The organism is Burkholderia sp. MR1-5-21 (assembly GCF_053427715.1).
Window position 1 is genome coordinate 1 of the sequence record NZ_JBSAXD010000032.1, and the last position, 99,039, is coordinate 99,039.

Genomic DNA, 99,039 nt, shown 5'->3' on the forward strand with positions numbered 1-99,039 from the left:
TGGACAGCGAGCTGATGCCGGTCGAAGTCGACGTGGACAGCGACGAGATCGAGCTGGTTGCCGACGACAGGCCCGTCGACGTGGACGTCGACAGCGATGCGACGGAGCTATCGGTCGAGCTGAGGCCGGTCGACAGCGAGCTGATGCCGGTCGAGGTCGACGTGGACAGTGAGGTGATCGAACTGGTTGCCGACGACAGGCCGGTCGACGTGGACGTCGACAGGGATGCGACGGAGCTGTTTGTCGAGCTCAAGCCAGTGGACAGCGAGCCGATGCCGGTCGAAGTCGAAGTGGACAGCGACGAGATCGAGCTGGTTGCCGACGAGAGGCCCGTCGACGTGGACGTCGACAGCGAAGCAACCGAACTGTCGGTCGAGCTGAGGCCAGTGGACAGCGAGCTGATGCCGGTCGAGGTCGACGTGGACAGCGAGGTGATCGAGCTGGTCGCCGACGAGAGGCCTGTCGAAGTCGAGGTCGACAGCGAGCTGATGCCGGTCGAGGTCGAAGTGGACAGCGACGTAATCGAACTGTTCGCCGACGACAGACCTGTCGACGTGGACGTCGACAGCGAAGCGACCGAGCTGTCAGTCGAGCTGAGACCAGTCGACAGCGAGCTGATGCCGGTCGAAGTCGAGGTGGACAGCGACGAGATCGAGCTATTGGCCGACGAGAGGCCCGTCGAAGTCGAGGTCGACAGCGAGCTGATGCCGGTCGAGGTCGAAGTGGACAGCGACGTAATCGAACTGTTGGCCGACGACAGGCCGGTCGACGTGGACGTCGACAGGGAAGCAACCGAGCTGTTAGTCGAGCTGAGGCCAGTCGACAACGAGCTGATGCCGGTCGAAGTCGAGGTGGACAGCGAGGTGATCGAGCTGGTTGCCGACGACAGGCCCGTCGACGTGGAGGTCGACAGCGATGCGACGGAGCTGTCAGTCGAGCTGAGGCCCGTCGACAGCGAGCTGATGCCGGTCGAAGTCGAGGTGGACAGCGAGGTAATCGAGCTGTTGGCCGACGACAGGCCGGTCGAAGTCGAGGTCGACAGCGAGCTGATGCCGGTCGAGGTCGAAGTGGACAGCGACGTGATCGAGCTATTGGCCGACGACAGACCCGTCGAAGTCGAGGTCGACAGCGAGCTGATGCCGGTCGAGGTCGAGGTGGACAACGACGTGATCGAGCTGTTGGCCGACGAGAGGCCCGTCGACGTGGAGGTCGACAGCGACGTGACCGTGCTGTCGGTCGAGCTGAGGCCAGTGGACAGCGAGCTGATGCCGGTCGAAGTCGAAGTGGACAGCGAGGTGATCGAGCTGTTAGCCGACGAGAGGCCGGTCGACGTGGACGTCGACAGCGATGCAACGCTGCTGTTTGTCGAGCTCAGGCCAGTGGACAACGAGCTGATGCCGGTCGAAGTCGAGGTGGACAGCGAGGTGATCGAGCTGTTGGCCGACGACAGGCCGGTCGACGTGGACGTCGACAGCGACGTCACCGTGCTATCGGTCGTGCTCAGCCCGGTCGACAGCGAGCTGATGCCAGTCGAAGTCGAGGTGGACAGCGAGGTGATCGAGCTGTTGGCCGACGACAGGCCCGTCGACGTGGAGGTCGACAGCGACGTGACCGTGCTGTCGGTCGAGCTGAGGCCAGTGGACAGCGAGCTGATGCCGGTCGAGGTCGAAGTGGACAGCGACGTGATCGAGCTGTTGGCCGACGAGATGCCCGTCGACGCGGAAGTCGACAACGATGCAACGCTGCTGTTGGTCGAGCTGAGGCCAGTGGACAACGAGCTGATGCCGGTCGAAGTCGAGGTGGACAGCGAGGTGATCGAGCTGTTGGCCGACGACAGGCCGGTCGACGTGGACGTCGACAGCGATGCAACGTTGCTGTCGGTCGAGCTGAGGCCAGTGGACAGCGAACTGATGCCGGTCGAAGTCGACGTGGACAGCGACGTGATCGAGCTCGTTGCCGACGACAAGCCGGTCGATGTGGACGTCGACAGGGACGCAACCGAGCTGTTTGTCGAGCTCAAGCCAGTAGACAGCGAGCTGATGCCGGTCGAGGTCGAGGTCGACAGCGAGGCGACGGAGCTGTTGGTCGAGCTCAGGCCGGTGGACAGCGAGCTGATGCCGGTCGAAGTCGAGGTGGACAGCGAGGTGATCGAGCTGTTGGCCGACGACAGGCCCGTCGACGTGGACGTCGACAGCGACGTCACCGCGCTATCGGTCGAGCTGAGACCCGTCGACAGCGAGCTGATGCCGTTCGAAGTTGAGGTGGACAGCGAGGTGATCGAGCTGTTGGCCGACGAGAGGCCGGTCGACGAGGAGGTCGACAGCGATGCAACCGAGCTGTTGGTCGAGCTGAGGCCCGTCGACAGCGAGCTGATGCCAGTCGAAGTCGAGGTGGACAACGACGTGATCGAGCTGTTGGCCGACGAGAGGCCCGTCGACGCGGAAGTCGACAACGATGCAACGCTGCTGTTGGTCGAGCTGAGGCCAGTGGACAGCGAGCTGATGCCAGTCGAAGTCGAGGTCGACAACGAAGCGACCGAACTGTTGGTCGAGCTGAGGCCCGTCGACGTGGAGGTAGACAATGACGTGACCGTGCTATCGGTCGAGCTCAGGCCAGTCGACAGTGAGCTGATGCCGGTCGAGGTCGAGGTGGACAGCGAGGTGATCGAACTGTTGGCCGACGAGAGGCCCGTTGAAGTTGAGGTCGACAGCGAGCTGATGCCTGTCGAGGTCGACGTGGACAGCGACGTGATCGAGCTGTTGGCCGACGACAGGCCGGTCGACGTGGAGGTCGACAGCGATGCAACCGAGCTGTTGGTCGAGCTGAGGCCCGTCGACAGCGAACTGATGCCGGTCGAAGTCGACGTGGACAGCGAGGTGATCGAGCTGTTGGCCGACGACAGGCCCGTCGACGTGGACGTCGACAGCGACGTCACCGTGCTATCGGTCGTGCTGAGGCCAGTGGACAGCGAGCTGATGCCAGTCGAAGTCGAGGTGGACAGCGACGTGATTGAGCTGTTGGCCGACGAGAGGCCCGTCGACGTGGAGGTCGACAATGACGTGACCGTGCTATCGGTCGAGCTCAGGCCAGTCGACAGTGAGCTGATCCCGGTCGAGGCCGACGTGGACAGCGAGGTGATCGAACTGTTGGCCGACGAGATGCCGGTCGACGTGGACGTCGACAACGAAGTGACCGAGCTGTTGGTCGAGCTGAGGCCAGTCGACAGCGAGCTGATGCCAGTCGAAGTCGAGGTGGACAGCGAGGTGATCGAGCTGTTGGCCGACGAGAGGCCCGTCGACGTGGAGGTCGACAGCGACGTGACCGTGCTGTCGGTCGAGCTGAGGCCAGTGGACAGCGAACTGATGCCGGTCGAAGTCGACGTGGACAGCGAGGTGATCGAGCTGTTAGCCGACGAGAGGCCGGTCGACGTTGAAGTCGACAGCGATGCAACGCTGCTATTGGTCGAGCTGAGACCAGTCGACAGCGATGAGATCGCGCTGCTGGAGGACGACAGCGTCGAGGACAGCGATGTAACGGTGCTGTTCGTGCTCGACAGGCCAGTGGACAACGAGCTGATGCCGGTCGACGTCGATGTGGACAACGAAGTGATGCTCGAACCGGTCGTGCTTGCGACGGCATAGAGCTGGCTGCCGTTGATCGCGTCGGTGCTGGTCGAGGTGATCCGGCCTGCCGCGACGTTCGTGACCTGGCGCTCGGCTCCGGCTGCGCCGACGCTGACGACGCTGGACGGCGTGGCGCCGGCGAAGTTGCCGTACGTCGTGGAGCCGATGGTTGCGCTGCTGGTCGGGTTAGCGGTGGTGGTGACGGAACCGGAACCGAGGGCGACGTCGCCGGCGTTGTTCGCAACCGCGTTCGGGCCAATCGCGACGGAGTTGGTCCCGAGGGCCTGACTGTCCGGCGCGGTCGAATTCGCGTGGAAGTACTTGATGCCCTGGCTGTTGATGTTGTCGATCGCGGCGCCCACGCTGTTGGCCGTCGTCGTCGTGCCGTTCGCGTTGTACGTGGTGTACGAGGGGGCCGAAATCGTGCCGGTGGCCGGGTTGTAGGTTGCGCCGCCGCCAAGTGCTGCGGCGGTGCTGTTGCCGAGGTTGTTGGTTGTGGCAGTGACCGAGCTCAGACCGGTAGACAGCGAGCTGATGCCAGTCGACGCGGACGTCGACAGCGAAGCAACGCTGCTGTTGGTCGAGCTCAGGCCGGTGGACAGCGAAGTGACGCCGCTTTGCGCGGTGCTGATGCCGGTCGAGGTGGACGTCGACAGCGAAGCAACCGAACTGTTGGTCGAGCTCAGGCCGGTGGACAGCGAGTTGACGCCGCTTTGTGCGGTACTGATGCCCGTCGACGTGGAAGTCGACAGCGAAGCAACCGAACTGTTGGTCGAGCTCAGGCCAGTCGACAGCGAGCCGATGCCGGTCGAGGTCGACGTTGACAGCGACGCGATCGAACTGTTGGCCGACGAGATGCCCGTCGAAGTCGAGGTCGACAGCGAAGCGACGGCGCTATTGGTCGAGCTCAGGCCGGTGGACAGTGAAGTGACGCCGCTTTGCGCAGTGCTGATGCCGGTGGAGGTGGACGTCGACAGCGACGCAACCGAACTGTTGGTCGAGCTCAGGCCGGTGGACAGCGAGTTGACGCCGCTTTGTGCGGTACTGATGCCCGTCGACGCGGAAGTCGACAGCGAAGCAACCGAGCTGTTGGTCGAGCTCAGACCGGTCGACAGCGAGCCGATGCCGGTCGAGGTCGACGTTGACAGCGACGCGATCGAACTGTTGGCCGACGAGATGCCCGTCGAAGTCGAGGTCGACAGCGAGGCGACGCTGCTGTTGGTCGAGCTCAGGCCGGTGGACAGCGAGTTAACGCCGCTTTGTGCGGTGCTAATGCCGGTCGAGGTCGACGTCGACAGCGACGCAACCGAACTGTTGGTCGAGCTCAGGCCGGTGGACAGCGAGTTGACGCCGCTTTGTGCGGTACTGATGCCCGTCGACGTGGAAGTCGACAGCGAAGCAACCGAGCTGTTGGTCGAGCTCAGGCCAGTCGACAGCGAGCCGATGCCGGTCGAGGTCGACGTTGACAGCGACGCGATCGAACTGTTGGCCGACGAGATGCCCGTCGAAGTCGAGGTCGACAGCGAGGCGACGCTGCTGTTGGTCGAGCTCAGGCCGGTGGACAGCGAGTTAACGCCGCTTTGTGCGGTGCTAATACCGGTCGAGGTCGACGTCGACAGCGACGCGACTGAGCTGTTCGTCGAACTCAGGCCAGTGGAAAGCGAAGTGACGCCGCTTTGTGCGGTGCTGATGCCGGTGGAGGTCGACGTTGACAGCGACGCGACTGAGCTGTTCGTCGAGCTCAGGCCGGTGGACAGCGAAGTGACGCCACTTTGTGCAGTGCTGATGCCGGTCGAAGTCGAGGTCGACAGCGAGGCGACGCTGCTGTTGGTCGAGCTCAGGCCGGTGGACAGCGAAGTGACGCCGCTTTGTGCAGTGCTGATGCCGGTCGAAGTCGAGGTCGACAGCGAGGCGACGCTGCTGTTGGTCGAGCTCAAGCCGGTGGACAGCGAGTTAACGCCGCTTTGCGCGGTGCTGATGCCGGTCGACGTGGACGTCGACAGCGACGCAACGCTGCTGTTGGTCGAACTCAGGCCGGTCGACAGCGAGTTGACGCCGCTTTGTGCGGTGCTGATGCCGGTGGAGGTCGACGTCGACAGCGAAGCGACGGAACTGTTGGTCGAGCTGAGGCCAGTCGACAACGAGCTGATCCCGGTGGAGGTCGACGTGGACAGCGAAGTGATCGAGCTGTTGGCCGACGAAATGCCTGTCGAAGCCGAAGTCGACAGCGACGTTACCGAGCTGTTCGTCGAGCTGAGTCCGGTCGACAGCGAGCTGATGCCGGTCGAGGTCGACGTGGACAGCGACGCGATTGCGCTATTGGACGACGACAGCGTCGAGGACAGCGACGTCACGGTGCTGTTCGTGCTCGACAGGCCGGTCGACAGCGAGCTGATGCCGGTCGAAGTCGACGTGGACAGCGAAGTGATGCTCGAACCGGTCGTGCTCGCGACCGCATAGAGCTGGCTGCCGTTGATCGCATCGGTGCTGGTCGACGTGATCCGGCCGGCCGCGACGTTGGTGATCTGACGTTCCGCCCCGGTGTTGCCGACGCTCACGACGCTGGACGGCGTGGCGCCGGCGAAGGTGCCGTACGTCGTCGAGCCGATGGTTGCGCTGGAGGTTGGGTTCGCGGCGGCCGTCACCGAGCCGGAACCGAGTGCGACGTCGCCAGCAAAGTTCGCGACAGCGGTCGGGCCGATCGCGACCGAGTTGGTGCCGAGGGCCTGGCTGTCTGCGGCGGTCGAATTCGCGTGGAAGTACTTGATGCCCTGGCTGTTGATGTTGTTGATCGCCGAGCCGACATTGTTGGCCGTCGTCGTCGTGCCGTTCGCGTTGTATGTGGTGTACGACGGCGCGGAGATCGTGCCTGTCGCCGGATTGTAGGTGGCGCCGCCGCCGAGTGCCGCGGCGGTGCTGTTGCCGAGGTTGTTGGTGGTAGAGACAGCCGTGCTCAGGCCGGTGGACAGCGAAGTGACGCCACTTTGCGCAGTGCTGATGCCGGTCGACGTGGACGTCGACAGCGAAGCAACCGAGCTGTTGGTCGAGCTCAAGCCAGTGGACAGCGACGCGACGCCGCTTTGTGCGGTGCTGATGCCGGTCGAAGCCGAAGTCGACAGCGAAGCAACCGAGCTGTTGGTCGAGCTCAAGCCAGTGGACAGCGACGCGACGCCGCTTTGTGCGGTGCTGATGCCGGTCGAAGCCGAAGTCGACAGCGACGCGACCGAGCTGTTGGTCGAGCTCAGGCCCGTCGACAGCGACGCGACACCACTTTGCGCCGTACTGATCCCGGTCGACGTCGACGTGGAAAGCGAAACGATCGAGCTATTGGCCGACGAAATACCCGTCGACGCTGACGTGGACAAACTGGCGATGCTCGACGTCGTCGTGCTGGCGACCGCGTAAAGCTGGCTGCCGTTGATCGCATCCGTGCTGGCCGCACCGACGAGGCCGGCGGCGACGTTCTGGATGCGGCGTTCCGTGCCGGGCGCGCCGACACTGACCACACCGTTCGCCGCGCTCGCGCCTGCGTAGGTGCCGAACGTCTGCGTGCCGATCGTGGTGCTGCTGACCGTCCCGGTGCCGCCGGTTGCCGTCGTCGCGGTAGCGCTCGTCACCGAGCCATTGCCGAGGGCAACCGAGTTCGCTACGTTTGCCGTCGAGCTCACGCCGAGCGCCAGCGCATTGGTGGCCGTTGCGCTGGACCCTTGCGCAATCGCGACGGATCCGGTGCCGGACGCGTTGGAGTTTGCGCCCAATGCGGTCGCGTACGAATTCGTGGCCACACTACTCGAACCCAGGGCGACCGAACCTGCCGTCCCGCTCGCGGTCGAGCCGTTGCCGAGCGCCAATGCATCCGAGCCGGAGGCAATGGCCTTGGCGCTGAAGCTCCCGCTGTTGCCGATCGCTATCGATCCAGTGCCGGTTGACGTCACCGAGTTGCCGATTGCAACCGAGCCATTCGTGCCCGTCGCGGTTGCCGAACTGCCGATCGCCACCGCGCTGCTGGTCGCCACGCTGGTGTTGCCCAGCGCGACGGAACCCGTCCCGGTCGACGTATTGGAGTTGCCGAGCGCAATGGCGCCCTGTCCGTTCGCGGTATTGTTCGCGCCTACCGCAACGGCGCCGGTGCCGGTCGCGACGTTCGGATCGCCGATTGCGACCGCGCCGTTGCCGCTGGCCGACTGCTGATTACCGATCGCGACCGCGCCGATGCCGGTGCTCGCCGTCGACTGATAGCCGATTGCCGTCGCCCCGAGGCCGGCGGTAGCCGAAACCTGGTTGCTGTCGCCGATTGAAACGGTCGACGCCGAGCGCGCATTCGTAAAGTGCCCGATCGCGACGGCGTTCGCCGCCGTTGCCGACGCGCCGTTCCCGAGCGCATAGCTCGACGTGCCGGACGACAGCGCGTTGAAGCCAAACGCAGCCGAGAACGCGCCCGACGCGGTCGCCTGGTGACCGACCGCCGTGCCGAATTGGGTGGCATAGGCCCCCATGCCGATTGCAGTGGCGGCCTGACCGGTGGCAGTCGTATAGCTTCCGAACAGAGTGACGCCAAGGAAATTGCCGCCGTTGGCGTTACATCCCGCCACGTTCGACCATGTGCCGCTTCCGTCGATGGGACTCGTTGCCGCGCCGTACGACGTAACGCCGTCCGGCCCGATCCCTGCCCCCGAGTTGCATACCTGTGAACCGGTGTAGGTCGCGGCGTTCGCCAGCGGAACACCGGCCAGGAGTGTCACCCCGGTGACCATCGCAGCAGCCGCGACGGCCTTCGCCACGGCGGACTTGTTCGGTTTGCCGCGAGCGGTAGAAATTTCCGATGCGGCGACCCATGCGCCGAGCGATTCGTTCCAGATCGAGCGGTATGTGCGGTTCATGCCTGGCTACCTCCAAATAATCACGCAACACACCAGGCATTTCTTCCGATGATTTAACCCCGTGCTCGCGCAAATCTCTAATTTGGAACGGAGTGTATTTGAGCGATGTTTTTGAGATTGATAAGGATTGATAAATCTGGAGGGGTTTAATGTTTAAATTTGGTTAGTTTTTGGCTATTCGTGCGACTGTTAAGTGATGCGACAGATAGGTATGATCAATGATATTGAAAGATTGTCGGTTCGCCAGGTCGAAAGATGTAGCCCTTTGATTACAATGGTTTGGGAGCGATTCTCCGGCTGCTTTGCCTCCTGATAGTTTCTAATGATCTGACAAGAAGGGCGGCAAACGTTTGCCATTCGAATGTTTCTTTCAGTTTTGTAATGTTTAAATTGAAGAGATTGGTGGATTATGGTGCATGCAATTTAACGTATTAAGTTTGATATGCTTTGAATGTTTTTCGATTTTATGTCTCATTTTGAGACAGATTTGATTTACGCGAAGGGCTGCATGAGTCGCGAGATCGACTATGCTGATCGGCGCATCGGCCGCGCTGGCGTGGGCGGAGGCGAGATCACGACGAGCAGCGTTCCGTGTAGCGGGGATGGAAGGGGAATGACCGTTGCTGCACGGATCTCGGGCGCTGAACCATGTAATTTTTACTTAGAGTGTCCGGCCAGGCTCTGCAGCATTGGCAGAATTCGAAAGGAAGTCGTAATTTAATTCCCGGCGCATGCCTTGACACTCGACAAGCGCGGAAACACTGCCGGGTCTCACACACACGTTCGGCGGTTTGCACAAGGCAGATAGCCGCAGACGGTGCGAATTCTCAGCCAAGCAACAGGCGAACGCCGGACGTCCGCGTCCGAAGAAAAGAGCCGCTCGCGCGCCGGGCAACCGGGCGGGCGTTGGCGTGTGGAACGGGTATGAGGAAATCCGCGCAGTGCGTGTCGCGGGGACTCACTGCGCGGACGGTTGTCAGGCACAGCCAACGACAACGCCGACGACGCTCACTTCCCGATGAACTTCAGCGCGAAGCGCGCGATGCTCGGGACGAACGTCGGACGCAGCAGCCGCTCGTCGTAGCCGGCCATGCGCCGATCGTTCTCGACAAGGCACAGCTCGATCAGCTCGCGCGGATGGAGCGCGTCGCCGACGGCCGCGCTGCCGGTCCTCGCGAAATTCGCGTCGTGCGCGACGCCGTCGGCGTCGATGCCGCGTGCGATGCCGATCCGTTCCCAGATCAGGAACGTCCATACGGCGGCCACGCGCGCGAAGAACCACGGCCGGTGCCACCACGGCATATTGCGCCGGTACCACGCGAACCAGTTGACGAAGAACAGGATGTGCCGGCCTTCCTCCTGGATCACCGGCTCGAAGGTGTCGACGAGTTCGGGCGGGAAGTAGCCGGAGCGTTGCGCGGAGCGGAACAGCCCGAACGCGAAGAAGCTGTCGATGCACTCGCTGAAGCCCGTCACCACCCATGCCCATTCGGCGTCTTTCGGGGCCGGATACGCGGGTTCCGGCGCGAGCTTGATCCCGTACGCGTCGACGAGCCTCGACAGCACGACCTTGTGGCGTGCTTCCTCGCCGCCGTCCATGTCGAGCGCCTCTTTCAGCAGCGGGTCGGTCAAGGTCGACGCGAACGTCGCGACGCGGATCGACGCGCGGCCTTCGGTCTGCACGGCGATGTCCCAGATCGGCAGCGACGTGAGCCGATCGAGTTCGTCGGGCTTCAGCGGCGGCCAGTCGATCACCGCCGGCTTGTACGGGTTGTGGGTGTCGAGCAGCATGCGGCAGAACATCTGCTTGTGCGCATCGGAACCGATTTTTACCGGGCCTTGCCTCTCGAAGGTCCAGTTGCGCATTGCGTGATCTGCTGCTGCATGCACATCCTGCAGCGCGTCAGTCATGGCTCTTGGTATCGGGATTACGGACCGAAAAATTGTGCCACGGCTCCGTGATTCACGTATTTTCGTGCGGCCTTGCTGACACCTGCGTGACGCAGGTCAAGCGTGCGCGTCGACCCAGAGGCGGCCCCAGCGCGACGCGTACGCGAGCGCATGTTCCTCTTCGAAGAAGAAATCGATCGCGTCGAACGACACGGCGCGCGACGGGCCGGCGCTGGCCTTCTCGATCGTCAGGTTGGCGGCGAACAGCCCGTTCGGCAGCCGGGCAGCGGCAGGCGCGACTTCGTAGCCCTTGTAGCGGATCGTGCGATTCATGGCATGCGCGGAGAAGGATCGGGCTTTCAGCGTACGAAAACCCGCGCGCCGCGTGAACCAATCTTTCGGCCAATGCAAATCACGCTGCCGGCCGAATCGTTATCGACGGTGAACGCGCGGCGCGCGAATGTGCGCCGCCCGCGCGCGGCGAGCGACACCGGGCGCGGGCGCGGGCGGAGGAAGGCGGAAGGCGGAAGGCGGAAGGCGGAAGGCGGCGTCAGTGGTTGGCGATCTTCAGCACCGGCGCGAGCGCGTCGACCGACGCCGCATGCGACGCCGCGCGATGCGATGCGAACGCGAGCGCGAACTCGGCGGCTTGCGCGCCGACCGTCTCGAGCTGCGCGACGACCTTCGGATCCGAGCAGCTGTCCGGGCCCTCGAAACGCGTTTCGAGCGTGTTGACGGTTGCACCGAACGGCGTCGGCCAGCCGCGCAGCGCGTGGACGATCGAGCGCAGCGACGTCAGCACGGTGCCGGCCGCCTGCCAGCCGTACGCGGTCACGATCAGGCCCACTGCGCGGCCGTCGAGATACGGGCGTTCGTCCGCGCGCAGCTCCTCGAGCGTGTCGAGTGCGTTCTTCACGAGACCGGAGACGCCGCCGTGATAGCCGGGCGTCGCGATGATGATCGCGTCGGCCTGGCGCACGGTGTCGATCAGGTCGCGCTGCGCGTCGGTCAGCGTCTTCTGTTCGGGCGCGTAGTGCGGCAGCGTATGCAGGAACGGACCGTCGAACAGGCGGGTGCGGGCGCCGGCTGCCTGTGCGCCGCGCAGCGCGAACGACAGCGCGCGCTCGGTCGACGAGGCCTCGCGGGTGGTGCCGCCGATGCCGACGACGAACGGCCGGCGATGTTGATCGAATGCAGTCAAGGGGTGCTCCTCGGGGATGGGGTGCCCGGCTAAGCACAGGCTTAAAACCAGATGGTAACGACCCCGGAGCCAGTCTGAAAACGACTTTTCGTTCTATCGATATGCCGTCCGGACGGGTGAATCGTGCGCGGCGATCGCAGATCGATAGCAGAAATGCTTGGTTGGGTGCGCACGGACCCGTCGATATGATGGCCTCCGTCTCCTCCATGATGTCTCTACTGACATGGGTTGGCCCCGCCGGCTGGATGCAGGCGGGGCTTTTTTTCGTCCTGCTCAATCACGCCGGCGGCGCCCCATACATCCTGCGCAGCGCGAGATTGGCCTGCAGCACGTTCACGACCGGTTCGCCCGCGAGCCCCGCCAACGGCGCATGCGCGTCCCGCTGCAGCAGCGTGGCGATTTCCGCGCGAATCTCCCCGACCGGGCGCTTCGTATCGGTCGCCCACGCGCCGGCGACGCGATCGAGCTGGAACAGCGCATTCGCGAGCGTGATGTCTGGGTCGAGCCCCGAGCCCGACGTCGTCACGAAGTCGCCGGGCACGTTCTGCAGCGCGACGTCCGGATGATCCTGACGCCACGTGTCGAAGAACATCGACTGGATGTCCGCGCCGGTGTTCACGGGCTCGATCGCCGTCGTCTTCTTGCCGTCCGCGCCGGTGTGCGTGACGGCCGACGGGAACATCCCCGGATGCTCGGCCGAGAACGACTCGAAGAACGGCACCGCGAGGTCGGGCGCTTTCGGCTGCGGCGTCGACGGGTTCGCCGCGATCCATTGCTTGACCGCTTGCGGATGCTGCTTCGCCCACGCGTCGACATACGCGCCGTGCGTCGCGTCGGCCGTGACCCACCCCTGCGCGAGCGAATTGTGTGCATCGGCCCATTGCGCGACGATGTGCGGCTTGCCGCCCGCATGGTCGGCCTGGAACCAGCTTTCGACGTCGGGCGCGACGAGCTGGCCGGCCTTCGGGCCGCCCGCATAGCGCGCAATCGGGCCGATCGCGCGCGCGACGCGGTCGCGCAGCGCGTAGTTCGACGCGGAGAGCGCGGACGAGCCGGACGCCGACGCGTCATACGACACCGCGGACGGACGGCTCTGGAAGTACTCGTCGCGCGTGAACGGCTGCGCGATCAGCAGCGAGCCGACCGGCTTGCCGTCGGGGCCGTCGACGATGCTGCCGTTCGCCTGGAACGGAAACGCGGTCTGCCCGATCACCCACAGGATTCCCGGGTAGATGCCGCACACGAGCACGACGATGAACCCGAGCAGCCAGAGACTTTTCGACAGGTGGCGCAACATGGCACTCTCCCTCACTTTCGCCGGCGTGTCGCTCACGACACGAGGCCGAGCGTCGTCATCACGACATCGATCAGCTTGATCCCCGCGAACGGTACGATCACGCCGCCGAGCCCCCAGACCAGCAGGTTCCGGCGCAGCAGCGCGTCCGCGCCGAGCGCGCGGTAGCGCACGCCCTTCAGCGCGACCGGGATCAGCAGCGGGATGATCAGCGCGTTGAAGATCACCGCCGACAGGATCGCCGACGTCGGCGAATGCAGATGCATCACGTCCATCGCGCCGAGCCACGGCAACGTGCCGGCGAACAGCGCGGGCACGATCGCGAAATACTTCGCGACGTCGTTCGCGATCGAGAACGTCGTCAGCGCGCCGCGCGTCATCAGCAACTGCTTGCCGATCTCGATCACCTCGATCAGCTTGGTCGGGTCGCTGTCGAGATCGACCATGTTGCCGGCTTCCTTCGCGGCCTGCGTGCCCGAGTTCATCGCGAGGCCGACGTCGGCCTGCGCGAGCGCGGGCGCGTCGTTGGTGCCGTCGCCCATCATCGCGACGAGCTTGCCTTCCGCCTGCTCTTCGCGCAGGTACGTGAGCTTGCGCTCCGGCGTCGCTTCCGCGATGAACGTGTCGACGCCCGCGAGCCCCGCGATGGTGGCCGCGGTCAGCTTGTTGTCGCCCGTCACCATCACGGTGCGCAGGCCCATGCTGCGCAGGTGGCCGATCCGCTCGCGGATGCCGGGCTTCAGGATGTCCTCGAGGATCACGACGCCCGCGATCTCGTTGCCGTTCGCGACGACGAGCGGCGTCGCGCCCTGCTGGCCCGCGTGCTCGAGGATCGGCGCGAGGCCGAACGGCACTTCGCCGCCGTGCTCGCGCACCCACGCGATCACCGCATCGGGCGCGCCCTTGCGGACCGTCCGGCCGTCGGGCAGGTCGACGCCGCTCATCCGCGTCTGCGCGGTGAACGGGATCACCTTCGCTTCCTTCGGCACGTGATGGTCGACCGTGTACGGCGCGAGCGGCGATATGACCGACACGATGCTCTTGCCCTCCGGCGTCTGGTCGCCGAACGACGCGAGCGCGGCGAGCCGCTTCAGCTCGTTCTCGTCGGCGCTGCCGACCGGCATGAAGCCGGTCGCCCGACGGTTGCCGATCGTGATGGTGCCGGTCTTGTCGAGCACGACGGTGTCGATGTCGCCGGCCACTTCGACCGCCTTGCCGCTCTTCGCGATGATGTTCGCGCGCAGCGCGCGATCCATCCCCGCGATGCCGATCGCCGCGAGCAGCGCGCCGATCGTCGTCGGGATCAGGCACACGAGCAGCGCGACGAGCGTCGGCACGTCGGTGCCGAGGCTGTGCAACTGGTCGGACAGGCCGAGGTAGCTCGTCATGTAGCGCTCGGCGTTCAGCGCCATCGGCCACAGCGGCACGACGACGATCAGGAAGATCAGCGTGAACGCGGACAGCACGAGCGTCAGCGCGATCTCGTTCGGCGTGCGCTGCCGCACCGCGCCTTCGACGAGCGCGATCATCCGGTCGAGGAACGATTCGCCCGGGCCGGCGGAAATGCGCACGACGATCTCGTCGGACAGCACCGTCGTGCCGCCCGTCACGCCCGAGCGGTCGCCGCCCGCGTCGCGGATCACCGGCGCGGATTCGCCGGTGATCGCCGATTCGTCGACGGAGGCCGTGCCTTCGACGACGTCGCCGTCACCGGGAATCACCTCGCCCGCGCGGACGAGCACGAGGTCGTCGCGCTTGAGCGCGCTCGACGACACGGTTTCGTACGAGCGGTCGTCGCGCAGCCGGTTCGCCTGCGTGTCGTGGCGCGCGCGGCGCAGCGCGTCGGCCTGCGCCTTGCCGCGCTCTTCGGCGATCGCGGTCGCGAAGTTCGCGAACACGACGGTCAGCGCGAGCCACACGAACAGCGCGATGAAGTAGGAGAGCGGCGCCTGGCTGTGCGCGGCGCCGAGCGCCATCTGCACGATGAACACGAGCGTCAGCACCGCGCCGATCTCGACGACGAACATCACCGGGTTCTTCCACTGGATGTCCGGCCGCAGCGTGATCAGCGACTGCTTGAGCGCCATGCGCACCAGGTCCGGCGCGAACAGCCGGTCGCGCGGCTTGCGCGGCGGCTTCGGCTCGGCATGGACGGCATCAGGCGTCATGTGCGTGGTTTTCATGATGATTGGATCCTGAAGTCAGGTTGCGTCTTGATGCGTGGTGCGTCATCCGCCGAACGGGATCGGCCCCAGGTGATCGGCGAGCGGACCGAGCGCCGCGACCGGCAGGAACAGCAGCGCGCCGACGATCACGATCGTGCCGAGCAGCAGGAAGCCGAACGTCGCGGTGTCGTCGCGCATCGTGCCGAGCGTCGCCGGCGCGGTCTTCTTGCGGCCGAGGAACGCGGCCATCGCGACCGGCGCGACGATCGGCAGGTAGCGCGAGAACAGCATCACGAGGCCCGTCGACGTGTCCCACTGCACGGCGGTGGGCGCCGGGTTCGGGTTCGCGTTCAGCCCGTAGGTGGTGCTCAGCCCGTCGAACGCGGAGCCGTTGTTCGCGGACGCCGACGAGAACTGGTACGTGATCTCGCTGAAACCGTGCGCGCCGGGGTTCGCCTCGGCCTTCGTGCCCCAGTCGGTCGCGGAGAACACGCCGCTCGGCCCGAGGATCAGGATCGGGTGCACGAGCAGCGCGATCATCGCGAGCTTCATCTCGCGCGCGCCGACCTTGCGGCCGAGATATTCGGGCGTGCGGCCGACCATCTGGCCCGCGAGGAACACGCCGACGATCAGGAACAGCAGCAGGTTGATCATCCCGACGCCCTTGCCGCCGAACACGCAGTTGAGCCACATCCCGATCAGCGGCGACAGGCCCGCGAGCGGGTTCAGGCTGTCGTGCTCGGCGTTGACCGCGCCGCACGTGACGTCGGTCGTGATCGCCGCGAAGGTCGCGCCGGCCGACGTGCCGAAACGCAGCTCCTTGCCCTCGAGGTTGCCGAGGTGCTGGTCGACCGGCAGCGCGGCCACCGGCGGGATCGTCACCGAATGCGTGGTGCCCGCGAGCGGATACGTGCGCGCGACCGGGTGCGCGGTGAATGCCGGGTTCGGCTGCAGCGTGTCGAAGTACACGGCCCACGCGATCAGGCCGATCATCATCGACAGCATCACGCTGTAGATCACGACCGCGTGACGCACGCGGCCGAGCATGCGGCCGTACATCAGCACGAGCGAGAACGGGAAGATCATCATCGCGAGCGTCGTCAGGAAGTTCGACAGCGCGCTCGGGTTTTCATACGGGTGGGCGCTGTTCATCCCGTAGAAGCCGCCGCCGTTGGTGCCGAGCATCTTGATCGGGATCACCGCGGCGACCGGGCCGACGATCAGCGTCTGCTGCTTCGCCTGGCCGTTGTCCGTCGTGCCCATCGCGGCGGGTTCGAGCGTCGTTACCTGCACGTCGCTCTGCAGCGTCATCGGCATGCCTTCATGAATGAAGATCGTGCCGACGACGAGCGCGATCGGCACGAACATGTAGACGATCACGCGCCACATGTCGACAAAGAAGTTGCCGATCAGCGACTGGCCACGGAACAGCCGGATGATCGCGGTCAGCGCGCACAGCCCGACTGCCGCCGACATGAACATGTTCGGCAGGATGAAGAAGATCTGGCTGAAGTTCGACAGATGCTGGTCGCCCGAATAGTGCTGCAGGTTCGTGTTGGTCATGAACGAGATGACCGTGTTGAAGATCGTCGACGGCGCGAGCATCCCGCGTCCGAGCGGGTTCAGCGGCATCAGCGGCTGCAGCGACAGCACGACGAAGCCGAACACGAACAGCACCGCGTTGAACGCGAGCAGCGCGACCGTGTACTGCTTCCAGTTCTGCTGGCCGCTGTCGAGCCGTGCCTCGAACCAGCGCAACAGGCGCGGCGCATGGTAGCGGCCGTCCATGATCCAGGACATGTAACGGCTGAGCGGAATCGACACGGCGATTGCCGCGACGAGGATCAGTAGCGGTAGGGTCCACATGGGCCATTCCCCCTGCGTCGGCGGAGAGCGACGCTCGAATTGGCACGCGCGTGCCGGTGCCGGAAGGTCAGAACGTCAGAACCATTCCGGCCGGATCATCGCGGCGAACAGATAGACAAAGGCAAATGCGGAAACGATTGCGGCAAGCCAGGCCATGAGCGTCTCCTCAGATGCGTTCGCACGCGTCGACGAACAGCAGGCACAGCACGAGGCTGCCCAGGCCGAGCGCGAACAGCAGCGGCAGCCAGAAGTACAGGTTCATCAGTTGCTCCCGATGAAAAAAGGCGATTCCGATGTTTCGGCGCGCCACGCGCAGCATCGAGCGACGCGCGTGGATCGCTTGATGACGGTATAGGGCGGCGCAAATAAAAATGTCGTAAATCCGGAGGGAAATCCGCCGAAAACGCGGGCGAATCCGCATGCGCCGCAGCCCGACATTTACGACATTTTTTCTTGCGAGCGCGAAGCGCGCGCTCATAGACTTCGGGCAACCGAAGCGAAGGAGCGAAACCATGTCGTCACCGTCGAACGAAGCCATCGAACGCCTGCATGTCACGTTGCCGGCGCCGCGCGCCGAGCGCGTCGTCGTGCGGCGCTTCGATCCCGCGTTCGACGGCTACGGGGCGCTCACCGGCATGCTGCATCGCGCGTTCGCGCGGCTCGGCGCGATGGGGCTGAACTGCACGTGCGTCGATCAGACGGAGGCGGTCACGCGGCAACGCGCGGAAGCGGGCGAGTGTTTCGTCGCGGTGAGCGGCGCGCGCGTGATCGGCACGATGACGCTGTATACGACCGATGCGGCATCCGCATGCTCGCTGTATCGCCATGTCAGCGTCGCCAGCGTGCGGCAGGTTGCGGTCGATCCCGACTGGCAGGGCCGCGGGATCGGCGCGATGCTGCTGACGTTCGCCGAACAATGGGCCGCGGCGCGCGGGTTTACGCTGCTCGCGCTCGACACGCCGCAGCCGGCCGCGCACCTGCTCGCGTTCTATCGCGCGCAGGGCTTCGAGGTCGTCGACGTCGTGCGGTTCGCGGGCAAGCGCTACGACAGCGCGATTCTGTGCAAGCGGCCGGCCGCGCTGCATGCGCGCCGCGCGACGCCCGCGTCGCGGTTCGCGATCCGCGCGGCAGCCGTGCGGCGCGTCGCCCGCGCGCTGCCGGCACGCGTGATCGTGACGGCCCGGGACGGGATGCGCAGCCGCCCGGCCGTGCGGTCGGCCGCTCGGCGTGCGGCCGGCGCAGCGAGCTGGCGGTCGTCGCCGTGGCGCGTGCGGCTGCATGGGCACGGCGCGGCGAAGTAGGCGCGCTTGAGGATTTTCCGCGGCCCCCGAATCCTGATCTGACGATCCCGATACCGCCGTCTTGCCGGCGGCAGTCGATGCGCGGCGCGGGAGACAACTCGTGCGCGTGCGTACCCGCGTGCGTTCTGCACCGCTTCTTTACGCGATTTTTACGCTTCGGTGCATGCCTTTGCCGCGATTTTCACGCGGGTCTTCATATGATGGTTCAAGTGGAAACGGATGCCGTGCGTGCCGGCGCGCTACCGTGGCCAGCCCGCAATCCCGTGGGCCGGATGCCGAACCGAAGCCGCCGCCGCGCCGCGAGGAAAAATCGCCATGTTCCAAGCCCCTCCAACCGGCCATCGCCCGGACAATCTCGGCCAGGCGCGCACCGCCGCGCGCTCGATGTTCGATCCTGCGCTCGTGCGGCCGGCGATCGTCGACGCGTTCCGGAAGCTCACGCCGCGCACGCAGTTCCGCAATCCGGTGATGTTCTGCGTGTATGTCGGCAGCATCCTGACGACGATCCTGTGGTTTGCCGCGCTCGCCGGCCAGGCTGAGGCGCCGGCGGGCTTCATCGTCGCGATCGCGCTGTGGCTGTGGTTCACGGTGCTGTTCGCGAACTTCGCGGAAGCGCTCGCCGAAGGCCGTTCGAAGGCGCAGGCCGCGTCGCTCAGGAGCGCGAAACACAACGTCGTCGCGAAGAAGCTCGCGGCGCCGAGCGCACAGGCTGCCGTCGAGGTGATGGGGTCCAGCGACCTGCGCAAGGGCGATATCGTGCTCGTCGAGACCGGCGACACGATTCCCGCCGACGGTGACGTGATCGAAGGCGTCGCGTCGGTCGACGAATCGGCGATCACCGGCGAATCCGCGCCGGTGATCCGCGAATCGGGCGGCGACTTCTCGTCGGTGACGGGCGGCACGCGCGTGCTGTCGGACTGGATCGTCGTGCGCGTCAGCGTCAATCCGGGCGAGGCGTTCCTCGACCGGATGATCGCGATGGTCGAAGGCGCGAAGCGCAAGAAGACGCCGAACGAAATCGCGTTGACGATCCTGCTCGTCGCACTGACGATCGTGCTGCTGCTCGCGACCGCGACGCTGCTGCCGTTTTCGACGTTCGCGGTGGAAGCGCTGAAGTCGGGCCACGTGGTGACGATCACCGCGCTCGTCGCGCTGCTCGTGTGCCTGATCCCGACGACGATCGGCGGCCTGTTGTCCGCGATCGGCGTGGCCGGGATGAGCCGGATGATGCAGGCGAACGTGATCGCGACGTCGGGCCGCGCGGTGGAAGCGGCCGGCGACGTGGACGTGCTGCTGCTCGACAAGACCGGCACGATCACGCTCGGCAATCGGCAGGCTTCGGCATTCATGCCCGCGCCGGGTGTGACCGAGGAAATGCTTGCCGATGCCGCGCAACTGTCGTCGCTCGCCGACGAGACGCCGGAAGGCCGCAGCATCGTCGTGCTCGCGAAGCAGCGCTTCAACCTGCGCGAGCGCGACATGCATGCGCTCCACGCCGTGTTCCTGTCGTTCAGCGCGCAGACGCGGATGTCCGGCGTCGACCTGTCCCCCGAGGGGACGTCGTCCGGCGCGCCGCACCGCGAGATCCGCAAGGGTGCGGCCGATGCGGTCCGGCACTACGTGGAAGTGCACGGCGGACGTGTTGCGCACGAGGTCGATACGCTCGTGACCGACGTCGCGCGCCGCGGCAGCACGCCGCTCGTCGTCGCGGAGCGGCATGAAGGCGTCGCGCGCGTGCTCGGCGTGATCGAGCTGAAGGACATCGTGAAGGGCGGCATCAAGGAGCGCTTCGCGGAGCTGCGCAAGATGGGCATCAAGACCGTGATGGTGACGGGCGACAACCGGCTGACCGCGGCGGCGATCGCCGCGGAAGCGGGCGTCGACGATTTCCTCGCGGAAGCGACGCCGGAGGCGAAGCTCGCGACGATCCGCGAGCATCAGGCGGCGGGGCGGCTGGTCGCGATGACGGGCGACGGCACCAACGACGCGCCGGCGCTCGCGCAGGCGGACGTCGCGGTCGCGATGAACAGCGGCACGCAGGCGGCGAAGGAAGCCGGCAACATGGTCGACCTCGACTCGAACCCGACGAAGCTGATCGAGATCGTCGAGATCGGCAAGCAGATGCTGATGACGCGCGGCTCGCTGACGACGTTCTCGATCGCGAACGACGTCGCGAAGTACTTCGCGATCATCCCGGCCGCGTTCGCGACGACCTATCCGCAACTGCGTGTGCTCGACGTGATGCATCTGGCGTCGCCGTCGTCGGCGATCCTGTCGGCGGTGATCTTCAACGCGCTGATCATCGTCGCGCTGATCCCGCTTGCGCTGAAGGGCGTGCGCTACCGCCCGCTCGGCGCGGCGCCGCTGTTGCGCCGCAACCTGCTGATCTACGGGCTCGGCGGAATGCTGCTGCCGTTCCCGTTCATCAAGCTGATCGACATGATGCTGGTCGCGTTCGGATGGGCCTGATCATGAAACCGAAGCCCGCGCACGGTCGTCGCGCTCCTGTCGAGCCGCTGTCCGGCGGCCGTGCGCAACGACCGGCACCGTTGCGCGCATCCCGCCCGCATCGGACCGTTCCCGCATGAGCGAACCGTCCGTGGTCGTCGTCGTCGTGGACGACGACCGGTTCATCCGTCATTTCGTGCACGCCGCGCTCAAGGCGGAGCACATGCACGTGTGCGAAGCCGCGACCGGCGCCGAAGGCGTCGCGGCGGTCGCCGCGCGACGCCCCGACGTGATCGTCGCGGACATCTGCCTGCCGGACCTCGGCGGCGTCGCGCTGATCCACGCGCTGCGCGACCAGTCCGTTGCACCGCTGATCGTGCTGTCGGCGCTGAGCACGGAGGCCGACAAGGTCGCCGCGCTCAACGCGGGCGCCGACGACTACCTGACCAAGCCGTTCGGCTCGGCCGAGCTGATCGCGCGCATTCGCGCGCACTTGCGTCGGCAGGCCGGCATCGCGCACGTTCGCGACGCGCGTGTGCAATTCGGCGACGTGACCGTCGACCTCGGCGACCGGCAGGTGCTGCGCAGCGGCGCGCGCGTGCACCTGAGCCCGATCGAGTACCGGCTGCTCGCGGTGCTCGCGCATCACGCCGGACGGCTGCTGACGCATGACAGGCTGCTGCAGGAAGTGTGGGGAGCCGCGCACGAGAAGGATCCGCATTGCCTGCGCGTCTATGTCGGGCATCTGCGCCGCAAGCTGGAACGCGATCCGCGGCGGCCCGAATACATTCTGACGGAGGCTGGAGTCGGCTATCGGCTGAGCGGCGCCGAGTCGCGCGAGTCGGTCGAGTCGGGGAAATAGCGATGGCGGGCAGCCGGATGCAGCGCAGCGTCGACGCGCTGAAGGATCGTGGCTCGCGGTTGCCGCGCGCCGGCGCGACGGCGTGTGCTGTCCCGCGTGCCCGCTTACTGCGCGCTCGCCGAGCGAGCGTCGTCGACGGTGGAAACGGCCGGCCGGCGGAGTTGCGCGTCGAACTGCTGCACGCGCAGCACGACGCGCTGCGCATAGCGCTTCGTCCCGCCGTTGTAGCGGACGAGCGCGGTTTCGACATCGCCGTCCGCATCGTCGAGATAGCCACGGAAGATCGCCGCGCCGATCCGCACGTTGGTCGCGGGATCGGACAGGTCCTTCACATGGGCGACGAGATCGCGATGCGCGGCGGGCAGGACCTGCATCAGCCCGCGTGCGCCCACGACGCTGACCGCATGGCGATCGAAACCCGATTCGACTGCGATGATCGCGAGCAACAGCGCCGGCGCGAGTCCGTAGCGGTCCGACTCGGTCTGCACCGCGTGCGCGATGGCCCGCGCGTCCGCATACGCGACGTGAAAGCGCTTGCGCAGTGTCGCGACGACTGTGTCGAGCGCGAACGGCGCATCGGCGGGCGCATCGGCGGGCGCATCGGCGGGCACATCGGTTGGCGCGTCAGTCGATGGATCAACTGGCGCCTCGGCGGCGGGAGTGAGGGGCGCGACGGCAACCTGCGCGCCTGCGGGAGGAGGCGCGACAGTTGCCGACAGCGCAAGGGCGGCTGCCATCAGCAGTAATTTCAGGGTGGTGGCCGGGCGTTTGTGCCGGCCTTGCCGGTGACCCGCTTCGTGGATTCCGTGCATGTCGTGGCACCGTGATTCGGATACCTTTGACTATATGCACTCCTGCATTGCAATCGTCGAAATAAATGTGGACGGCGGGTAAACGTTGTGTAAAGGCGGTTGTGTAATAACGGGTGCGTAAGGGGAGTTGCTTAAGGGTGGTTGTGTAGTGGGTGGTTGTGTAGGGGCGGTTGCGTAGGGGAGGATGTGTAGAGGGTGATTGCGTAGAGGGTGATTGCGTAGAGGGTGGTTGCGTAGAGGGTGATTGCGTAGAGGGTGATTGCGTAAGGGCAGTTGCGTAAGGGAGGTTGTGTAGAGGGTGATTGCCTAAGGGTGGTTGTGTAGAGGGTGGTTGCGTAAGGGTAGCCGCGTCAAAGCTTGCTGCGGGGGGGCGGCTACCGGCGTACGCATTCTCAATGCCGCCCGCGATCCTGCGGTCCGCCGCCGCGCGCGAGGCGCCACGCGATGCTGGCGAGCGCGCCGACCGCGATCACCAGCGACGCCCACAGCACGTAGCGGCGCGGTGCGTCGGTATCGACAGCGGCGGGCGGCGATGCAGCCGGCGGTGCAACCGGCAGCGCATCGCCGACGCGTGCGGGCCGGATCTCGGTCGACGTGCCGATCAGCAGCGCATCGCGGCTGACGGCCGCCGACGCGAGCGCCGCATTGCCGACGCCGAGCGTGAACGGCGCCGCGCCGCGCGCGACGAACGTCAGCGACGCGGGACGCCAGCCGACGGTCGCGGCCGGCAGCCCGCCGCCGAGGCCGCCGTTGCGCATGTCCACGACGATGCGCCACAGGCGGTCCGCGTCCGCCGCGAACTCGAGCGGCGGATTGCGCTGTTCGCCGGCCTTGCCTTGCAACCGGAACAACATGGCATCGGCAACGTCGTGCCACGGCGCTTGCGTGTCGGCTCTCGCCTGTATGGTTGCGTGTGCAACCGTATTGGGCTGAGGCAGGCCGAGGCGCAGCCGATCGACCGGATAGGCGCCGTCCGTCTCGAACAGATACTCGCCGGGCGCGCCGCCGGCCCGCATGCGCACGCCGTCGCGCCATTGACGCGGCGCGGCCGCGCCATCGGGGGTGCACCCCGAGGGCACTTCATCCGGTGCGCCCGTGACGGGGGCTTCCTTCGGGGCGCCGCACATGCGCGTTTCGGCTTCGGCGGACGCGATGTCCGGCGCGCCGTCGAGCCAGTTGAGCCGCAGATAGCGCTGCCGCACGCCGTCGAGCGCGATGCGTTCCTGCGCCAGCGTATGGCCGTCGTACGCGACCTTCAGCAGTTGCGTGTCCGTCAGCGGCTGCCAGCTCTGGAGATCGTCGCTGGCCTCGATGCTCACGCGTCCCTGGTAGCTGTCGTTGCGCAGGTGGATCAGCAGCGCGCTGGCCTGCCCACCCGCGTGCGACAGGTCGACGAGATCCGCGGTGCGGCGCGCGCGCGGCGGCGCAGGCACGGTCGCGCGCAGCGAGCCGTCGGCGGCGACCGACACACCGAGCGGTGCATGCGCGGTGTTCACGTCGGCGTTTGCATCGGCAGACAGCAGAGGGAACCACGGCACCGGATGCCGTTGCGGCGGCGGTTCGGCAGCCGCCGGCGCATCGAGCGAGTACGGCACCGGTTCGCCCGCGCCGTTGAACACGCGCAGGTCGCCGAGATCGTTGCGCCGGCTTGCCGCGTAGACAGCCGGCGGCACCGTCACCGTGTAGTACGCGGCGCTGCCGTCGAGGTCGAGCGCGAAGCGCTGCGCGACCGGGGCGTCGGCGCGCGCAATGCCGGTCGCCGCGAACGACGCGAACGACGCCAAGGCGCTCAGGCCGAGCAGGGCAACGAGAGGCTTCATTGGTTCGTTTCCGAATTGCCCGCTGCCTTCGGCGGCAGCGGCGAGAAATAACCGATCAACAGCAGCAGCACGCCGATGCCGATGAACGACACGATGCGTTCGACGCCCTTCACGTGCGACAGGTCGAACAGGAACAGCTTCACGACGGTGAGTGCGAGCAGCGCGGCGCCGACGAACCACAGCGGCCGCAGCCGGCGGCGCGTTGCCCAGATCATCGTCGCGAGCGCGCACACGGTCCAGAACACGGAGACCGACGCCTGCACGAGCGTCGAATGCGCCATGTCGTCGAGCGTGTACGGAACGCCGGTCCAGTGGTGCAGCGTGCGCAGCAGCATCGCGTTCAGCCACAGGAACGCCGTCGCGCCGGCCACCGATTGCAGCTCGACGCGGTAGTTGTCGAGCGGGATGCCGAGGCGGTGCACGCGCGCGAGCCAGAACGCCGCGAGTGCATAGATCACGAGCTGCACGAGGTCGAGCGGATTGAGGAGCGGCACGCGCGCCCAGCTTCCGCCGTCCTGCGTGAAGTTCGCATAGTAGGTCCACGCCCACATCACGACCACGAGCGGCATCGACGCGATCGCACAGAGCCGTGCAGGCCCGTCGCGGCGGGCGAGCCAGAGACCTGCGAATGCGAACGCGCTCCAGCCGATCATGAACACCTGTTGCAGGTTGAACGACGCCAGCACCGCATCGACGTCGTAGGCCGTGTGGAAGCGGTGATGCAGCGTGCGCAGCAGCAGCGCGTTGAACCACAGGAACACGGTCGCGACCGCCGCATAGCCGATCGCGGGCGGGCGCCACGCGATGCCGAGCGTCGTCAGCCGCCGCAGCCACATCGCAATCGCGACGAAGATCAGCAGCTGTGCGACGTCGAGCGGGTTCAGCAATGGCAGCCAGAACAGCGGCGACGCGTCGCCGTCGCTCGACACGCTCGCGATGCTCCACAGCCACAGCAGCGCGGCGAGTGGCGCCGCGCCCCACACCTGGTACGCGCGCGGGAATCGCGCGACGGGCCAGCGCAGGGGCGCGCCGACGCCGGACACGAGCAGAAGCAGCAGCCCGAAGCCGTATGCCCATGCGCTCCAGCTCCACGCGCCTTCCGGCACGTACGCGCGCAGGCGCCAGAAGCCTTCCAGCGCGAGCAGGCCGCACACGTTCCAGAACATCAGCGTATGCAGCGGTGCGAGCACGGACGTGTCGATGGCGGCTGCCATCCGGGGCGCAACGGAGGAAGTGCGTTTGGGGGGAGCGTCGAAGGACGGGCCGGCGGGCGGCGCATCGGTGTCGCGATGCGTGCCGCCGGACGTGCCGTTGGGGGATGCTTTGGCAGGTGTCCACTCGGGAGACTGCCGCCACAACAGTGCGTAACAGGCCGCGACGACGACCGGCCAGGCGATCGCGCCGAGGCCCGACAGCGGCGCTTCGTGCGCGTCGAACGCGCGCAGCGCGAACAGCGAGAGCGCCGGCGCCAGCGCGTACGCGGGCCATTCGGCGAGCGGCCACACGAGCTTGCGGCGCGCGGTGTGCGCGAGCCACGCGGTCGCGGCGACGAACAGCGCGAGCGTGTCCGTCGTGAAGCGATCCGGATGCGCGTCGACATGATGGCCGGCGTACACGAGGATTTCACGGGCGCCGCCGCACAGCCACCACAGCAGCCCCCAGCTGGCTGCCGCGACGCCGATCTCCGGCATCCACGCGTGCCACGCGCGCGCTTCGTCGCGTCCGTGCAGCCACCAGCCCGTGAACAGGCCGGCGAGCGCGATCAGCAGCGTCGCGATGTACGGGCTGTTGAGCACCGGCAGCGCGGCGGTCGTATCGGCTTCGCCGAGCATCCCCGCGAAGAACGCGCCGGTCGCCGCGACCTGCATCAGCAGGCCGAAGCCGAACGGCGCGAGGCGCCGTTCGCGCACGCCGACCCAGACGATCGCCGCGCCTTCGATCGCCCACGCGGCGCTCGTCGTCGGCCCCGAGAACGCGAGCGGCACCGCGAGCGTCGCGAAGATCACCGCCAGCGCGAGCGTCGCCTCGAACAGCAGGCGCAGACGCTCGCGGCGCCGTGCGAGCCACGCGGCCACCATGACGTAGAACGCCGACAGCGCGACGGCGCTCCACGCGAGGCCGAACGGCATGTTCCTCACAAGCGCGGCCTGCAGCGCGGTCGCGACGATCGGCGTGCCGAACACGAGCGTGCCGTCCACGTAATGCTTGAGCGCCAGCTCGCGCTGCGCGGCGTACAGCAGCGCGATGCCGACGTACATCAGGAAGAACAGCACGAGGAACGGCTCGGTGCTCGCGAAGAACTCCGGGCGGTACGCGGTCACGCCCCACGCGGAGCCGATCGAGAACGTGAACACAAAGCCGAGCAGGTTGAGCGGGCGCCACGCCTTGAACCACGCGATCGCGAAGATGCCCGCGTTCAGCAGCGCGTAATAGCTGAACAGTGCGACGTGGCTGCCGGTGCCGGTCGACAGCAGCACCGGCGCGAGAAAGCCGCCGGCGCTGCCCATGAACGCGAGCGGCAGGGCGTTCTGCTTCACCGCGAGGAACGCGCTCAATGTGCAGATCGCGACCATCAGCGGGAACGCCGCGCCGACGGGCAGCAGGTGGTAGAGCTTGGTCGCGGCGAATACGGTCAGGTACAGCACGCCGACGCCGCCACCCTGCAGCACGAGGCCGTACGCGGGGCGCCGCGCGGCGACGCGCCAGCCGACCACGAGCAGCGCGGTCGCGCCGAGCGCGGTGCCCGCGAGCCGGAATTCGATCGGCAGCAGGTTGTTGTCCGCCGCGTACTTGAGCAGGAACGCGACGCCGAAGAACAGCACGATGATCCCGACGCGCACGACCGTGTTGCCGCCGAGCAGCCAGTCGCGGGCGGCGCGGAATGCGCGCTCGACGAGGTCCGGTTCGCGCTTCGCAGGTGGCGATGCGGGCGAGCGTACGGCGGGGGCGGTGGCCGGGGTGGCGGCCGGCGGGGAGGCCGGTGCGGGGGCGGCGGCCGGCGTCGTCGCGGGAGCTGCCGGGCGCGATGCGTCGGCGTTGGCGGCGCGCGTGGCGGGTGCCGGCGTCGAAGTCGGCGCGGGTGCAGGCGTCGCCGCAGCGGCCGGGATCGACGTGGACGACGGTGTGTCCGCTCTTGCGACGGCGGGTTGAGCGGGCGGACGGGCCGGTATCGGGATCGATAACGGCGGGGCGGCTGGCGACGCGGCGCCGGCCGCGGTGCCCGCAGCAGGCGCCGACGCGCCGGACTTCACGCCGGCCAGCTGGCCGCGCAGCGTCGCGATCTCGCGCGTCAGCGTGTCGACCGTCGCTTCGAGGCGCGCGACGCGCTCGGCAAGCGTCACGGGCGGCGCGGGGCTGGCCGCGAGCGGGTCGGGAAGCGCGGGTTTCGGCTTGCGCTCCTTGAGCGCGTGGCCGACACAGAACCCGACCGCGCCACCCAGCAGCGCGCCGACGCCGACGGAAAAATCACCGATCAGCGCGCCGATGCCGCCTACGATGAAGCCGATCACGGCAAAGAGCCACGTCATCAGATTTGCTCCCTCTCTAAATCGCTATGTCGCTATGTTGTTCTGGTGCTGCGATCGCGAACGGTATCGCGCCACAGGCGGCCCGGAGTCGTGCTGATTCAGACACGTCCGGTTCCGGAAAATGCCCGTGATCGGGTGGCTTGGCGGTGTCGGACCGGCTGGCGTGCGCACCCCGCGCGATATGCGTCGCGCGGGAAGCGTCAATCGGTGCATGACGTTGCCGGACGCAGCATGCGTCAGCGGCCAGGCACGCCGTGGCGGGCGCTCTGGGCGGATCGGGTTGCATGGCGCGCTCGGGCGATAAGCGCCGGCGCAATGAGGGTGGCGTGGGTCGACGGCATGGCTCGGAATGGATGTCGCAATAGCGCGATCGGGATTGTTTTCCGGGCAATTTAACACAGCCTTGCGGCATGATTTTCACGCCAGGAAATGGACGTGCCGTTGAGCGCCTCGGTCGTGCCGGGTAAGCGAGATATGGCTTGCGCAGATGGGGAGCGCGCGAGTTCAAAGGATCACGCGCCGCATCGCCGGGTTGAACGCATCGGACCCGGTTCCGAACAGTGTCGGGTGTCCGTTGGTTGCCGGGGACGTTCCACGCGATATCAGGTGGCGTATAACGAATGTGATAAGCGTATGGCTGCTTTTCAGGGGGAGACGATGGACGATGTCCTTTACGCGACGGATGGCGAGATCTGCACGATCACCGTCAATCGGCCTGACCGGCGCAACGCCGTCGACCGTCCGACCGCTTTGCGGCTGAGCGAAGCGTTCGAGCGGTTCGAGGCCGATGCCGCGCTCGCGGTCGCGATCCTGACGGGCGCCGGAGGCAACTTTTGTGCGGGCGCCGACTTGAAGGCGGCGGGCGATCCGGCCTTGCGCAACAGCGTCGACGAAGCGGGGGAAGGACCGGGCCCGATGGGCCCGACCCGCATGGCGTTGTCGAAGCCGCTGATCGCGGCCGTCGCCGGGCATGCGGTGGCGGGCGGGCTGGAGCTCGCGCTGCTGGCCGACATCCGCGTCGCGGAGGCCGACGCGATCTTCGGCGTGTTCTGCCGGCGCTGGGGCGTGCCGCTGATCGACGGTGGAACGGTCAGGTTGCCCCGTCTCGTCGGGATGGGACATGCGATGGACATGATCCTGACCGGACGTGCCGTCGATGTCGTGGAAGCGAAGGCCATGGGGCTCGTCAACTATGTGACGCCGAAGGGCGAAGCGCTCGCGTACGCGATGCGCATCGCCCGGCAGATCGCCGGATTTCCGCGCCAGTGCATGCTGGCAGACCGGCGCTCCGCGTACGATCAATGGGAACTGCCGCTGGCGGAAGCGTTGCGGCAGGAGGGGGCAAGGGGCGCGCCGATCGTGCGGGCGGAGGGCGTGGCCGGCGCCGCGCGATTCAGTGCGGGAGAAGGGCGTCACGGAAAGTTTTCAGGCTGACGCATTCCGGCGCCCGTTGCCGGGCGGAGGAATGCGCCGATGCTGTCCGTGCCGCGATTCCGGTTACTTGTGCATGCCGCCGCCGTGCGATCCGCTCGCTCCGGACGGCTGGAAGTCGCTGCCGAAACCGCTCGACGCGCTCGAGCCGCTCGAGCCGCCTGACCCGTGCCCGCCGCCGTGGCCTGCGGCGTGCGCCACGCTGTGTCCGTGGCCGGCCGTCATGCCGCCGGGATGCGCATGGCCAAGACGAAAATCGAAGTCATGGTCATGGTCATGGTCATGGTCGTGATCGCGGTCGTGGTCGCGATCGTGGTCATGGTCATGGTGATGACGGTGAAAACGGTCGATATCGACAAAGCCGAGATAGCCTCCTTCGTAAAGCGGATAGCCATACCCGCAGTAGTATTCGGCGCCTGCAGGATTGGCGATCATGTACTCGTGATCGCAGGGCGACATCGATGATGTGTCGTAAGGCGCTGCGGCACATCCGCCCAGCAATGCGGCCGCGATTCCCGCAGCCAGTGGGGTAAAAGTCAGGTGCTGCACGGTAAGGCCTCGTCGTATGCGGGGGAAAGATTCCGCTAAAGATTTAGACTGCGGCGGCGCATGCATGTCCGGGAAGCGGCGGGAAATTTGGTAACGGAGCGTGACAATACGAGGTCATCGAGCCTGCCGGTCCCTGCAATTTCTCGTCGAACCACGCACCGCGAATGACCGCCGCTCGATGCCCGCTGGCGACCGCACCGGATGCCCGCGCCCGCTTCCGTCAGTTTTCAGAACGGTCATGCGCTTTTCCACCACGAATCGGCAATTGCGCGTCGCATCCGGGATGGTCCGAACGGACGCGGAATTGTCGTAAAGCGACGCACCGCCTCGGCGATCGCGCACATTTCACCGCCCGTTCCGTCGCACGCTGCTCCGCACAAGATTTCGCTGCAGTGCTTGCCAGTGCGGGCTGCGCGCGTACTGCGCCGCCGCAAACCGCATGCACCGCGCACACCGCCCGGCCGTATGCGGCCGGGGGCCGTCTTTCCCTCGTGTCGTATTTGCGCAAGCGTTTGTCGTAATTCGTCGGCAGGTCGGGGTTTTTTCTGGCAACTATGTAGTCACGCTGAGTGACACGCGTGAGTCCCCGCTACACGAGGAGAAGGTTTCGATGGATGCCCCCAAGGTCGTAGTCGAAGGTCTGTGCAAGGTATTTGGAAACAACCCGCAGCAGGCGCTCGACATGCTCGCCGCCGGTGCAACGAAGGACGACGTGCTCAAGCGCACCGGCCAGGTCGTCGGCGTGCACAACGTGTCGTTCAACGTGCAGGAAGGTGAGATTTTCGTGCTGATGGGCCTGTCCGGCTCCGGCAAGTCCACGCTGATCCGTCTCGTGAACCGGCTCGTCGACCCGAGCGCGGGCAAGGTGATGATCGATGGCCTCGATGTCGCCTCGGCGCGCCGCTCGGCGCTCACCGCGCTGCGCCGCAAGGACATGAGCATGGTGTTCCAGTCGTTCGCGCTGATGCCGCATCGCACCGTGGTGTCGAATGCCGCGTTCGGCCTCGAGGTCGCGGGCGTCGGCAAGAAGGAACGCGAACGGCGCGCGATGGAGGTGCTCGAGCAGGTTGGCCTCGCGCCGTTTTCGCACAAGCTGCCGTCGGAGCTGTCGGGCGGCATGCAGCAGCGCGTCGGCCTCGCACGCGCGCTTGCCGTGAACCCGTCGCTGATGATCATGGACGAGGCGTTCTCCGCGCTCGATCCGCTGAAGCGCAGGGAAATGCAGGATGTGCTGCTGCAGCTGCAGAAGGAGCAGCGCCGCACGATCATGTTCGTGTCGCACGATCTGGAGGAAGCGCTGCGCATCGGCAACCGGATCGCGATCATGGAGGGCGGGCGCCTCGTGCAGGTCGGCACGCCGCAGGACATCATCGCGAACCCGGCCGACGCCTACGTGCGCGCGTTCTTCGACGGCATCGACACGAGCCGCTACCTGACTGCCGGCGACCTGATGCAGACGGGCGCCGTGCCGGTCGTGTCGAAGGTCGATGCCGCGAACGTCGCGGCGACGCTGAACGGCAGCGCCGAATACGCGTTCGTGCTCGACGCCCAACGCAAGATCCGCGGCTTCGTCACGCGCGACGCGATCGGTCAGGCCGCGCCGTCCGTGCGGCCGATCGAGAGCATCCGGCGCGATGCGTCGCTCGAACATGTCGTCGCGCGCGTGGTCGCGAGCCCGAATGCATTGCCGGTCGTCGACGACGACGGCTGCTACTGCGGCTCGGTCGATCGTGCGCTCATCCTGAAGGCCATCACGCGTTCGCGAGGCTCCCATGTCTGAAATGATTCCGCTCGGTAGCTGGGTCGACCAGTCCGTCCATTACCTGCTCGACCACGACGCGAAGACGTTCGACGCGATCGGCCAAGCGATCGAGGGTCTCGCGGCGTTCGTCGAGCACAGCCTGCAGGCAATCCCGATGTGGCTGATGATGGCGATCTTCATTGGCGTCGGGCTGTGGCGCGTGGGCTGGCGCTTCGCGCTGTTCACGACCGCGTCGCTGCTGCTGATCTTCGCGACGGGCTTCTGGGACCAGACCGTGATCACGCTCGGCCTCACGCTGTCGTCGACGATCATCAGCCTCGTGCTCGGCATCCCGCTCGGCGTCTGGGCTGCGAAGAGCAAGTGGGTCGCCGCGACGGTGCGTCCGATCCTCGACCTGATGCAGACGATGCCCGCGTTCGTCTACCTGATTCCGGCCGCGATGCTGTTCGGTCTCGGCCGCGTGCCGGGGATCCTGTCGACGGTGATCTTCGCGATGCCGCCGGCCGTGCGCCTGACGAGCCTCGGCATCCGTCACGTGAACCGCGAGATCGTCGAAGCCGGCCAGGCGTTCGGCTGCACGCCGTGGCAGCTGCTGTACAAGGTGCAGTTCCCGAACGCGCTGCCGTCGATCATGCAGGGCGTGAACCAGACGATCATGATGGCACTGTCGATGGTGATCATCGCGTCGATGGTCGGCGCGGGCGGCCTCGGCAACGACGTGCTCGCCAGCATCCAGCGTCTCGACATCGGCCTCGGCTTCGAGAGCGGCCTGTCCGTCGTGCTGCTCGCGATCATTCTCGACCGCATCACCGAAAGCTTCGGCCGCGCGCCGGGCACCGTGAAGGCGCCGCTGTTCTCGGGCCTGAAGCAGCTGTTTCGCGTCAAGGCCGCCACCGCGCAGGCCTGATTGACCGGCGGCCGGTGTTTCTCCCGGCCGCTTTCTCCGTTCCAGCTTCGGCATCCGTGGCGCAGGCCACGGGGCTGACCTCGTTCAACCTGCCGCAACCTGCCCGTTAGGAGACCGATGTGACGTCCGCCGCCGCTGTCGCGCCCGCCGCCTGCGATTCACCGGTTTCGTCCCTCGCGCACTTCGGCTTTCTGACGCTGCCGAATTTCTCGATGATCGCGTTTTCGAGCGCGGTCGAAGTCCTGCGGATGGCGAACTACGTTGCGCGGGCCGATCACTACCGCTGGTCGATCTACTCGCTCGACGGCGCGCCCGTGCATGCGAGCAACGGCATCGCGGTGCGGCCGACGCAGGCGCTCGACCACACGCAGCTGCCGGACGTGATGATCGTGTGCGGCGGCATCCGCATCCGCGACGTGGTCGACGACGGTGCGCGCGACACGCTCGCCACGCTCGCCGATCGCGGCCTGCCGCTCGGCGGCATCTGCACGGGCGCGTATGCGCTGATGTCGGGCGGGCTGCTCGACGGCTACCGCTGCACCGTGCATTGGGAAAACCTGTCGGCGCTGCATGCGGAATTTCCGCACGTGCATTTCGCCGACGAGCTGTTCGTCGTCGACCGCGACCGTCTGACCTGCACCGGCGGCACCGCGCCGCTCGACCTGATGCTGAACCTCGTCGGCGCGCGCTTCGGGCAGCAGCTTGCCGCGCAGGTGTCCGAGCAGTTCATCCTCGAGCGGATCCGCAGCGCGACCGACCCGCAGCCGATTCCGGTCGATGCGCGCGTCGGCTTCTCGCGCGCGGAGCTGATCGAGGTCGTGCGGCTGATGGAGGCGAACATCGAGGAGCCGCTGTCGCTCGATGAGCTTGCGCGGCTCGTGCGGCTGTCGCAGCGGCATCTGCAGCGGATGTTCAAGGTCTACCTGAACGTGTCGCCGACGCACTATTACCTGACGCTGCGGCTGAAGCGCGCGCGCGACCTGCTGCGCACGACCGATGCGTCGATCGCCCGCGTGACGACGGTCTGCGGGTTTCATTCGCCGTGCCATTTCAGCAAGGCGTACCGTGCGCAGTTCGGTCATGCGCCGAGCTACGAACGCCGGCTGCCGGGACGCTGAGCGATCCGAACCATACGGTCCGTGTGCCGCCGGGATCGCGGCGCACGGCTTCCATCGACGATCCCGAATTTCATGCGAACGACATCACTTTGAGGAGAGGAAAAATGAAGCGACTACTGATCGCAGCGGCATGTGGCGTCGGGATCGCAGCCGCGCCGGTATCGGCTGTGTATGCGGCCGATCCGCCGGTGTGCAAGAACGTGCGGTTCGCGGACGTCGGCTGGTCCGACATCGCCGCGACGACCGGTCTCGCATCGACGATGCTGCAGGGCCTCGGCTACGCGCCGACGAAGACGATCGCGTCGGTGCCGATCACGTTCGCGGGGATCAAGAGCAAGCAGATCGACGTGTTCCTCGGCTACTGGTCGCCGACGATGGACCCGATCATCCAGCCGTTCACGAAGGCCGGCACGATCAAGGTGCTCGACACGCCGAACCTGACCGGCGCGAAATACACGCTCGCGGTGCCCGACTACGTGTACCAGGGCGGCCTGAAGTCGTTCGCCGACATCCAGAAGTTCGCGGACAAGCTGAACGGCAAGGTCTACGGGATCGAGCCCGGCAACGACGGCAATGCGCTGATCAAGAAGATGATCGACGGCAACCAGTTCGGGCTCGGCAAGTTCAAGCTCGTCGAGTCGAGCGAGGCGGGGATGCTGGTCGAGGTGAACCGCGCGATCCGCGACAAGCAGTGGATCGTGTTCCTCGGCTGGGAGCCGCATCCGATGAACGTGCAGATGAAGATCGACTACCTGAGCGGCGGCGACGACGTGTTCGGCCCGAACTACGGCGAGGCGAAGGTGCTGACCGCGACGCCGCCCGACTATGCGCAGCGCTGCCCGAACGTCGCGAAGTTCGTGTCGAACCTGCAGTTCACGACGACGATCGAGAACCACGTGATGGTGCCGATCATGAACAAGGAGGATCCGAACAAGGCGGCGGCCGAGTGGCTGAAGGCGAATCCGCAGGCGCTCGACAAGTGGCTGGCCGGCGTGACGACGATCGACGGCAAGCCGGGGCTGCCGGCGGTGAAGGCGTATCTCGGGGTTCATTGATGCAGTGTGCGGTTCGCGCGCGTGGTGCGCGGACCGGTGAGGGCGGCTTGCCTGTTTGACAGGGAGCCGCTGTCGTGAAGCGGTCTTCTCGCTTGCAGCGGGAAGACCGTTTCGTTTTGGAGCAGCGCAACGCATGTTCGATGCATGACGGGCGCGCCTGCATTGCACGTCGCTCGTCACAGCCCGTTTCGTATCGGCTTCGCGAGCTTCGCGTCACAATGCCAGCTTCAGTTTCCGCCGCCCGATCGTGCCGCTCGTCGAAGGCCTGTTTCCCGAGGGGCCGGCCACCCGCTGCCGGGGCGGCAGGCGGTCGCCGTCATCCGAACCGGACGCAGTAAACCGGCGGCAAATGCGCCGAAACCAACCGCCAGTTCTCGCCGCCGTCATCCGACGTCCATAACGCGCCGGTCGTCGATCCCATCGCGAGGCGTGTGCCCGACTCATCGACTGCGAGCCCGTGTCGATACACGAGGTCGTACGCCGGTGCAGGCGGCAACCCGTTCGAGAACCGCTCGAACGTGCGGCCACCATCGCGCGTGCGCGTCACGACGAACCGGCCGCCCACCGGAATCCGGCATGCGTCTTTCACGGCGGGCACGAACCACGCGGTGTCCGGCTCGCGCGGGTGCACGGCAACCGCGAAGCCGAAGCTCGACGGCTGCGCCTCGATCCGCTGCCAGTGCGCGGCGCCGTCGGTCGAGCGGAAGATCGCGCAGTGATGCTGGGCCCACAGCACGTCCGGGTTCGCCGCACACTGCACGACGCGGTGCGGATCCTGCACATTGGCATCGCCGCGCCGCTCCGGCGGCATGTAATCGGCCTCCATGCCGTCGGCGCTCACGCGCCAGGTCGCGCCGCCGTCGTTGGTTTGCCAGACGCCGCCGCACGACACGCCGATCGACACGTGCCGGCTGTCGCGCGGATCGACCATCACGGAATGGATGCCCGGCGCGTCGTAGCCGCCGCCAAACCATTCGCGGCGCTCCGGGCGATCCCACAGCGCACGGTTGAGCACCCATGTGTCGCCGCCGTCGTCGGAACGGAACAGCCCGCCGGGAATCGTGCCGGCCCACAACACGCCGGGCTCGTCCGGGCCGCCGGTTTCGAGCGACCAGATCTGCTGAAGCGTCCATGGCGGTGTCGGCGGAATCGGCGCGGCGGCGTTCGCGTTGTCCGCCGTCTCAGCAGTAACCGTAGCCGCAGCCGCGTTCGCACCGTCTCCGGTACGCGTGTCGTCGGCAGGCTGCGGCGGGTAGACGGGGACCGAGCACTCTTCCCAATCGGCCATACCGGCTCGCCGGCGATGCAGCTTCACGCCGAAGTGGCCGAGATTGAGCGCGGCATACAGCGATCCGTCGCGCGCATCGGGCAGCACCATGCTGACCGGCTCGCCGACGAAATGGGGTTCGCCGAGCGTCCAGCCGCCGTTGCCGTCGGCCTGCAGAACGAACAGTCCCTTGCGGGTGGCGACAAGCAATCGATCGCTCATGTCGAGTGTCTCCTGTCGGCCCAAGTTAGCGCTTCAGCGCTCACTCTGGCCCCATGCAAAGCGCAAGTACGAATATGACCCTCTTATCCACCAGACAGCGCCTGTACGACATAAACCCGGCTTTCGTCGCCGAGCGCATCGGACAGGTGTTCCCGGTCGCGCACCCGCTGGCCGTCGACAAATACCGCGAGATGCTTCCGCAGCGCGCCCTGATCGTCGAGGATGTAGCCGCGTAGCCGAGGTTGCGCCGCGAAGACGGCGTCAAACGCTTCGCCGAGCGTGCGTGCGTCGATTTCGCGCTCGGGCGTCGCGACATGCCGCTGAATCGAAGCAGCGAAGAAGATGTGCGCCATGGCAGGTAGACTGCGGAGTTGCCGAGCAGGGATGGCCGTGTCCGTTGGTTCTGTAGTTTAGGCGATCCAACTCGTGCTGCCGCGCACAACGGCAACCGTCACCGTGCGTTCCGGCGCTCGACGGTGCAGCGTCAAGCCCCGGTGGCGGTCAGCGACGCTTCAGTCTCGACGATCACTTGCGAGCAGCCCGTACAGCGCTTGCGCGTCTTCGCGACGAAGCGGGCGCAGAACGAGGCGGGCTTTGTTCAGCGTGACGGGCTGAAAATGTGGCATGACGGTGGGCGGGCACGGAAAGTCGGGTCCCCATTATCCACGCAGCACTCGATCATCTCCCGACTGGCGCGCAGTCTTTTTTGACTACGCGTATTTGTCGCCGACCACATTCCGGATCGGATGCGTGTCGTAGACGATGATCATCCGCTCGATGAGCCCGCTGTCGTCGAATTCGAACACGTCGACGCATTCGAATTGCACGGCGGAACCGTCCTTCAGCCCCCAGTCGTAGACGAAGTAACCGGTGGCCCGACGCGCGCCGGTCGTGCTGACGCAAATGTCGATCGGCGTGATCCTGCTCTGCCCCGACGCCGCATCGACCTTCTCGAAGAAAGGCCGGGGTGGCATCCAGCCGAGAAACGGCGAAAAGATCCGCGCATCCGGCGTGAACAATGCACAGATCGCAGCGACATCGCCGCGCTCGAGTGCCTTCAGATAGGTGCCAACCTGCCGCGTGTATAGTGCGTCCGACGACGAGACCATCCTGATTCTCCGCTGATTGTCGATAAGCCGGTCCGCGAGAAGAACCGCGAATCCGGCGCAACCACGATAGCGATGCCCCGATGACCGAACAATCGAAAAATTCGCAACCCGGGCATGCGGCGCATGCATACCCGCTGGCCGAGCTCACGCGTTCCCTGCCTCCATTGACGGCTTTCCAGGCCTTCGTCGCAGCGGCCCAACTCGGTAGCCTCAGCAAGGCCGCCGATCATTTGTGCCGAACCCAGGGCGCGGTGAGCCGTCAGGTGCAGCAACTGGAAGCGCATTACCGGTGCGCGCTGTTCGTGCGTCGCGCGTCGGGACTGACGCTGACGGCCGAAGGCGACGCATTGCTGACGGTGGCCGTCAATGTCCTCACGCAACTGGCCCGCCATGCGGACGTTCATGCCGGATCCGCGTCGGTTCTCACGCTGCGGCTGCCGTCCACGTTCGCGATTCGCTGGCTGCTTCCGCGGCTCCCGGCGATCAATCAGGCACTGCCGCGAACCGAGCTGCGCATCCATACGTCGGCGGACGACACACCGGATTTCACCGACCCCGACGTCGATGCGATCATCGTGCGTGGCACCGGGAACTGGGCCGGGATGGTGTCGACGCCGTTGTTCGACGAGTGTCTTGCGCCGATGTGCGCGAGCGGAATGGCCGCGTCGCTGAAGTCGGTTGCCGACCTCGCGCACGTGAAGCTGCTTCACCCCGGACGCGGCCACGACGAATGGCGATGCTGGCTCGATGCTGTCGGCGCGACGCAGATCGACCCGCGTGCCGGGCTCGTCTTCGATACCCTCGAACTGACGCTCACCGCAGCCGCGCAGGGGCATGGCGTGGCAATCGGCGATCCGCGGATGGCGAGGGACCGGCTCGACGCGGGTGAACTGGTGATGCCGTTTGGCGACGTCGTGCCCAATGGCCTCGGCTACTTCCTCGTCTATCCGTCCCAGCGAGCCACGCAACCGAAGATCCGCGCGCTGGCGGACATCTTGACCCGCCTCGCGCAGGAAGACCGCTCGCCGCGAGTGTGACGAAGGGCCGTGTGCGGCGCGGGCTTCGTATCGGGACGTGCGTCAAATTCCGGCAACGGTCGGTGCTGGACCGGGGACATGCAGGCAGCCATTCATCCGCAGCCGTCGCGCAGGGACAAATCGGCCCGCGACCTCACGCGCTAGACCGGAATCGACCCGCCCCGTATCCGTATCCCGAGCCGCACGATCCCGATCACCGCATTCGACAGCCACGTCAGCGGGCGCGGCATCCCGCGCCGGCGGATGTCGAGCAGCAGCACGATCCGAACCTCGTCGCTGTCGTTCCATACCTCGTGCTCGAATGTGTCGTCCCACAGCAGGAAGCGGCCGTCGTCGAGCCGGTGTTCGCGCCCGTCGACCTTCAGCACGGCGGCGGGCGAGCCGTCCGCGCACTTGGGCATCGACAGCACGAGATAGCCGCGCAGGATTCCTCGGAACGGCCCGCGGTGCGGCGGGATATGCTTGCCGGGCGCGAGGAACGAGAACGACGCGGACAGCACGTCCGGCGATGCGGCGACGAGCGATGCGACGGTCGGGCAGCGCGACAGGTTCTGCGGAAACGGCTGGCCGTAGGCCTGCATGATGAACATCCGCCAGTCGCGCGCATCGTTCGCCGAGATGTCGTACTGCTCGCGCATGATCTCGTGAAAACGCGGGATGCGCGCGAGGTCGCGGGCGATCGCGAGCGCTTCCGCGCGAATCGCCGGCCATGCGCGCACGAAGCGCTCGGCATCCGGGAACGCGGTCGCGTCGAGCACCGCGCCGCCGTCGATATGGCGGTCGTAGAGCGTACGGAGCAGGCCGGCAGCGTAGTCGTAGACGGCGGACATGGTCGATCGGGCAGCAGACGGGGCAGCGGAGTGCGGACAGTCTGCCTGAACGCCCGGCGGGATTGGGTTACTTCAGGTTACACCCGCTGACGAAAAGGTGACGGATTAGTGTGCGCTACGTCGGGTCGACGGCGCAAGCGCGAGCGGAGTGGGCGGGGGAGGAGGATCGCGTCCGCGTGGCCGACGGTGCGAAAGTATGCCGCATCGCGTGTCTTTCCCCGTGCACTAGAGTCAATGTCGTACCGGCTCCGACGACGTTGAATCATGGCGAAGAAATTTCCATTGCATCCCGTTCATCCAGAGAGAATCTGCTGGGGATGCGACAACTACTGTCCGACCCAGTCGATGCGTTGCGGCAACGGCTCCAGCCGCACCCAGCATCCGATCGAATTGCTCGGCGACGACTGGTATCGGTTCGGCGACTGGGGCATCGAGGATTCCGACGCGCAAACCGAGTCCGGCAAGCAAGCATAACGATCCGGCAAGCGGCAGGTGCCATTCGCGCGGACAACAACGGCGGCCGGTTTCGAGCCGAGCGTGCCACGCGTGCACACGCGTTTTTGAACTGGTGCCTGTGTTGCACGCACACATGCCCCAAATCGACCATGAATCTGATTCCTTGATCGGCGTCAGGGCGACGGAACTGCAGGCGTTGGATCATTGGAAAAGATGCATACACAACGCATCTTGCGGTGGGCGAGACGGCCAACACGCTTGCAACGCGCATTCCGTGACCGTCCGCACCGACCCGCGCCCCCACGATCGAACAAGGAGAGAACCGTGTTTTGCTATCAATGCGAACAGACCGACCGGACCGGCGCACGGCCCGGTTGTGCGTCGGCGAAGGGTAACTGCGGCAAGGACGCGACGACGGCCGACCTGCAGGACCTGCTCGTTCATGCGGTAAAGGGCATCGCGCAGTACGCCGCGCTCGCGCGCGGCATGGGCGAGCCCGATCGCGCCGCCGACCGGTTCATCCTGTACGCGATGTTCACGACGTTGACCAACGTCAACTTTCATGCGGCGCGCTTCATTACGCTGCTGCGCGAGGCCGCGCAGATCCGCGACCGCGTGAAGGGCGCGTGCGAGTCGCTGGCGCGCGACAAGGGAATCGAATTGCCGACGCCGGCGGGCCCGGCGACGTGGCAGCCGGCTGCGGATCTCGCCGGCCTGCTCGAACAGGCGGCGACAGTCGGTATCGACGCGGGCCGCGACACCGTGGGCCCCGACATCATCGGCTTGCGCGCGCTGGTGCTCTACGGCCTGAAAGGCGTGTGCGCGTATGCGCATCATGCGCAGGTGCTCGGCTACGAGCGCGACGACGTCTATGCGGAGGTGGAGGCGACGCTCGATTTCCTCGCGCGCGAGCCGGCCGACCTCGATGCGCTGCTGACGAAGGCGCTCGACCTGGGCCGGGTGAACCTGACGGTGATGGAACTGCTCGACGGCGCCAATACCGGCCGCTTCGGCGCGCAGCAGCCCACGGCCGTGCGCGTGACGCCGGTGGCGGGCAAGGCGATCCTGGTGTCCGGCCACGATCTCGGCGACCTGCACGCGTTGCTCGAGCAGACGGCTGGAACGGGCATCCAGGTCTATACGCACGGCGAGATGCTGCCGGCCCACGCGTATCCGATGCTCAAGTCGTTCCCGCATCTCGCCGGCAACTATGGCGGCGCGTGGCAGGACCAGCAGAGCGACTTCGCGCATTTCCCGGGGCCGATCCTGATGACGTCCAACTGCATCATCGAGCCGCTGCCGCAGTATCGGCAACGCATCTTCACGACGGGGCCGGTGGGCTGGCCGGGCGTGCGCCACCTCGAGCACCACGATTTCTCGACGCTGATCCAGGCCGCGCGGGCGTTGCCCGGTTTCCAGGCGACGGCGCCGGAAGAAACCATCACGATCGGCTTCGGCCGGCACGCGGTGCTCGGCGTCGCGGACAAGGTGATCGATGCGGTGAAGGCCGGACAGATCCGCCACTTCTTCCTCATCGGCGGCTGCGACGGCGCCGCGCCGGGCCGCAACTACTACACGGCATTCGCCGAGCAGGCGCCCGCGGATACCGTCGTGATGACGCTCGGCTGCAACAAGTACCGGTTCAACCGGCATGCGTTCGGTGACATCGGCGGCATTCCGCGCCTGCTCGACATCGGCCAATGCAACGACAGCTACTCGGCGATCCGCATCGCGACGGCGCTTGCCGATGCGTTCGGCTGCGGCGTCAACGACCTGCCGCTGTCGCTGGTGATTTCGTGGTTCGAGCAGAAGGCGGCGGCGGTGCTGCTGACGCTGCTGGCGCTCGGCCTGCGCAACATCCGGCTCGGGCCGACGTTGCCGGCGTTCGTCACGCCGGGCGTGCTCAACGTGCTGGTGGAGCAGTTCGGCATCCAGCCGATCGGGGAGGCCGGCGCCGATCTCGCCGCGTCGCTGTCGCGCCAGGCTGCGTGAGGCCAAATGAGGCGCATCGTAAAGGAATCCTTCGGATGACCTATCGGATCGAGATCACGACGCGTGACGGTCAGCCGTTCGGCTTCGCGTGCGAAGCCGGACAGGATCTGCTCACGGCGGCCGCACAGGCGAGCATCACACTGCCGTCGCAATGCCGGCGCGGCAGTTGCGGCGCGTGTCATGCGAACGTCGCCGACGGCGACTACGACGTGCAGGAACACAGCCCCGATGCGTTGCCGGCGGGCCAGCCGGGCGCGATCCTGCTGTGCCGGACCACGCCGCGCAGCGACATGCACATCGTCGCGCCGTACGATTACACGAAGGTGCTGTTGCAGCCGGTGCCCGTGCGCGTCGCGCGGATCGCGGCGCTCGACGAGATCGCCGCGCACACCGTGCGCGTCGAATTGCATGTGGAGCCCGACGACGAAAACGGCACGGCGGTGGAGTTCGAGCCGGGCCAGTTCGCGGAGCTGGAGGTGCCGGGCAGCGGTATCCGCCGGCCGTATTCGCTCGCGAATACGAGCAACTGGGAGGGGCGCCTCGAGTTCCTGATCCGGCTGCGGTCCGACGGATGGTTCTCGACGTATCTGCGGGAGCGCGCGCGGCTCGGCGACCCGCTGACCGTGCGTGCGCCGATGGGCGGCTTCGGCCTGTTCGCGGAAAGCCTGCGGCCGCGCTGGTTCATCGCCGGCGGTACGGGGCTTGCGCCGATCCTGTCGATGCTGCGACGTATGGCCGAGTATCAGGAGATGGTCGACGCTCGGCTGTTCTTCGGTGTGAATCAGGAAAACGAACTGTTCCTGCTCGACGAGTTGAAGCAATTGCAGGTCGACCTGCCGCAGTTGCGGCTGGACCTGTGCGTATGGCAGCCGCGCGACGACTGGTCCGGTTTTCGCGGTACCCCGGTGGACGCGTTGAGCGCGGCGCTGGCGCAAGCCGGTGCGCTGCCGGATCTGTACGTCTGCGGACCGCCGGGCCTCGTGCGCGGCGCACAAGCGGCTGCGGTCGCGGCGGGGCTGCCCGCTGCGCAGTTCGCGAGCGAGCGCTTCACGGCATGAAGCGCTTGTGCGGTAACGGTCGCGTGTGCGGCGGGCGTTCCCCGTTCGTTACCGCTTCATGGACATTGCCGCGCACGGCCACCGTCCGGTGCGGCAAGCCGGTTACGCAAAGGGACGACGCAACGCTTGCGTGAAAAGGCCTGGTGCTCGAGGCCGTGGTGCGACCCCGGCATCGTTTTAGCGCGTGCGCGTTTGACGCACCGGCGGTGCGACAGGAAACCACACGTAGGCTGCCATTTGAAGCAGTAGCATTTGTACATGTTTTCGTGGGACACAGTGCTCGACCAGGTCATCGGTTCCCAGTGAAGCAGATGCGTGTTGAAAATTATTATTACGTTAGTGAGGAATCCAAATGCTTAAAGTCACCTCCGTTTTGATCAGTCTGGCTCCGATGTGGGCAATCCTGCTCATCGCATCCTCGTCGGCCGCTTACTTGGTGTTTTGGCGCAAGGTAATCAAATAAGGTTCGCAGGACAGGCTGCTTGCAAGCCGTGATTGCGGCGCTCGTTATGCGCCGGGTCGCGTTCCCGGCAATGGCGCAATGAACCAACCATGCACCCTCGCAACTGCTCCGCCTGCGAGGGGTTTTTTTGCGCAGCGTGATCTCCGTACCAGCGCCGCTCATCTCCCAGATCGATCGGATCGCGCGCGATATTTGTCCAAAAATGGATGACACAAATCCTGTTGGACGGTCTGGTGCGAGACGATTTCAATGCCCATACTCGAGGTGTCGTTGTGAACGCGATCCGCTGATTGCAAGAGGAGGGGGGAACATGGTTGACTCAACAAAGCCGCGCGCCATCGGCTTCAACCACGTGGCGCTGGAAGTCGGCGATATCGAGGAAGCGCTGGCATTCTATGGCCGCATCTTCGACTTTCAATTGCGCGGCAAGAGCAGGACGATGGCCTTCATCGATCTTGGCGACCAATTCATCGCGTTGCAGGCGGGACGCAGGCAGTCCGCCGATGACAGCCGGCATGTCGGCCTCGTTGTCGATGACAAGGAGGCGGCGCGCGCCGCCCTCGAGGCGGCTGGGGTCAAGCCGATCGACGGTCCGTTTCTGGATTTCCGCGACCCCTGGGGCAATCGCATCGAGATCGTCGGATATGACAACGTTCAGTTCACCAAGGCTCCGAACGTTCTGCGCGGCATGGGCCTGACGCATTTGACCAAGAACGAAAGGGCGAAAAAGGAGTTGGCGGAAAAAGGGATGGCGGCGAGCGACCAGGACGAAATCCGGTAGGCGGGCTTTTGCATCGCCCGCAGGAGCGAATCGGGGGCAGCCGCGCTCGAATTCTCCTGTCCGCCGCACGACACCAGGAGAAATGCAGTCGCAACCGGGACCCATCGTTTGCACCACCGTTCGCTTGTCGGGTTCATCGCGGGTCCCGAGGCTCGAGGTCTCGTTTGGCGGCAGGGTGACTTCAGGTCAAGGCCGGGTCTCGTTCGGCACTTCCGCAGCCTTGCTGAGCTCTCCCATCAGAATCCGGGCGATCTCATTGGCGGGCGCGCGGCCATCAGGCGATTCGGCGCTCGTTGCCCAGGTAACGATGGTCGTTTGCGTCGTCGGATCGTATCCCATGAACGTGTTGAAGCCGGGGATCTCGCCGGTGTGTCCATAGAACGTGCCGAACTTGGCCAGGCCGAGGCAGTAGCTCGCCGAATTCGGATCCGACGGCTGAATCGGCGTGCAGCTGGCGAGCCGCTTCGCCTGCATGTCGGCGTTCAGATAGCCACCGCCGACCATCCGCTGTACGTATGCGGCCAGCTCCGTCACGGTCGAAATGCCGGAGCCGGCCGTCCAGGCCCACGACGTGCTCGCGGTGGTGACATCGGTCGGCTGCAGCGAGCCATTCTTCGCGGCGGCCTGGCGCTCGGGTGACAGCGCCTCGCTCGTGGCCGTCTCGGCATTCGTGCCCCACTGGTAGCCGTGCGGGGACGGAGCGGGAAGCGAAGTATCGTTCTGCGGCGGCAGAAAGGTATCCGTCAGGCCGAACGGCTCGAAAAGGCGGGCTTTCATGGCGTCCGCTGCGCTCATTCCCGTGACTTGCTCGATGATCAGCCCGAGCAGCACCGTGTTCGTATTCGAGTAGCTGAAACCCGCGCCCGGCGCAAAATTCACCGCGTTGCTGAATGCGATGTTCAGCATTTCGCTGGTGGTCCACACCTTGTTCGGTTCTGAATCGAGCGTTTGATTGAAGGTGAGGTCGGTCGTGTAGTTGTAGAGGCCGCTTCGCATCGACAGCAATTGCTCGATCGTGATCGCGTTGCCGTTGGGCACGTTGGCGACGTATTTGCTGACAGGGTCGCTCAGGCTCAGCTTGCCCTCTTCAACGAGCTGCAGAATGACGGTGCCTGTCCATGTCTTCGTCACGCTGCCGACGCGAAAGTGAGCGTTCGTCGGAATCGGCGTGTTGGTGCCTCGCACGGCGGTGCCGAACGATGCCAGCCAGTTGCCGCTCGGCGATTGCACGAACACGACGGCGCCGGACGTCAATGTATCCGCGAGCAGTTGATCGATCTGCGGGCGGGCTGCTGTGGCATACGCCGGCTCGCCGGTTGAGGTTTCGCCGGAGCAGCCGGAAAGCGTGAATCCGATGATCAGGGCGAGCGCATGAACGACAGTCGTGAACACAGACGTCGTTTGCAAGAACGAGCGGGAGATAGCCATCGCCTTTTTCCTTCTTCATCACGCCGCAATGCCTTCTCGGATGCGAATCGACGGGTCAGTCGCGGATGCTCGATAAGCATGGCGATTCGCCGACGCGCCAGGGGCAAACCGTGCTTCAGAAGCAGATCGCGCGGCCACGCCTGTAATGGCAGGGCAGCGACTTTGCTCGTTTTGGGCTCCCGCTGACAACTATAGAACCCGGACCGCACATATGCGTGCATCCGATGCAGAAAAAGGCGATGGCGAACGAAGCGATAGCCGGCAATACGTCAGATGATTCCGGGCGAGACAAGGTCCGCCGGATTTCAGGGCGGCGAAGTCGCATTTCAGCGACCAGTGCCAGATCGATTAAAAAAACCCTCGCAACCGTTCGGCATGCGAGGGTTTTTCGCTTGGCACGATCGCCGTATCAGCGCCGCTCGTCCTCGAGATACGCGCGGATCACGTTGACGAACGACGTATCGCCTTTCAACCCGAGGGCTTCCGCGCGCGACGTATCCCAGCGCCCGGGCCAGCTGCCGACGATCTTCTCGACGCGCTCGTCCGGTTCGTGGCGGATCCGCTTCACCGCCTCATCGCCCGCGACCTCACGTAGCGCGGCGATCATCTCGTCGACGCTCACCGAGATCCCCGGCAGGTTGATCACGCGCTTGTTGCCGAGTGGTGCTCCGTCGAGCTCGCAACCTGCGACAAGCGCGTCGATCGCGCCGCGCGGCGACAGCAGCCACAGGCGCGTCGAGCCGGGCACCGGACACACGCTTTCCTCGCCGTTCAGCGGCTCGCGGATGATGCCGCTCGCGAACGACGATGCCGCCGCGTTCGGCCGGCCCGGCCGCACGCTGATCGTCGGCAGCCGCAGCACGCGGCCGTCGACGAAACCGCGCCGCGCGTAATCGCACAGCAGCAGCTCGGCGATCGCCTTCTCCGCGCCGTACGACGACTGCGGGTTCAACGCGGTGTCGTCCTGCACGACGTCCGGCAGCGCGCCGCCGTACACCGCGACCGAGCTCGTGAACACGACGCGCGGACGATGCCCGCGCGCACGGCACACTTCGAGCAGCGCACGCGACGCGTCGAGGTTGATCCGCATCCCGAGATCGAAATCGGCCTCGGCCTGGCCGCTGACGATCGCCGCGAGATGGAAGATCGCGCCCGTCTGCGCGTCGATCGCGCTTTCGAGCACGGCGCGCTCGGCGATGTCGCCGACGATCGACGTCACGCGCGGGTCGCCGAAATCGCCGCCCTTGACGACGTCGAGCAGCACGAGTTCGGTGATCGGCTGAAGCCGGCCGTCCGCGCCGGTCAGCTCGCCGCGTTCGAGCAGCTTGCGCGCGAGACGCTGGCCGAGAAACCCGGCCCCGCCGGTGATCAGTACTTTCATGTGCGTTGCCCTCGTGGAAATGCGTGAATTACAGGTACGGCTTCAACCAGCCGAGGCCGTCTGACGTGCCGGCCTTCGGGCGGTATTCGCAGCCGATCCAGCCGTCGTAGCCGAGCGCGTCGATCAGGTCGAACAGGTACGGGTAGTTGAGCTCGCCGAGGTTCGGCTCGTGGCGCTCCGGCACGCCGGCGACCTGGATGTGGCCGATGCCCGCGAAATCGCGCTTGAGCTTCATCGCCAGATCGCCTTCGACGATCTGGCAGTGGTAGCAGTCGAACTGCACCTTCAGGTTCGGCGCGCCGACTTCCGCGCAGATCGCGTGCGCATCGTCCTGCCGGCTGATGAAATAGCCGGGCATGTCGCGCTGGTTGATCGGCTCGACGAGGACCGTGATCCCGTGCGCGGCGGCTGCCTGCGCGGCGTGCGCGAGGTTCGCGACATAGGTCGCGCGATGGCGCGCGCGGTCCTGGCCCGGCGCGAGCAGGCCGGCCATCACGTGCAGTTTCTTGTTGCCGATCACGCGCGCGTAGTCGAGCGCGGTGTCGATCCCGCGCTTGAACTCGTCCTCGCGGCCCGGCAACGACGCGATCCCGCGCTCGCCCGCGGCCCAGTCGCCGGGCGGCGCGTTGAACAGCGCCTGCGTGAGGCCGTGCTGGTCGAGGCGTTCGCGGATGTCCTGCGCGTCGAAGTCGTACGGGAACAGGTACTCGACGGCCTTGAAGCCATCGTACGCGGCGGCGGCGAAGCGCTCGAGAAACGCGTACTCGTTGTACATCATCGAAAGGTTGGCGGCGAAGCGTGGCATGGCTGCAAATCCTGTCAGTGAAAGAGTGGGGGCCTGCACACAGCATAGGCTGCGCGCGGCGCCCCGGCGTCGAATGACGGTGCGATCAGCGGTTCGATCAGCGGTTGACCAGCCTGGCCGGCGTGAGCCAGACGGCGATCGCGCCGATCACGAGCATCGCGGACAGCACGTACATGCCGGCCGACGTGCTGTGCGTGAGGTCCTTCAGATAGCCGATCATGTACGGGCTCGCGAAGCCGGCGAGGTTGCCGATCGAGTTGATGATCGCGATCCCGGCTGCGGCCGCGCTGCCCGCGAGGAACGCGGTCGGCAGCGACCAGAAGAGGGGCGCGCAGGTCAGCACGCCGCCCGCGGCGATCGACAGGAACACGATCGACACGGCGGTATTGTGCGAGTACATCGCGGCGACCGCGAAGCCGACCGAGCCCATCAGCGCCGGCACGATCAGGTGCCAGCGGCGTTCGCGGCGCTTGTCCGCGCTGTGGCCGAACAGGTTCATCACGACAATCGCGACGAGGAACGGGATCGCGGACAGCAGGCCGATCTGCAGCGTGTCGGTGATGCCGGTCGACTTGACGAGCGTCGGCATCCAGAACGTCAGCCCGTACTGGCCGGTGACGAACGCGAAATAGATCAGCGACATCCACCACATGCGCGGGTCCGCGAACACGGCCTTCAGCGAGTGGCCATGCTTCTGCTGCTCCTGCGGCTGCGCGGCGATCTCGTCCTCGAGCAGCTGCTTCTCGCGGTCGCTCAGCCACTTCGCGCTGCGGATGTTGTTGTCGAGATAGAGGATCGTCGCGATGCCGATCAGCAGCGCGGGCACGGCCTCGATCATGAACATCCATTGCCAGCCGTGGAAGCCCGAGCCACCGTGGAAGCGCTCCATGATCCAGCCCGACAGCGGGTTGCCGAAGATCCCCGACACCGGAATCGCCGACATGAACACCGCGATGATCTTCGCGCGGCGGTGCGACGGGAACCAGTACGTCAGGTACAGGATCACGCCCGGGTAGAAACCCGCTTCCGCGAGACCGAGCAGGAAGCGCAGCACGTAGAACTGCATGGGCGTATGCACGAACGCGAACAGGCCCGACAGGATGCCCCACGTGATCATGATCCGCGCGATCCAGATGCGCGCGCCGAGACGGTGCATCAGCAGGTTGCTCGGCAGCTCGAACAGGAAGTAGCCGAGGAAGAAGATGCCCGCGCCGAGCCCGAACACGGTTTCGCTGAACGCGAGATCCTGCGACATCTGCAGCTTCGCGAAGCCGACGTTCACGCGGTCGAGATATGCGACCACGTAGCACAGCATCAGGAACGGCACGATGCGCCAGAACACTTTCTTGTAGGTGAGGTCGAGCTCGGCCGAACCGGCGGCCGAGGCGGACGAACGGCCGGCGGCCGCGTCGAGAGCAGTCATCGTTGTCTCCATTCCAGTGATGGTGGGTGCCGGCGGCGCGTACGTCACCGGTCGTTGTGTGCTGAGGAAGGGCCCGCGCACACGGCGGGCAGGGGATTACCAGCGTGCGCCGAACGTGCTGCGCAATTCGTCGAGCGCCGCGTCGGACAGCGGCTCGGGTTTCGGATCGGTCATCAGCCACAGCCGCGCCGTTTCCTCGAGCTCCTCGAGCGCGTACGACGCCTGCGACACCGACGCACCCCACATCACCGGGCCGAGACGGTCGAGCAGCACGCCGCGCACGCGGTCGGCGAGCGCCGCGACCTCGGCCGCGACGTCGGGATCGCCGGGGCGGCGATAGCGGACCAGCGGAATGTGGCCGACCTTCATCACGTAGTAAGGCGTGATCGGCGGAAGCACGTCCGAGTCGCGCCATACGCCCGCGAGCGTCAGCGCGACGAGATGCGTCGAATGCGTGTGGACGATGCCGTTCGCTTCGGCGTTGCGCGCATAGATGCCGCGATGCAGCGTCAGCGTCTTCGACGGCCTGCCGCCCGACACGGCCTGGCCGTCCAGGCCGACCTTCGCGATGTCGTTCGGATCGAGCCGGCCGAGGCATGCGTCGGTCGGCGTGATCAGCCAGCCGTCGTCGACGCGCGCGCTGATGTTGCCCGCGCTGCCGACCGCATGGCCGCGCGCGTACAGGCTCGCACCGACGACGCAGATTTCCTCGCGCAGTTTCGCTTCGACGCTCATCGGCTCGCTCCGTCCAGTGCGCGCAGCGCCTTGTCGAAGAAATCGACCGCGCCGAAATTGCCCGACTTCAGCGCGAGGCCGAGCGGTTCGGCGCCGATCGTGGCGGTTGCGGGCACGCCGGGATCGATCTGTGCGCCGATCTGCAGCGACTTCACGTCGAGCGCCTGCACGACCGCGCCGGACGTTTCGCCGCCCGCGACGACGAACTTGCGCACGCCGAGCTCGCGCAGCCCCTTCGCGATCGCGGCGAGCGTGCTTTCGACGAGATGGCCGGCCGCTTCGACGCCGAGCGTCTGCTGCACGGCCTTCACTTCGTCGGGCGCCGCCGTTGCGTAGATCAGCACCGGCTCCGGCAGATGCGAACGCGCGAACGCGAGCGCCTGCTCGACGACCGGCTCGCCGCGCGACGCCGCGAGCGGGTCAATGCGGAAGCTCGGGCGATTCGCGCGCCACGCAGCGACCTGTGCGTTGGTTGCCTTCGACGCGCTGCCGGCGAGCACGGTCGAGAAGCCGTCGATGCGCGGCAGCGACGCCGCGTTGTCGCGCTCGGGCAGCGCGCCCGCGCGGCGGAAGTTCGCGGGCAGGCCGAGCGCGATGTCCGAGCCGCCGGTGACGAGCGGCAGGTCCGCACACGCTTCGCCGAGCACGAAGAGATCGCGATCGGACAGCGCATCGGCGATCGCGAAGCGCGCGCCTTCCGCGCGCAGCTGCGCGATCGTCGCGCGCACCGCGGCGGCGCCGAGGGCGATCGCGTCGTAGCGGATCAGGCCGACCGACGAGCGCGTCTGGCGCTGCAGCACGCGCACGAGGTTCGCGTCCTTCATCGGCGTGAGCGGGTGGTGTTCCATTCCCGACTCGTTGAGCAGCACGTCGCCGACGAACAGGTGGCCGCGACAGATCGTGCGGCCGTTCTCCGGAAACGCCGGGCACGCGATCGTGAAGCCGCCGCCCGCCGCGTCGAGCAGCGCGTCGGCGACCGGGCCGATGTTGCCCGCGTCGGTCGAGTCGAACGTCGAGCAGTACTTGAAGAAGAACTGGCGGCAGCCCTGCGCGCGCAGCCATTCGTATGCGGCGAGCGATTGCGCGACGGCGTCGGCGGCGGGAATCGTGCGCGACTTCAGCGCGACGACGATCGCGTCGGCGTCGAGCGCCGCATCGCCGGCGGGCACGCCGATCGTCTGCACGGTGCGCATGCCGCTCTTGACGAGCATGTTCGCGAGATCGGTCGCGCCGGTGAAATCGTCGGCGATGCAGCCGAGCAGGGGACGGGAAGCGGAGGCGGTCATGTCGAGGGTCTCGCTCGAATCAACGGGACGGCGGCAGCGTGATGCCGGGGAAGGTCTTGATCACGGCGGAGTCATCCTCGCCGCCGTGGCCGGCGCTCGATGCGCTCATGAACATCTGGTGCGCGGTTGCGGACAGCGGCAGCGGGAATTTGCTGCGGCGCGCGGTGTCGAGCACGAGGCCCAGATCCTTCACGAAGATGTCGACCGCGGACAGCGGCGTGTAATCGCCGTTCAGGATGTGCGGCACGCGGTTCTCGAACATCCACGAGTTGCCGGCGCTGTGCGTGATCACGTCGTACAGCGCATCGGGATCGACGCCCTCGCGCAGGCCCAGCGCCATCGCCTCGGCCGCCGCCGCGATGTGCACGCCGGCCAGAAGCTGGTTGATGATCTTCACCTTCGAGCCGACGCCGTGCGCGTCGCCGAGGCGGTACACCTTGCCGGCGATCGCGGCGAGCACGTCCTCGCAGGCTTCATACGCCGCGGCCGGGCCGGACGTCATCATCGTCATCTCGCCGGACGCCGCGCGCGCGGCGCCGCCGGACACCGGCGCGTCGAGCATCTGCAGGCCGGCCGCCTCGATCCGCCGGCCGAGTTCGACCGCGAATCCGGGCGCGACGGTCGCGCTCGCGATCACGACGCCGCCCGGCTTCATCCGTGCGAGCGCGCCGTGCTCGCCGAACAGCACTGCTTCGGTCTGCTCAGCATTGACGACGAGCGTGACGACGACGTCGCACTGCGCGCCGAGTTCGGCGGGCGTCGCGCATGCGACGCCGCCTTCGGCCGCGAATGCATTCAGCACCTGCTCACGCACGTCGCATGCGTGCACGCGAAACCCCGCGCGCAGCAGCGAGCGGGCGACGCCCAGGCCCATCGCGCCGAGGCCGATGACTCCAACATTTCGTGACATGGTCAACCTTGATCGATTCGTGAGAGTGGCGGCGCGCTTTGCCGCCGGATTCAGCCGCCTGGTTCAGCAGATACCGGCTTCCGCGAGCCGGCGGGCAGCGTTGTACATGTGCGTGCGTGCGGCGTTGCGCGCGGCCATCGGGTCGCGCGCGCGGATCGCGTCGGCGATCGCCGCGTGCTCTTCGCGAACCTGCCGCGAGAAATCCTCGCGCGTCGCCTCGTTGCGGCGCGTGACCTTCACGCCCGCTTCGAGGTACTGGTTCAGGAACTGCAGCGTCTTCAGGAAATACGGGTTGCCGGTGACGGCCGCGATCGTGCGGTGGAACGCGACGTCTTCCGCGACGCCGTCGCGGCCAACGGCGACCGCTTCATCGATCTTGCGCAGCGCGTCGTCGATGTCGGCCATGTCCTCGTCGGTGTGGTGCAGCGCGGCTTCGGCGGCGACTTCGGCCTCGATCGCGCGGCGCACCGCGAGCAGGTGCGGCAGCGACGTCGCCTCGACGGCTTCCGCGTAATCGATGCGCAGCGGGCGGATCGCGCCGTGCTGGTTCACGTACACGCCGCTGCCCTGGCGCGGCTCGACGACGCCCTCGTTCTTCAGGCGCGAAATCGCCTCGCGGATCACGGTGCGGCTCACGCCGAATTCCTGCGCGAGCACGGCCTCGGTCGGCAGCTTGCCGGACGCCGCGAAACTGCCGACTTCGATCTGCTTGAGCAATTGCTGCGCAACGTGATCGCTCATTGCGCGGGCGGGAACTTTCTCGAACATGTCGGTCAACTTTGTAGGGTGATGTGGTCATCATACAAATTTGAACGAGAGACGGCATCAGGGATAACCCTTGATCAACGGCGTGCAACGTCGGTCAAGTTGATTGGAACCGGTTCCAGTTTCGTGCAACTTCACGCTATCGTGCGGCCGGTGACGGACTGTCGCTCGTCATTCATGCTTGCCGACCGAATGCAGCGACGAGACACGATTGACGCAACGCGCTTCCTTTCCCGTTGGCAAACCAGCTGGCCGGTCCGGGCGGGTGAGGATCCATTGAAGTGGTCGCAAGGCATTGGCGACGGTCGCACGCTACGCTCCCGAATGTTTGGCGAAGGGCGCGTGACGAAGCGCTGTACTAGTCGTGCGGTGCAATGCGACCGCTCATGTCAGGACCGTTTGACGGAAGTGCTTCCAGGTATGCCGCTACCGCGCGCATCTCGTCTTCCGACAGGTTGTCGGATACCGCCTTCATGGATTCGCCACGGGGCCTTTCCCCGCTGCGTCGAAACACCCGGAGCTGTTTCGTGATGTAGTCCGCGTGTTGTCCCGCCAGTCGAGGGATTTCACCCGCGCCCTCGCCGTGTGCGCCATGACAGGTGCTGCAAGCAGTCACCCCCTTGTCCCGGAGGCCGAATGCAAAAATCATTCGGCCGGTGTCGACGGGTAGCGGATCGTCGGGTCTGCCAGGCGGAGGAGGCCGGCTGGAGAAGTAAGTGGCAATCTGCTCGATTTGCGCGTCGCTCAGATGCGTGAAGCCCCACATGAACTTTTGCGCATTCGGGTCGGCGCGGCGATGCGTCTTGAAGTCCGTCAGCTGGGCGATCAGATACTCCCGCGGCTGGCCGGCCAGCTTGGGAAACATGGGCGACACCGACATGCCGTTCGCGCCGTGGCAGCTCGAGCACACCTGCAACGCAATCGTTCTTCCGGCAACAGCCGGATCGTCGATCGATCGCGTCCGTTCGAGATCGTGGCAACCGGCCCCTGTCAGCAGCGTCGCAAGAAATACAGGTTGCAACATTGATTTCATTTCAAGCGCCTCCGGGTTGCCCGCGCAGACCTCAACCGGCAGAATGCGAGGTACGCCTCCTGGCGGGTCCTGCATGGCGATTCACATTCGAAAAGAAGTCCTAAGCTTGTGCGGCGGATCGAAGAAGGTGGCGATCACCAATATGCCGATCAGACATGCAGAAAGAACGTGTCGTTATCGCTTGCGTTGCGCCTGTGGCCAGCGTAATCGGACCGGGGACCAAGTTATTGGTTGAAATGCGTGTACTGGAGATCGAGCCGTGGGTCTGCAGCATCCATCCCGATGCAATCAGCGAGACAAAGGCGGCAACGCTTGCGCCGACCGGCACGGGATGACATGGCTTGGCACGTTGGGGATACTCGTGCGAACTTGCGCCGCTTCAAGCTGATGCCCATCTGCACACCAACATAAAACGAATGCGCATGGCGCGTTATTCCGGGGGACACACAGGACGTGCGAGATGACGCAGCGGTGACAGTGATGGCTGCGGTATGGCAGCGGTGTGCCTGCCCCGGCGGGGAGCCGCCGGGGCAAGTCAATCATGTGAACCGCGCGTCATTTCGTTGCACGCGGTGATGACTATGGCGCGACGTCGATACGGCCGTACAGCCCGTCGGCTTCGTTATTGGGTCCCGCGGCAAAGAACAAGGTATTCGCAGGTTGGTTGTTCAAGCCGTTGCCGAACGCGATCCCCCACAACCCCGGTTCGATGATTGCCGTGCCGTCGGCATGCTGCAGGGTGCCGATCAATATGCCGGTGGTCGGATCGAACGCATGGATCGTGCCGTCGCCGAAGTTCCCGACGAGAAGCACATTGCCGAACGGGCTGAAGTTCGCAGGGGAGAGCGCGATGCCCCACGGTGCATTCAGTGGCCCGCCGGTCGCGAAGCGCTGCATGAATTGGCCTGACGGGCTGAATACGTCGATCAAACCCAGGCCCGCGCCCGGCACGTCATCATGTGCGGCTGCATCCTGCTTTGCGTATGTGACGAACAGCTTCGCGCCGATGGCCTGGATGCCGAAAGGCGCGAAGCCTGCCGGCAGCGACGGGTCTTGAAATGCGCCGGGCAGCGTCACTTTCGTGAAGGTGCGGTCGAACACGTCGACCTTGTTGTTGTGAAAGTCCGCGGCGTAAAGGAAATTCGTGCCGCCGAGGCTGGCCATCGCCAGCCCCTTGTAGACTGCGCTGCCGCCGCTATCGAACACGGTGACCGCCGATGTCGGGTTGACTGCAGGCGACCACGCGGCGATCGTGCCGCCCTCTCCCGCGAAGATGAACGCGGCGGGCCCAGACTTGGCGTTCTGGGTCACGACGAAATCGGTCGTGCCGTTGAATACGATGCCGGTCGGGTTCGCGGCGCCGCTCGATCCGGCCGGAATCGTGACCACGAGCGATTGCGGCATGCCATTGCCGTCATAGAGCGTCGCGCGTTGCGTGCCGTTATCCGCGACCCATGCGAAGCCCTTGGGATTGAAGGCGATGCCCCACGGGTTCACCAGATTGGCATCGGTGTGAGCGGCCGGAAGTCTGCCGTCGGAGACGAGCGCGGTGACCTTGAACCCGCTCATGTGCGATGAACCGTCGCCGCATGCCACGAGGACGGCAAACACCAGGACGCCCAGCGCAGCGCCGAGCGCCGTAGGGAACTGTTTCATCAGTTGCTCCGAGAAACCCCGCCATTTCCCCCAAGTGGACTTCCTTCGGGGCGCATGGCGGGGAGGAAAGGAGCGCCGTCGACAGACGGCATTCCATCGTTAGAATGACCGGCATGATCCTTGTCTATCGCTACCGGGTGAAGTCGCTAAACGGCTTGCTGAACCAGCAGAGCCGTGCGGTGAACTACGTGTGGAACTTCTGCAATGACACGCAGAAGCACGCGCTCAAGTGGAGCAAGAAGTGGCCGACGGGTTTCGACCTGAACGTGCTGACGACCGGCAGCAGCAAGGAACTCGGCATCCACGCCGGCACGGTCAACGCAACGTGCGAGCAATATGCGAAGTCGCGCAGCCAGCACCGCCGCCCGTACCTGCGCTATCGCGGCCGGAAATCGCTGGGCTGGGTGCCGCTGAAGGGCCGCGACCTGAAACGCGAGGGCGACGCGTTTCGCTTCGCCGGCAACACATTCCGCGTGTTCAGCAGCCGGCCGCTTCCCGACGGCAAGATCAAGGACGGCACCAATTTTGCGCAGGATGCGCGCGGCAACTGGTTTCTCAACATCGTGATTGAATTGCCCGATGTTCAGGCGCGCCCGATCCGTTCCGGTGTCGGCATCGATCTCGGCCTGAAAGACTTCGCAACACTTTCGACCGGCGAGAAGCTGCCGAATGACCGGTTCGGCCGACGCGCGGCCGAGAAGCTCGCGAAAGCGCAGCGGGCGCGCAAGCACAAGCGGCATATCGCGAAGCTGCACGCCAAGGTGGCCAATGCCCGCGCCGACTTCCAGCACAAGCTCGCGCTCGATCTGGTGCGGCGCTTCGACTACATCGCGGTCGGCAACGTGTCGGCCGCCAGACTCGCCAGAACCAGAATGGCGAAAAGCGTCTACGACGCATCCTGGTCGTCCTTCCGGGACAAGCTCCGTTACAAGGCGATGGCGCACGGAGCCACGTTCGAGGAAGTGGACGAAAGCGGTTCGACCCAGTCCTGTTCGGCGTGCGGGTCCAAAGACAGCACGACGCGGCCGAAAGGTATCGCGGGACTGCGAACAAGAGCGTGGGCCTGCAGTGGCTGTGGTGCCTTGCATGATCGTGATACCAACGCTGCGTTGAACATTCTCCGATGCGGACGTGCATCGCCAGTAGTGGGAATCGCCCGCCTTTAGGCGGGCGAGGACGTCAAGATTCTGCTCCTGCTCCGCGAGCGCGCGAGCAACGCCAGCTAAACGAACGAGCCATCGCGTTTATTCCATGTTTGCACGCCTGGCTTGCCGTAGCGTGTTGCCGGGTCGACCGCCACGACATGTCCATTCGGTCCGGGTGCCCTTCACCCGTTTCGTGAATCGAGACGATGTCGATGAATTCGTCCGATCCAGCTACGGCTGGGCGCCGTCGTTCGGCTTGATGTGGCGGAATGCGGCGAGCAACGAAAGATCGTAAGCGATCTTCAGCACGCCGCATGCGATCAGCGGCACCGCGAGCCAGCCGAGGCCGAACAGCCCGCCGGCAAGCGTCGGTGCGACCGCAGCCGCGAGGCTGCGCGGCACGGACGTGAAGCTCGCCGCGGCCGGACGTTCCGCCGGCGTGACGACGGACATCACATACGCGGTGCGCGTCGGCACGTCCATCTGCGAGAGCGCGCTGCGCATGAGCAGCAGCGTCAGCGTTGCCGGCAACGACGGCGCAAAGGCCGCGCCGATCAGACAGAGGCTCGACGGAATGTGCGTGAACACCATCGTGTTCAGCAAGCCGATCTTGCGCGACAGCGGCGCGGCCACGAGCTGGGAGCCCGCGGCGAGCAGGCCGGTGCAGAAGAAGAACTTGCCCGCCGTGCCGAGCGGCATGCCGAAGCGCTGGATCAGCCATAGCGACAGCAGGGAATTGACCACGAGACCGCCTGCGAACGCATCGACGCTGAACAATAGCGCCAGTCGCGTGACGATGTGCCGTGACGGCCCGAGCGGAGGGGCGGCCTTCGTCGTGCGCGATCCGGTGCGCGGCAATCGGCCGTACAGCACGCAAACCGTGGCGCCGGTCGCGGCATAGACGACGAACATCGCCCGCATCGCGGCAAGAAACGAGAACCCGGCATGAGAGGCAAGCCAAAGCGGCAGCCCGGCCGCCAGCGAGCCCAATGCAGCCGACACGGCGCCGACGAGGCTGTAGCGTGCAAACAGCGCAGTCCGCGCGTCGCCGCTGGCGGCTTCGGCGAGACGTGCCTGTTCGAGCGGCAGAAAGAGGCTGACGTCGCCGGAACTCGGGTTGAGCGTGCCGACGAACGCGACGACGACGAGCGGCCACCATGTCGACAGGCTCGCGAAGCCGATGCCGGTGGCGGCCATCAGGACGGCGGCGAAGATCAGCATCCGGCGGCGTGGCAAGCGGCCGGCCACGATGCCCACCGCGATCGTTGCGATCGCCGACCCCATCAATGTCGCGGTGCTGATCAACCCCACGTGGACTTGCGCGAAGCCGAGTGCGAGCAGGTATGCGGGAAGCAGCACTGCGATGAACCCGTCGCAGAAGCCGCGCATGCCGCGGCTCGCGAGAATGATCCATGCGGCATGTTCCGCGCCGGCCGGAAGGAGTCGGCGTGACAGGCGGATCATGAATGAAGCTGTAACGCGGCCTTCATGCATGTGCATCACGCTGGTATCGCGTACGTCGAACGTGGCTCGTCACGGTTCCTTCGGGTGGCGTACCGACGATGGAGAAACGGACAAGCGGCCAGCCCGACCGGCGCCGAGGTGGTCATCACCAACTTCCGGATGCGTTGCAATGCCTCGAACGTCACGCGTGCACCGATATCGACCCGGATGCCGGTTCACAACGGATCATGCCGGATCAAGCAGGCTCGGGCAATCGGGCCATGCCGAACCGGCGTGCGACCGGGAGGCAGGCGCTCGCGCACGCGGCGCCAATGTGGGCGCCTGACTCGCCGTTTTTCGGATCCGCCACGCCGTTCACGGCGTCACGACAAGCGCCGTGTGCATGCCGGCTTCATAGTGTCCCGGCTTGTTGCAGATCAGCACGTAATGCCCCGGCGTGAGCTTGAACGACGTGCGCCTGCTTTTGCCCGGCGCGATATCCTCGACTTCGCCGATCTTCTTCAGCTTGTGCTCGAGGACCTGGCCCTTGCTGACAGGCAGCGCGTCATCGGCGAGATCCGTTTTCAGCACGACGAGTTCGTGCTCCATGTTGTTTCCAGCGGCATTCGTGACGTCGAGCGTGACGCGCCCGGCCTTCACGTCATGTGTTGCGAGATCGATCGAGTTCGGCAGCAACGTCGCCTTGACGGTTTGCTGCGCCCAACCGGCATGCGATGTGATGCCGAGTGCGATCACGTTGACGACGATGGCGAATCTGTAAGCGACACGCATGGCAGCCCCCTTTGATCAAGACGTCGCGCCGTCGAGCGTCGAGAGATTGCCGTGTGCCGGTTCGTCGAGCACGCAAACGCACCTGCCCGGACAACGGCATGTGCTCTTTCTGCAGCGCGAGGTACGTGCAGTAAACGGGCACTGCCAGCGGCTTATTCCTGGGGTGGGGACGACTTCGATACGACGCACGCGTGATTCGGAACGAGGCGCGGCGAGGCCGCAGTTGCTTTCCGCGACGAGACGTTCGGGCCGCAACGACGCATATGCGTCACGACAAAACGCCCTTCGAGGCCACGCTCGAAGGGCGTCATGGGCGTTGTGCTGCGCTCGGTGCTTCGACGCGGCGGCAGCCTGCTCGATCAGCGCCCGGATGGGCGGTAGCGTGCCCGCCGGAACGGGTCAGCCACCCGGTTCCAAGTCAACGCATGTTCCCGGTATGGCCGAGCGAGTACCGCCCCGGTTGCGGCCATACCGTCAGGCCGTGCGGCTCCATGCCGACGGGAATCGACTTGACCGATCCGCTTGTCGTGTCGATCGCATACACGACGTCGTCGAAGCGACCGGACAGCCACAGCGTGTTGCCGTCCACGCTGACGTTGCCCATGTCGGGGCTGCCGCCGCCCGGGATCGGCCACGTCGTGAGCACCTTGCGTGTCGCGAAATCGATGACCGACACGCTGCCCTTGCCGTGGCGCGGCCCGTGGACGAGGTTGGAGCCGCGATTGGCCACGTAGAGCTTCGTGCCGTCGCGGCTCGGGTACAGGCCGTGCGTGCCGACGCCCGTCTTGATGAAGCCGATCTTCGTGAAGCTGTCGCCGTCGACGAGGTAGACGCCGTCGGCCATCATGTCGGCCACATAGAACACCTTGCCGTCCGGCGACACGCGGATGTCCTGCGGCATGCCTTTCCTGTCGAGTTCGAGATAGCCGACGACGTTGCGGTTCACGAGATCGATCTTGGCCAGCTTGCCGCCGAACTCGCACGTGAACAGCGCGTACTTGCCGTCGATGGAGAAGTCGGCGTGGTTGATGCCCTTGCATTGCGGGACGTCGAGGCTCGACTTCAGCGCCATCGTGTGCGGGTCGCGGAAGTCGAGCCGTGCATGCGCTTCGGCCACCACGATCGCTTCCTTGCCGTCGGGCGTGAAGTACATGTTGTACGGGTCGTCCACCAGCACTTCCTTGCCGGGCTTGCCCGATTTCGGATCGATCGGCGTCAGGCTGCCGTCGGTGCGGCCTTCGGCATTGTTCGCAACCCACAGCGTCTGCAGGTCCCACGACGGCACGACGTGCTGCGGGCTGCGACCGACGGGGAATCTGTCGACGACCTTGTAGGTGGCCGGATCGATCACATAGACGTCGTTCGAACGCAGGTTCGGCACGTACACGCGCGACAGCGCGCCCGCGACCGCGGCGCTCATGTGGCCGGATTGCGCGTCGGCGTACAGGTTGTCCGGGTTCGACACGGGCGGCATGCCGGGCACGGTCGCGACGGCGGGCGCGGCGAGTACGCTGCCGGCACCGAAACCGGCGAGCGCGGCGGCCATGAGGACGGCGAGACGGGAGAAGCGGCGGCGACGGCGGGAACGGGGTTGCATGGGTTGCATGACAGGGTCCGTGTTCGGTTGGTCAAGACGGCGGGACAAATGGTGCGATGTGTCGCCGGATGCGTCAGTGGCCGGCGGTGTCCTTCCTGATGGCGTCGATCGTGCGCGACACGATCGCATCGGTGCCCAGCCGGCCGAGCTCGACGCTCGCGTGGCGCGGATCGCCGCCGTACACGCCGTCGGCGGCGCCGGGTTTCGCCGCGCCGCGCATCTGGTCGGTCCTCACCATCTGCGGCGCGACCGCCAGCAGCAGCGCCGTGTCGGCGAGCCCCGCATGCGTGCCGATATCGGCGTCCGGCACGCCGTGCTGGCGCAGGATCTGCGCATAGCCGTCGGAGCTGGTCCCGTAATACTCGGGCGGCACGAACGCGCGCGCGCCGGAACCGGCCCACGACTTGTTGAGCTGGGCGACCGCCCGCCGGATGTCGTTCTGGTAGCCGCCGTGATCGCCGAGAAAGACGATGTTCGTGAAACCGTGGACCCGGAAGCTGTTGGCCGCCGACTCCAGCGTCTTCTCGAATACGTCGTCGGGCACGGTGATCGTACCCGGGAAGCGCATGTGCGAAGTCGGCGGCGCGTAGCCGCCCTCCGGCACATAAGCGATGACGGGGGCGACGATCGCGTTGCCGAGACCTTGCGCGATGCGTTCGGACAGCGCCTTGACGCGCGTGTTGTGCTTGCCGAGCGCGACATACGGTCCGCTTTGCTCGGTCCCGCCGATCGGGATGAGGATGGTGGTCTTGCCCGCGTGAATGCTGTCGCGCAGCTCGGTCCAGGTCATGTCTTCCAGCTGTACCGTTTTGGGTACCTGCGCCACGGCGGCTCCAGCAAGGGCGAATACGACAGCGGCGGCGACAGCGGTTCGTGGCAAGCGTTTCATCGCGGGTTCCCGAAGAGTAGGGGGAGGTCGTTGCGGTCATTCTTCCCATCAACGACTCCACGCTACTCGCAGTTGACCCGGAAAGGGGGCTCTACCCTGGGGCGTACCGTCGCACCTCGCGACAAGATCCGCCAGTCGGCTAGTCGGCTAGTCGGCTAGTCGGCCAGTCGGCCAGTCGGCCGCTCAGCCGCTCAGCCGCTCAGCCGCTCAGCCGCGCAGTCAGCCCGGCAGCCCGGCAGCCAGCCACCACGCGACAGCCCGGATCCGCGCTGTCGCGCGAGGCATTCGGCAACGTCCAGCGGGCGGGAAATGGGTGACGATGGGCGAGGCCTGCCGGTCAGCCAACTGGGCGACGCGCTTGTGGAAAGATTGGGGGATCGATCGGATTGACGGCCCGGGTGTGCAATCCGGCAAACGTGGTTCCGGCCGGAACGACAGCCGGTCGGCAGGGCGGCGGGGAAGGCGGCGCGCCGCTCCATCCGCCGGCGGAGAGGCGCGGCGGGAATCGACGCGGGAAGCGGGCGGGAACCCCCGAATGCACGCAAGAGCACGCATTGCAGCCGCCCCGGTGCATCACTCGACTTCTTCCTCGACAACATCCGGCGCCGCCGCCGCGTCCCCGCCACGCTCCCGGTAAGCCGCCGGCGGCACGCCGAACTGCTTGCGGAACTCCCGTCCGAGGTGCGACGCGTCCGCGAACCCGCAGCTCGACGCGATATCGGCGACCGTCCGGTCCGAGCTCGTCAGCAGCCACGCGGCGGTGCGCAGCCGCACCTGCTTCGCAAACGCCTGCGGGCTCTTGCCGGTTTCCGCCTTGAACAGCCGCTCGAGCTGCCGCGCGGACAGGTCGAGCTTGCACGCCAGCTCCTCGAGCGGCAGCGCGCGCCCGACGTGCTGTTCCATCAGGAGAATCGCGCGCTTGACCTTCGGGTGCGTCGCGGGCTCGAGGCCCGGCGGATGCGGCTGCGGCGCGTTGCCTTTCTGCATCTCGCCGACGAGCAGGATCCGCAGCGCCTTCTGCACGGTCGCATGATCGAAATGGCGCAGCAGGATCGCCGCGGCGACGTCGATCGACGCGCGGCCGCCCGAGCAGGTGATCCGCCGCCGGTCGATCACGAACAGCCGGTCGGCGATCAGCAGGTCCGGGTCGGCCGCCGGGAAGCGCTCGATGAAATCCCAGTAATGGAACCAGCTCACGCAGGTGCGGTGCGCAGCGAGCACGCCCGCGCGCATCAGCGTGAACACGCCGGTGCAGATGCCGACGATCGTCGCGCCGTCGGCGGCCGCGCGGCGGATGAAGTCGAGCGTTTCCGGCCCCGCCTGCGGCCCCGAGTGCAGCAGCCCGCCAACCACCACCACGTAGTCGAACGGCTCCGCATCGGCGAAGGTCTCCCACGGCGTGATCTGGATTCCGCAGCTCGCGCGCACCGGCGCGAGGGTTTCCCCGATCACGCTCCACGCGCAGCGCACCGGCTTGCTGTAGTCGCCGTCGTCGGCGGACAGCCGCAGCATGTCGACGAACCCGGAGAACGCGGTCAGCGTGAAGTTCGGCAGCAGCACGATGCCGAAGCGGATGCGTTTGGGTGCCGGCTCGGCAACAGGGGAAACGGGTACGTCGGGTGTCATTGCGGTCAATCTCGTCACGCCGTGCGGGCGGTCTCACTCTGATTACGGGGGCGGTACAGGGCCGCCGAACGGATGCTGCGGGGATGGCCCAAGGCCCGCACAGGCTCGATCCGCGGCCGGCGCCCGCATGGCGCCGATGCAGCCAGCGTCGCCGATCGGCCGGGCCCGGACTTGCGTTTTTCCGCCGCGAACCATCGCCAAAGCGCATTTTCGGGGCGCGCCGCGCATCGCTTGGCGGCGCTATCCCACGTCGATGCCGTTTTTGTTCTATCGGTGGATTTTACGCTTTGGTGTACTGGCGTCCAACGTCACTTCACGTGTGTCCAACCAGAGGAAGCCAGATGAACGTCAGCGTCTTCGACCTGTTCAAGATCGGCATCGGCCCGTCCAGCTCGCATACGGTCGGCCCGATGATCGCCGCGTGCCGCTTCGCGTCGCACGTCGAGGATGCGAACCTGCTCGGCTTCGTGCAGCGCGTGCGGGTCGAGCTGTACGGCTCGCTCGGCGCGACCGGCAAGGGCCACGGCACCGACAAGGCGGTGCTGCTCGGCCTCGAAGGGCACCTGCCCGATTCGATCGATCCGGACCTGATCGAGCCGCGCCTCGCCGCGATCCGCTCGGCCAAGTCGCTGTCGCTGCTCGGCAAGCAGGCGGTCCGCTTCGAGGAGAAAGAGCACATCGGCTTCTATCGCAAGCTGATGAGCGGCACGAGCATCGTGCATCCGAACGGGATGCGCTTCCAGGCGTTCGACGAGCACGGCCAGCTGCTCGTCGAGAAAGAGTATTACTCGGTCGGCGGCGGCTTCGTCGTGAACCGCGACGGCGACCGCGTGAACGGCGTGCGCGCGGCGGCCGAGGTGCCGTATCCGTTCCGCACCGGCGACGACCTGATGCGCCAGTGCCGCGAACACGGGCTGTCGATCGCCGAGCTGACGATGCGCAACGAATGCGCGCTGCGCCCGGCCGAAGAGGTACGCGCGGGCCTGCTCGCGATCTGGCACACGATGGCCGCCTGCGTCGAGCGCGGCTGCAAGGTCGAGGGCGACCTGCCGGGCCCGATGCGCGTGAAGCGCCGCGCGGCCGAGCTGAACACCCGCCTGCGCGCGCGTTCGGAGGAATCGCTGCGCGACCCGCTGTCGATGCTCGACTGGGTCAACCTGTACGCGATGGCCGTCAACGAGGAGAACGCGGCGGGCGGCCGCGTCGTCACCGCGCCGACCAACGGCGCGGCCGGCGTGATCCCCGCGGTGCTGCACTACTACGTGAAGTTCGTGCCGGGCTCGAACGAGAACGGCATCGTCGATTTCCTGCTGACGGCAGCTGCGATCGGGATCATCTACAAGGAAACCGCGTCGATCTCCGGCGCGGAAGTCGGCTGCCAGGGCGAGGTCGGCGTCGCGTGCTCGATGGCCGCGGCCGCGCTCGCCGCGGTGATGGGCGGCACGCCCGACCAGGTCGAGAATGCCGCCGAGATCGGCATGGAGCACAACCTCGGCATGACCTGCGATCCGGTCGGCGGCCTCGTGCAGATCCCGTGCATCGAGCGCAACGCGATGGGTGCGATCAAGGCGCTGAACGCATCGCGGATGGCGCTGAAGGGCAACGGCCAGCACTACGTGTCGCTCGACTCGGTCATCAAGACGATGCGCGAGACGGGCGCCGACATGAAGACGAAATACAAGGAAACGTCGCGCGGCGGTCTGGCCGTGAACGTCATCGAATGCTAATGCCAGTGAGCAAGAAGGGGTCTGCAAGATGAGCCGCTATTCCATATTCAGTCTGTTCCGCAACGGGTTGTCGTGTCACGAGAACTGGGAGCGGCAGTGGAGAAGCCCGGAACCGAAGAAGGAATACGACGTGGTGATCGTCGGCGGCGGCGGGCATGGCCTCGCCACCGCGTACTACCTCGCGAAGGAGCACGGCATCACCAACGTCGCGGTGCTCGAGAAGGGCTGGATCGGCGGCGGCAACACCGCGCGCAACACGACGATCGTGCGCTCGAACTACCTGTGGGACGAATCGGCCGCGCTGTACGAGAAGGCGATGAAGCTGTGGGAAGGGTTGTCGCAGGACCTGAACTACAACGTGATGTTCAGCCAGCGCGGCGTGATGAACCTCGCGCACACGCTGCAGGACGTGCGTGACACCGAGCGCCGCGTCAATGCGAACCGGCTGAACGGCGTCGACGCCGAGTTCCTGACGCCCGCGCAGGTCAAGGAAATCGAGCCGACGATCAACCTGAACAGCCGCTATCCGGTGCTCGGCGCGTCGATCCAGCGCCGTGCAGGCGTGGCCCGGCACGATGCCGTTGCGTGGGGCTTCGCACGCGGCGCGGACCGCGCGGGCGTCGACATCATCCAGAACTGCCAGGTGACGGGCATCCGCCGCGAAGGCGGCGCGGTGGTCGGCGTCGACACGGTGAAGGGCTTCATCAAGGCGAAGAAGGTCGCGGTGGTCGCGGCCGGCAACACGACGACGATCGCCGACATGGCCGGCATTCGCCTGCCGATCGAAAGCCACCCGCTGCAGGCGCTCGTGTCCGAGCCGATCAAGCCGGTCGTCAACTCGGTGATCATGTCGAACGCGGTGCACGCATACATCAGCCAGTCCGACAAGGGCGACCTCGTGATCGGCGCGGGCATCGACCAGTACACGGGCTTCGGCCAGCGCGGCAGCTTCCACATCATCGAAGGCACGCTGCAGGCGATCGTCGAGATGTTCCCGGTGTTCTCGCGCGTGCGGATGAACCGCCAGTGGGGCGGCATCGTCGACGTGTCGCCGGACGCGTGCCCGATCATCAGCAAGACCGACGTGAAAGGCCTGTATTTCAACTGCGGGTGGGGCACGGGCGGCTTCAAGGCGACGCCGGGCTCGGGCTGGGTGTTCGCGCACACGATCGCGCAGGACCAGCCGCATCCGCTGAATGCGCCGTTCGCGCTCGACCGCTTCTACACGGGCCACCTGATCGACGAGCACGGCGCCGCCGCCGTCGCGCACTGAACCTGACCACCACGAGGAGAACCTTATGTTGCTGATCGAATGTCCGTGGTGCGGGCCGCGCGCCGAATCCGAGTTCACGTGCGGCGGGGAAGCCGACATCGTGCGCCCGGTCAATAGCGAGAACATGACCGACCGCGAATGGGGCGAGTACGTGTTCATGCGCGAGAACAAGCGCGGCCTGCACAAGGAGCAATGGCTGCACACGCAGGGCTGCCGTCGCTGGTTCAAGGTCACGCGCGACACGGTGACGTACGACATCAAGGGTTACGAAAAATTCGGCGGGGCCGCCAACGGCCAGCCCGTCGCCAACGCCAAGCAAGAGGGCACCAGCAAATGAGCCAGAAAGACCGTCTCGGCACCGGTGGCCGCATCAATCGCGCGATTCCGCTGACGTTCACGTTCAACGGCCGCACGTACCAGGGTTTCCAGGGCGACACGCTCGCGTCCGCGCTGCTCGCGAACGGCGTGCACTTCGTCGCGCGCAGCTTCAAGTACCACCGTCCGCGCGGGATCGTGACGGCGGACGTCGCGGAACCGAACGCCGTCGTGCAGCTCGAGTCCGGCCCGTACACCGTGCCGAATGCGCGCGCGACCGAGATCGAGCTGTACCAGGGCCTCGTCGCGACGAGCGTGAACGCGGAACCGTCGCTCGAGAACGACAAGTACGCGATCAACCAGAAGTTCTCGCGCTTCATGCCGGCCGGGTTCTACTACAAGACCTTCATGTGGCCGCGCAACATGTGGCCGAAGTACGAAGAGAAGATCCGTGAAGCGGCGGGCCTCGGCAAGGCGCCCGACACGCTCGACGCCGATCGCTACGACAAGTGCTACGCGCACTGCGACGTGCTCGTCGTCGGCGGCGGCCCGTCGGGTCTCGCGGCCGCGCACGCGGCGGCGACGGCCGGCGCGCGCGTGATCCTCGTCGACGACCAGCGCGAACTCGGCGGCAGCCTGCTGTCTTGCCGCGCGGAAATCGACGGCAAGCCCGCGCTGCAGTGGGTCGAGAAGATCGAGGCCGAGCTGCGCAAGCTGCCCGACGTGACGATCCTGTCGCGCAGCAACGCGTTCGGCTACCAGGACCACAACCTCGTGACGGTCACGCAGCGCCTGACCGATCACCTGCCGGTATCGATGCGCAAGGGCACGCGCGAACTGCTGTGGAAGGTCCGCGCGAAGCGCGTGATCCTCGCGACCGGCGCGCACGAGCGGCCGATCGTGTTCGGCAACAACGACCTGCCGGGCGTGATGCTCGCGGGGGCCGTGTCCGCGTACATCCATCGTTTCGGCGTGCTGCCGGGCCGCGACGCGGTCGTGTTCACGAACAACGATCGCGGCTACCAGGCGGCGCTCGACCTGAAGGCGTGCGGCGCGAAGGTGACGGTCGTCGATTCGCGCGCATCGTCGAACGGCGCGCTGCCGGCGGCGGCGAAGCGCCAGGGCGTGACGGTGATGAGCGGCGCGGTCGTGACGGCCGCGTCGGGCAAGCTGCGCGTCGCGTCGGTCGACGTCGCGTCGTACACGAACGGCCAGACGGGCGGCAAGCTGAAGACGCTGCCGTGCGATCTCGTCGCGATGTCGGGCGGTTTCAGCCCGGTGCTGCACCTGTTCGCGCAGTCGGGCGGCAAGGCGTGCTGGAGCGACGACAAGGCCTGCTTCCTGCCCGGCAAGGCCGTGCAAGCCGAGGCGAGCGTCGGCGCGGCGGCCGGTGAATTCGGCCTTGCGCGCGCGCTGCGGCTGTCGCTCGATGCGGGCGCTGAGGCCGCGAAGGCGGCGGGCTTCACGGCCGCGCAGCGCCCGGTTGCGCCGCAGGTCGCGGAACCCGTCGAAGGTGCGCTGCAGCCGCTGTGGCTCGTCGGCAGCCGCGAGGCCGCCGCGCGCGGGCCGAAGCAGTTCGTCGATTTCCAGAACGACGTGGCGGCCGCGGACATCCTGCTCGCCGCGCGCGAAGGCTTCGAGTCGGTCGAGCACGTGAAGCGCTACACGGCGATGGGCTTCGGCACCGACCAGGGCAAGCTCGGCAACATCAACGGGATGGCGATCCTCGCGCAGGCGCTCGGCAAGTCGATTCCGGAGACGGGCACGACGACGTTCCGCCCGAACTACACGCCGGTGTCGTTCGGCACGTTCGCGGGCCGCGAGACGGGCGACTTCCTCGACCCGATCCGCAAGACCTGCGTGCACGAATGGCACGTCGAGCACGGCGCGATGTTCGAGGACGTCGGCAACTGGAAGCGGCCGTGGTACTTCCCGAAGAACGGCGAGGACCTGCACGCGGCCGTGAAGCGCGAATGCCTCGCGGTGCGCAACAGCGTCGGCATTCTCGACGCGTCGACGCTCGGCAAGATCGACATCCAGGGTCCGGACGCGGTGAAGCTGCTGAACTGGATGTACACGAACCCGTGGAACAAGCTCGAGATCGGCAAGTGCCGCTACGGGCTGATGCTCGACGAGAACGGCATGGTGTTCGACGACGGCGTGACGGTGCGCCTTGCCGACCAGCACTTCATGATGACGACCACGACGGGCGGCGCGGCGCGCGTGCTCACGTGGCTCGAGCGCTGGCTGCAGACGGAATGGCCGGACATGAAGGTGCGGCTGTCGTCGGTGACCGACCACTGGGCGACGTTCGCGGTCGTCGGCCCGAAGAGCCGCAAGGTCGTGCAGAAGGTCTGCCAGGACATCGACTTCGGCAACGAAGCGTTCCCGTTCATGAGCTACCGGAACGGCACGGTCGCGGGCGCGAAGGCGCGCGTGATGCGGATCAGCTTCTCGGGCGAGCTGGCCTACGAAGTGAACGTGCCGGCGAACGCGGGCCGCGCGGTGTGGGAAGCGCTGATGGCGGCGGGCGCCGAGTTCGACATCACGCCGTACGGCACCGAGACGATGCACGTGCTGCGCGCGGAGAAGGGCTACATCATCGTCGGTCAGGACACCGACGGTTCGATCACGCCGTACGACCTCGGGATGGGCGGGCTCGTCGCGAAGTCGAAGGACTTCCTCGGCAAGCGCTCGCTCACGCGTTCCGATACCGCGAAGGAGGGCCGCAAGCAGTTCGTGGGCCTGTTGACCGACGACGAGCAGTTCGTGCTGCCGGAAGGCGCGCAGATCGTCGCGAAGGACACGCACGTGTCGGCGACCGAGCCGACGCCGATGATCGGCCACGTGACGTCGAGCTACTACAGCCCGATCCTGAAGCGCTCGATCGCGCTCGCGGTGGTGAAGGGCGGCCTGAACAAGATGGGCGAGAGCGTCGTGATTCCGCTGGCCAACGGCAAGCGCATCACCGCGAAGATCTCGAGCCCGGTTTTCTACGATACCGAAGGGGTGCGCCAGCATGTGGAATGAAACCAGAAACCAGACGCAGGTGGCGGGCGCGGGCGGCGTCGCGCTCGAGTCGCCGTTCGTCGGCGCGGCCGACCTGCTGAAGACGCACCAGGCGCGCGCATCGAAGAAGTTCACGTTCCGTGAAAGACCGTTTCTCGATCTCGTCAACGTGCGCGGCGAGTTGAGCGACCCCGCGTTCGTCGACGCGTTCGAGCGCGTGGTCGGCTGCCGGCCGCCCGCCGCGCCGAACACGGTCGCGCGCAGCGCCGAGTACGACGTGCTGTGGCTCGGCCCCGACGAATGGCTCGTGCGCTCGAACGGGCCCGTGCAGGCAGGCGCGCTCGAAGCGAAGCTGGCCGAGGCCGTGCAGGGTTCGTATGCGGCGGCGGTCGATGTCGGCAGCGGCTACACCGTCGTCGAAGTTAGTGGCGAACACGTGCGCGACGTGCTCGCGCGCGGCTGCCCGCTCGACCTGCATCCGCGGCTGTTCAAGCCGGGCCAATGTGCGCAGTCGCATTTCTTCAAGGCGTCCGTCACGCTGGTGCCGACCGGCGACGACACGTTCGAGATCGTCGTGCGCCGCAGCTTCGCCGACTATTTCGTGCGCATCATGCTCGACGCGGCCGCGCCGCTCGCGTCATGAAGCCCGTCGACGAACCGTTCGTGTCGATCGACGCGCCGCGCCTGCGAGGGCGCGGCTGGAGCGTGTTCGTCGACGAACTGAAGGTGCCCGCACGGATCGGCATCCACGCGCACGAGCACGAGGCGCCACAGCCGATCGTGATCGATGCGCAGCTCGGCTATCGCTGCGAGCCGAGCGAGGCCGGCGAGTGGATCGATTACGACGGGTATTGCACGCGTGTCGCAGCGTATCTCGCGCACAAGCCGCATACGCGGCTGCTCGAGACGCTCGTCGCCGATATCGCGGTGATGTCGTTTCGCGAGTGGCCGGCGCTGGAGACGCTGACGCTGTCGGTGCACAAGCCGAAGATCCGGCCGGGCACGAAACGCGTCGGGGTCGGGCTCGACTGGACGCGCGGGGATTACGTGCGGTGGACGGGGGAAACGGCGCGGTTCTGACCGCGGAACGGATGAGAGCGGCACGTTTCATCCGATGTGGGTTGGGGCCACATCGAAGCGCGTCGTCGGCGTGAATGCAACCAAATGTATTCATCGGATCCGACGCGCGGGAGGTCGTTTATCATGGTTCGCTCACGTCGATTGAACGGTCTGTGAGCGAAGTATGAGGAATCCCCGTAAGACATTGATGATTGCCGGGGGGCTTCTGGTCGTTGCGACAAGCGCTTCGTACCTGATGCTCCTCAGAGCGGACCACCGTGCCATTGCAGAAGCGACGGCCGGCATGTCCGAAACCGGCATGTCCGCGACCGGCATGTCCGCGACCGGCATGTCCGATTCAGCACGAGGGCCGGACGCCGATTTGCGATCGAGCCCCGATCATGTTTCGCAAGGAAGCATCGATCAGCCTGCGCTTCCCGCAGCAACCACGAAGCCCGCCGATGTAGCGCAGCAGAAGCCTGCCGCGCCGGTGACCGTGGTGGTGGAGCCTGCGCAAGGTCCGGCTACTCCGAGCGCCAGCGCACCACCGCAGCCGGCGGTACCGCCGAGCGTCAGCGCACAAGCGCAGCCGGCGGCACAGCCAAGCGCCAGTGCGCAGCCGAAGCCGTCAGTACAGCCAAGCATCAGCGTGTCACCGCAACTGCCGGCTCAGCCGAGCGCGCCGCCGTCCGCCGCCGTCGCGTCGGTCGATGCGCAGAGCCCGGCCGCGTCGACGGCGAATCACGCGCAACGCGCGTCGCGCGGCCGTGACACCCTGGAACGTCACGCAACGACGAATCGTGCCGGGACGACGGCCGAGACGGCCGAGACGGCAGCACTGGTCAGGGAGTCGTCCAGGCTCGATCCTTCGTTGCCGCCACCGACGGGCCTGCCGGTTCGCTCGAGCACGGATGGACACAGCTCGTCTGCAGGCGCCAACGCGGTCGGTGCCGCGATGACCGCGCAGCTCGTCAGGGAGTCGAGCAGTCTCGGCCCTTCTTCGTCGCCAAAGGACAATTCGGCCGCTGCGAAGTAACGACGGCGGACACCGGCGGACCCCGGCGATGTACCGCACGTGCGCCTGGGTATCGGCGTGGATGTTCCGGGTGGCCGGGCACTGCGAGGGTCGGAACTCAGCCCTCGCAGGCGCTCACTGCCGGTCGGATCCCGCAGCCGGAAATCGCAGGTTGCTAGTTGACGCCTTGAGCCGCCGCCGCGAGTGCTTTCATCGCGAGCAGGTACGGATACGGCCCGTGGCTGATCCGGGCCACGCCGCTTTCAGCGAGTTCCGAGATCGCGGGCGTTTCCGCGACGCGCATCACATTGATCGGCAGCGGCGATGCGGCCGTCAGTGCGCGGATCAGCTCAGGTGATTGAAGGCCCGGCACGAAGAGACCGTCGGCGCCCGCTTCCGCATAAGCACGTCCTCGTGCCAGCACCTCGTCGACGAGGCGGCTGTCATGCTGTTCCGGCGGGGTCGTGAAAAACACATCGGTGCGCGCGTTGATGAAATAGCCTGCGCCCGCGCGATCGGCGGCCGTTCGTGCCGCGGCGATGCGGGCGGCCGCGTCCCCGACGGCGCGCAACTCGCCCGTTGCGGGAAAGCTGTCCTCGAGGTTGCAACCGACCGCTCCCGCTTCGATGCTCAGCGCGATCGTTTCGGCGACGTCCTCGAGCCGTTCTCCGTAACCGCTTTCCAGATCCACTGTGACCGGAAGGTCCGTCGCGCGCGCGATCCTGGTGACTACCTCCATCACGAGCGCACGCGGGATCTGCTCGCCATCGGAAAAGCCGTTGGCCTTCGCGACCGACCAGCTTCCGGTCGCCAGCGCAACGGCGCCCGCACCGGCCACGGCTTGCGCGCTTCCGACGTCCCAGACGTTGAATAGCACCAACGGATTGCCTGCGCGGTGAAGCGATCGAAACGTTGCCGCCTTGTCACTGCTGCTCATGCTCGGTTCTCCTGATGAACACCGGGTTGAATGCCGCGCCGAAGGACACCGTCACTGTATCGAGCGCGGCGAGGAAATCCCTCGCATCGAAAATCTCTCCAAGACTCCGGACGCCGCCGGATCGCGCGGCCTTGCCGGTCAGCAACCGCTCGGCCGCCTCCACGATGATCGGTGCGCTGACCGCGTAGATATCGCGTCCCGTCGCCGTGACGCGATGCGCGGTGCCGTTCTGCACGACCACGACATCCACCGCGAATTGCTGGGCCGATCGCCCGTGCTCGTCTTCGGGCCGGGGCGGCGGCGTATCGGCGGCGCGAACGTCGCGCAGCGCCACGAGCGCGAGCCAGGATGCGATCGTATCAATGCTCAAATGGTGTGACACGGCCAGCACTTCCGTAAACGGCAGCATCGTCACGTCCATGCTGCCGAGCGGCTGCGGGAAAGACCACACGCCTTCACGCGCCGGTTGCGGAAGCGGTACGAGTTTCCCGTTCTCCTGGACCAGTCGTATCGCGTGATTGCGTTCACCGGTCACGCGCGTGCCGCGCGTCGGATGCCAGCTGTCGAGGCCGATCGCGATATCGACGCGCTCGATCGGCTTGTCCTGGTGGTCCACGGCTGCCGTGACGAGCAGATCGGCCAGTCCGCCATAGAACGCCGCTGCCGGAACGATGCTCACGCCGGCGGCGCGCGCACGCGCATCGCGCTGTTCGATCAGCATCTGGAATGCGGGCTGTTCCGCCGTGACGTCGAGATATGGAATGCCGGCACGCAGCGCCGCGTCGACGACCGGCAACGCTGTATCGAGAAAGGGCCCTGCGCAGTTGATCACGGCAGCCGCGCCGCGAAGGGCTGCGTCGAGTGCATCCGGGTCGTCTATGGCGGCGACGCGCGACGGTATCGCGTCGTCGGCACCGCTTTCCGTCAGGCGGGCCGGATCGCGCCCGATGCGAATGACACCGAGCCCGCGTCGCTTCAACTCCGCGACGACGAAACGTCCCGTGTGGCCTGTGGCGCCGTAAACCGCAATCGTCTTTCGATCGTTCATGGTCGACTCCGATACAGAACGGTCTGTTTTATAGTACAGACCTGTATCGTCGTCAACCCCGAAGTGCTATCATCGGCGCACTGTCGCGATACGAGGCGCCCTCTAGGTTGAGCTGGAATGAAGCAACGAGCACGAACGCCGGAACCCGCGCCGGATACCCGCGAGCGCATTCTGCGGACGGCCAGCGAGCTTTTCTATCGGGAGGGCACGCGTGCGGTCGGCGTGGATCTGATCGTCGCGCAGGCAGGTGTCGCCAAGACGAGCCTGTATCGTCACTTCGCGACGAAGGACGATCTGATCGAAGCGTTCCTGCACCGTGAGGACGAGGACTTCTGGCAGCATTGGGATGCGGTGGCGGCCACGCACAAGGGCGCGCCACGCGAGGAACTGGATGCGCAACTGCAATGGATCGGCGAGCGCATTGCGCGCCCGGGCTATCGCGGCTGCCCGCAGATCAACATCGCCGCCGAATATTCGGACGACAATCATCCGGCCCGCAAGGTTGCTGTCGCGCACAAGCAGGAATTGCGGCGTCGGCTTGCGGAACTGGCGCGGCTCATGCGCATCGACGAGCCGGAAGTTTTTGCGTTGCGACTGGGGACGGTCATCGACGGCGCGCTGAGCAGCGGACGCGCGCTGCACGCGGAAGGGCCCGTGCGGTTCCTGCAGGAATTCGCACGGCTGCTGATGCCGAAACGCGCCAGGAAGTGAGCGGCGCGTCCGCTCGCATCCATTCGCCCGGCAAGGGCCCCTGCTGATCAACAGGCGCGATCAGATCGACCCGAACAGCGCCCGCGGTCGATCCTTCAACGTCCCTGCCAGAATTCGCATCCCGTTCACGAGCTCGTCGCGCGTCGCCGCGCACGCGAGGTTGATCCGCACGCCGTGCTCGAGCTCCGCGCGGTCGACCGCGAACGTCGACGACGGCATCACGATCACGCCGCGCGCCTTCGCATTCGCCGCGAAGTCGTCGGCGCGCCACGGCGGCGGCAGCCGCAGCCAGACGAACATGCAGGCCGGATCGGATTTCAGATGTCCGGCCGGCAGCAGCTCGCGCGCGAGGACCACGCGCGCGCGGATTTCCGCCAGCTGCGCGTTCATGATCCGCTCGGCCGTGCCGTTCTCGATCCACACGGTCGCGATCAGCATCGACATCGGCGCGGGCATCCACGCGGTCGTCCGCACCGCCTCCGCGCACAGCGCGACGCTGTCCTTCGGGCAGCACAGATAACCGAGGCGCAGGCCCGGCGCGAGTATCTTCGACGTCGCGCCGATATGGAACGTCAGCTCCGGACACAGCCCCGCGATCGTCGGCAGCCGGTCGCGCACGAGCGGCCCGTACACATCGTCCTCGATGATCGTCACCTGATGGCGCCGCGCGACGTCGACGAGCGCCATGCGGCGCGCGAGGCTCATCGTCGTCACAGTGGGGTTCTGCAGGTTCGGCACGACGAAGATCGCCTTGACGGGCATCCGCTGGCAGATCCGCTCGATTTCGTCGGGCAGGAGGCCGTCGTCGTCGGCCGGCGCGCTGACGATTTCGAACTGGAACACCGGCGCAAGCGCCTTCAGCCCGTAATACGTGAGCCGGTCCGCGACGATCACGCCATCCGTGCCGATCAGGCTGTTCAACACCGCATACAAGCCATGCTGCGCGCCGCTCGTCACGACGATCTGGTCGCGCGACGGCGCGAAGCCGGGCGCGGCCAGCCATTGCGCGCCGGCCGCGCGCGCCCAGTCCGGCCCTTGCGGCGGCTGGTATTCCTGCAGCGATGCGAAGCGCGGGTCGTTCGGCAGCGTCGCGAGCGTCTGCGCGAGGCTCGCGAGGAATTCGCCGGTGGCCGGCCGGTTGACGGTCAGGTCGATGACGCCGTTGCCCGCCGCCAGCGACGCGCGGGCCGGCTCGATGTTCGGCATCGCGCCGCCGGTGACGAGCGATCCGCGGCGCTTGCTGCCGATCACGAGGCCGCGCAGCTGGAGCTCCTTGTACGCACGGGACACGGTCGACACGTTGATGCCGAGCTCCGTCGCGAGCTGGCGCTGCGGCGGCAGGCGGCTGCCCGGCGGATACGTGCCGTTGCGGATTTCCTCTTCGATCGAGCTCGATACCTCGACGTAGGTCGGGCGCTTTGCCTGCGCCGGCGCGCCGGTGTCGCGCACGTCGGAAAGTTTGTCTGATGCCATCTGTCGCCTGTGACCACACAAAAAGCGTTTGTCTGTCGTTTTAGCCTGCCATGAGATTGTATCTGACCTGCCTGTCACGTCAAATGTCCACAAAAAGTCTGCAAAATCAGGCGGGTAGGCACGGGTATACACCGACGCCACACAATCGCTTTTTGATTGCACACAAAAAATTCTTGTGTGATTCTTGATTCCATCTTTGTGTGAATGCGGTGCGCCGGAGGGGATGCGTCATGGCGAACGTCGCCATCGTGGGTGCGGGTTTCATCGGGCTCGGCGCGGCGAGCTGGCTGCAGCGCGACGGGCACCGCGTGACGCTGTTCGATCCGGCGGGCGTCGGGAACGGCGCATCGTTCGGGAATGCCGCGACGTTCGCGCCGTACGGGTGCGTGCCCGTGAACGGCCCGTCCGTGTTCCGCGACATGCCGCATTTCCTGTTCGCACACGACAGTCCGCTGCGGATCCGCTGGCCGTACCTGCTGCAAGGCGCGCCGTGGCTGGTCCGGTTCCTGATCGCGTCGACGCCCGCGCGCCACGTGCGCAGCGCGAGTGCGCTCGCCGCGCTGCTGTCGCGTGCCGCGGACGGCTATGCGCCGTTGTTCGGCACGTCGCGGCTCGCGGCGTTCGTGCGGCCGCGCGAATGCCTGTACCTGTACGCACGGCAGGCGTCGTTCGACGCCGCGCAGCCGTCGCTCGCGCTGCGGCGCCGGCTCGGCGTCGCATTCGAGATGCTCGACGCGGCCGCGATCCGCCGCCTCGAACCGGCGCTCGCACCGATCTTCGCGCACGGTGTGCTGTTCGACGGGAGCTGGCATTTTTCCGACCCGCACGGATTTCTCGACGCGCTGTTCGCGCATCTGGCGGCCGGCGGCGCGGCGCTCGAACGCGCGCGCGTCGAGCGGATCGAGCCGACGGGCGACGGCGTGAAGGTGGTGGCCGGCGGCGCGGCGCGGGCGTTCGATCACGTCGTGGTGGCGGCGGGCGCGCGGTCGCGGGAATTCGCGGCGGCGTGCGGCGATCGCGTGCCGCTCGACACCGAGCGCGGCTACCACGTGCAGTTCGCGCAGCGCGAGCACGTCGTCACGCGGCCGGTCGGCTGGGCGGAGCGCGGTTTCTACATGACACCGCTCGACGAAGGGCTGCGCGCGGCCGGCACGGTCGAACTGGGCGGCTTCGACGCCGGCGAGAGCCGCGCACTCGTCGAGCTGCTCACGCGCTCGGCGCGCGAGGCGCTGCCGGCGCTTGGCGCGCCGACCCGGAGCTGGCTCGGCTTTCGTCCGACGCTGCCGGACGGCGTGCCCGTGCTGGGCCGTTCGCGGCGCAGCGAACGCGTGATTTACGCATTCGGCCATCAGCACCTCGGCGTGACGCTGGCCGGCATCAGCGGAAGGATCGTCGCGGACCTCGTCGCACAACGCGCGCCGCCGCTCGACCTGACGCCTTACCGGGCCGCGCGCTTCTGACGCGTCCCGCCGGGCGCGGCGCGCCCGCCACCGGATACGGCTTCGATGCGTCGCGAATCGAAGCGGACCGAAACGAGAAACACGAGCCGCGACTTTCACCACTGCTAGGAGGCATCATGAATCGTCGTAACTGGCTGATATGGCTGGCGGTCTGCTCGATCGGCACGGCCGTCACGTCCGCGCAGGGTGCGGACGTCCAGACCGTCAAGATCGGCTTCGCCGGCCCGCTGACGGGGCCGGTCGCACGCGTCGGCAAGGATCTGCAATACGGCGCGCAGCTCGCGCTCGACGAGGAAAACGCGAAGCACCCGACGCTCGGCGGCAAGCCGGTGCAGTACGTGCTGGACGTGCAGGATGACCAGGCCGATCCGCGCATCGCGATCCAGGTCGCGCAGAAGCTCGTCGACGACGGCGTGGTCGGCGTGATCGGGCATTACAACTCGGGCTGCAGCATTCCGGCGTCCGCCGTGTATCGGCAGGCGAACGTCGCGATGATCACGCCCGGGTCGACGAACCCGCAGCTGACGATGCAGGGCTTCAAGAACGTGTTCCGCACGATGGGGCACGACGGGATCGGCGGCGTCGTCGCGGGCCGCTTCGCGGTCGAGCAGCTGAAGGCGAAGCGGATCGGCATCATCGACGACCGCACCGCGTTCGGCCAGGGGCTCGCGGATGCGTTCGAGAAAGGCGTGAAGGAGGCGCACGGCACCGTCGTCGATCGCGAATACACGAACGACAAGGCCGTCGATTTCCGCGGCATCCTGACGACGCTGAAGAGCAACAACGTCGACCTGCTGTTCTTCGGCGGGCTCGACGAGCAGGGTGCGATGCTCGTCAAGCAGATGCGCTCGCTCGGCATCCGCGCGCAGCTGTTCGGTGCGGGCGCGCTGAAAAGCAACGCATTCCTGAAGATCGCCGGCGGTGCGGGTGAAGGCACGCAGGATCTCGAACCGGGGCCGGCGCTCGACAAGCTGCCGTCGGCGCTGGCGTTCGCGCAGCGCTACAAGGCGCGCTTCAACCAGGACGTCGAACTGTATGCGCCGTTTGCGTACGACGCGGCGCTCGCGATGATCGCGGCGATCCGCAAGGCCGATTCGACCGATCGCGGCAAGATCGTGCAGAGCATGCCGGCGGTGTCGGTCACCGGCGTGACCGGGAAGATCTCGTTCGACGAGCGCGGCGACCTGATCAAGCCGCCGTACACGCTGTTCCGGGTCGAGCAGGGGCAGTGGCGCAGCATCCGCACGGTCGGCGGCGCGTCGAACTGACGGGCGGGCGCCTGTCGTTTGCATGAAGCGCGCGGGCGCCCGATCCGCGTGTTGCGCCGCGACGCATGGCGAGTGATGCAGCGACGCCTGACGCGGCAGAGGCGCGTCGGCGGGAGGCCCGATCCGCGTCTTGCGCCGCGGCGCCTCACGAGTGATGCACCGATGCCTGACGCGGCAGAGGCGCGTCAGTGGGCGTCGCGCGTGGACGAGGTTTGAACAGCGGATGCCGCGGCCGCCGGCACGCTGACCGGCATCATCCCGGCATTCGCGTCGTCGCGCGGCTCGAGCACGAACCGGAACGATTCGACGCGCTCCATCACCTTTGCCGCGTACGCGTGCGAGCCGCCGTAGCTCTTCAGCGCGGCGCCCACGTCGCCGCCCGCGGCCTTCACGTAGCCGGACAGGATCGCGGAGCCCGCGTTGACGTTCGCGTTCGGCTCCGTCAGGTCCTTCACGTTCTTCAGCAGCCCGCGGTGCGCACTGGGCACGACCTGCATCAGCCCGGTCGCGCCGTGCGTGCCGCGCGCCTTTTCCTTGAAGCGCGATTCGATCGAGATGATCGCGTAGACGAGTGCCGGCGGCAGCGAGTATTTCGTCGCCGTCACGTTGACGATGTTCGCGAGCTGCGTGGCCTTCTCTTTCGCGATGCCGAACTTCTTCGACAGGTACGCGGTGATGCGGCGGTTCTCTTCGTTCGGCTGATTGAGTGCGTCCGGTGCGGAGGCGGCCGATGCGGCGGACGCGTCGATCGCGACTGCCGCGGATGCTGCGGATACCTGTTGTGCAGGCATCTGTTGCGCCGACGCTTCATTCGCGGTGCAGAGCAATAGCAGGATCAGCCAGGGAAACCGTCGTCGCATGGTCCGGGTTGGGGATGGGAGGACGCATAGTATATCGGCCGTCGCGCACCGGCGGTCGAATGAATCCTGCTGTCGAAAGATATTTGACGGTTGTGCCGACAGCGGCATGTAAGCCTGAAAACAGGCAGCCCGCTCACTTCGTCGTCGTGTTCGACGCCGCGCGTCTGCCGCGGCTCGCGGCCTGTGCGGCGATGCCGATCGCATCGCTGACCAGCACCGCGAGCAGCCCGACGATGATCCCGCCCTGCAGCACGAACGCGGTATTCGCGGTCTGCAGGCCGGCGATGATCACGTCGCCGAGCCCGCGCGCGGCGACCGTCGAGCCGATCGTCGCGGTGCCGAGATTGATCACGACCGCGAGCCGGATCCCGTTGACGATCACCGGCAGCGCGAGCGGCAGCTCGACCGACATCAGCTGCTGCCAGCCGCTCATCCCCATCCCGCGCGCGGCGTCGACGACGTCGCGCGGCACGTCCTCGATCCCCGCGATCGTGCTCTCGAAAATCGGCAGCAGTCCGTACAAAACCAGCGCGATCAGCACCGGCTCGACGCCGAAGCCGACCGCGGGCACTGCGAGCGCGAGCACGGCGACCGCCGGAAACGTCTGGCCGATATTGACGATGCTGCGCGCGACCGGCAGGAAATCCGCGCCCGCGCGCCGCGTGACGCCGATGCCGGCCGCGACCGCGACGAGCGTGCCGATCAGGCTCGACACGGCGACCGTGCCGAGATGCGCGAGCGTGAGGTCGAGCAGGCTCGCGCGATCGTAGATGACGGGCGCGCCGTTGTCCGCGAACGGCGCGAACCAGCTCTGCAGCCAGACCGGACGGAGCAGCAGCACGAGCAGCAGCGCGAGCGCGGCCACGCGCGCGGCCGCGGACAGCAGCTTCCTTGGCGCGACCGAAGGCAGCGTCGACGCGACGGTTGCCGTTTCGCGCGCCGTCATCCGGGCCGCCTCGCATGCGCACGAATCGCGTCGAGCGTGATGCGGCGCGCGATTCGGTCAGTGGTTTGGCTCGTGTTCTGGCCTGTGGTTTGGCCGGCGACGCCGCCGTCCTGCGGACCGGCGCTGCCTGCTGCGGCGCGTGGCGACGTATTCCCGCCGTCGCCATCATCGACCGGCAGCGCATCGACCCCGCGCCACAGCATTTCCGAGATCGCATCGCGCAGCGTGCGCGTGGCGGCGACCGGCGGCCCGTCCGCGGTACCGGGCTCGGCGACTTCGCCGACCGGCGTCAGCGCGAGCAGGCGCAGCGGCCGGTCGACGCCCGCGACGAGCTGCTCGACGACGCCCGCCGCCGGCTGGCCGAGGATCTCGGCGGGCGGCGCGACCTGCAGCAACCGGCCGCCATCCATCACCGCGATCGTGTCGCCGAGCTTCAGCGCTTCCTCGATGTCGTGCGTGACGAGCACGACCGTGATCCCGAGGCGGCGCTGCAGCGCGAGCAGGTCGTCCTGCGCCTTGCCGCGGATGATCGGATCGAGCGCGCCGAACGGCTCGTCCATCAGCAGCATCGCCGGTTCGGCCGCGAGCGCGCGCGCGACGCCCACGCGCTGCTGCTGGCCGCCCGACAGTTCGTGCGGCAGCTTGTCCGCGAATTCGTCCGGCGCGAGGTTGAAGAGGTCGAGCAATTCGCGCACGCGCGCATCGATGCGCGCGGCCGGCCAGCCGAGCAGGCGCGGCACCGTCGCGATATTGCGCGCGACGTCCCAGTGCGGAAACAGCCCGTGGCCCTGGATCACGTAGCCGATCCCGCGGCGCAATTGCTCGGGCGGCACGCTCGCGGTATCGACGCCGTCGATGCGGACTGTGCCCGCGCTCGGCGCGATCAGCCGGTTGATCATCCGCAGCAGCGTCGACTTGCCGCTGCCCGATGCGCCGACGAGCGCGGTGATCGTGCCGCGCTGCATCGTCAGCGACACGTCGTCGACGGCGACGACGTCGCCGAACCGCTTGCCGACGCGTTCGATCTCGATCATGCGGTGCGTCCTTTCGCGAGCGCGGTCGCGGCTTCGAATACGGCCGCGGCCATCAGCGCGAGCGCGATCGTCGGGATCGCGCCGAGCAGCACGAGGTCGGCGGCCGATTGGCCGATCCCCTGGAAGATGAACGTGCCGAACCCGCCGCCGCCGATCAGCGCGGCGACCGCGGTCAGGCCGATGTTCTGCACGAGCACGATGCGCACGCCGCTCAGGATCACCGGCAGCGCGAGCACGAGGTCGACCCGCAGCAGGCGCTGCGCGGACGTCATCCCCATCGCGCGCGCGGCCTCCGTCACCTGAGGCGGCACCTGCTGCAGGCCGACGACGACGCTCGACGCGATCGGCAGCAGCGAATACAGGAACAGCGCGAGCACGGCCGGCGCGACGCCGATCCCGCGCACGCCGAGCGCCGCCGCGAGCGGCACGTGCGCGGCGAGCATCCCGAGCGGCGCCATCATCAGCCCGTACATCGCGATGCTCGGAATCGTCTGGACGACGTTGAGAACCGGCAACACGGCCGCGCGCAACGCGGCGACGCGCGCGCACGCGATGCCGAGCGGCACGCCCGCGACGAGCGCCGCCGCGACCGAGCCGCCCGCGAGCGCGACGTGCCGGCCTGCCTCGCGCCAGAAATCGTCGCTGCGCACCGCGTATTCGCGCATCACGGACAGCCCGTCCCACCAGCCGGTTGCGAGCGGCACGGCGACCGCCGCCACCGCGAGCGCCAGCGCGGCGAGCCGCCGCCACGGGCCGAACGCGAGGCGCGCGAGCGCATCGGCGACCAGCACGGCCCACGCGAACAGCAGCAGCCACACGGCTGCGGCGGGCGATACGCGCGCGAGCGCGTCGTCGGGGGCGACCAGGTGCGTGGCGGCCGCGCCGGCCGCATAGCCGAGCGTCGCGAGCAGCGCACAGCCGGCGGCGAGCCGCGATGCGGGCCGGCGCGCCGTCATCGTCCATAGCGCGGCGGCGAGCCACAGCGCGGCGAGCGCGCTCGCCTGCACGCCCGGCAGCGCGTGCAGCAGCGACAGCCCGGTGCCTGCCGCGATCCGGTTCGGGCGCAGCACGACGAACGGCGCGAACAGCACCGCGCCGATCGTCAGCAGACCGATGAGCACGCCGACCTTGTCGGGCGCCATGCGTCGCGCGGAACCCGCCGCGCGTGCCGTCATTTCACGAAGCCCTTCGCTTTCAGGTATTGCGTGGCGACGCCCGCGGCGGGCTCGCCGTTGATCTGGATGCGCGCGTTGAGCGTCTGCAGCGTCTTCAGGTCGAGGCTCGCGAACACCGGCTTCAGGTAGTCGGCGATCTGCGGATGCGCCTTCAGCGCCGCTTCGCGAATCACGGGCGTCGGCGCATAGACGGGCTGCACGTGCTTGTCGTCGTCGAGCACCGCGAGGCCGCTTGCGGCGATCCCGCCGTCGGTGCCGTAGACCATCGCCGCGTTCACGCCGTCGGTCTGGTTCGCGGCGGCCTTGATCGTCGCCGCCGTGTCGCCGCCGGACAGCACGACGAGCTGGTCGGGCTTCAGCTTGAAGCCGTACGCCTTCTCGAACGACGGCAGCGCCGACGCACTGTTGACGAATTCGGCCGACGCCGCGAGCTTCACCTTGCCGCCGCCCGCGACCCACTTGCCGAAATCGGAGAACGTCTTCAGGTGCTGCGACTGCGCGAGCGGCGCGAGCACCGCGACGCCCCACGTATTGTTCGCGGGCGACGGCGTGAGCCACACGAGGTGGTTCGCCGCGTAGTCGAGCTTCTTCGCGGTGTCGTAGGCCTGCGCGGCGTTCTTCCAGACCGGATCGTCAGCCTTGTTGAAGAAGAACGCGGCGTTGCCCGTGTACTCGGGATAGATGTCGATCTCGCCGCTGACGAGCGCCTTGCGGACGATCGGCGTCGCGCCGAGCGCGATCTTTTCGGTGACGGGAATGCCGTGGGCCTTCAGCACCTGCGCGATGAGGTTGCCGAGCAGGTTGCCCTCGGTGTCGATCTTCGACGACACCACGACGGCGTCGGCGGCGTGCGCGCCGGGCGCCGCGATGGCGGCGGCGAACGCAAGACCCAGGATCCGGGCGGGCAGGGCGAGCTTCATCGGACAACCTCCAGGAACAGGGGAGCGTACGCCGAAACTTACTTGACTGAGTCCGCTTTGGCAAACCGCGCGCGGCGGCGTGCCCCCGGCCGGTGTGGGGGATAACCCGCATGCGGCGCACGGTCTTGCTACACTGCGACGCATTCCCGCCACGGTGAATTGCCCCCCATGAAGCCTGAGCTGCTGGTCCTCATCGCATTGCGCGGCGACGCGCATCGCCAGATCGCCGCGTCGTTCGACGTGCGCTACGCCCCGACCCCCGCTGAACGCGAACGCGCGGTCGCCGACCACGGCGGCACGATTCGCGCGGTGCTCACCAACGGCAGTACAGGCCTTACCGCTGCCGAAATCGACCGGATGCCGAACCTGAGCTTCGTCAGCGCGCTCGGCGCGGGCTACGAGCAGATCGACGTCGCGCATGCGAAGGTGCGCGGTGTGGTCGTCGTGACCGGCGCGGGGACCAACGACGATTGCGTCGCCGATCATGCGTTCGCGCTGCTGCTCGCGGCGGTGCGCGGCGTCGTGCGGCTCGACGGCCAGACCCGTGCGGGCATCTGGCGCGACGCGGTGCCGATGCCGCCGAACGTGTCCGGCAAGAAGCTCGGCATCGTCGGGCTCGGCAAGATCGGCGAGAAATTCGCGCGCCGTGCGGCCGGCTTCGATCTCGAGATCGGCTATCACAACCGCACGCCGAAGGACGCGCCGTATCGCTACTTCGACCGGCTCGACGCGCTCGCGCAGTGGGCCGACTTCCTCGTCGTCGCGACGCCGGGCGGCGCGGGCACGCGGCACCTGATCGATCGCGCGGTGCTCGATGCGCTCGGTCCGCAGGGCTTTCTCGTCAACGTGTCGCGCGGCAGCGTCGTCGATACGGCCGCGCTCGCCGATGCGCTGCGCGCAGGCCGGCTCGCGGGCGCGGGGCTCGACGTGTACGAAGGCGAACCGCAGCCGCCGCAGGCGCTGATCGATCTCGACAATGTCGTGCTGACGCCGCACATGGCCGGCTGGTCGCCCGAAGCGCTCGACCGCTCGGTGCAGCAGTTTCTCGACAACGCCGCGCGGCATTTTGCGGGCCAGGCGGTGCTGACGCCGGTTTGATTGCGACCGTGCGCGGGGCGGGCGGTTGCCGCCCACCTGAACGCGACAGCGCGCGGGGTGTGCGGCGAAGCATTCGCGTGCCCGTCCCCGTCCGATTGCCGTCGTCGCGTGGCGCAGAGTCGATCCGCGGCCCTTGCATGCCCCCCTCCGGCGATACGCCGACTCATGCGGCAGTTCGCCGCGCGGCCACGCTCCCCCACGCTTGACGGGCATCAACGTTCCTCCTGTGCAACCGCCGATGATGGTGATGAAGCCGCGCGCAACGAGAATGCGCGGCAACTTGCCCAGCGGAGGTTTGCATGTACAAGAAGATCATGGTGGCCGTGGATGGCAGCACGTCGTCGAAGCAGGCGCTCGATGAAGCGCTGAAAGTGGCCAAGGCGAGCAGCGCCAGCATCGTCGCGGTTTATGTCGTCGACCAGTCGGTGTTGTTCACGTACGCGGGCCGCGTCGATCCGCATACGCTGCTCGAGGAGATCCGCCGCGACGGCGCGGACGTGCTGCGCGACGTCGAGCAAACCATCGCGCGGGCGGCGGTGAACGGCGACACGGAACTCGTCGGGACGGGCAGCATCGGCGAGGACATCGCTGAACGCCTGCAGCGCTATGTCGACGAGCATGCGATCGACCTCGCCGTGGTCGGCACGCACGGGCGGCGCGGGCTGCGCCGCATGGTGCTCGGCAGCGTCGCGGAGCGCTTCGTGCGCGGATCGCGCTGCCCGGTCCTGCTCGTGCGCAGCGACGATGTGCCTGCTGCTGCGGCAGCAGCAGCCTAGTCACGGGGCCCGTTCGGGGGCGCGTGGCGTCGACATGTATCGGTTGACGTGTGACGCACGCGTTCGCCGCGCCGGGCCGCTGACGGGCGGCCCGGTGCCAGTCATCTTCCATCCATCCGCCGCCGACACGGATCGGCGTTACCTATCCCGGCTCCCCGCGAGCGCACAAACAACAGTCACGCCGTGCGAACTGGCGTGATTCACGATCGTTCCGCGATAATTCAGCGTCTCGCCCGAGCGGCAGGCCATCGCGTCACGCGAATCCGGCCCGCACGACACGCGCGGCGAGTCTTGCAAAAAGCATACAAAGCATCCACGGCGCAACTGGGCCGCGCCGTCACAGACAACGATCCGGGGAACGTCGCCGAGGCCGGCAGCACGTCCTTGAGAAGGAACAACAACATGGATTTGCTGCGTTTTCTGCTGCTCCTGCCGTTTCGCGCGGCGGGTTTCGTGTGGCGTCTGCTCGGCCGCGTGCTGCGGCCGGTCGTCGGCAACGTCGCGTGGACCGCGCCCGCATGGGTGGGCTTCACGGCCGCGACGGTGCGCCGCCGCCCGTGGCATGCCGGCGGCGCCGTGCTGCTCGGGATCGCGCTGGCGTACGGCTGGCACGGGTACAGGCATCGCCCGAAGCCGCCGGAACCCGAGACGGTCAGCTTCACCGTGAAGGCGCCTGCGATCACGACCTACGAGACCGACGAGAGCGGCAAGCCGAAGGTCACCGTCCATCCGCTCGACATCACGTTCTCGCGCTCGGCTGCGCCGCTAGAACGCGTCGGCAAGCCGGTCGAGCGCGGCATCGAGATCACGCCCGCGCTGAAGGGCGGCTGGCAATGGGTCGACGACAAGACGCTGCGCTTCACGCCGGCGGCCGACTGGCCGGTCGGCGCACACGTCGAAGGGCGCTTCGCGGTGCACGAGGCATTCGCGCCGCAGGTCACGATGGCCGACGACCATTTCGCGTTCGACGTGCCCGTGTTCACGGCCCAGTCGGGCAGCAACGAGTTCTACCAGGACCCGGACAACCCCGCGCAGAAGCAGGCGATCCTGCAGGTCCGCTTCAACTACCCGGTCGATCCGGCCGCGTTCGAGAAGCGCATCGGGCTCGTGCTCGTCGCACGCGACGGCAAGAGCACGACGCCGCTGCGCTATACGGTCAGCTACGACGCGAACAAGCTGAGCGCGTGGGTCAATTCGCAGCCGCTCGAGATTCCGCGCGACCCGCTGTCGGTGCGGCTCGATGTCGACAAGGGCGTGAAGAGCGCGCGCGGCGGCGACGGCACGAAGGACGCGCTGCATGCGTCGGTCGGCGTGCCGGGCCTCTATAGCCTGTCGATCGACAACGTGTCGCCGACGCTCGTCGACAACGACCGCTACGAGCCCGAGCAGGTGCTTGTCGCGGAAACGTCCGACGGCGTGCGCAGCGCGGACCTCGCCGCGCGCGCGAAGGCGTGGGTGCTGCCGAAGCGCAAGCCGGGCGTCGACCAGGCGGACGACGATCCGCCGTACGAATGGAACGACGCGGACGTCGGCGACGCGGTGCTGAAACAGTCGAAGCCGCTGCCGCTCGAACCGGTGCCCACGGAAAACGACTACGCGACGCTGCAGAGCTTCAAGTACCACGCGACGCCCGGCGATCGCATCTACGTGCGCTTCGACGACGGCCTGAAGTCGGCCGGCGGCTACCTGCTCGGCAAGCCCGTCGTGCGCACGTTGACGGTGCCCGACTATCCGAAATTGCTGCGCTTCATGGCGGACGGCTCGCTGCTGTCGATGAGCGGCAGCAAGCGGATCTCGGTCGTGTCGCGCAACCTGCCGGGGATGAAGGTCGAGATCGGCCGTGTCGTGCCCGACCAGCTGCAGCACCTCGTCAGCTTCAACGAAGGCACGTATGCGCGCCCGGAGCTGTCGTATTCGTTCAGCGAGGATCACATCGTCGAGCGCTTCGAGCAGAAGCGCGCGTTCCCGGCCGGCGAGCCCGGCAAGGCGCACTACGAGGGCGTCGATCTCGGCCAGTACCTGAAGGGCGGCAAGCGCGGCGTGTTCCTGCTGCATCTGTCGAAGTACGACCCGGCCGCGGAGAAGAAGAAAACGGACGCCGCGAAGGGCGACGATGTGTCGGCGGACAACGGCGACCAGGGCCAGGCCGATGACGCGAATTCGAACGGCGACTCGAACGGGGATTCAAGCGGGGATTCGAGCGGCAACAACGACAGCGACAGCTCGGTCGGCGACACGCGGCTGATCGTCGTGACGGACCTCGGGATGCTCGTCAAGCGCGCGCTCGACGGCAGCCAGGACGTGTTCATCCAGTCGATCCGCTCGGGCCGTCCGGTCGCGGGCGCGACGGTGTCGGTGCTCGCGGTGAACGGCCAGGCGCTGTTCACGCAGACGACCGCCGCGGACGGCGTCGTGCACTTCCCGGCATTCAAGGGGCTCGAGCGCGAGAAGCGGCCGCAGCTCTACATCGTGAAGAAGGACGGCGACCTGTCGTTCCTGCCCGTTTCCGGGCGCGACCGCCAGCTCGATTTCTCGCGCTTCGACGTCGGCGGTGAACGCAACGCGACGGGCCAGGGGCAGTTGTCCGCGTACCTGTTCTCGGATCGCGGCCTGTACCGGCCGGGCGATCCGTTCCACATCGGCCTGATCGTGCGCGCGGCGAACTGGGCGCGCAGCCCGGCCGGCGTGCCGCTGCAGGCCGAGATCGTCGATCCGCGCGGGATCACGGTCGAGCGCAAGCCCGTGACCGTCGACGCGAGCGGGTTCACCGAGCTCGGCTACACGACGGCCGAGACCGCGCCGACCGGCGCATGGACGATCAACCTGTACATCGTCAAGGACGGCCAGCCGGGCGACGAGCCGATCGGCAGCACGACGGTGCAGGTGAAGGAATTCCTGCCGGACCGGATGAAGGTCGACGCGAAGCTGTCGCAGCAGGTCGTCGAAGGCTGGGTGAAGCCGGACGGGCTGAAGGGGATCGTCGACGCGCAGAACCTGTTCGGCACGCCGGCGGAAAAACGCCGCGTCGCGGCGACGCTGACGCTGCGCCCGGTGTGGCCGTCGTTCCGCAGCTGGCAGGGGTACCGCTTCTTCGACGCGCGCCGCGCGAAGGAAGGCTATACGACCACGCTGCAGGACGGCGAGACCGACGACAAAGGTCACGCGGAGTTCGATCTCGACCTCGGCAAGTACGCGGACGCGACCTACCAGCTCTACTTCCAGGCGAAGACCTACGAAGCGGAAGGCGGGCGCAGCGTCGCCGCGAACGCGCAGACGCTCGTGTCGAACAACGACTGGCTGGTCGGCTACAAGGCGGTCGACGATCTCGGCTACGTGAAGCGCGGCAGCCCGCGCACGGTGCGGCTCGTCGCGATCGATCCGCGCGCGAAGGCGCTCGACGTGAAGGACCTTCGCGCGCAGCTCGTCGAGTTGCGCTACGTGTCGGTGCTGACGAAGCAGGACTCGGGCGCGTACAAATACGACTCGCGGCTGAAGGAAGTGCCGGTCGACGAGCAGCCGCTGACGATACCGGGCGCAGGCCTCGACTTCGCGCTGCGCACCGACAAGCCCGGCAGCTACGCGCTGGTCATCCGCCGCGCGGACGGCACGGCGGTGAACCGCATCGAATACACGGTCGCGGGCGACGCGAACGTGACGCGCTCGCTCGACCGCAATGCCGAGCTGCAGGTGAGCCTTGCGAAGCAGGACTACAAGCCAGGCGAGCAGGTCGAGATCGCGATCCGCGCGCCGTATGCGGGCAGCGGCCTGATCACGATCGAGCGCGACAAGGTAGTTGCGCACGCGTGGTTCCATGCGGACACGACGAGCTCGATCCAGCACATCACGGTGCCGGCCGGCTTCGAGGGCAACGGCTACATCAACGTGCAGTACATCCGCGATCCGTCGTCCGACGAGATCTTCATGAGCCCGCTGAGCTACGGCGTCGCGCCGTTCTCGGTGAATCTCGACGCGCGCCGCAACGCGCTCACGGTCGATTCGCCCGCGCTCGTGAAGCCGGGCGACACCGCGACCTTCACCGTGCATTCGGCGAAGCCCGCGAAGGTCGTCGTGTTCGCGGTCGACGAAGGGATCCTGCAGGTCGCGCGCTACAAGCTCGGCGATCCGCTGAAGTTCTTCTTCCGCAAGCGGATGCTCGAAGTCGGCACGTCGCAGATCCTCGACCTGATCCTGCCGGACTTCGAGAAGCTGATGTCGATGGCGGCGCCGGGCGGCGACGCCGACGACGCGATCGGCCGCCAGCTCAACCCGTTCAAGCGCAAGCGCGACAAGCCGGTCGTCTACTGGTCCGGCATTCTCGACGTGAACGGCGACACGCGCGTCAGCTACGCGGTGCCCGACTACTTCAACGGCCGGCTGCGCGTGATGGCCGTGTCGGTGTCGCCGGACCTGGTCGGCACCTACGAAGGCGCGACGACCGTGCGCGGTGATTTCGTGCTGTCGCCGAACGTGCCGACCACGCTCGCGCCGGGCGACGAAGCTGAAGTGAGCGTCGGCGTCGCGAACAACCTGACGGGCGCCGGCAACGCGCCGGTGCCGGTTGCCGTCACGCTGAAGACCGGCCCGCAGCTGCAGGTGGTCGGCCCCGCGACGCAGAACGTCACGCTCGCGCCGCTGCACGAAGGCGTCGCGCTGTTCCGCGTGAAGGCGACCGACGCGCTGGGCTCCGGCACGCTGTCGTTCGGCGCGCGCTATGGCGCGAAGAGTGCGCAGCAGAGCGTCGACGTGTCCGTGCGGCCCGCCGCCGCGTTCCGCACGCAGCTCGACTTCGCGCGGCTCGACGCGGGCAAGAAGGCGAGCGTGCCGAACCTGCGCAACATGTACGACGCCTACGCGGCGCGCGACGCGAGCATCTCCACCGCGCCGCTCGTGCTGTCGGAGGGGCTGTCGTCGTATCTCGTCAACTTCGACCACTACTGCAGCGAGCAGATGGTGAGCGCGGTCGTGCCGCGCCTGTTCGCGTCGAAATGGCTGTCGGTGCGCGCGCTGACGAGCGCGAGGCAACAGCAACCCTCGTCTGCCGGCAACGCAGACAAGGCCGCCGCGGACGCGACCGCGCAGTTCTTCGCGGCATTGCGCACCCGGCAGAACGCGCAGGGCGGCTTCGGGCTTTGGAGCGCGACGCCGGACGCCGATCCGTTCGTGTCCGCGTATGCGATGCACGTGCTGATCGACGCGCGCGAGCGCGGCGTGGCCGTGCCGAAGGACATGCTCGACGCGGGCAACCAGTACCTGCAGCAGCTCGCGGCGAACGACCGGCTCGGCTCGCTCGAGCTGCTGCGGCAGCGCGCGTATGCGGTGTACCTGCTGACGCGCGAGGGCAACGTGACGACCAACAGCCTCGCGGCGGTGCAGAAGCGCCTGCAGGACGCATATCCGAACGACTGGAAGACCGATCTCGCGGCCGCATGGCTCGCCGCGTCGTACCAGCTGCTGAGGCAGGACAAGGAGGCCGCGGCGCTGATCGCGGGCCCGCAGGGGGTGCTCGAGCGCAACGCATCGCGCAACGAGGCGTACGACTTCGGCTACTACATCGATCCGCTGACGCGCGACGCGAGCGTGCTGTACCTGCTGTCGAAGCACTTCCCCGAGCGCGTGCGCAAGCTGTCGCCGCGCGTGATGGACAACATCGCGGCGCCGCTCGAACACAACCGCTACAACACGCTGTCGTCGTCGATGACGATCCTCGCGCTCGATGCGTACGCGGGGTCGACCGGCGGCGGTCTCGACAAGCTCGCGATCGACGAGGTGCGCGCGGGCGGTACGCCGAAGGACGTGTCGTCGATCCAGGCGAACCTCGTGCGCTCGGGCACCTGGGGCGCGGGCGCATCGCGGGTCGACTTCGTGAACGGCAGCGCGCTGCCCGCGTGGTGGATCGCGAGCCAGTCGGGCTACGACCGCGGCGCGTCGATGAAGGCGATCAAGGACGGCCTCGAGATCGTGCGCGAGTACACCGATACGAACGGCAAGCCGCTCGACAAGGTGACGCTCGGCCAGGAGATCGACGTGCACCTGAAGATCCGCGCGACGGGCTCGGCGAGCGTCGGCAACGTCGCGATCGTCGACCTGCTGCCGGGCGGCTTCGATCCGGTGATCGCACCGCCGCCCGCGACCGATGCGCAGGACGGCGGCAGCGACGGCAGCGGCAGCGGCAACAGCGATGCCGGCGGCGCGGATGCGGCGAGCGCCGCGAATGCGCCGTGGCGCTCGCCGATCGGCGTCGCGGGTTCGACGTGGCAGCCGGAGTACGCGGACGTGCGCGAGGACCGCGTGGTGATCTACGGCACCGCGACGACCGACGTGCGCGAGTTCGTGTACCGGATCAAGGCGAGCAACGCGGGCCGCTTCGTCGTGCCGCCCGCGTTCGGCGAGTCGATGTACGACCGTCGGATGCAGGCGCAGTCGCCGGGCGGCGCGACCCTCACGGTCGGGCGCGTGAAATGATGGTGGCGACTGCGACTGCGACTGCGACTGCGACTGCGACTGCGACTGCGACGGCAGCAGCGGTGGCAGTGACAGCGCCGTCGCGCGCGCCGCATCCAGCGGAAGGCATACCCGTGCATGGCTGACGTGTCCGCATTCCGCCGGGCGCTGCATCGCGCCGGCCGCTGGCTGCATCGCTGGCAGAACTGGATTGCCGGCGTGCTGCTCGTTGTGGCGGTGCTGACCGGCTTCCGGCTGTGGCCGCATCCGTCGCTGCGCGACTGGAAGCCGTCGTCGACCGCCGTGTTCGATGCGCACGGGCGGCTGCTGCGGCTCACGCTCGCGAAGGACGACCGCTACCGGCTGTGGGTGCCGCTCGAACGGATGTCGCCGCAGCTCGTCGACGCGGTGCTGCTGCACGAGGACCGCTGGTTCTGGTGGCATCCGGGCTTCAACCTGTACGGCCTTGCGCGCGGCGCGTGGGTCACCTACGTGCGCGGCGGCAATCCGCAGGGCGGCTCGACGCTCACGATGCAGCTCGCGCGTTCGCTGTGGCAGCTCAACACGCGCACGCCGCTCGGCAAGCTCGAACAGGTCGGCCGCGCGCTGCAGCTCGAACTGTTCTATTCGAGGCGGCAGATCCTGGAGGCGTATCTGAACGATGCGCCGTACGGCCGCAACGTCGAAGGCGCGGGCACCGCGAGCCTCGTGTATTTCGACCGGCAGGCCGACGCGCTGACGCTGCCCGAGGCGCTCGCGCTCGCGGTGATCCCGCAGGATCCGGCGCGGCGCGTGCGCGGCGGCGCAGGGCAGGACGAGATCAACCGCGCGCTCGCCGCGTCGCGCAACCGGCTGTATGCGCGCTGGCTCACGCGGCATCCGCGCGATGCGGCGATGAAGCCGCTGTTCGCGCTGCCGCTCGCGATGCGCCCGCTCGCCGCGCTGCCGTTCGACGCGCCGCACGCGGTCGACCAGGCGCTGGCCGAGCGCGGCGCGTGGCGCGCCCGCGACGAGGACGCAGGCGACCCGAGCGATCGAAGCGACGGCGACGCGCGCGTCGTCACGACGCTCGATCTCGACCTGCAGCGCACGCTGGAGCGGCAGATCGGCCGCTACGTCGCGCGCAACGACACGCAGGGCATCCGCAATGCCGCGGCGATCCTCGTCGATACGCGCGACATGGGCGTGAAGGCGCTCGTCGGCTCCGCGAACTTCTTCGACCGTGCAATTCAGGGGCAGGTGAACGGCACGCTCGCGCGGCGCTCGCCGGGCTCGACGCTCAAGCCGTTCATCTACGCGCTCGGTTTCGACCAGGGCGTGCTGCATCCGCAGACCGTGCTGCGCGACGTGCCGACGTCGTTCGGCCCTTACGCGCCGGAGAATTTCGACGGCCATTTCCTCGGGCCGATCACCGCGACCGACGCGCTGAACCGCAGCCGCAACGTGCCCGCCGTGTGGATCGCGTCGCAGCTCAAGCAGCCCGATCTGTACCGGTTCCTGCAGGAAGCCGGCGTGCGCCGGCTCGCGAGCGCGCAGCACTACGGGCTCGCGCTCGTGCTCGGCGGCGGCGAGGTGACGATGCAGGATCTCGCGCGCCTGTACGCGATGCTCGCGAACGGCGGCGAGCTGCGGCCGCTGCGGCTGCGCGACGACGAGCCGGTCGCGCCGGGCCGGCGGCTGCTGAGCGCGGACGCGAGCTTCATGACGATGGACATGCTGCGCCAGCATGTGCGCCCCGACGAGACGAGCGGCGCGCAGCCGGGGCGGCTGCCCGTGTACTGGAAGACCGGCACGTCGTGGTCGTTCCGCGATGCGTGGACGGCCGGCGTGTTCGGGCCGTACGTGCTCGTCGTGTGGGTCGGCAATTTCGACAATTCGAGCAATACGGCGTTTGTCGGCGTCGACGCGGCCGCGCCGCTGTTCTTCCAGATCGTCGATGCGCTGGGCGCCGAGCGATCGCTCGCCGAGCCGGCGCGGCCCGTGCCGCCGCGCGTGAAGCGCGTGCGGATCTGCCTCGCGAGCGGCGACCTGCCGAACGAGTGGTGTCCGCAGCAGGGCTGGACGTGGTTCATTCCGGGCGTGTCGCCGATCCGTGTGAGCACCGTGCACCGGCCCGTCGTGATCGACGACGATACGGGCCGCCCCGCGTGCCCGCCGTACGACGGCAAGCGCACGCATACCGAGGTGTTCGAGTTCTGGCCGTCGGACCTGCAGCAGGTGTTCGCGCAGGCGGGCATCGCGCGCCGGCGTCCGCCGCAGAACCCGGACTGCCGCAACGCGGGGCAGGTCGACGGCGATCCGCCGCGGATCACGTCGCCGCTGCGCGGCAGCACGTATGCGATGCGCGTGAAGGACGCGGGCGACACGCGCATCGCGTTCAACGCGACTGCCGACGCGAGCGCGCATGCGCTCTACTGGTTCGTCGACGATGCGTATGTCGGCCGCAGCGCGCCGGGCGACGCGCTGTTCTGGCAGCCGACGACGGCGGGCGGCTTCACGGTGAGGGTGGTCGACGACCACGGCCGCAGCGACCAGCGGCCGTTGACGGTCGGGCTCGAGCAGTAGCGGGTGCGCCGCGCGGTATTCGATGTCGTGAAGCGCGATGTCACGCGCTCAGGCGGCTGTCGATCTCGACGTCGCCGGTGAGCAGCCGGTGAATCGGGCACGCGTTCGCGATTTCCAGCAGACGGTCGCGTTGCTCGGCCGTCAGGTCGCCGGTCAGCGTGATGTCGCGCGCGATCTTCGTCGGCGAGCCGGGGCGCTCGTCGGTGATCGTGAGGCGCACGTCGATGCCGGCGAGCGGAAGCTCCTTGCGCTGCGCATACATCGCGACGGTGATCGCGGTGCAGGAGCCGAGCGCGGACAGCAGGAGGTCGTGCGGATCGGGGCCGCTGTCGCCGCCGCCGAGACGGGCCGGCACGTCGCTGCGCCATTCGTGGGCGCCGGTCGTCAGCGTGACCTGGTAGCGGATCGCGCCGAGATGGGCGACGACGCTCGAATTTGCCATGGGAAGAATCCTGATGAGAAGGGGGTAATCGATGCGAGCCGGGCCGGCCGGCATGCCGCGCAATCCGATCGCAACCTTACAACGGTGTGACGGCACACGGTAGCCGGCGCGCGCGGAACGGACTGTCGCTCGCCGCGCAACAAAGCGCGCGAACGCAGTCCGCATCGTATGCAACCTGTCAGTCGAGCGTCGGCGCGCCGAATCCCGCGGTCGAGCGCTGCCCCTTCGTCGCGAAGTAGATCCCCGTGACCATCGCGATCCAGATCGGCCCGACGATCACAGCGATGCGCGTGTCCGGGAACGCGGCCAGCAGCGCGATCACGACGAGCAGGAACGCGATCGCGACGCTGTTGCAGTACGGAAAGAACGGCACGCGGCACGGCAGCTTCGCGAGGTCCGACGCGCGCAGCGTCTGGCGGAACCGGTAGTGCGACACGAGGATGACGGCCCACGTCCACAGTGCGCCGAACGTCGACACGGCAGTCAGCCACACGAACACCTGCTTCGGGCTCACGTAGTTGAGGAACACGCCGACGAGCGAGCACGCGCACGAGAACACCAGCGCGACCGCCGGAATGCCGTTGCGCGAGATGCGCGAGAAGATCGCCGGCGCCTGCTTCTGCAGCGCGAGGTTGTACAGCAGCCGCGACGTGCCGTACAGATTGCTGTTGCACGACGACAGCGCGGCGGTCAGTACGACGAAGTTGATGATGCCCGCGGCGGAGTGGATGCCGAGGCGGTCGAAGGTCAGCACGAACGGGCTGCCCTGCGTGCCGATCTGGTTCCATGGGTAGATCGACATGATCACGAACAGCGCGCCGACGTAGAAGATCAGCACGCGCCAGAACACCGAGTTCACCGCGCGCGCGAGCGTCTTCTCCGGGTTGCGCGCTTCGCCGGCCGTGATGCCGAGCATCTCGATCCCCTGGTACGCGAACATCACCATCGGCAGCGCCTTCAGCATCCCGGCGACGCCGCTCGGCATGAAGCCGCCGTGCGACCACAGGTTCGAGATGCCCGTTGCGATTCCGCCGTTGCCGAGGCCGAACACGATCATCCCCGTGCCCGCGACGATCATCAGCACGATCGTCACGACCTTGATCAGCGCGAACCAGAACTCGAATTCGCCATACGCGCGGACCGCGACGAAGTTGACCGCGGTGACCGACGCGAGCGCGGCGAGCGTCCAGATCCACGTCGGCACGTGCGGAAACCAGATGTTCATGTAGATGCCGGCCGCGGTGATCTCGCACATGCTGCCGACGAGCGCGGTGAGCCAGTAGGTCCAGCCGGTCAGGTAGCCGGGCAGCGGGCCGAGGTAGTCCTGCGCATACCGGCTGAACGATCCCGCGACGGGGTTCGTCACCGCCATTTCGCCGAGCGCGCGCATGATGATGAAGATCGCGACGCCCGCGAGCGCGTAGCTGAGCAGGATCGCGGGGCCGGCCGTCTTGATCGCGCTGGCCGAGCCGAGGAACAGGCCGACGCCGATGGCCGTGCCCAGCGCCATCAGGTTGATGTGGCGTTCCTCGAGTCCGCGGTGCAGCGAAGCTTGCCGTTGCGGCATGTCGTCTCCTTCCGTGGCTGCGGGCCGGTCGGCGCGTGCCTGTCCGCTGCAGCCGTTGTCTGTTTGGGGTGATGGGGAGGGCGTCGCGCGAGGTGCCGCGCGACGCGAAGCGCGGCGGCCGGGCTGGGCCGCTTCGTGCAGCGATTATTTCGAAGAGCCGCGCCAACAGACAGCGGGCAAAGGTGCAGGAATGGGCAGCGGATTGAGCAATCTGCCGGGGTGGACTGGCGTTCTGTGCAGTGACGCGGACGGAACGGCGGCGCGCGGATGGACTGTCGTGGAACCGTCCGCGCGACAGTCCGGATCAGTGGAGGGCGGCCGCGCGGGGCGACGTGCTATCGCCGGCTCACGCGCTGTAGCCGATCCGCACGACGCCCCATTGCTGCCCCCTCACGAAGATGGGCACCGAAACGTCCTTCATCAGCGCGAAGTTGCCGTTACCCATGTCGCGCCGATAGGTCTGCAGCAGGAACGGCTTGCGATGCGAGACGGAAGTGAGCGCCGTCCGGTCCTTGTAGATCCGGCGGTTCCGGCAGTTCGCCGCGTTCCAGGCGGGGTCTGCGCGCTGGGGCAGCGAGAACTTCCGGTTGTGGGTCGGCAGGTAGCAATGTCGGTCGAAGCACGCGCAATAGACAATACGGTCGTCGAACTCGAGCACCGGCTCCTGGAGCGCGGGCAGCACGCGATCGGTGAAGGCCGTGAAGCGCGTCACGAATTGCTGCGGATCGGTGCCGGGAATCGGCACGTAGTTCGTGTCGAAGAGCGCGTCGAGCGCGATATCGCCGCGTTCGACCGCACGCTCGAAGAGCTTGCCGATCGCGGCGGCCGCTTTCTGCGCGGTTTCGATGAAGCGTGTGTCGGGCGACTCGATGCCGGTCGCTGCCGTGAGTTCGATGAGTGTTTCGGAGACGGACAGCAGGTTGCCGAGCCGGTCCTTGGCCTGCGAGAAGTTGTCGCTCGAGACCTCGACGCCGGAGGCCATCTCGCCGACCTGTTCCTCGAGCTGGTGGCACTGCGCCTCGATTTCCCCCGTGAGCGACGCGATCTGCTCGGCCTCGCCGGCGAGCTCGGTGATCGCGTGGCCGGTCGAGTGCACGACCTCGCCGATCGTGCGCGTGCCTTCGCGCACGCGATGGGCGCGCGCGGCGTTCTCGCTCCCCTCGGCGATCAGGTGCTCGGCCTGCTCGGCGAGGCGCGCGAGGGTGGTCTCGATCTGCGACGTCGCCTGCCCGGTCTTGGCGGACAGGTTCTTGACTTCGGCCGCGACGACGGCGAAGCTGCGGCCCGACTCGCCGGCGCGCGCGGCTTCGATTGCCGCGTTCAGCGCGAGCAGGTTGGTCTGGCGGGCGATCACGGAGATCTCCTCGGACACTTTCCTCACGTGATCGAGCGCCTCGCGCAGCGCGCCCATCTGGCTGCCGATGGTGGTGACACCCTCGACGAGGCCATGAATGTCGGCGAGCGATTCCTCGATCGTCTGTTGCGACTGGAGGACGGCGCTCGACGCGTTGGCGCTGACGGTACGCACCTGCTGCGCGGCCTCGGCGATGCGATGGTTGCCGCGCAGCGTGACGGCGGCCGATTCGCGCAGCGTGTGGCACACCTCGGCCTGCCGGGCGATGCGGGCTGCGACTTCCTCGACGTGGCCGGAGACGTCGCAGATCTCGATACCGAGCTTGCCGGCTTGCTCGGCGATGTCGCCGACCAGCGAGCGCGACGACCGGCGGGTGCGGCCGAATCCGAAGAAGTTCACGTTGCTTGGTCTCCTTGTGGGCATGCGTTGCCGGTCCCGGACAGATTTTTGGTATGCGTGACTGACTTGACGGCGGCGCGGCCGTCGACTTGAGATCGGGTAAACGTCGAGATCGGAAATACCGATTGTCGAGCCAATGCAACGCCACGCATAACGGCGGCCGTTTTCCGACGCAAGCAGGCCCGGACGAGCGATCGCCGACCGCCCGTCCGCGTGCGCTGCGTCAGAACACGTGATGGATGCCGACGTTTGCGCCGACCGTCGTTCCGGGCAGCCCGAACAATGCGCCTCCGCTGATTCCGAGGCCCGTGTCCATCGCGCCGTGGTTGTTCACGACGCCGACCTGCGCATAGAGGCCGGTCCGCTTCGACAGGCTGTAATCGGCGCCGACCGCGGCGAGCAGCGAATGGTTGTGCGAATCGTTGCGATCGATCGTGTACCAGGCACCGGTGTTCAGGTCGAGGGCCGGCGTGACGCGATAGTCGAGACCGGCGCTATACACGTTGTTGCTGAACGAGCCGGAGACCTTGTAGCTCGTGAACGAGGCCTTCCCCGTCACGGGCCCGAACGTATACGCGGCACCGATCGTGCGGCCGACGAACGCAACCGTGCTCGGAATCGGCGTCGGCGACGTGCCGCCGTTGCCGTCGTAGAGCGCCGCGTTGAGCATCAAGCCGCCGTTCGTATACGTGAGGCTGCCGGAATACTGGCGTCCCGCCTGGAAGTCCCCGGCTTTGCCACCGAACCCGAACATCGCGCTGCCTGTCAGGCCGGCGATCGTCGGGCTCGTGTACGAGATCGCGTTCTGGTTGAAGAGGCCCGTGACGAGCACGTTGTCGACGTACGGGATCAGCGCGGCGCCGAAGTGCGAAACGTTGCGCGGATCCGATCCGAGCACCGCGAGCACGAACGGCGAGAATTGCAGGCCGAGCTTCGCCTCGCCGAATCCGCCGTCGAGCCCGACCCATGCCTGACGTCCGAAGAAGTTGCCGTTCGAATGGCCGAAGGCGCCGTCCGTGACGTTGAAGCCGCTCTCGAGCTTGAACTTTGCATGCAGTCCACCGCCGAGATCCTCGGTTCCCGTCAAGCCGAAATTGGTCGGCGTCATGCCCGTGTCGGTCAGCGCGAACTGGCGGCCGGCGTTGCCACCGGTCGTCGAGTTGAGTGACCGGCTCGTGTAAAGCAACGCGGCGTCGAGGTCTCCGTACAGCGTCACGCTGCTCTGTGCGAAGCTGCTCGTGCTCACTGCCGCGCCGAGAAGCGCCGCGCAAATCGTCCGTGTCCTGCTCTTCATCGTCTGTCTCCGTTTTGTTCAGTGTTGTAATACGTATAACTAATCAATGCTGCGACGGTGGCGTCGATGCATGCCGCCTGTATGCCGTGCTGTCGGGGAATGCACGACGTTGCCTCGTGCTGGCCGGAATGCGGCCGCGCGCCCGGCGTGGAGAGCGGGCACGCGCCGCGATCCGGCGCCGCGACGAAGCGGATCGCCCGCCGGAGCGGGCGGTGCTACATCGACCGGTTCAA

The 99,039-nt window shown here is 67.0% G+C and carries 73 protein-coding genes and 2 pseudogenes; 30 read left to right on the forward strand and 45 right to left on the reverse strand.

Going from position 1 to position 99,039, the window contains the following annotated elements; all coding sequences use genetic code 11:
- Window positions 1-7,291, reverse strand: a 7,291-nt coding sequence (locus ACV229_RS32230) for a beta strand repeat-containing protein (protein WP_448087205.1), incomplete at its 3' end; no start/stop codon positions are given.
- Between ACV229_RS32230 and ACV229_RS32235 the strand changes: the two genes are divergently transcribed.
- On the forward strand, window positions 7,173-7,814 hold the full coding sequence (locus ACV229_RS32235; RefSeq protein WP_448087139.1) for a hypothetical protein: 642 nt from the start codon (window positions 7,173-7,175) through the stop codon (window positions 7,812-7,814). The two genes, ACV229_RS32230 and ACV229_RS32235, sit on opposite strands and share 119 nt — an antisense overlap.
- 614 nt (window positions 7,815-8,428) lie before the next feature.
- Here the strand turns inward: ACV229_RS32235 and ACV229_RS32240 are convergent.
- The 9 genes and pseudogenes from ACV229_RS32240 to ACV229_RS32280 all read right to left on the reverse strand — a co-directional run.
- Window positions 8,429-8,503: pseudogene (locus ACV229_RS32240) on the reverse strand (ESPR domain-containing protein); the annotation flags it as partial.
- A 1,008-nt stretch (window positions 8,504-9,511) separates the two neighbouring features.
- Window positions 9,512-10,414 (reverse strand): ferritin-like domain-containing protein, encoded by a 903-nt coding sequence (locus tag ACV229_RS32245; protein ID WP_448087140.1) that lies wholly within the window; start codon window positions 10,412-10,414, stop codon window positions 9,512-9,514.
- Window positions 10,415-10,510: 96 nt separating this feature from the next.
- Window positions 10,511-10,726 carry a transcriptional regulator gene (locus ACV229_RS32250; protein ID WP_448087141.1) on the reverse strand — a complete coding sequence of 72 codons (216 nt, stop codon included), beginning with the start codon at window positions 10,724-10,726 and terminating at the stop codon, window positions 10,511-10,513.
- A 217-nt stretch (window positions 10,727-10,943) separates the two neighbouring features.
- Window positions 10,944-11,594 (reverse strand): NADPH-dependent FMN reductase, encoded by a 651-nt coding sequence (locus ACV229_RS32255; RefSeq protein WP_448087142.1) that lies wholly within the window; start codon window positions 11,592-11,594, stop codon window positions 10,944-10,946.
- A 277-nt stretch (window positions 11,595-11,871) separates the two neighbouring features.
- Window positions 11,872-12,891 (reverse strand): potassium-transporting ATPase subunit C, encoded by a 1,020-nt coding sequence (locus ACV229_RS32260; protein WP_448087143.1) that lies wholly within the window; start codon window positions 12,889-12,891, stop codon window positions 11,872-11,874.
- Between the two features lie 32 nt (window positions 12,892-12,923).
- Window positions 12,924-15,071, reverse strand: a complete 2,148-nt coding sequence (gene kdpB, locus ACV229_RS32265; RefSeq protein WP_448087144.1) for a potassium-transporting ATPase subunit KdpB — start codon at window positions 15,069-15,071, stop codon at window positions 12,924-12,926.
- Window positions 15,072-15,116: 45 nt separating this feature from the next.
- Complete coding sequence (gene kdpA / locus ACV229_RS32270; RefSeq protein ID WP_448087145.1) at window positions 15,117-16,919, reverse strand: potassium-transporting ATPase subunit KdpA; 1,803 nt, start codon at window positions 16,917-16,919, stop codon at window positions 15,117-15,119.
- 75 nt (window positions 16,920-16,994) lie between these two features.
- Window positions 16,995-17,075: a potassium-transporting ATPase subunit F gene (locus tag ACV229_RS32275; RefSeq protein WP_423221133.1), complete on the reverse strand. Its 81-nt coding sequence runs from the start codon at window positions 17,073-17,075 to the stop codon at window positions 16,995-16,997.
- Between the two features lie 10 nt (window positions 17,076-17,085).
- Window positions 17,086-17,457: a hypothetical protein gene (locus tag ACV229_RS32280; protein WP_448087146.1), complete on the reverse strand. Its 372-nt coding sequence runs from the start codon at window positions 17,455-17,457 to the stop codon at window positions 17,086-17,088.
- On the opposite strand from ACV229_RS32280, the gene ACV229_RS32285 reads away from it, so the two are divergent.
- The 3 genes from ACV229_RS32285 (at window position 17,432) to ACV229_RS32295 (ending at window position 21,530) form a co-directional block, all read left to right on the forward strand.
- The gene (locus tag ACV229_RS32285) at window positions 17,432-18,220 is read left to right on the forward strand and encodes a GNAT family N-acetyltransferase (protein ID WP_448087147.1); all 789 of its coding nucleotides are present in this window, start codon (window positions 17,432-17,434) and stop codon (window positions 18,218-18,220) included. The two genes, ACV229_RS32280 and ACV229_RS32285, sit on opposite strands and share 26 nt — an antisense overlap.
- A gap of 384 nt (window positions 18,221-18,604) precedes the next feature.
- Window positions 18,605-20,689 carry a potassium-transporting ATPase subunit KdpB gene (gene kdpB, locus ACV229_RS32290; RefSeq protein ID WP_448087206.1) on the forward strand — a complete coding sequence of 695 codons (2,085 nt, stop codon included), beginning with the start codon at window positions 18,605-18,607 and terminating at the stop codon, window positions 20,687-20,689.
- Between the two features lie 115 nt (window positions 20,690-20,804).
- A complete protein-coding gene (locus ACV229_RS32295; protein WP_448087148.1) occupies window positions 20,805-21,530 on the forward strand; it encodes a response regulator in 726 nt (241 codons plus the stop codon).
- 104 nt (window positions 21,531-21,634) lie between these two features.
- Here ACV229_RS32295 and ACV229_RS32300 read toward each other — a convergent pair whose 3' ends face one another.
- From ACV229_RS32300 to ACV229_RS32310, 3 genes are all read right to left on the reverse strand, one after another.
- Window positions 21,635-22,267, reverse strand: coding sequence for a lytic transglycosylase domain-containing protein (locus ACV229_RS32300; RefSeq protein ID WP_448087149.1), 633 nt, complete (start codon window positions 22,265-22,267; stop codon window positions 21,635-21,637).
- Window positions 22,268-22,734: 467 nt separating this feature from the next.
- On the reverse strand, window positions 22,735-24,162 hold the full coding sequence (locus tag ACV229_RS32305) for a DUF3999 domain-containing protein (protein WP_448087150.1): 1,428 nt from the start codon (window positions 24,160-24,162) through the stop codon (window positions 22,735-22,737).
- A complete protein-coding gene (locus tag ACV229_RS32310; RefSeq protein ID WP_448087151.1) occupies window positions 24,159-27,689 on the reverse strand; it encodes a DUF2339 domain-containing protein in 3,531 nt (1,176 codons plus the stop codon). Before ACV229_RS32310 ends, ACV229_RS32305 begins: the two co-directional genes overlap by 4 nt.
- A 657-nt stretch (window positions 27,690-28,346) precedes the next feature.
- Between ACV229_RS32310 and ACV229_RS32315 the strand changes: the two genes are divergently transcribed.
- A complete protein-coding gene (locus tag ACV229_RS32315) occupies window positions 28,347-29,123 on the forward strand; it encodes a crotonase/enoyl-CoA hydratase family protein (protein WP_448087207.1) in 777 nt (258 codons plus the stop codon).
- A 63-nt stretch (window positions 29,124-29,186) separates the two neighbouring features.
- Here ACV229_RS32315 and ACV229_RS32320 read toward each other — a convergent pair whose 3' ends face one another.
- On the reverse strand, window positions 29,187-29,669 hold the full coding sequence (locus ACV229_RS32320; protein WP_448087152.1) for a hypothetical protein: 483 nt from the start codon (window positions 29,667-29,669) through the stop codon (window positions 29,187-29,189).
- Window positions 29,670-29,996: 327 nt separating this feature from the next.
- On the opposite strand from ACV229_RS32320, the pseudogene ACV229_RS32325 reads away from it, so the two are divergent.
- From ACV229_RS32325 to ACV229_RS32340, 4 genes and pseudogenes are all read left to right on the forward strand, one after another.
- Window positions 29,997-31,449, forward strand: a pseudogene (locus tag ACV229_RS32325) (quaternary amine ABC transporter ATP-binding protein); the annotation flags it as partial.
- Window positions 31,442-32,338 (forward strand): choline ABC transporter permease subunit, encoded by an 897-nt coding sequence (choW, locus tag ACV229_RS32330; protein WP_205794794.1) that lies wholly within the window; start codon window positions 31,442-31,444, stop codon window positions 32,336-32,338. The pseudogene ACV229_RS32325 and the gene choW, both read left to right, overlap by 8 nt.
- Window positions 32,339-32,457: 119 nt before the next feature.
- Window positions 32,458-33,456 (forward strand): GlxA family transcriptional regulator, encoded by a 999-nt coding sequence (locus ACV229_RS32335; protein WP_448087153.1) that lies wholly within the window; start codon window positions 32,458-32,460, stop codon window positions 33,454-33,456.
- 104 nt (window positions 33,457-33,560) lie between these two features.
- Entirely contained in the window at window positions 33,561-34,511 is a 951-nt protein-coding gene (locus ACV229_RS32340) for a choline ABC transporter substrate-binding protein (RefSeq protein WP_448087154.1), read from the forward strand.
- 316 nt (window positions 34,512-34,827) lie between these two features.
- Here the strand turns inward: ACV229_RS32340 and ACV229_RS32345 are convergent, their stop codons facing one another.
- The 3 genes from ACV229_RS32345 to ACV229_RS32355 form a co-directional block, all read right to left on the reverse strand.
- Window positions 34,828-36,000: a WD40/YVTN/BNR-like repeat-containing protein gene (locus ACV229_RS32345; protein WP_448087155.1), complete on the reverse strand. Its 1,173-nt coding sequence runs from the start codon at window positions 35,998-36,000 to the stop codon at window positions 34,828-34,830.
- Between the two features lie 83 nt (window positions 36,001-36,083).
- The gene (locus ACV229_RS32350) at window positions 36,084-36,353 is read right to left on the reverse strand and encodes a MoaD/ThiS family protein (RefSeq protein WP_448087156.1); all 270 of its coding nucleotides are present in this window, start codon (window positions 36,351-36,353) and stop codon (window positions 36,084-36,086) included.
- A 357-nt stretch (window positions 36,354-36,710) separates the two neighbouring features.
- Window positions 36,711-37,109 (reverse strand): nuclear transport factor 2 family protein, encoded by a 399-nt coding sequence (locus ACV229_RS32355; RefSeq protein WP_448087157.1) that lies wholly within the window; start codon window positions 37,107-37,109, stop codon window positions 36,711-36,713.
- 80 nt (window positions 37,110-37,189) lie between these two features.
- Between ACV229_RS32355 and ACV229_RS32360 the strand changes: the two genes are divergently transcribed.
- Complete coding sequence (locus ACV229_RS32360) at window positions 37,190-38,146, forward strand: LysR substrate-binding domain-containing protein (protein WP_448087158.1); 957 nt, start codon at window positions 37,190-37,192, stop codon at window positions 38,144-38,146.
- 140 nt (window positions 38,147-38,286) lie between these two features.
- Here ACV229_RS32360 and ACV229_RS32365 read toward each other — a convergent pair whose 3' ends face one another.
- Window positions 38,287-38,976, reverse strand: coding sequence for an aspartyl/asparaginyl beta-hydroxylase domain-containing protein (locus ACV229_RS32365; RefSeq protein ID WP_448087159.1), 690 nt, complete (start codon window positions 38,974-38,976; stop codon window positions 38,287-38,289).
- Between the two features lie 264 nt (window positions 38,977-39,240).
- Here ACV229_RS32365 and ACV229_RS32370 point away from each other — a divergent pair, with 264 nt between their 5' ends.
- The 4 genes from ACV229_RS32370 to ACV229_RS32385 all read left to right on the forward strand — a co-directional run bounded on the left by ACV229_RS32370 (window position 39,241) and on the right by ACV229_RS32385 (window position 43,726).
- Complete coding sequence (locus ACV229_RS32370; RefSeq protein ID WP_448087160.1) at window positions 39,241-39,450, forward strand: DUF3079 domain-containing protein; 210 nt, start codon at window positions 39,241-39,243, stop codon at window positions 39,448-39,450.
- A 306-nt stretch (window positions 39,451-39,756) separates the two neighbouring features.
- Window positions 39,757-41,424 carry a hydroxylamine reductase gene (gene hcp, locus ACV229_RS32375; protein WP_448087161.1) on the forward strand — a complete coding sequence of 556 codons (1,668 nt, stop codon included), beginning with the start codon at window positions 39,757-39,759 and terminating at the stop codon, window positions 41,422-41,424.
- A 35-nt stretch (window positions 41,425-41,459) separates the two neighbouring features.
- Window positions 41,460-42,482, forward strand: coding sequence for a 2Fe-2S iron-sulfur cluster binding domain-containing protein (locus ACV229_RS32380; protein ID WP_448087162.1), 1,023 nt, complete (start codon window positions 41,460-41,462; stop codon window positions 42,480-42,482).
- A 773-nt stretch (window positions 42,483-43,255) separates the two neighbouring features.
- Window positions 43,256-43,726, forward strand: a complete 471-nt coding sequence (locus tag ACV229_RS32385) for a VOC family protein (RefSeq protein ID WP_448087163.1) — start codon at window positions 43,256-43,258, stop codon at window positions 43,724-43,726.
- Window positions 43,727-43,912: 186 nt separating this feature from the next.
- On the opposite strand, the gene ACV229_RS32390 is transcribed toward ACV229_RS32385, so the two are convergent.
- From ACV229_RS32390 to ACV229_RS32430, 9 genes are all read right to left on the reverse strand, one after another.
- Complete coding sequence (locus tag ACV229_RS32390) at window positions 43,913-45,154, reverse strand: serine hydrolase domain-containing protein (protein WP_448087164.1); 1,242 nt, start codon at window positions 45,152-45,154, stop codon at window positions 43,913-43,915.
- Between the two features lie 409 nt (window positions 45,155-45,563).
- Complete coding sequence (gene denD / locus ACV229_RS32395; RefSeq protein ID WP_448087165.1) at window positions 45,564-46,535, reverse strand: D-erythronate dehydrogenase; 972 nt, start codon at window positions 46,533-46,535, stop codon at window positions 45,564-45,566.
- A 28-nt stretch (window positions 46,536-46,563) separates the two neighbouring features.
- Complete coding sequence (gene otnI / locus ACV229_RS32400; protein WP_448087166.1) at window positions 46,564-47,340, reverse strand: 2-oxo-tetronate isomerase; 777 nt, start codon at window positions 47,338-47,340, stop codon at window positions 46,564-46,566.
- Window positions 47,341-47,437: 97 nt separating this feature from the next.
- Window positions 47,438-48,763 carry an MFS transporter gene (locus ACV229_RS32405; RefSeq protein WP_448087167.1) on the reverse strand — a complete coding sequence of 442 codons (1,326 nt, stop codon included), beginning with the start codon at window positions 48,761-48,763 and terminating at the stop codon, window positions 47,438-47,440.
- A gap of 96 nt (window positions 48,764-48,859) precedes the next feature.
- Complete coding sequence (gene otnC / locus ACV229_RS32410) at window positions 48,860-49,498, reverse strand: 3-oxo-tetronate 4-phosphate decarboxylase (RefSeq protein ID WP_448087168.1); 639 nt, start codon at window positions 49,496-49,498, stop codon at window positions 48,860-48,862.
- A complete protein-coding gene (gene otnK, locus ACV229_RS32415) occupies window positions 49,495-50,784 on the reverse strand; it encodes a 3-oxo-tetronate kinase (protein WP_448087169.1) in 1,290 nt (429 codons plus the stop codon). Before otnK ends, otnC begins: the two co-directional genes overlap by 4 nt.
- 19 nt (window positions 50,785-50,803) lie before the next feature.
- Complete coding sequence (ltnD, locus tag ACV229_RS32420; RefSeq protein ID WP_448087170.1) at window positions 50,804-51,694, reverse strand: L-threonate dehydrogenase; 891 nt, start codon at window positions 51,692-51,694, stop codon at window positions 50,804-50,806.
- A 63-nt stretch (window positions 51,695-51,757) separates the two neighbouring features.
- Window positions 51,758-52,462: a FadR/GntR family transcriptional regulator gene (locus ACV229_RS32425; RefSeq protein WP_448087171.1), complete on the reverse strand. Its 705-nt coding sequence runs from the start codon at window positions 52,460-52,462 to the stop codon at window positions 51,758-51,760.
- A 355-nt stretch (window positions 52,463-52,817) separates the two neighbouring features.
- Window positions 52,818-53,492 (reverse strand): c-type cytochrome, encoded by a 675-nt coding sequence (locus ACV229_RS32430; protein ID WP_448087172.1) that lies wholly within the window; start codon window positions 53,490-53,492, stop codon window positions 52,818-52,820.
- 155 nt (window positions 53,493-53,647) lie between these two features.
- Here ACV229_RS32430 and ACV229_RS32435 point away from each other — a divergent pair, with 155 nt between their 5' ends.
- On the forward strand, window positions 53,648-53,827 hold the full coding sequence (locus ACV229_RS32435; protein WP_448087173.1) for a hypothetical protein: 180 nt from the start codon (window positions 53,648-53,650) through the stop codon (window positions 53,825-53,827).
- A 244-nt stretch (window positions 53,828-54,071) separates the two neighbouring features.
- Here the strand turns inward: ACV229_RS32435 and ACV229_RS32440 are convergent, their stop codons facing one another.
- On the reverse strand, window positions 54,072-55,148 hold the full coding sequence (locus ACV229_RS32440) for a TIGR03118 family protein (protein WP_448087174.1): 1,077 nt from the start codon (window positions 55,146-55,148) through the stop codon (window positions 54,072-54,074).
- A 113-nt stretch (window positions 55,149-55,261) separates the two neighbouring features.
- Here ACV229_RS32440 and ACV229_RS32445 point away from each other — a divergent pair, with 113 nt between their 5' ends.
- Entirely contained in the window at window positions 55,262-56,314 is a 1,053-nt protein-coding gene (locus tag ACV229_RS32445; RefSeq protein WP_448087175.1) for an RNA-guided endonuclease InsQ/TnpB family protein, read from the forward strand.
- A 210-nt stretch (window positions 56,315-56,524) separates the two neighbouring features.
- Here the strand turns inward: ACV229_RS32445 and ACV229_RS32450 are convergent, their stop codons facing one another.
- From ACV229_RS32450 to ACV229_RS32470, 5 genes are all read right to left on the reverse strand, one after another.
- Window positions 56,525-57,793, reverse strand: coding sequence for an MFS transporter (locus ACV229_RS32450; protein WP_448087208.1), 1,269 nt, complete (start codon window positions 57,791-57,793; stop codon window positions 56,525-56,527).
- A gap of 318 nt (window positions 57,794-58,111) precedes the next feature.
- Window positions 58,112-58,528 (reverse strand): plastocyanin/azurin family copper-binding protein, encoded by a 417-nt coding sequence (locus tag ACV229_RS32455; protein WP_448087176.1) that lies wholly within the window; start codon window positions 58,526-58,528, stop codon window positions 58,112-58,114.
- Window positions 58,529-58,946: 418 nt separating this feature from the next.
- Window positions 58,947-60,125: a YVTN family beta-propeller repeat protein gene (locus ACV229_RS32460; protein WP_448087209.1), complete on the reverse strand. Its 1,179-nt coding sequence runs from the start codon at window positions 60,123-60,125 to the stop codon at window positions 58,947-58,949.
- Window positions 60,126-60,198: 73 nt separating this feature from the next.
- Window positions 60,199-61,014, reverse strand: coding sequence for a creatininase family protein (locus ACV229_RS32465; protein WP_448087177.1), 816 nt, complete (start codon window positions 61,012-61,014; stop codon window positions 60,199-60,201).
- Between the two features lie 573 nt (window positions 61,015-61,587).
- Entirely contained in the window at window positions 61,588-62,640 is a 1,053-nt protein-coding gene (locus tag ACV229_RS32470; protein ID WP_448087178.1) for a GlxA family transcriptional regulator, read from the reverse strand.
- Window positions 62,641-62,981: 341 nt separating this feature from the next.
- On the opposite strand from ACV229_RS32470, the gene ACV229_RS32475 reads away from it, so the two are divergent.
- The 7 genes from ACV229_RS32475 (at window position 62,982) to ACV229_RS32505 (ending at window position 71,059) form a co-directional block, all read left to right on the forward strand.
- Window positions 62,982-64,367, forward strand: a complete 1,386-nt coding sequence (locus ACV229_RS32475) for an L-serine ammonia-lyase (protein ID WP_448087179.1) — start codon at window positions 62,982-62,984, stop codon at window positions 64,365-64,367.
- A gap of 28 nt (window positions 64,368-64,395) precedes the next feature.
- Window positions 64,396-65,640, forward strand: a complete 1,245-nt coding sequence (locus ACV229_RS32480; RefSeq protein WP_448087180.1) for a sarcosine oxidase subunit beta family protein — start codon at window positions 64,396-64,398, stop codon at window positions 65,638-65,640.
- Window positions 65,641-65,665: 25 nt separating this feature from the next.
- Entirely contained in the window at window positions 65,666-65,977 is a 312-nt protein-coding gene (locus tag ACV229_RS32485) for a sarcosine oxidase subunit delta (protein ID WP_448087181.1), read from the forward strand.
- Window positions 65,974-68,985: a sarcosine oxidase subunit alpha family protein gene (locus tag ACV229_RS32490; RefSeq protein ID WP_448087182.1), complete on the forward strand. Its 3,012-nt coding sequence runs from the start codon at window positions 65,974-65,976 to the stop codon at window positions 68,983-68,985. The genes ACV229_RS32485 and ACV229_RS32490 overlap by 4 nt, the downstream gene beginning before the upstream one ends.
- On the forward strand, window positions 68,975-69,607 hold the full coding sequence (locus ACV229_RS32495) for a sarcosine oxidase subunit gamma (RefSeq protein WP_448087183.1): 633 nt from the start codon (window positions 68,975-68,977) through the stop codon (window positions 69,605-69,607). Before ACV229_RS32490 ends, ACV229_RS32495 begins: the two co-directional genes overlap by 11 nt.
- On the forward strand, window positions 69,604-70,044 hold the full coding sequence (locus ACV229_RS32500; protein ID WP_448087184.1) for a dihydroneopterin aldolase: 441 nt from the start codon (window positions 69,604-69,606) through the stop codon (window positions 70,042-70,044). The genes ACV229_RS32495 and ACV229_RS32500 overlap by 4 nt, the downstream gene beginning before the upstream one ends.
- A gap of 163 nt (window positions 70,045-70,207) precedes the next feature.
- Window positions 70,208-71,059: an extensin gene (locus ACV229_RS32505; protein WP_448087185.1), complete on the forward strand. Its 852-nt coding sequence runs from the start codon at window positions 70,208-70,210 to the stop codon at window positions 71,057-71,059.
- A 154-nt stretch (window positions 71,060-71,213) separates the two neighbouring features.
- On the opposite strand, the gene ACV229_RS32510 is transcribed toward ACV229_RS32505, so the two are convergent.
- Together ACV229_RS32510 and ACV229_RS32515 are read right to left on the reverse strand one after the other, a co-directional pair.
- Window positions 71,214-71,975: an isocitrate lyase/PEP mutase family protein gene (locus ACV229_RS32510; protein ID WP_448087186.1), complete on the reverse strand. Its 762-nt coding sequence runs from the start codon at window positions 71,973-71,975 to the stop codon at window positions 71,214-71,216.
- A complete protein-coding gene (locus ACV229_RS32515) occupies window positions 71,962-73,023 on the reverse strand; it encodes a saccharopine dehydrogenase family protein (RefSeq protein ID WP_448087187.1) in 1,062 nt (353 codons plus the stop codon). Before ACV229_RS32515 ends, ACV229_RS32510 begins: the two co-directional genes overlap by 14 nt.
- Window positions 73,024-73,140: 117 nt before the next feature.
- On the opposite strand from ACV229_RS32515, the gene ACV229_RS32520 reads away from it, so the two are divergent.
- Window positions 73,141-73,734 (forward strand): TetR/AcrR family transcriptional regulator, encoded by a 594-nt coding sequence (locus ACV229_RS32520; RefSeq protein WP_448087188.1) that lies wholly within the window; start codon window positions 73,141-73,143, stop codon window positions 73,732-73,734.
- A 60-nt stretch (window positions 73,735-73,794) separates the two neighbouring features.
- Here the strand turns inward: ACV229_RS32520 and ACV229_RS32525 are convergent, their stop codons facing one another.
- On the reverse strand, window positions 73,795-75,207 hold the full coding sequence (locus tag ACV229_RS32525) for an aminotransferase-like domain-containing protein (RefSeq protein ID WP_448087189.1): 1,413 nt from the start codon (window positions 75,205-75,207) through the stop codon (window positions 73,795-73,797).
- Between the two features lie 230 nt (window positions 75,208-75,437).
- Between ACV229_RS32525 and ACV229_RS32530 the strand changes: the two genes are divergently transcribed.
- Window positions 75,438-76,667 (forward strand): NAD(P)/FAD-dependent oxidoreductase, encoded by a 1,230-nt coding sequence (locus tag ACV229_RS32530; protein WP_448087190.1) that lies wholly within the window; start codon window positions 75,438-75,440, stop codon window positions 76,665-76,667.
- 116 nt (window positions 76,668-76,783) lie between these two features.
- Window positions 76,784-77,935 (forward strand): branched-chain amino acid ABC transporter substrate-binding protein, encoded by a 1,152-nt coding sequence (locus tag ACV229_RS32535; RefSeq protein ID WP_448087191.1) that lies wholly within the window; start codon window positions 76,784-76,786, stop codon window positions 77,933-77,935.
- Window positions 77,936-78,120: 185 nt separating this feature from the next.
- Here ACV229_RS32535 and ACV229_RS32540 read toward each other — a convergent pair whose 3' ends face one another.
- The 5 genes from ACV229_RS32540 to osmF form a co-directional block, all read right to left on the reverse strand.
- Complete coding sequence (locus ACV229_RS32540; RefSeq protein ID WP_448087192.1) at window positions 78,121-78,795, reverse strand: transglycosylase SLT domain-containing protein; 675 nt, start codon at window positions 78,793-78,795, stop codon at window positions 78,121-78,123.
- Between the two features lie 133 nt (window positions 78,796-78,928).
- Entirely contained in the window at window positions 78,929-79,741 is an 813-nt protein-coding gene (locus ACV229_RS32545; protein ID WP_448087193.1) for an ABC transporter permease, read from the reverse strand.
- Window positions 79,738-80,775, reverse strand: a complete 1,038-nt coding sequence (locus ACV229_RS32550; protein WP_448087194.1) for an ABC transporter ATP-binding protein — start codon at window positions 80,773-80,775, stop codon at window positions 79,738-79,740. The genes ACV229_RS32545 and ACV229_RS32550 overlap by 4 nt, the downstream gene beginning before the upstream one ends.
- Window positions 80,772-81,950, reverse strand: a complete 1,179-nt coding sequence (locus ACV229_RS32555; protein WP_448087195.1) for an ABC transporter permease — start codon at window positions 81,948-81,950, stop codon at window positions 80,772-80,774. The genes ACV229_RS32550 and ACV229_RS32555 overlap by 4 nt, the downstream gene beginning before the upstream one ends.
- Window positions 81,947-82,870 carry a glycine betaine ABC transporter substrate-binding protein OsmF gene (osmF, locus tag ACV229_RS32560; RefSeq protein WP_448087196.1) on the reverse strand — a complete coding sequence of 308 codons (924 nt, stop codon included), beginning with the start codon at window positions 82,868-82,870 and terminating at the stop codon, window positions 81,947-81,949. Before osmF ends, ACV229_RS32555 begins: the two co-directional genes overlap by 4 nt.
- Window positions 82,871-83,038: 168 nt before the next feature.
- On the opposite strand from osmF, the gene ACV229_RS32565 reads away from it, so the two are divergent.
- The 4 genes from ACV229_RS32565 to pbpC all read left to right on the forward strand — a co-directional run bounded on the left by ACV229_RS32565 (window position 83,039) and on the right by pbpC (window position 93,750).
- Window positions 83,039-83,968 (forward strand): 2-hydroxyacid dehydrogenase, encoded by a 930-nt coding sequence (locus tag ACV229_RS32565; RefSeq protein ID WP_448087197.1) that lies wholly within the window; start codon window positions 83,039-83,041, stop codon window positions 83,966-83,968.
- Window positions 83,969-84,267: 299 nt separating this feature from the next.
- A complete protein-coding gene (locus ACV229_RS32570; protein WP_448087198.1) occupies window positions 84,268-84,744 on the forward strand; it encodes a universal stress protein in 477 nt (158 codons plus the stop codon).
- Window positions 84,745-85,146: 402 nt separating this feature from the next.
- Entirely contained in the window at window positions 85,147-91,206 is a 6,060-nt protein-coding gene (locus ACV229_RS32575; protein ID WP_448087199.1) for an MG2 domain-containing protein, read from the forward strand.
- A 117-nt stretch (window positions 91,207-91,323) separates the two neighbouring features.
- Window positions 91,324-93,750, forward strand: a complete 2,427-nt coding sequence (gene pbpC, locus ACV229_RS32580) for a penicillin-binding protein 1C (RefSeq protein ID WP_448087200.1) — start codon at window positions 91,324-91,326, stop codon at window positions 93,748-93,750.
- 40 nt (window positions 93,751-93,790) lie between these two features.
- On the opposite strand, the gene ACV229_RS32585 is transcribed toward pbpC, so the two are convergent.
- The 4 genes from ACV229_RS32585 to ACV229_RS32600 form a co-directional block, all read right to left on the reverse strand.
- Complete coding sequence (locus tag ACV229_RS32585) at window positions 93,791-94,192, reverse strand: OsmC family protein (RefSeq protein WP_448087201.1); 402 nt, start codon at window positions 94,190-94,192, stop codon at window positions 93,791-93,793.
- Between the two features lie 178 nt (window positions 94,193-94,370).
- Window positions 94,371-95,759 carry an amino acid permease gene (locus ACV229_RS32590; RefSeq protein ID WP_448087202.1) on the reverse strand — a complete coding sequence of 463 codons (1,389 nt, stop codon included), beginning with the start codon at window positions 95,757-95,759 and terminating at the stop codon, window positions 94,371-94,373.
- A 346-nt stretch (window positions 95,760-96,105) separates the two neighbouring features.
- A complete protein-coding gene (locus ACV229_RS32595) occupies window positions 96,106-97,512 on the reverse strand; it encodes a methyl-accepting chemotaxis protein (RefSeq protein WP_448087203.1) in 1,407 nt (468 codons plus the stop codon).
- A 223-nt stretch (window positions 97,513-97,735) separates the two neighbouring features.
- Entirely contained in the window at window positions 97,736-98,806 is a 1,071-nt protein-coding gene (locus ACV229_RS32600; RefSeq protein ID WP_448087204.1) for a porin, read from the reverse strand.
- Window positions 98,807-99,039: the final 233 nt, after the last annotated feature.

Bases quoted from the DNA above. Each gene is read 5' to 3' on its own strand.
- ACV229_RS32245 (WP_448087140.1), bottom strand. From the start codon at position 10,414: ATGACTGACGCGCTGCAGGATGTGCATGCAGCAGCAGATCACGCAATG.
- ACV229_RS32250 (WP_448087141.1), bottom strand. From the start codon at position 10,726: ATGAATCGCACGATCCGCTACAAGGGCTACGAAGTCGCGCCTGCCGCT.
- ACV229_RS32260 (WP_448087143.1), bottom strand. From the start codon at position 12,891: ATGTTGCGCCACCTGTCGAAAAGTCTCTGGCTGCTCGGGTTCATCGTC.
- kdpB (WP_448087144.1), bottom strand. From the start codon at position 15,071: ATGAAAACCACGCACATGACGCCTGATGCCGTCCATGCCGAGCCGAAG.
- kdpA (WP_448087145.1), bottom strand. From the start codon at position 16,919: ATGTGGACCCTACCGCTACTGATCCTCGTCGCGGCAATCGCCGTGTCG.
- ACV229_RS32275 (WP_423221133.1), bottom strand. From the start codon at position 17,075: ATGGCCTGGCTTGCCGCAATCGTTTCCGCATTTGCCTTTGTCTATCTG.
- ACV229_RS32285 (WP_448087147.1), top strand. From the start codon at position 17,432: ATGTCGTCACCGTCGAACGAAGCCATCGAACGCCTGCATGTCACGTTG.
- ACV229_RS32280 (WP_448087146.1), bottom strand. From the start codon at position 17,457: ATGGCTTCGTTCGACGGTGACGACATGGTTTCGCTCCTTCGCTTCGGT.
- kdpB (WP_448087206.1), top strand. From the start codon at position 18,605: ATGTTCGATCCTGCGCTCGTGCGGCCGGCGATCGTCGACGCGTTCCGG.
- ACV229_RS32295 (WP_448087148.1), top strand. From the start codon at position 20,805: ATGAGCGAACCGTCCGTGGTCGTCGTCGTCGTGGACGACGACCGGTTC.
- ACV229_RS32300 (WP_448087149.1), bottom strand. From the start codon at position 22,267: ATGGCAGCCGCCCTTGCGCTGTCGGCAACTGTCGCGCCTCCTCCCGCA.
- ACV229_RS32305 (WP_448087150.1), bottom strand. From the start codon at position 24,162: ATGAAGCCTCTCGTTGCCCTGCTCGGCCTGAGCGCCTTGGCGTCGTTC.
- ACV229_RS32310 (WP_448087151.1), bottom strand. From the start codon at position 27,689: ATGACGTGGCTCTTTGCCGTGATCGGCTTCATCGTAGGCGGCATCGGC.
- ACV229_RS32315 (WP_448087207.1), top strand. From the start codon at position 28,347: ATGGACGATGTCCTTTACGCGACGGATGGCGAGATCTGCACGATCACC.
- choW (WP_205794794.1), top strand. From the start codon at position 31,442: ATGTCTGAAATGATTCCGCTCGGTAGCTGGGTCGACCAGTCCGTCCAT.
- ACV229_RS32340 (WP_448087154.1), top strand. From the start codon at position 33,561: ATGAAGCGACTACTGATCGCAGCGGCATGTGGCGTCGGGATCGCAGCC.
- ACV229_RS32345 (WP_448087155.1), bottom strand. From the start codon at position 36,000: ATGAGCGATCGATTGCTTGTCGCCACCCGCAAGGGACTGTTCGTTCTG.
- ACV229_RS32350 (WP_448087156.1), bottom strand. From the start codon at position 36,353: ATGGCGCACATCTTCTTCGCTGCTTCGATTCAGCGGCATGTCGCGACG.
- ACV229_RS32355 (WP_448087157.1), bottom strand. From the start codon at position 37,109: ATGGTCTCGTCGTCGGACGCACTATACACGCGGCAGGTTGGCACCTAT.
- ACV229_RS32360 (WP_448087158.1), top strand. From the start codon at position 37,190: ATGACCGAACAATCGAAAAATTCGCAACCCGGGCATGCGGCGCATGCA.
- ACV229_RS32365 (WP_448087159.1), bottom strand. From the start codon at position 38,976: ATGTCCGCCGTCTACGACTACGCTGCCGGCCTGCTCCGTACGCTCTAC.
- ACV229_RS32370 (WP_448087160.1), top strand. From the start codon at position 39,241: ATGGCGAAGAAATTTCCATTGCATCCCGTTCATCCAGAGAGAATCTGC.
- ACV229_RS32380 (WP_448087162.1), top strand. From the start codon at position 41,460: ATGACCTATCGGATCGAGATCACGACGCGTGACGGTCAGCCGTTCGGC.
- ACV229_RS32385 (WP_448087163.1), top strand. From the start codon at position 43,256: ATGGTTGACTCAACAAAGCCGCGCGCCATCGGCTTCAACCACGTGGCG.
- ACV229_RS32390 (WP_448087164.1), bottom strand. From the start codon at position 45,154: ATGGCTATCTCCCGCTCGTTCTTGCAAACGACGTCTGTGTTCACGACT.
- denD (WP_448087165.1), bottom strand. From the start codon at position 46,535: ATGAAAGTACTGATCACCGGCGGGGCCGGGTTTCTCGGCCAGCGTCTC.
- otnI (WP_448087166.1), bottom strand. From the start codon at position 47,340: ATGCCACGCTTCGCCGCCAACCTTTCGATGATGTACAACGAGTACGCG.
- ACV229_RS32405 (WP_448087167.1), bottom strand. From the start codon at position 48,763: ATGACTGCTCTCGACGCGGCCGCCGGCCGTTCGTCCGCCTCGGCCGCC.
- otnC (WP_448087168.1), bottom strand. From the start codon at position 49,498: ATGAGCGTCGAAGCGAAACTGCGCGAGGAAATCTGCGTCGTCGGTGCG.
- otnK (WP_448087169.1), bottom strand. From the start codon at position 50,784: ATGACCGCCTCCGCTTCCCGTCCCCTGCTCGGCTGCATCGCCGACGAT.
- ltnD (WP_448087170.1), bottom strand. From the start codon at position 51,694: ATGTCACGAAATGTTGGAGTCATCGGCCTCGGCGCGATGGGCCTGGGC.
- ACV229_RS32425 (WP_448087171.1), bottom strand. From the start codon at position 52,462: ATGTTCGAGAAAGTTCCCGCCCGCGCAATGAGCGATCACGTTGCGCAG.
- ACV229_RS32430 (WP_448087172.1), bottom strand. From the start codon at position 53,492: ATGAAATCAATGTTGCAACCTGTATTTCTTGCGACGCTGCTGACAGGG.
- ACV229_RS32435 (WP_448087173.1), top strand. From the start codon at position 53,648: ATGCAGAAAGAACGTGTCGTTATCGCTTGCGTTGCGCCTGTGGCCAGC.
- ACV229_RS32440 (WP_448087174.1), bottom strand. From the start codon at position 55,148: ATGAAACAGTTCCCTACGGCGCTCGGCGCTGCGCTGGGCGTCCTGGTG.
- ACV229_RS32445 (WP_448087175.1), top strand. From the start codon at position 55,262: ATGATCCTTGTCTATCGCTACCGGGTGAAGTCGCTAAACGGCTTGCTG.
- ACV229_RS32450 (WP_448087208.1), bottom strand. From the start codon at position 57,793: ATGCACATGCATGAAGGCCGCGTTACAGCTTCATTCATGATCCGCCTG.
- ACV229_RS32455 (WP_448087176.1), bottom strand. From the start codon at position 58,528: ATGCGTGTCGCTTACAGATTCGCCATCGTCGTCAACGTGATCGCACTC.
- ACV229_RS32460 (WP_448087209.1), bottom strand. From the start codon at position 60,125: ATGCAACCCCGTTCCCGCCGTCGCCGCCGCTTCTCCCGTCTCGCCGTC.
- ACV229_RS32465 (WP_448087177.1), bottom strand. From the start codon at position 61,014: ATGAAACGCTTGCCACGAACCGCTGTCGCCGCCGCTGTCGTATTCGCC.
- ACV229_RS32470 (WP_448087178.1), bottom strand. From the start codon at position 62,640: ATGACACCCGACGTACCCGTTTCCCCTGTTGCCGAGCCGGCACCCAAA.
- ACV229_RS32475 (WP_448087179.1), top strand. From the start codon at position 62,982: ATGAACGTCAGCGTCTTCGACCTGTTCAAGATCGGCATCGGCCCGTCC.
- ACV229_RS32480 (WP_448087180.1), top strand. From the start codon at position 64,396: ATGAGCCGCTATTCCATATTCAGTCTGTTCCGCAACGGGTTGTCGTGT.
- ACV229_RS32485 (WP_448087181.1), top strand. From the start codon at position 65,666: ATGTTGCTGATCGAATGTCCGTGGTGCGGGCCGCGCGCCGAATCCGAG.
- ACV229_RS32490 (WP_448087182.1), top strand. From the start codon at position 65,974: ATGAGCCAGAAAGACCGTCTCGGCACCGGTGGCCGCATCAATCGCGCG.
- ACV229_RS32495 (WP_448087183.1), top strand. From the start codon at position 68,975: ATGTGGAATGAAACCAGAAACCAGACGCAGGTGGCGGGCGCGGGCGGC.
- ACV229_RS32500 (WP_448087184.1), top strand. From the start codon at position 69,604: ATGAAGCCCGTCGACGAACCGTTCGTGTCGATCGACGCGCCGCGCCTG.
- ACV229_RS32505 (WP_448087185.1), top strand. From the start codon at position 70,208: ATGAGGAATCCCCGTAAGACATTGATGATTGCCGGGGGGCTTCTGGTC.
- ACV229_RS32510 (WP_448087186.1), bottom strand. From the start codon at position 71,975: ATGAGCAGCAGTGACAAGGCGGCAACGTTTCGATCGCTTCACCGCGCA.
- ACV229_RS32515 (WP_448087187.1), bottom strand. From the start codon at position 73,023: ATGAACGATCGAAAGACGATTGCGGTTTACGGCGCCACAGGCCACACG.
- ACV229_RS32520 (WP_448087188.1), top strand. From the start codon at position 73,141: ATGAAGCAACGAGCACGAACGCCGGAACCCGCGCCGGATACCCGCGAG.
- ACV229_RS32525 (WP_448087189.1), bottom strand. From the start codon at position 75,207: ATGGCATCAGACAAACTTTCCGACGTGCGCGACACCGGCGCGCCGGCG.
- ACV229_RS32530 (WP_448087190.1), top strand. From the start codon at position 75,438: ATGGCGAACGTCGCCATCGTGGGTGCGGGTTTCATCGGGCTCGGCGCG.
- ACV229_RS32535 (WP_448087191.1), top strand. From the start codon at position 76,784: ATGAATCGTCGTAACTGGCTGATATGGCTGGCGGTCTGCTCGATCGGC.
- ACV229_RS32540 (WP_448087192.1), bottom strand. From the start codon at position 78,795: ATGCGACGACGGTTTCCCTGGCTGATCCTGCTATTGCTCTGCACCGCG.
- ACV229_RS32545 (WP_448087193.1), bottom strand. From the start codon at position 79,741: ATGACGGCGCGCGAAACGGCAACCGTCGCGTCGACGCTGCCTTCGGTC.
- ACV229_RS32550 (WP_448087194.1), bottom strand. From the start codon at position 80,775: ATGATCGAGATCGAACGCGTCGGCAAGCGGTTCGGCGACGTCGTCGCC.
- ACV229_RS32555 (WP_448087195.1), bottom strand. From the start codon at position 81,950: ATGACGGCACGCGCGGCGGGTTCCGCGCGACGCATGGCGCCCGACAAG.
- osmF (WP_448087196.1), bottom strand. From the start codon at position 82,870: ATGAAGCTCGCCCTGCCCGCCCGGATCCTGGGTCTTGCGTTCGCCGCC.
- ACV229_RS32565 (WP_448087197.1), top strand. From the start codon at position 83,039: ATGAAGCCTGAGCTGCTGGTCCTCATCGCATTGCGCGGCGACGCGCAT.
- ACV229_RS32570 (WP_448087198.1), top strand. From the start codon at position 84,268: ATGTACAAGAAGATCATGGTGGCCGTGGATGGCAGCACGTCGTCGAAG.
- ACV229_RS32575 (WP_448087199.1), top strand. From the start codon at position 85,147: ATGGATTTGCTGCGTTTTCTGCTGCTCCTGCCGTTTCGCGCGGCGGGT.
- pbpC (WP_448087200.1), top strand. From the start codon at position 91,324: ATGGCTGACGTGTCCGCATTCCGCCGGGCGCTGCATCGCGCCGGCCGC.
- ACV229_RS32585 (WP_448087201.1), bottom strand. From the start codon at position 94,192: ATGGCAAATTCGAGCGTCGTCGCCCATCTCGGCGCGATCCGCTACCAG.
- ACV229_RS32590 (WP_448087202.1), bottom strand. From the start codon at position 95,759: ATGCCGCAACGGCAAGCTTCGCTGCACCGCGGACTCGAGGAACGCCAC.
- ACV229_RS32600 (WP_448087204.1), bottom strand. From the start codon at position 98,806: ATGAAGAGCAGGACACGGACGATTTGCGCGGCGCTTCTCGGCGCGGCA.